This is a genomic window from Aquipseudomonas alcaligenes (assembly GCF_003205495.1).
Taxonomy (GTDB): Bacteria; Pseudomonadota; Gammaproteobacteria; order Pseudomonadales; family Pseudomonadaceae; genus Aquipseudomonas; species Aquipseudomonas alcaligenes_B.
This window is the reverse complement of sequence record NZ_QJRX01000007.1, coordinates 169,912-281,963: the sequence shown is the minus strand read 5'-3', so window position 1 is coordinate 281,963 and position 112,052 is coordinate 169,912. Positions and strand designations below refer to the sequence as shown.

105 protein-coding genes and 1 pseudogene (2 of these 106 only partly in view) are annotated in these 112,052 nt (G+C 67.4%); 62 read left to right on the top strand and 44 right to left on the bottom strand.

Annotated elements, in window-relative coordinates; all coding sequences use genetic code 11:
- The 3 genes from DMO17_RS14950 to DMO17_RS14940 all read right to left on the bottom strand — a co-directional run.
- Positions 1-99: the beginning of a cupin domain-containing protein gene (locus DMO17_RS14950; protein ID WP_110683288.1), read on the bottom strand. The gene continues 222 nt to the left of window position 1, outside the view; 99 of the gene's 321 nt are visible here — the first part of the coding sequence; its start codon is at positions 97-99; its stop codon lies off the left edge, out of view.
- A gap of 3 nt (positions 100-102) precedes the next feature.
- Positions 103-705: a hypothetical protein gene (locus DMO17_RS14945; RefSeq protein WP_110683287.1), complete on the bottom strand. Its 603-nt coding sequence runs from the start codon at positions 703-705 to the stop codon at positions 103-105.
- Positions 706-861: 156 nt separating this feature from the next.
- Positions 862-2,601 carry an N-acyl-D-amino-acid deacylase family protein gene (locus DMO17_RS14940; RefSeq protein WP_110683286.1) on the bottom strand — a complete coding sequence of 580 codons (1,740 nt, stop codon included), beginning with the start codon at positions 2,599-2,601 and terminating at the stop codon, positions 862-864.
- 113 nt (positions 2,602-2,714) lie between these two features.
- On the opposite strand from DMO17_RS14940, the gene DMO17_RS14935 reads away from it, so the two are divergent.
- Both DMO17_RS14935 and DMO17_RS14930 read left to right on the top strand, forming a co-directional pair.
- The gene (locus DMO17_RS14935; RefSeq protein ID WP_110683285.1) at positions 2,715-3,722 is read left to right on the top strand and encodes an AraC family transcriptional regulator; all 1,008 of its coding nucleotides are present in this window, start codon (positions 2,715-2,717) and stop codon (positions 3,720-3,722) included.
- Between the two features lie 41 nt (positions 3,723-3,763).
- Entirely contained in the window at positions 3,764-4,063 is a 300-nt protein-coding gene (locus DMO17_RS14930) for a DUF1883 domain-containing protein (protein WP_110683284.1), read from the top strand.
- A gap of 14 nt (positions 4,064-4,077) precedes the next feature.
- Here the strand turns inward: DMO17_RS14930 and DMO17_RS14925 are convergent, their stop codons facing one another.
- Positions 4,078-4,959: a sterol desaturase family protein gene (locus tag DMO17_RS14925; RefSeq protein WP_110683283.1), complete on the bottom strand. Its 882-nt coding sequence runs from the start codon at positions 4,957-4,959 to the stop codon at positions 4,078-4,080.
- A gap of 71 nt (positions 4,960-5,030) precedes the next feature.
- Here DMO17_RS14925 and DMO17_RS14920 point away from each other — a divergent pair, with 71 nt between their 5' ends.
- Positions 5,031-5,630 carry a Crp/Fnr family transcriptional regulator gene (locus DMO17_RS14920; protein WP_110683282.1) on the top strand — a complete coding sequence of 200 codons (600 nt, stop codon included), beginning with the start codon at positions 5,031-5,033 and terminating at the stop codon, positions 5,628-5,630.
- 3 nt (positions 5,631-5,633) lie between these two features.
- Here DMO17_RS14920 and DMO17_RS14915 read toward each other — a convergent pair whose 3' ends face one another.
- From DMO17_RS14915 to metH, 4 genes are read right to left on the bottom strand one after another with little or no spacing between them, the layout of a single operon-like run.
- The gene (locus DMO17_RS14915) at positions 5,634-6,287 is read right to left on the bottom strand and encodes a potassium channel family protein (protein WP_110683281.1); all 654 of its coding nucleotides are present in this window, start codon (positions 6,285-6,287) and stop codon (positions 5,634-5,636) included.
- Positions 6,288-6,338: 51 nt separating this feature from the next.
- Positions 6,339-6,860 carry an AAA family ATPase gene (locus tag DMO17_RS14910; RefSeq protein WP_110683280.1) on the bottom strand — a complete coding sequence of 174 codons (522 nt, stop codon included), beginning with the start codon at positions 6,858-6,860 and terminating at the stop codon, positions 6,339-6,341.
- On the bottom strand, positions 6,857-7,420 hold the full coding sequence (gene pnuC / locus DMO17_RS14905; RefSeq protein WP_110683279.1) for a nicotinamide riboside transporter PnuC: 564 nt from the start codon (positions 7,418-7,420) through the stop codon (positions 6,857-6,859). The genes DMO17_RS14910 and pnuC overlap by 4 nt, the downstream gene beginning before the upstream one ends.
- A gap of 39 nt (positions 7,421-7,459) precedes the next feature.
- The gene (gene metH, locus DMO17_RS14900; RefSeq protein ID WP_110683278.1) at positions 7,460-11,170 is read right to left on the bottom strand and encodes a methionine synthase; all 3,711 of its coding nucleotides are present in this window, start codon (positions 11,168-11,170) and stop codon (positions 7,460-7,462) included.
- A gap of 157 nt (positions 11,171-11,327) precedes the next feature.
- Between metH and DMO17_RS14895 the strand changes: the two genes are divergently transcribed.
- Positions 11,328-13,595 (top strand): fatty acid cis/trans isomerase, encoded by a 2,268-nt coding sequence (locus DMO17_RS14895; protein WP_110683277.1) that lies wholly within the window; start codon positions 11,328-11,330, stop codon positions 13,593-13,595.
- Positions 13,596-13,646: 51 nt separating this feature from the next.
- Here DMO17_RS14895 and DMO17_RS14890 read toward each other — a convergent pair whose 3' ends face one another.
- Together DMO17_RS14890 and DMO17_RS14885 are read right to left on the bottom strand one after the other, a co-directional pair.
- Positions 13,647-14,435: an outer membrane protein OmpK gene (locus DMO17_RS14890; RefSeq protein WP_110683276.1), complete on the bottom strand. Its 789-nt coding sequence runs from the start codon at positions 14,433-14,435 to the stop codon at positions 13,647-13,649.
- A gap of 41 nt (positions 14,436-14,476) precedes the next feature.
- On the bottom strand, positions 14,477-15,427 hold the full coding sequence (locus DMO17_RS14885) for an adenosine deaminase (RefSeq protein WP_110683275.1): 951 nt from the start codon (positions 15,425-15,427) through the stop codon (positions 14,477-14,479).
- Between the two features lie 133 nt (positions 15,428-15,560).
- Between DMO17_RS14885 and nfuA the strand changes: the two genes are divergently transcribed.
- On the top strand, positions 15,561-16,145 hold the full coding sequence (nfuA, locus tag DMO17_RS14880; protein WP_110683274.1) for a Fe-S biogenesis protein NfuA: 585 nt from the start codon (positions 15,561-15,563) through the stop codon (positions 16,143-16,145).
- Positions 16,146-16,192: 47 nt separating this feature from the next.
- On the opposite strand, the gene DMO17_RS14875 is transcribed toward nfuA, so the two are convergent.
- The 4 genes from DMO17_RS14875 to DMO17_RS14860 all read right to left on the bottom strand — a co-directional run bounded on the left by DMO17_RS14875 (position 16,193) and on the right by DMO17_RS14860 (position 19,034).
- On the bottom strand, positions 16,193-17,359 hold the full coding sequence (locus DMO17_RS14875; protein WP_258371558.1) for an MFS transporter: 1,167 nt from the start codon (positions 17,357-17,359) through the stop codon (positions 16,193-16,195).
- A gap of 7 nt (positions 17,360-17,366) precedes the next feature.
- Positions 17,367-17,612, bottom strand: a complete 246-nt coding sequence (locus DMO17_RS14870; RefSeq protein ID WP_110683272.1) for a DUF1272 domain-containing protein — start codon at positions 17,610-17,612, stop codon at positions 17,367-17,369.
- Positions 17,613-17,630: 18 nt separating this feature from the next.
- The gene (locus DMO17_RS14865) at positions 17,631-18,614 is read right to left on the bottom strand and encodes a GlxA family transcriptional regulator (RefSeq protein WP_110683271.1); all 984 of its coding nucleotides are present in this window, start codon (positions 18,612-18,614) and stop codon (positions 17,631-17,633) included.
- A gap of 153 nt (positions 18,615-18,767) precedes the next feature.
- Positions 18,768-19,034 carry a hypothetical protein gene (locus DMO17_RS14860; protein ID WP_110683270.1) on the bottom strand — a complete coding sequence of 89 codons (267 nt, stop codon included), beginning with the start codon at positions 19,032-19,034 and terminating at the stop codon, positions 18,768-18,770.
- A 230-nt stretch (positions 19,035-19,264) separates the two neighbouring features.
- Here DMO17_RS14860 and DMO17_RS14855 point away from each other — a divergent pair, with 230 nt between their 5' ends.
- The 3 genes from DMO17_RS14855 to DMO17_RS14845 all read left to right on the top strand — a co-directional run bounded on the left by DMO17_RS14855 (position 19,265) and on the right by DMO17_RS14845 (position 21,333).
- Positions 19,265-19,456, top strand: a complete 192-nt coding sequence (locus tag DMO17_RS14855) for a PLDc N-terminal domain-containing protein (protein ID WP_110683269.1) — start codon at positions 19,265-19,267, stop codon at positions 19,454-19,456.
- 103 nt (positions 19,457-19,559) lie between these two features.
- Positions 19,560-20,420, top strand: coding sequence for a polyamine aminopropyltransferase (speE, locus tag DMO17_RS14850; protein WP_110683268.1), 861 nt, complete (start codon positions 19,560-19,562; stop codon positions 20,418-20,420).
- A 112-nt stretch (positions 20,421-20,532) separates the two neighbouring features.
- On the top strand, positions 20,533-21,333 hold the full coding sequence (locus tag DMO17_RS14845) for a substrate-binding periplasmic protein (RefSeq protein WP_110683267.1): 801 nt from the start codon (positions 20,533-20,535) through the stop codon (positions 21,331-21,333).
- A gap of 7 nt (positions 21,334-21,340) precedes the next feature.
- Here the strand turns inward: DMO17_RS14845 and DMO17_RS20220 are convergent, their stop codons facing one another.
- The gene (locus tag DMO17_RS20220; RefSeq protein ID WP_110683266.1) at positions 21,341-22,786 is read right to left on the bottom strand and encodes a methyl-accepting chemotaxis protein; all 1,446 of its coding nucleotides are present in this window, start codon (positions 22,784-22,786) and stop codon (positions 21,341-21,343) included.
- A 294-nt stretch (positions 22,787-23,080) separates the two neighbouring features.
- Between DMO17_RS20220 and dnaX the strand changes: the two genes are divergently transcribed.
- The 3 genes from dnaX to recR all read left to right on the top strand — a co-directional run bounded on the left by dnaX (position 23,081) and on the right by recR (position 26,284).
- Positions 23,081-25,165 carry a DNA polymerase III subunit gamma/tau gene (gene dnaX, locus DMO17_RS14835; RefSeq protein ID WP_110683265.1) on the top strand — a complete coding sequence of 695 codons (2,085 nt, stop codon included), beginning with the start codon at positions 23,081-23,083 and terminating at the stop codon, positions 25,163-25,165.
- 24 nt (positions 25,166-25,189) lie between these two features.
- Complete coding sequence (locus tag DMO17_RS14830) at positions 25,190-25,516, top strand: YbaB/EbfC family nucleoid-associated protein (protein WP_003240957.1); 327 nt, start codon at positions 25,190-25,192, stop codon at positions 25,514-25,516.
- Between the two features lie 168 nt (positions 25,517-25,684).
- Positions 25,685-26,284, top strand: a complete 600-nt coding sequence (gene recR, locus DMO17_RS14825) for a recombination mediator RecR (protein WP_110683264.1) — start codon at positions 25,685-25,687, stop codon at positions 26,282-26,284.
- Position 26,285: 1 nt separating this feature from the next.
- Here recR and DMO17_RS14820 read toward each other — a convergent pair whose 3' ends face one another.
- The gene (locus DMO17_RS14820; protein ID WP_110683263.1) at positions 26,286-26,759 is read right to left on the bottom strand and encodes a GNAT family N-acetyltransferase; all 474 of its coding nucleotides are present in this window, start codon (positions 26,757-26,759) and stop codon (positions 26,286-26,288) included.
- Positions 26,753-27,193 carry a rhodanese-like domain-containing protein gene (locus DMO17_RS14815; RefSeq protein WP_110683262.1) on the bottom strand — a complete coding sequence of 147 codons (441 nt, stop codon included), beginning with the start codon at positions 27,191-27,193 and terminating at the stop codon, positions 26,753-26,755. The genes DMO17_RS14820 and DMO17_RS14815 overlap by 7 nt, the downstream gene beginning before the upstream one ends.
- 96 nt (positions 27,194-27,289) lie before the next feature.
- Here DMO17_RS14815 and ftrA point away from each other — a divergent pair, with 96 nt between their 5' ends.
- On the top strand, positions 27,290-28,270 hold the full coding sequence (gene ftrA / locus DMO17_RS14810; RefSeq protein ID WP_110683261.1) for a transcriptional regulator FtrA: 981 nt from the start codon (positions 27,290-27,292) through the stop codon (positions 28,268-28,270).
- Positions 28,271-28,277: 7 nt separating this feature from the next.
- On the opposite strand, the gene DMO17_RS14805 is transcribed toward ftrA, so the two are convergent.
- The gene (locus tag DMO17_RS14805) at positions 28,278-28,583 is read right to left on the bottom strand and encodes a hypothetical protein (protein ID WP_110683260.1); all 306 of its coding nucleotides are present in this window, start codon (positions 28,581-28,583) and stop codon (positions 28,278-28,280) included.
- 304 nt (positions 28,584-28,887) lie between these two features.
- Between DMO17_RS14805 and DMO17_RS14800 the strand changes: the two genes are divergently transcribed.
- The 6 genes from DMO17_RS14800 to DMO17_RS14775 all read left to right on the top strand — a co-directional run bounded on the left by DMO17_RS14800 (position 28,888) and on the right by DMO17_RS14775 (position 39,375).
- Entirely contained in the window at positions 28,888-29,382 is a 495-nt protein-coding gene (locus tag DMO17_RS14800) for an eCIS core domain-containing protein (RefSeq protein WP_309146488.1), read from the top strand.
- A gap of 59 nt (positions 29,383-29,441) precedes the next feature.
- Positions 29,442-30,590 (top strand): acyl-CoA dehydrogenase family protein, encoded by a 1,149-nt coding sequence (locus DMO17_RS14795; protein WP_110683258.1) that lies wholly within the window; start codon positions 29,442-29,444, stop codon positions 30,588-30,590.
- A gap of 72 nt (positions 30,591-30,662) precedes the next feature.
- On the top strand, positions 30,663-31,787 hold the full coding sequence (locus DMO17_RS14790) for an HDOD domain-containing protein (protein WP_110683257.1): 1,125 nt from the start codon (positions 30,663-30,665) through the stop codon (positions 31,785-31,787).
- Between the two features lie 66 nt (positions 31,788-31,853).
- Positions 31,854-33,560: a two-component system response regulator gene (locus DMO17_RS14785; RefSeq protein ID WP_110683256.1), complete on the top strand. Its 1,707-nt coding sequence runs from the start codon at positions 31,854-31,856 to the stop codon at positions 33,558-33,560.
- A gap of 66 nt (positions 33,561-33,626) precedes the next feature.
- On the top strand, positions 33,627-38,438 hold the full coding sequence (locus DMO17_RS14780; protein WP_375538021.1) for a PAS domain S-box protein: 4,812 nt from the start codon (positions 33,627-33,629) through the stop codon (positions 38,436-38,438).
- A 1-nt stretch (position 38,439) separates the two neighbouring features.
- Complete coding sequence (locus DMO17_RS14775) at positions 38,440-39,375, top strand: diguanylate cyclase domain-containing protein (RefSeq protein WP_258371555.1); 936 nt, start codon at positions 38,440-38,442, stop codon at positions 39,373-39,375.
- Here the strand turns inward: DMO17_RS14775 and DMO17_RS14770 are convergent.
- Both DMO17_RS14770 and fnr read right to left on the bottom strand, forming a co-directional pair.
- Positions 39,372-39,920 (bottom strand): adenine phosphoribosyltransferase, encoded by a 549-nt coding sequence (locus DMO17_RS14770; protein ID WP_110683254.1) that lies wholly within the window; start codon positions 39,918-39,920, stop codon positions 39,372-39,374. The two genes, DMO17_RS14775 and DMO17_RS14770, sit on opposite strands and share 4 nt — an antisense overlap.
- 10 nt (positions 39,921-39,930) lie before the next feature.
- Positions 39,931-40,665, bottom strand: coding sequence for a fumarate/nitrate reduction transcriptional regulator Fnr (gene fnr, locus DMO17_RS14765; RefSeq protein WP_110683253.1), 735 nt, complete (start codon positions 40,663-40,665; stop codon positions 39,931-39,933).
- Between the two features lie 158 nt (positions 40,666-40,823).
- On the opposite strand from fnr, the gene DMO17_RS14760 reads away from it, so the two are divergent.
- The gene (locus DMO17_RS14760) at positions 40,824-41,273 is read left to right on the top strand and encodes a hypothetical protein (RefSeq protein ID WP_110683252.1); all 450 of its coding nucleotides are present in this window, start codon (positions 40,824-40,826) and stop codon (positions 41,271-41,273) included.
- Here the strand turns inward: DMO17_RS14760 and hemN are convergent, their stop codons facing one another.
- From hemN to ccoN (DMO17_RS14695), 13 genes are all read right to left on the bottom strand, one after another.
- Entirely contained in the window at positions 41,274-42,656 is a 1,383-nt protein-coding gene (hemN, locus tag DMO17_RS14755) for an oxygen-independent coproporphyrinogen III oxidase (protein ID WP_110683251.1), read from the bottom strand. It lies immediately after the preceding gene.
- Positions 42,657-42,792: 136 nt separating this feature from the next.
- Positions 42,793-43,476 (bottom strand): sulfite exporter TauE/SafE family protein, encoded by a 684-nt coding sequence (locus DMO17_RS14750; protein ID WP_110683250.1) that lies wholly within the window; start codon positions 43,474-43,476, stop codon positions 42,793-42,795.
- The gene (gene ccoS / locus DMO17_RS14745; RefSeq protein ID WP_110683249.1) at positions 43,469-43,678 is read right to left on the bottom strand and encodes a cbb3-type cytochrome oxidase assembly protein CcoS; all 210 of its coding nucleotides are present in this window, start codon (positions 43,676-43,678) and stop codon (positions 43,469-43,471) included. The genes DMO17_RS14750 and ccoS overlap by 8 nt, the downstream gene beginning before the upstream one ends.
- A 52-nt stretch (positions 43,679-43,730) precedes the next feature.
- The gene (locus DMO17_RS14740; protein ID WP_110683248.1) at positions 43,731-46,139 is read right to left on the bottom strand and encodes a heavy metal translocating P-type ATPase; all 2,409 of its coding nucleotides are present in this window, start codon (positions 46,137-46,139) and stop codon (positions 43,731-43,733) included.
- Between the two features lie 8 nt (positions 46,140-46,147).
- Complete coding sequence (locus DMO17_RS14735; protein ID WP_110683247.1) at positions 46,148-46,651, bottom strand: FixH family protein; 504 nt, start codon at positions 46,649-46,651, stop codon at positions 46,148-46,150.
- Between the two features lie 14 nt (positions 46,652-46,665).
- Complete coding sequence (ccoG, locus tag DMO17_RS14730) at positions 46,666-48,081, bottom strand: cytochrome c oxidase accessory protein CcoG (RefSeq protein WP_110683246.1); 1,416 nt, start codon at positions 48,079-48,081, stop codon at positions 46,666-46,668.
- A gap of 134 nt (positions 48,082-48,215) precedes the next feature.
- Positions 48,216-49,193: a cytochrome-c oxidase, cbb3-type subunit III gene (gene ccoP, locus DMO17_RS14725; RefSeq protein ID WP_110683245.1), complete on the bottom strand. Its 978-nt coding sequence runs from the start codon at positions 49,191-49,193 to the stop codon at positions 48,216-48,218.
- Positions 49,190-49,375 (bottom strand): cbb3-type cytochrome oxidase subunit 3, encoded by a 186-nt coding sequence (locus DMO17_RS14720; protein WP_110683318.1) that lies wholly within the window; start codon positions 49,373-49,375, stop codon positions 49,190-49,192. Before DMO17_RS14720 ends, ccoP (DMO17_RS14725) begins: the two co-directional genes overlap by 4 nt.
- Positions 49,376-49,381: 6 nt before the next feature.
- Positions 49,382-49,999 (bottom strand): cytochrome-c oxidase, cbb3-type subunit II, encoded by a 618-nt coding sequence (ccoO, locus tag DMO17_RS14715; protein WP_110683244.1) that lies wholly within the window; start codon positions 49,997-49,999, stop codon positions 49,382-49,384.
- Positions 49,999-51,441, bottom strand: a complete 1,443-nt coding sequence (gene ccoN / locus DMO17_RS14710) for a cytochrome-c oxidase, cbb3-type subunit I (RefSeq protein WP_110683243.1) — start codon at positions 51,439-51,441, stop codon at positions 49,999-50,001. The genes ccoO (DMO17_RS14715) and ccoN (DMO17_RS14710) overlap by 1 nt, the downstream gene beginning before the upstream one ends.
- A gap of 354 nt (positions 51,442-51,795) precedes the next feature.
- Positions 51,796-52,743, bottom strand: coding sequence for a cytochrome-c oxidase, cbb3-type subunit III (gene ccoP, locus DMO17_RS14705; RefSeq protein WP_110683242.1), 948 nt, complete (start codon positions 52,741-52,743; stop codon positions 51,796-51,798).
- A gap of 6 nt (positions 52,744-52,749) precedes the next feature.
- On the bottom strand, positions 52,750-53,364 hold the full coding sequence (gene ccoO, locus DMO17_RS14700) for a cytochrome-c oxidase, cbb3-type subunit II (RefSeq protein ID WP_110683241.1): 615 nt from the start codon (positions 53,362-53,364) through the stop codon (positions 52,750-52,752).
- Entirely contained in the window at positions 53,364-54,803 is a 1,440-nt protein-coding gene (gene ccoN, locus DMO17_RS14695; RefSeq protein ID WP_110683240.1) for a cytochrome-c oxidase, cbb3-type subunit I, read from the bottom strand. Before ccoN (DMO17_RS14695) ends, ccoO (DMO17_RS14700) begins: the two co-directional genes overlap by 1 nt.
- A 41-nt stretch (positions 54,804-54,844) precedes the next feature.
- Here ccoN (DMO17_RS14695) and DMO17_RS14690 point away from each other — a divergent pair, with 41 nt between their 5' ends.
- Positions 54,845-55,513: an alpha/beta family hydrolase gene (locus DMO17_RS14690; RefSeq protein ID WP_110683239.1), complete on the top strand. Its 669-nt coding sequence runs from the start codon at positions 54,845-54,847 to the stop codon at positions 55,511-55,513.
- Between the two features lie 72 nt (positions 55,514-55,585).
- Here the strand turns inward: DMO17_RS14690 and DMO17_RS14685 are convergent, their stop codons facing one another.
- Positions 55,586-57,151, bottom strand: coding sequence for a methyl-accepting chemotaxis protein (locus DMO17_RS14685; protein WP_110683238.1), 1,566 nt, complete (start codon positions 57,149-57,151; stop codon positions 55,586-55,588).
- A gap of 161 nt (positions 57,152-57,312) precedes the next feature.
- Positions 57,313-60,000, bottom strand: a complete 2,688-nt coding sequence (gene acnA / locus DMO17_RS14680; protein ID WP_110683237.1) for an aconitate hydratase AcnA — start codon at positions 59,998-60,000, stop codon at positions 57,313-57,315.
- A gap of 120 nt (positions 60,001-60,120) precedes the next feature.
- Between acnA and rlmM the strand changes: the two genes are divergently transcribed.
- From rlmM to DMO17_RS14660, 4 genes are all read left to right on the top strand, one after another.
- Positions 60,121-61,170, top strand: coding sequence for a 23S rRNA (cytidine(2498)-2'-O)-methyltransferase RlmM (gene rlmM, locus DMO17_RS14675; RefSeq protein ID WP_110683236.1), 1,050 nt, complete (start codon positions 60,121-60,123; stop codon positions 61,168-61,170).
- 120 nt (positions 61,171-61,290) lie between these two features.
- Positions 61,291-61,587 (top strand): hypothetical protein, encoded by a 297-nt coding sequence (locus tag DMO17_RS14670; RefSeq protein WP_146224922.1) that lies wholly within the window; start codon positions 61,291-61,293, stop codon positions 61,585-61,587.
- A 133-nt stretch (positions 61,588-61,720) separates the two neighbouring features.
- Complete coding sequence (gene tusA, locus DMO17_RS14665; protein WP_110683234.1) at positions 61,721-61,960, top strand: sulfurtransferase TusA; 240 nt, start codon at positions 61,721-61,723, stop codon at positions 61,958-61,960.
- Positions 61,960-62,412: a gamma-glutamylcyclotransferase family protein gene (locus DMO17_RS14660; RefSeq protein WP_110683233.1), complete on the top strand. Its 453-nt coding sequence runs from the start codon at positions 61,960-61,962 to the stop codon at positions 62,410-62,412. The genes tusA and DMO17_RS14660 overlap by 1 nt, the downstream gene beginning before the upstream one ends.
- A gap of 9 nt (positions 62,413-62,421) precedes the next feature.
- On the opposite strand, the gene DMO17_RS14655 is transcribed toward DMO17_RS14660, so the two are convergent.
- Entirely contained in the window at positions 62,422-63,789 is a 1,368-nt protein-coding gene (locus DMO17_RS14655; RefSeq protein ID WP_110683232.1) for an MATE family efflux transporter, read from the bottom strand.
- Between the two features lie 124 nt (positions 63,790-63,913).
- Here DMO17_RS14655 and pdxB point away from each other — a divergent pair, with 124 nt between their 5' ends.
- The gene (pdxB, locus tag DMO17_RS14650; RefSeq protein ID WP_110683231.1) at positions 63,914-65,044 is read left to right on the top strand and encodes a 4-phosphoerythronate dehydrogenase PdxB; all 1,131 of its coding nucleotides are present in this window, start codon (positions 63,914-63,916) and stop codon (positions 65,042-65,044) included.
- Positions 65,045-65,055: 11 nt separating this feature from the next.
- Here pdxB and DMO17_RS20070 read toward each other — a convergent pair.
- Positions 65,056-65,214 (bottom strand): annotated as a pseudogene (locus tag DMO17_RS20070) (PA1571 family protein); the annotation flags it as partial.
- 119 nt (positions 65,215-65,333) lie between these two features.
- Between DMO17_RS20070 and DMO17_RS14640 the strand changes: the two are divergent.
- From DMO17_RS14640 to DMO17_RS14620, 5 genes are read left to right on the top strand one after another with little or no spacing between them, the layout of a single operon-like run.
- Positions 65,334-66,446, top strand: coding sequence for an ATP-NAD kinase family protein (locus DMO17_RS14640; RefSeq protein WP_110683229.1), 1,113 nt, complete (start codon positions 65,334-65,336; stop codon positions 66,444-66,446).
- An 18-nt stretch (positions 66,447-66,464) separates the two neighbouring features.
- On the top strand, positions 66,465-67,049 hold the full coding sequence (locus DMO17_RS14635; RefSeq protein WP_110683228.1) for a DUF1287 domain-containing protein: 585 nt from the start codon (positions 66,465-66,467) through the stop codon (positions 67,047-67,049).
- A gap of 33 nt (positions 67,050-67,082) precedes the next feature.
- Entirely contained in the window at positions 67,083-67,523 is a 441-nt protein-coding gene (locus tag DMO17_RS14630; protein WP_110683227.1) for a thiol-disulfide oxidoreductase DCC family protein, read from the top strand.
- Entirely contained in the window at positions 67,520-69,298 is a 1,779-nt protein-coding gene (locus DMO17_RS14625; RefSeq protein ID WP_110683226.1) for an ABC transporter transmembrane domain-containing protein, read from the top strand. The genes DMO17_RS14630 and DMO17_RS14625 overlap by 4 nt, the downstream gene beginning before the upstream one ends.
- A 9-nt stretch (positions 69,299-69,307) precedes the next feature.
- Positions 69,308-70,414, top strand: a complete 1,107-nt coding sequence (locus DMO17_RS14620) for a saccharopine dehydrogenase family protein (protein WP_258371553.1) — start codon at positions 69,308-69,310, stop codon at positions 70,412-70,414.
- Here the strand turns inward: DMO17_RS14620 and rhtA are convergent, their stop codons facing one another.
- The 3 genes from rhtA to DMO17_RS14605 all read right to left on the bottom strand — a co-directional run bounded on the left by rhtA (position 70,415) and on the right by DMO17_RS14605 (position 72,231).
- Positions 70,415-71,272 (bottom strand): threonine/homoserine exporter RhtA, encoded by an 858-nt coding sequence (gene rhtA / locus DMO17_RS14615; protein WP_110683224.1) that lies wholly within the window; start codon positions 71,270-71,272, stop codon positions 70,415-70,417. It abuts the gene before it with no gap.
- 69 nt (positions 71,273-71,341) lie between these two features.
- Positions 71,342-71,623, bottom strand: coding sequence for a pyrimidine/purine nucleoside phosphorylase (ppnP, locus tag DMO17_RS14610; protein ID WP_021699787.1), 282 nt, complete (start codon positions 71,621-71,623; stop codon positions 71,342-71,344).
- Between the two features lie 59 nt (positions 71,624-71,682).
- Positions 71,683-72,231 carry a 3'-5' exonuclease gene (locus DMO17_RS14605; protein WP_110683223.1) on the bottom strand — a complete coding sequence of 183 codons (549 nt, stop codon included), beginning with the start codon at positions 72,229-72,231 and terminating at the stop codon, positions 71,683-71,685.
- 144 nt (positions 72,232-72,375) lie between these two features.
- Here DMO17_RS14605 and DMO17_RS14600 point away from each other — a divergent pair, with 144 nt between their 5' ends.
- Positions 72,376-73,248 (top strand): NAD(P)-dependent oxidoreductase, encoded by an 873-nt coding sequence (locus tag DMO17_RS14600; RefSeq protein WP_110683222.1) that lies wholly within the window; start codon positions 72,376-72,378, stop codon positions 73,246-73,248.
- 36 nt (positions 73,249-73,284) lie between these two features.
- Here the strand turns inward: DMO17_RS14600 and DMO17_RS14595 are convergent, their stop codons facing one another.
- On the bottom strand, positions 73,285-73,626 hold the full coding sequence (locus DMO17_RS14595; protein WP_110683221.1) for a DMT family protein: 342 nt from the start codon (positions 73,624-73,626) through the stop codon (positions 73,285-73,287).
- Between the two features lie 117 nt (positions 73,627-73,743).
- Here DMO17_RS14595 and DMO17_RS14590 point away from each other — a divergent pair, with 117 nt between their 5' ends.
- Together DMO17_RS14590 and DMO17_RS14585 are read left to right on the top strand one after the other, a co-directional pair.
- Positions 73,744-73,995 (top strand): YkgJ family cysteine cluster protein, encoded by a 252-nt coding sequence (locus DMO17_RS14590; RefSeq protein ID WP_110683220.1) that lies wholly within the window; start codon positions 73,744-73,746, stop codon positions 73,993-73,995.
- Positions 73,996-74,044: 49 nt separating this feature from the next.
- Positions 74,045-74,650, top strand: a complete 606-nt coding sequence (locus DMO17_RS14585; protein WP_258371552.1) for an START domain-containing protein — start codon at positions 74,045-74,047, stop codon at positions 74,648-74,650.
- 54 nt (positions 74,651-74,704) lie between these two features.
- On the opposite strand, the gene gltA is transcribed toward DMO17_RS14585, so the two are convergent.
- Positions 74,705-75,994 carry a citrate synthase gene (gene gltA, locus DMO17_RS14580; RefSeq protein ID WP_110683218.1) on the bottom strand — a complete coding sequence of 430 codons (1,290 nt, stop codon included), beginning with the start codon at positions 75,992-75,994 and terminating at the stop codon, positions 74,705-74,707.
- Between the two features lie 349 nt (positions 75,995-76,343).
- Here gltA and sdhC point away from each other — a divergent pair, with 349 nt between their 5' ends.
- From sdhC to DMO17_RS14470, 22 genes are all read left to right on the top strand, one after another.
- Complete coding sequence (gene sdhC / locus DMO17_RS14575) at positions 76,344-76,730, top strand: succinate dehydrogenase, cytochrome b556 subunit (RefSeq protein ID WP_181418792.1); 387 nt, start codon at positions 76,344-76,346, stop codon at positions 76,728-76,730.
- A complete protein-coding gene (gene sdhD / locus DMO17_RS14570; protein ID WP_110683216.1) occupies positions 76,724-77,092 on the top strand; it encodes a succinate dehydrogenase, hydrophobic membrane anchor protein in 369 nt (122 codons plus the stop codon). The genes sdhC and sdhD overlap by 7 nt, the downstream gene beginning before the upstream one ends.
- Before the next feature lie 3 nt (positions 77,093-77,095).
- Entirely contained in the window at positions 77,096-78,868 is a 1,773-nt protein-coding gene (gene sdhA, locus DMO17_RS14565; RefSeq protein ID WP_110683215.1) for a succinate dehydrogenase flavoprotein subunit, read from the top strand.
- 11 nt (positions 78,869-78,879) lie between these two features.
- Entirely contained in the window at positions 78,880-79,599 is a 720-nt protein-coding gene (locus tag DMO17_RS14560; RefSeq protein ID WP_110683214.1) for a succinate dehydrogenase iron-sulfur subunit, read from the top strand.
- 243 nt (positions 79,600-79,842) lie between these two features.
- Positions 79,843-82,674 (top strand): 2-oxoglutarate dehydrogenase E1 component, encoded by a 2,832-nt coding sequence (locus DMO17_RS14555; protein ID WP_110683213.1) that lies wholly within the window; start codon positions 79,843-79,845, stop codon positions 82,672-82,674.
- A gap of 71 nt (positions 82,675-82,745) precedes the next feature.
- On the top strand, positions 82,746-83,975 hold the full coding sequence (odhB, locus tag DMO17_RS14550) for a 2-oxoglutarate dehydrogenase complex dihydrolipoyllysine-residue succinyltransferase (RefSeq protein WP_110683212.1): 1,230 nt from the start codon (positions 82,746-82,748) through the stop codon (positions 83,973-83,975).
- A gap of 68 nt (positions 83,976-84,043) precedes the next feature.
- Positions 84,044-85,480 (top strand): dihydrolipoyl dehydrogenase, encoded by a 1,437-nt coding sequence (gene lpdA, locus DMO17_RS14545; protein ID WP_110683211.1) that lies wholly within the window; start codon positions 84,044-84,046, stop codon positions 85,478-85,480.
- Between the two features lie 185 nt (positions 85,481-85,665).
- Complete coding sequence (gene sucC / locus DMO17_RS14540) at positions 85,666-86,832, top strand: ADP-forming succinate--CoA ligase subunit beta (protein WP_110683210.1); 1,167 nt, start codon at positions 85,666-85,668, stop codon at positions 86,830-86,832.
- A complete protein-coding gene (gene sucD, locus DMO17_RS14535) occupies positions 86,832-87,719 on the top strand; it encodes a succinate--CoA ligase subunit alpha (RefSeq protein WP_044400216.1) in 888 nt (295 codons plus the stop codon). Before sucC ends, sucD begins: the two co-directional genes overlap by 1 nt.
- A gap of 290 nt (positions 87,720-88,009) precedes the next feature.
- A complete protein-coding gene (brnQ, locus tag DMO17_RS14530) occupies positions 88,010-89,323 on the top strand; it encodes a branched-chain amino acid transport system II carrier protein (protein ID WP_110683209.1) in 1,314 nt (437 codons plus the stop codon).
- A gap of 157 nt (positions 89,324-89,480) precedes the next feature.
- Complete coding sequence (locus DMO17_RS14525) at positions 89,481-90,287, top strand: alpha/beta fold hydrolase (RefSeq protein ID WP_110683208.1); 807 nt, start codon at positions 89,481-89,483, stop codon at positions 90,285-90,287.
- Positions 90,284-91,147, top strand: coding sequence for an alpha/beta hydrolase (locus DMO17_RS14520; RefSeq protein WP_110683207.1), 864 nt, complete (start codon positions 90,284-90,286; stop codon positions 91,145-91,147). Before DMO17_RS14525 ends, DMO17_RS14520 begins: the two co-directional genes overlap by 4 nt.
- Positions 91,148-91,196: 49 nt before the next feature.
- Entirely contained in the window at positions 91,197-91,850 is a 654-nt protein-coding gene (locus tag DMO17_RS14515; protein WP_110683206.1) for a glutathione S-transferase family protein, read from the top strand.
- 8 nt (positions 91,851-91,858) lie between these two features.
- On the top strand, positions 91,859-92,662 hold the full coding sequence (locus DMO17_RS14510; protein ID WP_110683205.1) for a DUF4892 domain-containing protein: 804 nt from the start codon (positions 91,859-91,861) through the stop codon (positions 92,660-92,662).
- A gap of 52 nt (positions 92,663-92,714) precedes the next feature.
- Positions 92,715-93,788 carry an AI-2E family transporter gene (locus DMO17_RS14505; protein WP_110683204.1) on the top strand — a complete coding sequence of 358 codons (1,074 nt, stop codon included), beginning with the start codon at positions 92,715-92,717 and terminating at the stop codon, positions 93,786-93,788.
- Between the two features lie 195 nt (positions 93,789-93,983).
- Entirely contained in the window at positions 93,984-95,573 is a 1,590-nt protein-coding gene (locus tag DMO17_RS14500; RefSeq protein ID WP_110683203.1) for a YdgA family protein, read from the top strand.
- 179 nt (positions 95,574-95,752) lie between these two features.
- Positions 95,753-95,845, top strand: coding sequence for a potassium-transporting ATPase subunit F (locus DMO17_RS14495; RefSeq protein ID WP_061904356.1), 93 nt, complete (start codon positions 95,753-95,755; stop codon positions 95,843-95,845).
- A gap of 8 nt (positions 95,846-95,853) precedes the next feature.
- The gene (kdpA, locus tag DMO17_RS14490; protein WP_110683202.1) at positions 95,854-97,542 is read left to right on the top strand and encodes a potassium-transporting ATPase subunit KdpA; all 1,689 of its coding nucleotides are present in this window, start codon (positions 95,854-95,856) and stop codon (positions 97,540-97,542) included.
- A 9-nt stretch (positions 97,543-97,551) separates the two neighbouring features.
- Positions 97,552-99,615: a potassium-transporting ATPase subunit KdpB gene (gene kdpB / locus DMO17_RS14485; RefSeq protein ID WP_375538020.1), complete on the top strand. Its 2,064-nt coding sequence runs from the start codon at positions 97,552-97,554 to the stop codon at positions 99,613-99,615.
- Between the two features lie 113 nt (positions 99,616-99,728).
- Positions 99,729-100,304, top strand: coding sequence for a potassium-transporting ATPase subunit KdpC (gene kdpC / locus DMO17_RS14480; RefSeq protein WP_110683200.1), 576 nt, complete (start codon positions 99,729-99,731; stop codon positions 100,302-100,304).
- Entirely contained in the window at positions 100,301-102,958 is a 2,658-nt protein-coding gene (locus tag DMO17_RS14475; protein ID WP_110683199.1) for a sensor histidine kinase, read from the top strand. The genes kdpC and DMO17_RS14475 overlap by 4 nt, the downstream gene beginning before the upstream one ends.
- Positions 102,955-103,647, top strand: coding sequence for a response regulator (locus tag DMO17_RS14470; RefSeq protein ID WP_110683198.1), 693 nt, complete (start codon positions 102,955-102,957; stop codon positions 103,645-103,647). Before DMO17_RS14475 ends, DMO17_RS14470 begins: the two co-directional genes overlap by 4 nt.
- A 47-nt stretch (positions 103,648-103,694) precedes the next feature.
- Here the strand turns inward: DMO17_RS14470 and DMO17_RS14465 are convergent, their stop codons facing one another.
- The gene (locus tag DMO17_RS14465; RefSeq protein WP_110683197.1) at positions 103,695-104,681 is read right to left on the bottom strand and encodes a patatin-like phospholipase family protein; all 987 of its coding nucleotides are present in this window, start codon (positions 104,679-104,681) and stop codon (positions 103,695-103,697) included.
- A 141-nt stretch (positions 104,682-104,822) separates the two neighbouring features.
- Here DMO17_RS14465 and DMO17_RS14460 point away from each other — a divergent pair, with 141 nt between their 5' ends.
- The 7 genes from DMO17_RS14460 (at position 104,823) to DMO17_RS14430 (ending at position 111,341) form a co-directional block, all read left to right on the top strand.
- Positions 104,823-105,101: a hypothetical protein gene (locus DMO17_RS14460; protein WP_110683196.1), complete on the top strand. Its 279-nt coding sequence runs from the start codon at positions 104,823-104,825 to the stop codon at positions 105,099-105,101.
- 2 nt (positions 105,102-105,103) lie between these two features.
- The gene (locus DMO17_RS14455; protein WP_110683195.1) at positions 105,104-105,712 is read left to right on the top strand and encodes a flavin reductase family protein; all 609 of its coding nucleotides are present in this window, start codon (positions 105,104-105,106) and stop codon (positions 105,710-105,712) included.
- Between the two features lie 92 nt (positions 105,713-105,804).
- Positions 105,805-106,722, top strand: coding sequence for an AAA family ATPase (locus tag DMO17_RS14450; RefSeq protein WP_110683194.1), 918 nt, complete (start codon positions 105,805-105,807; stop codon positions 106,720-106,722).
- A complete protein-coding gene (locus tag DMO17_RS14445) occupies positions 106,722-107,672 on the top strand; it encodes a DUF58 domain-containing protein (protein WP_110683193.1) in 951 nt (316 codons plus the stop codon). The genes DMO17_RS14450 and DMO17_RS14445 overlap by 1 nt, the downstream gene beginning before the upstream one ends.
- Complete coding sequence (locus tag DMO17_RS14440) at positions 107,669-109,684, top strand: transglutaminase TgpA family protein (RefSeq protein ID WP_110683192.1); 2,016 nt, start codon at positions 107,669-107,671, stop codon at positions 109,682-109,684. Before DMO17_RS14445 ends, DMO17_RS14440 begins: the two co-directional genes overlap by 4 nt.
- Positions 109,681-110,448, top strand: coding sequence for a CHAD domain-containing protein (locus DMO17_RS14435; protein WP_110683191.1), 768 nt, complete (start codon positions 109,681-109,683; stop codon positions 110,446-110,448). The genes DMO17_RS14440 and DMO17_RS14435 overlap by 4 nt, the downstream gene beginning before the upstream one ends.
- A 95-nt stretch (positions 110,449-110,543) precedes the next feature.
- Entirely contained in the window at positions 110,544-111,341 is a 798-nt protein-coding gene (locus tag DMO17_RS14430) for an acyl-CoA thioesterase (RefSeq protein WP_110683190.1), read from the top strand.
- Here the strand turns inward: DMO17_RS14430 and DMO17_RS14425 are convergent.
- A protein-coding gene (locus tag DMO17_RS14425) for a TatD family hydrolase (RefSeq protein ID WP_110683189.1) crosses the window boundary here: on the bottom strand, positions 111,338-112,052 show its 3' portion. 89 nt of this gene lie beyond the right edge of the window; only the last 715 of its 804 coding nucleotides appear in the window; its start codon lies off the right edge, out of view; its stop codon occupies positions 111,338-111,340. The genes DMO17_RS14430 and DMO17_RS14425 overlap by 4 nt on opposite strands.

The window sequence follows — 112,052 nt, the reverse complement described above, 5'->3', positions numbered from 1 at the left end:
CTCCAGCCGCAGGCCGTCCCGGCTCAGCAGCGGCAGGAACTGCTCTCCCGCCGCTGCATCGGGCACGGCCTGCAACAGGTTGAGCGTCTCCGGCGGCATGGCTTACTGCGGCTGCACGCTGATGGCCACGGCGGTGGTGACACGCAGCACCACCTGGCGCCCGAGGTACTCGGTCTTCATTTCGACGTCCGGGCGGACCTTGATGGTACGCTCGCTGCCGTCGGGCAGCTGCAGCGTGGCGGTGCGCAGGGTGGTGTCCATGCCCTTGACCAGCGCGGTGATCTCCACGGTTTCGGCGGCCAGCATGCCCGGCTTGTCGCCCAGCGGGGCGGTGGCCAGCATGCCGGCGGCGCCGTCCTCGGCCGGCTCGCCCGGCTGGCGCAGGTAAACGATGCGCTCCTGGGCGATCACCGCCTTGACCCTGTCGCCGACCTTGAGCTGGTCGAAGTTCTGCATCTGCTCGGGGGCGACCAGGGTGCGCTGGTTGCCCAGGTCGTCGCGCAGGGTGAAGGTGCGCTTGGCCGGGTCGACGGCGCTGACGCTGGCCAGCAGCTCCTCGGTCTCGAGCACGGCGCCGCCCGGCACGCCCTCGGCGTAGGCGTCGGTGCGCTGGTAGTCGGTGGCCAGGTCGTCATCTGCATTGCTCTGGCAGCCGAGCAGCAGGGCTGTGGCGAGGGAAAGGCAGAGTGTGCGGCTTGTGCTCATTGGATGGCTCCTTGCTTGATGGCCGGCGACACGGCATGTGGATGTTGCCTCTGCAGGAGCAGCCTAGCAGCAGGCCAGCAGGGCGGTGCTGGCTCCGCTGACGGACGCGGCCCCTCCTGGTTGGGGCGGACAAGCGTCAAGCTTTGGTAGCGGGCCTCAATGTGCCGCGAGAAACTGGCCGAAGCCGGTCTGCCGTCCCAGCTCCGGCGCAATCTGCTCGTCATCCACCGCCAGCTTGCCGTTGATCAGCACATGGCTGACGCAGCCGGGGTTGCGGCAGACCATGCGCGGGATGCCGAAGCCCTGCATCTCGTCCCAGTGCTCCTGTTCCAGGTTCTGGCGCAGGCCGGCGGGGTCGAGCACCACCAGGTCGGCGCGGTCGCCAACGCGGATGTAGCCGGCCTCGATGCCCAGCCAGTCGGCCTGCTCGCCGGTCAGGCGATGCACCGCCTGCTCCAGGCTCATCACCGGGCGGCCCTCGTCGTGGCTGTCCTGCACCAGCTTGAGGAAGCGCAGCGGCAGGTTGTAGAAGGCCATGTTGCGGATATGCGCGCCGGCATCGGAGAAGGTGATCAGGGTGTTGGGGCTGCGCACCATCTCGCGCAGCTTGTCCTGGCGGTGGTTGCCGATCACGGTGAACCAGCGCAGCTGGCGGCCGTACTGCACCACCATGTCGAGGAACAGGTCGACCACGTGCAGGCCGCGCTCGCGTGCCACCTCGGCGAAGTTGCGGCCGACCAGCGAGGCGTCCGGGCAGCCGAGGATCACCGCGTCGCCGAAGTCGCGCTGCCATACCCGTGGCGACAGCTTGTCGGCGTAGAAGCGGCGGAAGGTGCGGCGGTACTGCTCGTCCTGCAGCAGCTGGTTGCGTTCGAGCTGGTCCTTGACGTCGAGGGCCATTTCGCCGGCGCCGAATTCCTCGAACAGCACGATGTCCATGCCATCGGCATAGATGGCAAAGGGTGTGGGCAGCAGCTGCCAGCGGAAGTCGCCGCCCAGGCGGTTGGTCAGCCAGGCGGAGAAGCGCGCCAGCAGTGCCAGGCTGCGGTTGCCCTTGAGGTCGAGCAGGGAGATCAGGGTGGTCTTCAGCGGCTTGCGCAGCAGGCCGATGGCTTCGCCGATGTACTGGGTGATCTGCAGCGGGTTGGCGGCGTTTGGCGCACCCTGGTGTACGCGCCCGCGCCGGCGCAGCAGGCGGTTGAGGCGGCGCACCTCGCGCCAGCGCGCGTAGGTGCTGGGCAGGCTCTTCGACCATTCGCGGTCGCCGTCGATCTTGTCCCACTTCAGGCACATGGTGGACAGGCCGAGGAAGCCGCAATCCAGCGCCTCCTCCAGCAGCGCTTCCATGCGCTGCAGCTCGGCTTCGCTCGGCGTCACCTGGCGGTCGGTGGCGCGATGCAGGCCCATCACCGCCACGCGCAGGTCGCTGTGGCCGAGGAAACTGATCAGGTTGGGGCCCAGCGGATGGCGGTCGACGAACGCCCGCCACTGTGCGGGGCTGCTCCAGCTCTTGTGCTGACGCAAGATCGGCAACACCTTCTCGCGCGGCACCGTTTCCACCCGGGTGAAGATATCCGAGGCGTCCTCGGCCTCGCTGCACACCATGCTCAGCGAGCAACTGCCGACCAGCACCGTGGTCACGCCGTGGCGCACCGACTCGCTGAGGCTGGGCGCGACGATCAGCTCGGCGTCGTAGTGGGTGTGGGTGTCGAGAAAGCCCGGGGTGATCCACTTGCCCTGTGCGTCGATCACCTGCGCGGCCAGGGTCGGGTCGAGCGGCTCGGCACTGACCAGGGCGATGCGTCCGTCCTTGATGGCCAGGCTGCGGATGGCGGAGGGCGTGCAACTGCCGTCGAAATAGCGGCCGCCCTGCAGGATCAGGTCGTACTGAGCCATGGATCACCTCGGTGTGTTCTTGTTGTGCTTCGAGAGTAGGCGTGGAATCGGCGGCTGACTTGTCATGACACGACAGTCGCGGCATTGTCGACTCGAAACGGCGGAGGCTGAACATGACCATTCGCTACGAAGTGCGCAGCGCGGCGCTCACCGGCCTGCCGGCCGAGGTGGCGAGCCTGGGCGGTGATCTCGAAGCGCTGCTCGCCGGCGTCGGCCTCAACCGCGCGGCGCTGGACGACGGCGACTGCCTGATCGGCATCGAGCAACTGACCCGCCTGCTGCACGAGGCGGCCGTGCGCCTGCGCTGCCCCGACCTGGGCCTGCGCGTGGCACGCCACCAGGGCGTGGAGATGCTCGGCCTGCTCGGGCGTCTGCTGGCGGGCGAGCCGGATCTGCAGGCGGCCTTTCTCGCCGCCCAGCGCTACCTGGCGCTGCACAACAAGGCCGAGCACTGGCGCCTGCTGCCGCTGGACGGGCGCGTGCAGGTAAGGCGCATCGAGCACTTCTTTGCCGTGGAGGGTGCCCAGCAGTACCGCGAGATGGCCATTGCCGCCTGCGCGCGGCTGGTGCGTGCCATGGGCGGTGCCGACCTGCGCCCGCTGCGGGTGGAGTTCAGCCACAGTCCGGTGGCGCCGCCGGCGCGCTACCGCCAGCACCTGGGCTGCGAGGTGCGCTTCGATCAGGAGTTCGATGGCCTGGTGTATGACGCGGCGATCCTGCGGCGTCCGGTGTGCGCCCTCGGTGGCGCGGATGCCGGTTACCTGCGCGAGCGGCTGGACGGGCTGCAGGACAGCCTGGAGCTGCAGGTACGTAGCCTGATCGTACAGACCCTGGGCATGCGCCAGCACTCGCTGGGGCATATCGCCGAGCTGCTCGGCCTGCATCCGCGCACGCTGCAGCGTCGCCTGGCGGTCGAGGGCCTGAGCTTTAAGCCGCTGGTGCATCGGGTGAAGATGGACCTGGCCGGCTGGCAGGTGCAGGCTTCCAGCATGCCGCTGACCCTGCTCGCCGATGTGCTCGGCTATGCCGATCAGGCCGCTTTTAGCAAGGCCTTTCGCGAGGCTTACGGCATGTCGCCTTCGGCCTGGCGACGCCTTCATCGGCCCGCGGCGACCGAGTGACGGGCAACGTGCTATCGTGCGCGCTTTTCGCGGAGGCCCCGATGAAATTCATCCACCAGCGCGAGCACCTGGAAGAGGGCGACACGGTCGTCATCCACTGCTCGCAGCCGTGCAACATCCGTCTGATGAACGATGCCAACTTCCGCAGCTTCAAGAACGGCGGCCGCCACACCTACCACGGCGGCGCCTTCGACCGCTTCCCGGCGCGCATCAAGGTGCCCAGCGACGGTTTCTGGAACATCACCCTGGACACCGTGACCCGCCGTGCCATCAGCCTGACGCGCAAGCCGCAGATGGAGTACACGATCAAGTTCCTGCGCGGCAAGCGCCAGGGGATCTGAACGCCCCGCCCCGATCACGGCGCCTCGCCGTGCGCGCCAGGTGCATCGGGGTGGCGCCGCCGTGGCCGCAGCGGGTGCAGCAGCAGGCCCAGGCCGTCGTGCTGGTCCGGCTCCGCTGGCGCGTTGACGCCCACCCGCTGCGGCGCGCCATGCCGGCGGTAGGTGCCGAACAGCTGGTCCCACAAGGGCAGGGCGGTGCCGAAGTTAAGTGCCTCCGCCACGTTCACGCTGTGGTGCCAGCGGTGCAGTTCGGCGCTGCCGATCAGGTAGTTGAGCCAGCCCAGGGTGCCGCGGGTGTTGGCATGGGTGGCGAAGGACTGGGTCTGGCTGAACAGCCCGGCCAGGGCGATGGCCTGCGCATCGAAGCCTGCCAGCCAGAGCGGCAGCACATGCACCGTCTTGCGCAGTAGCAGGTCCAGCGGGTGGGTGGTGAAGTTGTTGGTCACGTTCAGTGCCGTGGGCCGGTGATGAACGAAGTGCACCCGCCACAACCAGCCGCCACGGTGCTTGAGGCGGTGCAGCCAGTAGTCGCCGAATTCGCCGAGCAGCGCCGCCAGCGGTACCGCCAGCCACAGCGGCAATGTGGCGGCGGGGCCGGCACCGGCCGCGTTCAGCTGCATCACCAGACCGCGGATCAGCAGGTCGGCCAGCGCGTCGGTGGCCAGCAGGGCGAGGGCGAATAGGGCGTCGCGACGACGGTCGGCGGGCTGCGCGCGCCAGTCCTCGCGGTAGGGCCGGCGCCATTCCCAGAGGGCGAACCAGCCGAGGACCAGCAACAGGCCGCCCAGCAGCAGGAGCAGGTTGCCCCAGCCCATGTGCAGCGCCAGGGCGGCCCAGGCTGCGGCTAGCAGGAGGGCGCCGAGGTGGGCCCAGTTGAGGTGGGTGAGTGTGTGCATGCGGCGGTCATCCGTTGTAGGGTGTCGCCAGTTTTCCCCCGCCGGACCTGCCACCGCATTAACCTGGGTTTATGACCACCGATTCCCTGCACGATTGCCTGGCCTGTGCGCCGCAGCTGCTCGGCCAGCTCGAGCGCCAACCGCTGCTGGCCGAACGCTGGCAGACGCTGCCGCGCCGCGACTATGCGGCGGGGCAGCCACTGCTCAGGGCCGGCCAGGCGGTGGAGCAGGTCTGGTTCATCGTGCGCGGCCTGGTGCGCGTGGCGCACCTCTCGGCCCAGGGCGTCGAGCGCAACGCCGCCTTCCATGGCGAGGGCAGCTGGGTCGGCTGGGGCACACCGCCCTTCGCCACGACCAGCCCGGTGGACATCCTCGCCCTGGAGCCGACCCAGGTCCTGGAGCTGAGCTACGCCAACCTGCGCCAGTGGCAGACCGAGCTGCCGCTGGTGCAGGAGCTGCTCAGCGACGGCATTCGCGCGGTGCTGGCGCGTAGCAGCCAGCGCGAGGCGGAGCTGCTGATGCTGGATGCCGAGGCGCGCTACCGGGCCTTCCTCGAGCAACGCGGCGACCTGGCGGCGCGCATCCCGCTGCACCATGTCGCCAGCTACCTGGGCATCACCAACGTGGCGCTGTCGCGCATTCGTGCGCGCATGGGCCTGGTGCGCCGCTGAGGCTCAGCGCCGCGCCACCGACATGGCGATCAGGCGTGACACCACCAGCGCCAGGTACATCACGCCGGCGAACTCCTCGATCATCACCAGCGAGCGGGCCACCGGCGTAAGCGGGATGATGTCGCCCAGGCCGACGCCGGAGAGGGTGGTGAAGCTGAGAAACAGCAGTTCCATCCAGGTTCGCGTGGCTTCCGGGTTGAGCGCGGCGTCGAAGCTGCCCGGCACCAGCAGCTGGCAGAAGGCGAACAGGTGGGCGAAGGCCCAGGCCAGCACGGTGAAGGTGGCGCCGGCGGCGTACAGCTCATCGGTGCTGGCATGCTGGTCGGCGCTCATGTAGGCGATCAGGCTGGCCGTTGCGTAGAAGTAGAACAGTGCCTCCAGCAGGGCGATCAGCGCCTCCAACGCCGGATGGTTGAGCAGCATGTCGAGCAGGTTCAGCCCCACCACCAGCAGGGCCAGCAGCCCGGCCACCCAGGTCTGCGCCGGGCTGCGCTTGACCACCTGCAGGGCCATGCCCAGGACCAGCAGGCCGAAGGCGCCGAACAGCGCGCGGCCGATCTGGGTGCCCTCCATCCAGGGGTAGAGCAGCACGCCGAGCAGCTGCACGAACAGCAGGCCGGCAGAAGGGTGGCGGCGGACATAGGCGATGGGGGACATGGGCTGCCTGCGGTTCTGTCGAGGTTGGCTGAAGCAGTGTAGGAGTGGGCCTCAATCGAGCAAGCGGGCGACCTGCGCGATGGCCTGGGCCTCGCGTTGTGCCCAGTCGCCGCCGATCTCCACCCAGGGCCGCGCGTGGCGCTGCAGCCAGGCACGGCAGTCGCGGTGGAAGCGCAGGCGCTCGGCCAGCTCGGGCTGGCAGCGCTGGCCGTCGGCCTGCCATTCGACGCCCTCCGGCGACAGCAGTAGGTGCAGGTCGTAATGGCGCTGCAGCAGCGTCGGCTCCAGCCAGTCCGGGCAATCGCCGAACAGGGTGTGGCTCCAGAGGATATTGCTGAGCAGGTGGGTGTCGAGGATCAGCAGGTGCGGCGCCCGGGCGCGGGCAGCGTCTTCCCATTCGAGCTGGCCGCGGGCGATGGACGGGATATCGGCCAGGCAGGTGTCACGACCTTGCTGCTCGATGAAATGGCGCACGTACTCGCTCACCACCAGGCCGCCGAAGTGCCGTTGCAGGCGCCCGGCGAGGAAGGTCTTGCCGCTCGACTCGGGGCCGGTCAGCACTACCAGCTTCATGCCGCTTGCAACCGTGCGGCGCGCCATTCGCGCAGGCCGAGCAGGGCGAGGGCGGTGAACACGCCGTACAGGGCGGCGGTCAGCCAGTAATGCTGGAAGGCGAAGAAGCCGACGTAGAGCAGATCGACCACTATCCACAGCAGCCAGCACTGCCAGCGCTTGAGCGCCATCCACAGCTGGGCGAGCAGACTGAAGGCGGTCAGCAGGGCATCCGGCCAGGGGTAGACGGCCTCGGTCAGCCGCGTCATAGCCAGGCCCAGCGCCAGGCCGAGCAGCAGGGCGACGCCCAGGCCGACCCATACCTCATTGCGACCGGCCGTACTGACCGGTCGCCGCCCGCTGTCATCCACGCCCTGGCGCCACTGCCACCAGCCGTACAGCTGCATGGCGGCGAACACGCCGTGCAGCAACACCGCCGAATACAGGCGCGCATCGAAGAAAAACCAGGCATAGAGCAGCACCATCAGCAGGCCGATGGGCCAGCACAGCGGGTTCTGCCGCACGGTCAGCCAGACCGAGGTGATGCCGAGGGCGGAGGCGATGATTTCGAGGGGCGTCATGTCGTTAACCAGAAGGGGCGCCTGGGCGCCCCTTGCTCATCAGCCTTCGTAACCCAGATTCGGCGCCAGCCAGCGCTCGGTCACGGCCAGTTCCTGGCCCTTGCGCTTGCTGTAGCACTGCACCTGGTCCTGGTCGACCTTGCCGACCGCGAAGTACTGGGCCTCGGGGTGGGCGAAGTACCAGCCGGAAACGGCGGCGGCCGGGAACATGGCGTAATGCTCGGTGAGGAACACGCCACTGCGGCCGGCCTTGTTGTAGTCGGCCTCGGGGTCGAGCAGCTGGAACAGGGTGGCCTTCTCGGTGTGATCCGGGCAGGCCGGGTAGCCCGGCGCCGGGCGGATGCCGACGTATTGCTCGCGGATCAGCGCCTCGTTGTCCAGGGTCTCGTCCTTGGCATAGCCCCAGTAGTCCTTGCGCACGCGCTCGTGCAGCCACTCGGCGCAGGCCTCGGCCAGGCGGTCGGCCAGGGCCTTGACCATGATCGAGCTGTAGTCGTCGCCCTTGGCTTCATAGGCCTTGGCCACTTCCTCGGCACCGATGCCGGCGGTGGTGATAAAGCCGCCCATATAGTCGGTCACACCGCTTTCCTTGGGCGCGACGAAATCGGCCAGCGACAGGTTGGGCTTGCCGTCTGCCTTGATGCCCTGCTGGCGCAGGTGGTGCAGGGTGGCCAGGGGCTTGCCGTCGTCGCCGTAGACCTCGATGTCGTCGTGGCGCACCTGGTTGGCCGGCCAGAAGCCGAATACCGCGCGGGCCTTGATCAGCTTCTCTTCGATCAGCTTGTTGAGCATCGCCTGGGCGTCGTTGAACAGGCTGGTGGCGGCTTCACCCACGATCTCGTCGGTGAGGATGCGCGGGTACTTGCCGGCCAGGTCCCAGGAGATGAAGAAGGGCGTCCAGTCGATGTACTGGGCCAGCTCGCGCAGGTCGATGTCGTCCAGCACCTGCACGCCGGTGAAGCTCGGCTTGGGTGCGAGGTAGGTGCTCCAGTCGAACTCCGGCTTGTTGGCGATGGCCTCGGCGTAGCTCAGGCGCTCGGTACGCGAGGCGCGGGCAGCGGTGCGCTCGCGCACCACCACGTACTCCTCGCGGGTCTTGCGCACGAACTCGGCCTTCAGCTCCTTGGACAGCAGGCTGGTGGCCACGCCCACGGCGCGCGAGGCGTCGGTGACGTAGACCACCGCGTCGTTGCTGTACTGCGGGTCGATCTTCACCGCGGTGTGCGCCTTGGAGGTGGTGGCGCCGCCGATCATCAGCGGCAGCTTGAAGCCCTGGCGCTGCATCTCCTTGGCCACATGGACCATCTCGTCCAGCGACGGGGTGATCAGGCCGGACAGGCCGATGATGTCGCACTTCTCCTCGATGGCGGTCTTGAGGATCTTTTCCGCCGGCACCATCACGCCGAGGTCGACCACGTCGTAGCCGTTGCAGCCGAGCACCACGCCGACGATGTTCTTGCCGATGTCGTGCACGTCGCCCTTGACCGTGGCCATGAGGATCTTGCCCTTGGCCTCGGGCTTGTCACCTTTCTCCGCTTCGATGAAGGGGATCAGGTGGGCCACCGCCTGCTTCATCACGCGGGCGGACTTGACCACCTGGGGCAGGAACATCTTGCCGGCGCCGAACAGGTCGCCGACCACGTTCATGCCGCTCATCAGCGGGCCTTCGATCACCTCGATGGGGCGCGCGCACTGCTGGCGGCACTCCTCGGTGTCCTCGACTATGTAGGTGGTAATGCCCTTGACCAGCGCGTGCTCCAGGCGCTTGTCCACCGGCAGCGCGCGCCATTCCTCGCTCTCGGCTTCCTTCACCGCGCCGCCGCCCTTGTACTGGTCGGCGATGGCCAGCAGGGCCTCGGTGGCCTCGGCGTTGCGGTTGAGCACCACGTCCTCGACCTTGTCGCGCAGCTCCTTGGGGATCTCGTCGTAGATCTCCAGCTGGCCGGCGTTGACGATGCCCATGGACAGGCCGTTCTTGATCGCGTGGTAGAGGAATACCGAGTGGATGGCCTCGCGCACCGGGTTGTTGCCGCGGAACGAGAAGGACACGTTGGATACGCCGCCGGAGCTGAGCGCATAGGGCAGCTCGTCGCGGATGTAGGCGCAGGCCTCGATGAAGTCCACCGCGTAGTTGTTGTGCTCCTCGATGCCGGTGGCCACGGCGAAGATGTTCGGGTCGAAGATGATGTCTTCCGGCGGGAAGCCCACTTCGTTGACCAGGATGTCGTAGCTGCGCTGACAGATTTCCTTCTTGCGCGCGGCGGTGTCGGCCTGGCCGACCTCGTCGAAGGCCATCACCACCACGGCGGCGCCGTAGCGCTTGCACAGCTTGGCGTGGTGCTTGAACTGCTCGACGCCTTCCTTCATGGAGATCGAGTTGACGATGCCCTTGCCCTGGATGCACTTGAGACCGGCCTCGATCACTTCCCACTTGGAGGAGTCGATCATGATCGGCACGCGCGAGATGTCCGGCTCGGAGGCGATCAGGTTGAGGAAGGTGACCATGGCCGCCTGGGAGTCGAGCATGCCCTCGTCCATGTTGATGTCGATCACCTGGGCGCCGGCTTCCACCTGCTGCTGCGCCACTTCCAGGGCCTCGGCGTAGTTCTCCTCGCGGATCAGGCGGGCGAACTTGGCCGAGCCGGTGATGTTGGTGCGCTCGCCGACGTTCACGAACAGCGAGTTGCGGTCGATGGTGAAGGGTTCCAGGCCGGACAGGCGGCAGGCCTTGGGGATGTCCGGGATCACGCGCGGCGGATACTTGCTGACTGCCTCGGCGATGGCCTGGATATGCGCCGGGGTGGTGCCGCAGCAACCGCCAACGATGTTGAGCAGGCCGGATGCGGCGAATTCCTCGACCACTTCGGCCATCTGCGCCGGGGTCTCGTCGTACTCGCCGAAGGCGTTGGGCAGGCCGGCGTTGGGGTGGGCGGAGACATGGGTGTCGGCCTTGGCCGCCAGTTCCGCCAGGTAGGGGCGCAGTTCCTTGGCGCCGAGCGCGCAGTTCAGGCCGATGGAGATGGGCTGGGCATGGCGCACCGAGTTGAGGAAGGCCTCGGTGGTCTGGCCGGACAGGGTGCGCCCGGAGGCGTCGGTGATGGTGCCGGAGATCATGATCGGCAGTTCCACGCCGTCCTCGTCGAACACCTGCTGCACGGCGAAGATCGCCGCCTTGGCGTTGAGGGTGTCGAAGATGGTCTCGATCAGGATCAGGTCGGCGCCGCCCTCGATCAGGCCGCGGGTGGCCTCGGTGTAGTTGTCCACCAGCTCGTCGAAGGTGACGTTACGGTAGCCGGGGTTGTTGACGTCCGGGGAGATCGAGCAGGTGCGGCTGGTCGGGCCGAGTACACCGGCGACGAAGCGCGGCCGGTCCGGGGTCTCGGCCGTCTTGGCGTCGGCCACCTGGCGGGCGACGCGGGCACCGGCCAGGTTGAGCTCATAGGTCAGCTCCTCCATGCCGTAGTCGGCCTGGGACACGCGGGTGGCGTTGAAGGTGTTGGTCTCGAGGATGTCGGCGCCGGCGTCCAGGTAGGCCCGCTCGATCTCGGCGATGATCTGCGGCTGGGTCAGCAGCAGCAGGTCGTTGTTGCCCTTGACGTCGCTCGGCCAGTCGGCGAAGCGGGTGCCGCGGTAGTCGGCCTCTTCCAGCTTGTAGCTCTGGATCATGGTGCCCATGCCGCCGTCGAGGATCAGGATGCGTTCTTTCAGGGCTTGCGAAAGGGCCTGGAGGCGGGCGCTGCGGTCGGACATGGGGACTACCTGGGGTGAGCGTGTAGAAAGGCCGTGGATAATAGCAAAGCTGCATGTAATTACGGTGGCCTGGAGATTTGCATGAAAATGGCTCATGTTGGCGCGATACGTCGGGGTTGCCGCATACAATGTCCTGACCCCGCATAAGGACATCGCCATGCCGCGCCGCTTTCTCGCCGTTCTGACCCTGCTCGTCAGCCCCTGGCTCGGTGCCGAACCGCTGTCCTACAGCCGTGATATCCAGCCGATCTTCACGGCCAAGTGCGTGGCTTGCCATGCCTGCTACGATGCGCCCTGCCAGCTCAACCTGGGCAGTGCCGAGGGCGTGCTGCGCGGGGCCAGCAAGCAGCCGGTGTACGACGGCACGCGCACCCGCGCGCAGGCCACCACGCGGCTGTTCTTCGATGCCCGGGGTGAGGCGGCCTGGCGCGCGCGTGGCTTTTATTCGGTGCTGGATGGCCAGGCCGCGCTGGTCGCGCGCATGCTGGAGCTGGGGCGCGACAACCCGCTGACACCCAACGCCAAGCTGCCGGCGGATCTCGACCTGTCCATCGGCCGCGACAACCAGTGCCCGGCGCCGGAGGAGTTCGCTGCCTACGCGAAGAAGTTCGCCCATGCCGGCATGCCCTTCGCCGTCAGCGGGCTCAGCGACGCCGAGTACGCCACCCTGCAGCGCTGGCTGGAGCAGGGGGCCGTGGTCGAGGAGCAGGCGCTGCAACCTTCGGCCGCCGAGCAGCGGCAGATCGCCGAGTGGGAGGCCCTGCTCAACGCGCCCGGCGCGCGCGAGAGCCTGGTCAACCGCTGGCTGTTCGAGCACCTGTTCCTCGCCCACCTGTATTTCGAAGGCGGCGAGCCGGGGCACTTCTTCCAGCTGGTGCGCTCGCGCACGCCCAGCGGCCAGCCCATCGACCCCATCGCCACGCGCCGTCCAAACGACGACCCGGGCATGCATTTCCATTACCGCCTGTGGCCGATCCAGGGCGTTATCGGGCACAAGACCCACATCACCTACCCGCTGAGCGCGAAGAAGCTGGCCCGGGTACGCGAGCTGTTCTACGCCTCCGACTGGACGGTGGACGCGCTGCCAGGCTACGGCGCCCAGCACCGCTCCAACCCCTTCGAGACCTTCGCCGCCATCCCGGCCGAGGCGCGCTACCAGTTCATGCTGGATAACGCCGAGTACTTCGTGCGCACCTTCATCCGCGGGCCGGTGTGCCGCGGGCAGATCGCCACCGACGTGATCCGCGACAACTTCTGGGCGCTGTTCCAGGATCCGCGCCATGACCTCTACCTGACCGATGCCGAGTATCGTGCCGAGGCCACGCCGCTGCTGGCCATGCCCGGCCAGTTCGACGAGATCGGCGACCTGCTGGGCCTGTGGCGCAGCTACCGCGACAAGCGCAACCAGTACGAGGAGCTGCGCCGTAACGCCTACGCCGAAGCGCAGCCGCCGAGCTGGTCGCACCTGTGGGCCGGCAACGACAATGCGCTGCTGTCGATCTACCGCCATCACGACAGCGCCATGGTGACCAAGGGCCTGATCGGTGCTGTGCCGCAGACACTCTGGCTGCTGGATTTCCCGTTGCTGGAGCGCACCTATTACCAGCTGGTGGTCAACTTCGACGTGTTCGGCAACGTCTCGCACCAGGCGCAGACGCGCCTGTACTTCGACCTGATCCGCAATGGCGCCGAACTGAATTTCCTCCGCCTGATGCCGCCGCAGGCACGCCAGGCCTACCTGGACGACTGGTACCAGAACAGCGGCAAGCTGAAGATGTGGCTGGACTATGCCGAGGCCGACCTGAACTCGCCGACCGCCCTCAGGCTGCCACCGCAGGGCGCCAAGGGGGCCTTCGCCGAGGCCCTGCTGGCGCGCTACGGCTCGCTGAATGCGGGGCCCGACCCGATCAACCGTTGTCGCGGCGCCGACTGCCACAGACCGGGCCTGGTGGCGGAGCTGGAGGATGCCGAACAGGCGCTGAGCCGCCTGACCGGCCGTCCGGCCGGTGGCCTCAGGGTGATCGAACAACTGCCCGAGGCGACCCTGCTGCGCGTCGAGCTGGCCGATGGCCGGCGCGAGGTGTACAGCCTGCTGCGCAATCGCGCGCACAGCAACGTGGCCTTCATGATGGGCGAGTCGCTGCGCTACCAGCCGGCGCTGGATACCCTGACCGTCTACCCGGGCGTGCTGACCAGCTACCCGAATTTCATCTTCAGCCTGTCGGCGGCCGAGGTACCGGCCTTTGTCGCGGCGCTGGAGCAGGCGCGCGACGAGGCGGCCTTCGAGCAGGTGGTGATGCGCTGGGGCATCCGCCGCAGCCACCCCGAGTTCTGGCGGCATTTCCACGACCTGACCGCCTATATCCGCGAGACCGAGCCGGCAGAGGCGGCAGTGCTGGATATGAACCGCTACCAGAACCTCTGAGCCAGAAAAAAGCCCGCCGGAAGGCGGGCTTTTTGCTACGGGGCGTGGCGTTTAGAAATGCGCCTTGGCCAGGAAGCTGATGGCGCTCTGGTCGGTGCCGCCGAGGATTTCCGAACCGACGAAGCCGTCGTCGTCGATGCCGTACTTGTCGCTCCAGTAGTCGTACTCGACGCCCACATAGAAGCGCTTGCCCCAGCCCATGGCCTTGGCCAGGTCGTACTTGATCTGCGGGTTGAAATGCAGGTTGGCATGGTAGCTGTCGTCGTTGTCCACCACCCAGTCCATGAAGCCGTCGATCACCAGGTCCGAGTCGCCGACCGGGATGGTGTAGCTCCACACCGGGGTGATCTGCCAGACGTTGTCGCCGTCGCGGCGGCCATCGGTGGTGCGCAGGTAGGTGTTGAGCTGGAAGTAATCGAAGCCGGGGATGTTCAGATCCACGGCCGGGCCGAGCAGGTAGGACTCCACGTCGTCCTCGCCGAACTCGTAGGTGGCGGCCAGCAGCACATCCCTGACCGGGCCGAACGACAGGTCGGCACCGCTGAGCTTGCCCAGCGACAGGCGCGGGCTGATCTCGCCGTAGAAGGTGTGGCCGTCGCCGGCGCCGTTCTCGGCCTCGCCGTTGTACTTGATGGCATCGACGAAGATGAACAGGTCGCCGACGCTCCAGCCACTGGCATGCTCGAAGGTGATGGTCTGCTGCTTGTCCGGGTCGACGGTGAAGTCGGTGCCGTTGAGGTAGGTCAGGCTGTTGTCCTGCCATTGCAGCAGGTCGGCGGCCAGGGCCTGGCCGCTTGCGAGGGTAGCGGCCAGGCTCAGGCCGAGGGCGAAACGGGACATCTACAACTCCGGTTCTTGACTGGTTGGGCGAAAAAAGCGCGCTACTTTACCAGTCTTGCCTCGAGGCTGTTGCTGGCCAGACGGGCGGCCTGCTCGCGGGTCATGCCCAGGTCGCGCTCCAGGGCGGCGAAGTTCTCGCCGACGTAGCCGCCGAAGTAGGCCGGGTCGTCCGAGTTCACCGTCACCTTCACGCCGCGTTCGAGCATCTGCAGGATGTTGTGCTGGCGCATGTCGTCGAACACGCAGAGCTTGATGTTGGACAGCGGGCAGACGGTGAGCGGGATCTGCTCGTCGATGATGCGCTGCATCAGGCGCTCGTCCTCGCTTGCGCGCACGCCGTGGTCGATACGCTCGACCTTGAGCAGGTCCAGCGCCTCCCAGATGTACTCCGGCGGGCCTTCCTCGCCGGCGTGCGCTACCGCGTGCAAGCCTTCGCTGCGCGCCTTGGCGAACACGCGCTGGAACAGGCGCGGCGGGAAGCCTTGCTCCGAGCTGTCCAGGCCGACGGCGACGAAGGCGTCGCGGAACGGCATGGCCTGTTCCAGGGTCTTGAAGGCTGCTTCCTCGGGCAGGTGACGGAGGAAACTGAGAATCAGGCCATGGCTGATGCCGAGTTGTTTCTCGCCATCGACCAGCGCCTGCCGGATGCCGCGCAGCACCACCTCGAAGGGAATGCCGCGGTCGGTGTGGGTCTGCGGGTCGAAGAAGGGCTCGGTGTGGATGACGCCCTGTTCCTGGCACTTGAGCAGGTAGGCCCAGGTCAGGTCGTAGAAGTCCTGCTCGGTGCGCAGGACGTTGGCGCCCTGGTAGTAGAGGTCGAGGAACTCCTGCAGGTTGTTGAAGGCGTAGGCGCTGCGCAGGCTGTCCACGTCGGCCCAGGGCAGGGCGATCTTGTTGCGCTCGGCCAGGGCGAACAGCAGTTCAGGCTCTAGCGAACCCTCCAGGTGCAGGTGCAGCTCGGCCTTGGGCAGGGCGGTGATCCAGTCGGTCATGGCGGTCAACTCGGGGAAATCCAGAGTGCATTCTAGCGAACCCGGTGCTGGGAATTATTCCTACTAAAATGCTAGGACTTTATCCGGTAGGGGCTATTGGCGTACACTGGCGCCACGTTTGCGAGGAGTTGCCATGAGCGCCATCACCATTACCGACGCCGCCCACGATTACCTGTCCGACCTGCTGAAGAAGCAGAACACCACGGGCATCGGCATCCGCGTCTTCATCACCCAGCCCGGCACGCCCTACGCGGAAACCTGCATCGCCTACTGCAAGCCGGGCGAGCAGAAGCCGGAGGACACCGCCCTGGCGCTGAAGGAGTTCACCGCCTGGATCGACGCGGTCAGCGAGCCCTTCCTGGAAGACGCCGTGGTCGACTACGCCACCGACCGCATGGGTGGCCAGCTGACCATCAAGGCGCCGAATGCCAAGGTGCCGATGGTCAACGAGGACAGCCCGATCACCGAACGCATCAACTACTACCTGCAGACCGAGATCAACCCGGGCCTGGCCAGCCACGGCGGCCAGGTGACCCTGGTCGACGTGGTCGAGGAAGGTATCGCCGTGCTGCGTTTCGGCGGCGGCTGCCAGGGTTGCGGCCAGGCCGACTTCACCCTCAAGGAAGGCATCGAGAAGACCCTGCTGGAGCGCATCCCCGAACTCAAGGGCGTGCGTGACGTGACCGACCACAGCAACCGCGAGAACGCCTACTACTAAGCGTTCCCGGATGCAAAGAAAGGCGCCTGCGGGCGCCTTTCGTGTTTTTAGGCCGGCTGTACCTGCCTGCGTCCGCCGAGCAGCGCCAGCAAGGCCAGGCCCAGCAGCGGCAGCATGGCCAGGTTCACCGGGCTCCAGCCCAGGCCGCTGATCAGCGCGCCCGAGGCGAAAGAGGCGCAGGCTGCCACCGCGCCGTTGCCCAGTTCCATCAGGCCCTGGGCCTGGCCACGCTCGGCTGGGCTGTGGCCCTGGCCGAGCAGGGCGGTGCCGGCCACCAGCATCAGGTTCCAGCCCATACCTAGCAACAGCGAGGAGATCAGGAAGTGCGCCTGCTGCTGGCCGCTCGTGGCGATCAGCGCGCTGGCCACCAGCAGCGCTATGCCTATCTGCGCCACGCGCACGGCACCGAGGCGATCGACCAGCGGGCCGGCGACGAAGGCCGGCAGGAACATGCCGACCATGTGCCAGCGGATCACCTCGGCGCCGGCCGCCAGCGGCAGGCCGCAGAAGCTCATGGCCAGGGGCGTGGCGTTCATCACCAGGATCATCAGGCCGTGGCCGATAGCCGTGGTGGCGATGGCAGCGCGTACCAGTGGCCGGGCCAGCAGCTCGCGCATGGCCTGCAGGCCGCCGCTGTTGCCTGGCGGCAACGCGCCCTGGCGCAGGCCGGCGAGAAGAGGCAGGGCGAGGGCGGCCAGGGCGGCGAGCGCCAGGTAGGCGCCGACGAAGGGCGTGGCCAGGGCGTCGCGCGCCCACAGGGTCAGCTCCGGCGTCAGCAGCGCGGCCAGCAGGCCGCCACCGACGACCCAGGCGGTGGCACGGCCCTTGTGGGCGTCGTCCACGGCCTCCAGCGCGGCGAAGCGGTAGTACATGGCTGAGGCCTGGTACGGGCCGAGGATGAGCGCGCCCAGGCAGAACAGCCAGAAGTCTGCCAGCCACACGCCGGCGGCGCTGAGCAGGCCGCCGGCCACACCGGCAGTGGCGCCCAGCAGCAGCCCGGCGCGGCGCCCGCGGCGCTGCATAAAGCCCGACAGCGGCTGGGTCGTCAGCAGGTAGCCGAGCACCAGCAGGGCCAGCGGCAGGGTGGCCAGGGCGTTGGCCGGTGCCAGTTGCAGGCCGACCAGCGAGGTCAGGGTCACGCCGATCAGGGTGCAGCTCCAGAACAGGCCCTGGGCGAGGAACAGGCGCAGCAGGGTGGGGTTGCGCAGTAGCAGCATGGCGTCAGTCTCGTGGGCAGCCGGCGGGCTTGAAGGTGCGTTCGGTGCTGGCGGGAAAGCGCGCCAGCTTGTCCGCCGGGCGCCGCGGGCGTTGCAGCAGCTCGCCGCCGCAATTCGGGCAGCGGCCATGCAGGCGCGACTGCGCGCAGTTGCGGCAGAAGGTGCATTCGAAGGAGCAGATCAGCGCATCCGGGCTTCCGGGCGGCAGATCGCGGTCGCAGCATTCGCAGCCGGGGCGCAGTTCGAGCATGGTGGTTCTCCGTGGCGTTCAGGCGAAACGTTCGGCGTAGTCCTGCGGGCTGACCGACAGGTGCTTGTGGAAGGTGCGGCGCAGGTTCTCCGGGTGGCGGAAGCCGGTCAGCCGCGCCACCGTGCCGATCGAGGCGCCGCTGTCCTGCAGCAGGCCGCGCGCGGCCTCCAGGCGCAACTGCTCGACGTAGCGCCCCGGGCCCACGCCCAGCTCCTGGACGAACAGGCGCGACAGGCTGCGGGTCGACAGGTTGGCGCGCGCCGCCAGGGCCTCCAGCGACAGGTCGGCGGCCAGGTTCTGCGCCATCCATTCGAGCAGGCCGAGCAGGCGCGGCGTGCGGCTGGCGTCCGGGGCGAGCAGGGCGCTGAATTGCGCCTGGCCGCCGGGGCGGCGGAGGAACATCACCAGGCGCCGGGCCACGGCCAGAGCCAGCGGGCGGCCGAGGTCGGCCTCGACCAGCGCCAGGGCCAGGTCGATGCCGGCGGTGACCCCGGCCGAGGTGAAGACATGGGCGTCGCCGTCGCGGCCATCGGGGTCGTAGGTGTGCAGGCGGTCGCCGTCCACCTCGATGCGCGGGTGGCGGCGCAGCGCCGGCACGTCGGCCCAGTGGGTGGTGGCGCGGCGGCCGTCGAGCAGGCCGGCGGCGGCCAGGATCAGGGCGCCGGAGCACACCGAGCCGAGTCGGCGTACCTGCGGTTCGGCGGTGCGCAGCCAGTCCAGCAGCGGCCGGTTGGCGCACTGCGCGGTCTCGCCCAGGCCGCCGGGAATCAGCAGGGTGTCCAGCTCGGCCGGGTCGCAGTCGCGCCAGGCGCGCTCGGCCACCAGCTGGAAGCCGGCGGAAGTGGTCATGGGACCGGCCTGCTCGCCCAGCACCAGCAGGCGATAGGCCTCGGCCTGGCCCAGGCGGCGCAGCTCGACGTTGGCCGAGGCGAACACCTGCAGCGGTCCGCTGACGTCCAGGCTCATCACGTCCGGGTAGAGCAGGCTGGCGATGGTTCTCATGGCGCATCCTCGGGGAAGTGGATGCAGTCTGCGCCCGCCGGCCTATGGCAACAAGGACAACAACCCCACAGATATAGACAGGCGCGCGCCAGAAAAGCCAAACCCCCTCGCCATGTGGCAGAGGGGGTTTTGGGGGCGGCAGGCCGGGTGGACTTACTCGGGCATGCTCCACGGATCCAGCGCGTAGCCCTGGCGGCTGATCTGCTCGCGGGACTGGGTCAGGACGTCGGCCAGCTGGGCCGGGTCGGCATAGGTGCGGCTGTCCAGCTGCGCCTGGCCGAGGCGGCGGTTGGTGCGGTCGATCACCGCCAGGGTGATCACCCCGGTGCCGTCCTGGGGTTGCCAGGCGACGCACTGGAACGGCTGGAAGGCGCGGCCGGCGATGAGCAGAGCTTCGTTGACGCGGAGCGAGGTGTTCATGGGTCTGTTCTCCAAGAGTGCCCAATGTGCGATCTGGCCAGCGAAAGCACTGAATTGCCGTGGCCTGTGTTGAATGGATGGCGAAACCTGACCTTGGAGTCACATGCTGTCGTAAAAACATAGAAATATGTCGCATGTCGTCGTTTTGACGGCTGTTTTGCCTGCTCATGGAACGTCCCGGCATCAGCGTTATCCTAAAAGGCGTGAACCATCCACACAGGAGTGTCCCCATGGGTTCCACCATCAGCGGCCTGCTTAGCCTGGCCATCCTCGCCCTGGACATCTGGGCGATCATCAACGTGGTGAAGAGCAGCGCGGAAACCGGGATGAAGATCCTCTGGGTGCTGCTGATCGTCCTCCTGCCGGTGCTCGGCCTGATCATCTGGGCCCTGGCCGGGCCACGCGGCAACGTGCGCCTGTGAACGGCGGCGGGTGGAGCCCGCCGCCGGTTGTCCTTACAATGCGCGCCTTTTCATGGGCGGGCGCTGGTCCGTCCCAAACCACCAGCGACGACGGGGGCTACCCATGAGCGACTACCAGGAAACTCTCTACGACGGCTACGGCCAGCGCTTTCGCATGGACCGCCTGCTGCACGAGGTGCGCACCGAGCACCAGCACCTGGTGATCTTCGAGAATGCCCGCATGGGCCGGGTGATGGCGCTGGACGGGGTGATCCAGACCACCGAGGCCGACGAGTTCATCTACCACGAGATGCTCACCCATGTGCCGATCCTCGCCCATGGTGCGGCCAAGCGCGTGCTGATCATCGGCGGCGGCGACGGCGGCATGCTGCGCGAGGTGCGCAAGCACCGCAGCGTGGAGAGCATCACCATGGTCGAGATCGACGGTACCGTGGTGGAGATGTGCAAGGAGTTCCTGCCCAAGCACAGCTGCGGCGCCTATGAGGATCCGCGTCTGAACCTGGTGATCGACGACGGTATGAACTTCGTGGCGACCACCGCGGAGAAGTTCGACGTGATCATCTCCGACTCCACCGACCCGATCGGCCCGGGCGAGGTGCTGTTCTCCGAGAACTTCTACCAGGCCTGCCGGCGTTGCCTGAACGAGGGTGGCATCCTGGTCACCCAGAACGGCACGCCCTTCATGCAGCTCGGTGAAGTGCAGACCACCGCCAGCCGCATGGACGGCCTGTTCGCCGACTGGCACTTCTACATGGCCGCGGTGCCGACCTATATCGGCGGCAGCATGACCTTCGCCTGGGGAGCCACCGACCCCGAGTACCGCAAGTTGCCGCTGGAGACCCTGCGCCAGCGTTTTGCCGGCAGCGGCATCGTCACCCGCTACTACAACCCGGAGATCCACCAGGGCGCCTTCGCCCTGCCGCAGTACGTGCTGCACGCGGTGAACAAGCCGAGCAACGACTGACCGCAGGTCCCATGACAGAAGCCGGCGCAATGCCGGCTTCGACGTTTTCGGGCCACGGTGGACGGCGCCAGCCGCAGGCTCCATGCTTAGGCTGAGGTTTGAGGATCCGGGTATGTCGGTACGGCGTCTGTCCATTCTGCTGTTGATCTTTCTGTGCACCGGGCCGCTGTCCGCCGAGCAGCGGTCGCAGCTGCGGCTGTGCTACGAGCTTGGCGGGTTGCCGCCCTATGCCAGTTCCGCCGCACCGATCGAGCAGCCCGGCCTGATCATCGAGTTGATCCAGCAGGCCGCGCAGCAGGCCGGGCTGAGCCTGAAACTGCACCAGGAGCCCTGGAAGCGTTGCGTCCATCAAGTGCAGCAGGGGCACAGCGACGGCCTGTTCATCGCCGTCTGGCAGGCGGATCGCGATGCCTGGGGCCACTTCCCCGGGCGCGATGCGCTGGCCGGCACGCCGGTCAATAGCGCTCAGCGCCTGTGGCGGGTCGAGTACCCGGTCATCGTGCGCAGCGACGCCACGCTGCAGTGGGATGGACGACAGTTCACCGGTGTGCGGCATGGCGTCGGTGCACCGCTGGGCTATGTCGTCGCTCAGCGCCTGCGCGAGCTGGGCGTGCTGTCCAGCGAGTCGCTGGCGCCGGCCAAGGCGCTCAAGCTGGTGGCAGCGGGGCGCCTGGATGGCTATGTGCTGGAACGCGAGATTGCCCAGGAGCTGATCGAGAGCCAGCAGCTGGAGGGGCAGCTGATGTTCCTGCCCCAGCCCCTGCTGGTCACCGAGTGGTATCTGCCGCTCTCGCACCAGTTCTACGCTGCCCATCCGGCGCAGGCCGAGGCCCTGTGGCAGGCCCTGGCCGAGCAGCGCGAGCGCCTGGGGGCGGAACTGGCGCGGCGCTATTTGCGTCAGCCGCCGCCCTGACGGTGTCTTATGGTTGTGCGGCCACCCGCTGGTGCAGCTGTTGCGACAGCTGATCCAGGCGTTCGCCGAGCACGACCAGTGATTCCTGTGCCTCCAGCAGTTCGGCGCTGGCCTGGCGCTGGCGCTGGCTGGCTTCGCGCTGGGCGGCGCTGTTGTCGCGTACCTGGGCCAACTGGCGATGGGCCTGGTCCAGTGCCTGGCTGTGCTGCAGGATGGCGCCCGACAAGTTGGCGGTCAGCGCGGCGTTTTCGCTCAGCGCCAGACCCACATCGCTGACTTGCTCGGCGCCGGTATTGACGATCTGCTCTGACTGGACCAGCACGTTCTGCACCGTGTCGGCGGTCTGGTTGCTGCGCTGCGACAGCGAGCGCACCTCGTCGGCCACCACGGCGAAGCCGCGGCCGTGCTCGCCGGCGCGCGCCGCCTCGATGGCCGCGTTGAGCGCCAGCAGGTTGGTCTGCTGGGCGATGGCGCTGATCATCTGCATGGACTCGGCGATGCGCTGGTTGCTGGCCTGGATCGCCTGCATGCTGTCCTGGGCCTGCTGCATGCGGCTGGCGCAGGTGTTGACCTGGCCGCTGCTGTGCTGGGTGTCCTGGCTCAGCTGCTGCATGTGCGCGGTGCTTGCGGCCAGGTGCTGCAGGACATCCTGCACTGCCAGGTCGAGCTGGTGCATGGCGTCGGCCTGCTGCTGCACGTCGCCGTCGATGCTCTGGCAGCGCTGGCGCATGCTGTCGAGGGTGCGGTAGAGCTGCTGCGACAGCTGGCGCAGGTCGCCGGCGCTTTGGCGCACCTCGTCGAGCAGGCTGGCCAGCTGCTGGCTGCCGGCGGTGGCGGCCTTGCCGACCCGTTCCGCCTCCTCCAGGTGCTGCTGGGCGCCGTCCAGCGCCTGCTGGCGCACCCGTGCGCTGTACCACTGGGCCATCCACATGGTGAGTACCGGCAGCAGGTAGCCCGAGTACTCGTTGACCAGGGCATCGCGTGGGCTCAGCTCGAACTGCGGCAGGCTGGCGCCGGAGCGGTCCAGGCGGATCAGCCAGAACACGAACAGCAGCTGCAGCAGGCTCCAGAAGGCTGCACTGCGCCCGCCCAGCAGCAGGTAGGCGAAGCCGATCACCACCAGCGGCCAGAAGATATGCGCCGAATGCAGGCCGCCGAGGTGATAGACCAGCACCATCGCGTAGCTGCTGATCAGCGCCATGGCCAGGTTGGCCGTGGCGCACGCCGGCAGCCAGGCGTTGCGCAGCACCAGCATCGCCAGCGGCATGCCGACGATCAACAGGAAGGAGCCCTGCATCAGGGCGTCATTGCCCAGGCGGCCCCATTTGATGCCGCTATACAGGCCGATGACCAGGCCGCACAGGCAGAAGAAGGCAAGCATGCGGCTGAGCAGCTGCTCACCAGGAGCCAGCTCGGTTTGCGGCATGAAAGTGGCCAATAGACCTTGTTGCATGGAGATGGACTCCGTTTCTTGTAGGTTGCCGAGTGTTTCGGCGTCACGAGGAATGACTTGAATGCTGGCAAAAAGCCTTCAGGCAGATTACCTAGTCAATTACCCGGCGACGACTCCCTGGCGACGAGCGACCGGTAAAGGCTTCGACAATGGCCGATTTGCCATGCAGCCTGGCGTCAGCGCCTTGCAAGCAGCCTCACCAGAATGCCGACAGCCTGGGGATTGCGCGGATGCAATTTGCCCGGTGCTCCGCTAGGATTAGCCCCTTCTGCTTCCCAGCTGCGACGGTTTTCGATGAGTTATCAGGTCCTTGCACGTAAATGGCGTCCGCGCTCGTTCCGCGAAATGGTCGGCCAGACCCATGTGCTCAAGGCCCTGATCAACGCGCTGGACAGCCAGCGCCTGCACCACGCCTACCTGTTCACCGGCACCCGCGGGGTGGGCAAGACCACCATCGCGCGAATCATCGCCAAGTGCCTGAACTGCGAGACCGGCATCAGCTCCACGCCCTGCGGCACCTGCTCGGTGTGCCGGGAGATCGACGAGGGCCGCTTCGTCGACCTGATCGAGGTGGACGCCGCGAGCCGCACCAAGGTCGAGGACACTCGCGAGCTGCTGGAGAACGTGCAATACGCGCCGAGCCGTGGGCGCTACAAGGTCTACCTGATCGACGAAGTGCACATGCTCTCCACGCACTCGTTCAACGCGCTGCTCAAGACCCTCGAAGAGCCGCCGCCCCACGTCAAGTTCCTGCTCGCCACCACCGACCCGCAGAAGCTGCCGGTCACCATCCTCTCGCGCTGCCTGCAGTTCTCCCTGAAGAACATGCCGCCGGAGCGGGTGGTCGAGCACCTGACCCACGTGCTGAGCGCCGAGAGCGTGCCCTTCGAGGAAGACGCCCTGTGGCTGCTCGGCCGCGCCGCCGACGGCTCGATGCGCGACGCCATGAGCCTGACCGACCAGGCCATTGCCTTCGGTGAAGGCAAGGTACTGGCTGCCGATGTGCGCTCGATGCTCGGTACTCTTGATCACGGCCAGGTCTACGGCGTGCTGCATGCGTTGCTGGAGGGCGATGCCCGTGCGCTGCTCGAAGCGGTGCGCCACCTGGCCGAGCAGGGGCCGGACTGGAATGGCGTGCTCTCGGAAATGCTCAATGTGCTGCACCGCGTGGCCATCGCTCAGGCCTTGCCGGAAGCGGTGGACAACGGCCAGGGCGACCGCGACAAGGTACTGGCCCTGGCTCAGGCGCTGCCGGCCGAGGATGTGCAGTTTTACTACCAGATGGGCCTGATCGGCCGCCGTGATCTGCCGCTGGCGCCGGACCCGCGCGGCGGCTTCGAGATGGTGCTGCTGCGCATGCTGGCGTTCCGTCCGGCCGATGCCGACGGGGCGCCGAGGTCACCTTTAAAGGATCTGGGGATCAGCAAGGCCACCGCTGATTCCAGCCAGACCCCGGTGGCCGGTGTGGCCCCCATGGCTGCGCCGGCCGCTATCGTTGCTCCGGTTGCTCCAGCTGTTGCGCCAGCCGCGCCGGCACCCCAGCCTGTGGTGGCTCCGGCTCCGGCTCCGGCTCCGGCTCCGGCTCCGGCTCCGGCTCCTGAGGCCGTTGCACCGCTCGCAGCCATTGCCGAGGTTCCCGCTGCCGCGCCGGTCATCGCCTCCGTCGCGCCTGTGGCCGAGGTCGCGCAGCCGGTCGATCTGCCCTGGGAGGCGCCTGTGCCGCAGCAACCGGTGCAGGTTGCCGAGCCCGTCGCACAGCTTGCCGAGCCGCCTGCTGTGGCTCCTGCCGCTGTCGCCGTGCCGGCCGGGCCGGCTCCGGCTGTTCAGACTCCCGTCGTGGCTGCGGTCGAGGAGGGTGATGACGACGAGCCACCGCCCGGCGACTACGACTACTACGAGGCCGACGCCGACAGCCTCGATTACGATTTCGATGCCCCGGCCCAGCCCGAGGCCCAAGTGGCCGAGCCGCTGCCGGCCGCGCAACCCGCTACCGGTCTGGCCGCCGAGTGGCTCGACCTGTTCCCGCGCCTGGGCCTGTCCGGCATGACCGGCAGCATTGGCGCCAACTGCACCCTGGTCGAGGCCGACGGCAACGACTGGCTGCTGCACCTAGACCCGGCGCACAGCGCGCTGTTCAATGCCACCCAGCAGCGTCGCCTGAACGAGGCGCTCAATCAGCATCTGGGGCGCAGCCTGAACCTGCGCATCGAGCTACTGCGTCCCGAGCAGGAGACTCCGGCCCAGGCTGCCGCACGCAAGCGCGCCGAGCGTCAGCGCCTGGCCGAGCAGTCGATCCACGGCGACCCGCTGGTGCAGCAGATGATTCAACAGTTCGGGGCGAGCATTCGCCCCGACTCCATCGAACCCCTGACTCCCTGAGTCGATTAGCCGAGGAACACCATCATGATGAAAGGTGGCATGGCGGGCCTGATGAAGCAGGCCCAGCAGATGCAGGAAAAGATGCAGAAGATGCAGGAAGAACTGGCCAACGCCGAAGTCACCGGCCAGTCCGGCGCCGGCCTGGTGAGCGTGGTGATGACCGGTCGCCACGATGTCAAGCGCATCACCCTGGACGACAGCCTGATGCAGGAAGACAAGGAAGTGCTGGAAGACCTGATCGCCGCGGCGGTGAACGACGCGGTGCGCAAGGTCGAGCAGAACAGCCAGGAGAAGATGGCCGGCATGACTGCAGGCATGCAGCTCCCGCCCGGTTTCAAGATGCCGTTCTAAACCGTTTCGTAGGGTGGATAACCGCGTAGCGTTATCCACCTCACGGGTGGAAAGGCCTGTGGCCATTTTCCCCTAGACACGGCAGTCCCGTAGCCCGGATGCAATCCGGGAAAGCCTAATGCGATGTTCCCCCGGATTGCATCCGGGCTACATGTCCGTAGGAGTTCCATGAGCTTCAGCCCGCTGATCCGCCAACTGATCGATTCGCTGCGCCTGCTGCCCGGTGTCGGGCAGAAGACCGCGCAGCGCATGGCCCTGCAGCTGCTGGAGCGCGACCGCAGCGGCGGCATGCGCCTGTCGCAGGCGCTGGCGGCGGCCATGGAGGGGGTGGGGCACTGCAAGCGCTGCCGCACCCTGAGCGAGGACGAGCTGTGCCCGCAATGCAGCGACCCGCGCCGCGACGACTCGCTGCTGTGCGTGGTGGAGGGGCCGCTGGACGTGTTCGCGGTCGAGCAGACCGGCTACCGCGGGCGCTATTTCGTGCTCAAGGGCCACCTCTCGCCGCTGGACGGTCTGGGCCCGGAGGCCATCGGCATTCCCGAGCTGCTGGCGCATATCGGCGCCAGCCAGTTCAGCGAGGTGATCCTCGCCACCAACCCGACGGTGGAGGGCGAGGCCACGGCCCACTACATCGCGCAGATGCTGGCGGGCAAGAACATCGTGCTGTCGCGCATTGCTCACGGCGTGCCGCTGGGCGGCGAGCTGGAGCTGGTCGACGGTGGCACCCTGGCCCACGCCCTGGCCGGGCGCCGGCCGATCTCCGGTTGATTCAGCCGCGCGCCAGCGCCTGCAGTGCGGCGTCGTCCATCGCGTAGGCGATCCATTTCTCTACCCGGCGCCCGCCCAGGCGCTGGTAGAAGGCTTCCGCGCGGCTATTGCCGGCCAGCACATCCCAGTGCAGGCGTCCGGCGCCTTGCTCCAGCCCCCATTGCACCAGTGCGCCCAGCAGCTGCCGGCCCAGATTCTGTGAGCGCCAGTGCGCTGTCACATACAGCTCCTTGAGGCGCACGGTCGGACGCAGGTCGTAGGTGAAGGGGACGAGCAGCGCCACGGCATAGCCATGCAACTCGCCATCGGCGTCGGCGACGAAGATCCGGCACTGCGCCGCAGGGCCGAAGGCGCGCTGCACCAGCGCCTCTTCATCCACGGCGAACTCCGCCAGGTAATCCTCGAGGGCCGCCAGCTCGCGCATCAGTGCCAGCAGCGCCGGCACGTCTGTCTCGGTGGCCGTGCGGATCAGCATGCGCAGGCGATGCCCGGCTGGGCCTTGGCCTGTGCGGCGCCATCGCCGCCGACCAGGCTCAGGCCCTCGTCGAGCCAGCCGGTGACGCCGCCGAGCATCTCCTTCACCGCGTAGCCGAGGCTCGCCAGGCGCACGGCCGCGCGGTGCACGCCGTTGCAGTGCGGGCCGGCGCAGTAGACGACGAACAGGGTGTCGCGGGGAAACTCGGCCATGCGCTCGGCGCTCATCAGGCGGTGCGGGATGTTGATGGCGCCCGGCACATGGCCGGCGGCGTAGGCGGCCTCGCCGCGCACATCGACCAGCACGAAGTCGACCTGACCCTCCTGCTGGCTGACGTGGACGTCCGAGCAGTCGGTCTCGAAGGCCAGGCGCTGGCTGAAATGCATCAGCGCGACGGCGGATGTGGCAGCGGGGATGTAGCTGACCAGGCTCATGGTGGAACTCCTCGTGGTGGTGGATGGCGCCACTGTATGAGCCGCCACGACTCGGCTACAGTGGCGGCTCGGACAGGTATCGGAAATTTTCCGCCAATGCGCAACGATCCCGGCCTGGTGGCCATCCTCGCCTACGACGGCCTGTGCACCTTCGAGTTCGGCATCGCCGTGGAGATCTTCGGCCTGCCGCGGCCGGAGTTCGACTTTCCCTGGTATCGCCACCGCATCGTCGGCCTGGACCAGGGACCGATGCGCGCCATGGGCGGCATCCAGGTGCTGGCCGATGCCGGCCTGGAGGTCCTGGCCGAGGCCCGCACCATCGTCATTCCCGGCTGGCGCGACCGCGCCGAGCGGCCGCCACCGGCACTGCTGCAGGCCCTGCGCGAGGCCCACGGGCGCGGCGCGCGGCTGCTGTCGATCTGCTCCGGGGTATTCGTCCTGGCCGCCAGCGGCCTGCTCGACGGCCGGCGCGCCACTACTCACTGGCGCTACGCCGAGGAGCTGGCGCGGCGCTACCCGAACGTCGAGGTAGACCCGCAGGTGCTCTACGTCGACGCCGGCCAGCTGATCAGCTCGGCGGGCAGCGCCGCCGGCATCGACGCCTGCCTGCACCTGGTGGCGCGGGACTTCGGCAACCAGGTGGCCAACCGCGTGGCCCAGCGCCTGGTGATGGCGCCGCAGCGCGCCGGCGGCCAGGCGCAGTTCATTCCCGCGCCGGTGGCGCACTCGGCGCGGCACGACCTGTCCGCTCTGCTGGAGTGGGCGCGCCAGCGCCTCGACCAGCCGCTGGAAGTGAGCCAGCTGGCGCGGCGCATGGCGATGAGCGAGCGCACCTTTCTGCGTCGCTTCGCTGCTGCCACCGGCATGGCGCCCAAGGCTTGGCTGCAGCACGAGCGCCTGGCCCGTGCCCGCGAGCTGCTGGAAGGCGGCACGCAGAGCGTCGAGCGCATCGCCGAGCAGTGTGGCTATCGCACCGTGGAGAGCTTTCGGGTTGCCTTCCGCAACCACCTGGGAGTGCCGCCGAGCGCCTACCGCGAGCGTTTTGGTCAACGAGGGAGAGCCCCGCAGGGACGCTAGGCGCGACTCACTTCAATCCGCTGAAGGCGGGAGCCTTGGCGCGGTAGTGGGCGAGGGCGTCGACGAAGCGCTCCGCCTGCTCACGCTCGGCGATGCAGAACTCACGCAGAGTTTCGCCGCCCGGGCCGCTCAGGCGCACCAGGTAGCCCGGGCCGCGACGGCGCAGCTCGATGCCGTCGAGCGAGCCGAAGTAGATGCGCTCGCGGATGTCCTGCGGCTTGCCGCCGGTTGCATCGCGAAAGCCGAGGTAGTGGCTGTCCAGGTAGGTGGAGGCGGGCACGCCGGGCTGCTGCATGGCCACTTCGGTGATCACCGCATAGGCCTCGCGTTCGGAAATGGCCCGTGGCTAGTAGTCCAGCGTCGTGCAACCCAGCAGCAGGGCGCTCAGGATGATGTGGATGGCGCGCATTTTTCCTCTCCCTGGCAGCGTGTTGGGGATATTCCGGCCTCCGCGCCGGTCATAGCGTCGACCGCCATCCGCTGCCATGATGGCGACCCACCGCCCCCCCGAATGACTCCCTGGAAAATCCGTGATTTCTGCTTCTGTTCGTCGCGCCGCGCTGCTCCTCGTCCTGGGAACGCCGTTCGGCGCTTCTGCCGCCTGCCCGTCGGGGCAGATGGAGATCTGCCTCAGTGGCTGTTTCTGCGTGCCCGATGTCGAGCCGATTCGCGAGCAGGTCCTCGGCTCGGCTGCGGTGACGCTCGAGCGCTGGCTGCTGCAGTCACGCGATACGGCCCTGATGGCTGGGACCCTGCCGATGCCACTGGAGATCCGTGCACGGCTGTCGCCCTATTACGACAGTGATCTGCTCGATACGGTTCGCTACCGCGTCGGCGCGCTCGACGAGCTGGACGTGGCCAGCACCATGCTGCAGAACCCGGACATCAAGGCAGTGACCCTGGTCGATGTGGTGGTGTTCCGCAGCCAGGAGGCTGCCGAGCGCGACACCGGCCTCTGGGCCCACGAGCTGTGGCACGCCAGGCAGTACCGCGAATGGGGCTCGACCGGCTTTGCCCAGCGCTACACCCGTGACTTCGAGGCCGTGGAGAAGCCGGCTTACGACATGCAGATCCGCATCATGCAGGCGCTGATCACGTCCAGGAAGCCATGACTTGAAAACCAAGCAAGCGCTCGGTTAGGGTGGCGGAAACAATAACGGGAGCCACCCGCATGTCCGCCTTCCAGGAATACTTTGACCCATCCCATCAACTGGTCCGTGACTCCGTGCGCCGCTTCATCGAGCGCGAGGTCCTGCCGCACGTGGCGGACTGGGAGGAGGCCGAGGAGTTTCCCCGCGAGCTGTACCGCAAGGCCGGCGCGGCCGGCATCCTCGGCATCGGCTACCCGGAGCAGTACGGTGGCAGCCACGAGGGCGACCTGTTCGCCAAGGTGGCGGCCAGCGAGGAGCTGATGCGCTCCGGCTCCGGCGGCCTGGTCGCCGGCCTCGGCTCGCTGGATATCGGCCTGCCGCCGGTGCTCAAGTGGGCCAGGCCGGCGCTGCGCGAGCGCGTGGTGCCCGAGGTGCTGGCCGGCGAGAAGATCATGGCCCTGGCGGTGACCGAGCCTTCCGGCGGTTCCGACGTGGCCAACCTGAAGACCCGTGCCGTACGTGACGGCGATTACTACCGCGTCACCGGCAGCAAGACCTTCATCACCAGCGGTGTCAGAGCGGACTACTACACAGTGGCGGTGCGCACCGGCGGAGAGGGCTTTGGCGGCGTCAGCCTGCTGCTGATCGAGAAGGGCACCCCCGGCTTCACTGTTGGCCGCTCGCTGAAGAAGATGGGCTGGCGGGCCTCTGACACCGCCGAGTTGTTCTTCGACGATTGCAGGGTGCCGGTGGAGAACCTGATCGGCGCGGAGAACATGGGCTTCGCCTGCATCATGGCCAACTTCCAGAGCGAGCGCCTGAGCCTGGCGCTGATGGCCAACATGACCTCGCAGCTGGCCTTGGAGGAGGCCATGGCCTGGGCCCGCGGGCGCGAGGCCTTCGGCAAGCCGATCGGCAAGTTCCAGGTGCTCAAGCATCGTTTGGCCGAGATGGCCACCCAGCTGGAAGTCTCCCGCGAATTCACCTATCGCCAGGCGGCCAAGATGGCCGCCGGCAAGAGCGTGATCAAGGAGATCTCCATGGCCAAGAACTTCGCCACTGACGTGGCCGACCGCATCACCTACGACGCCGTGCAGATCCTCGGCGGCATGGGCTACATGCGCGAGTCGCTGGTGGAGCGCCTGTACCGTGACAACCGCATCCTCTCCATCGGCGGCGGCTCGCGGGAGATCATGAACGAGATCATCAGCAAGCAGCTGGGGCTCTAGCGCGAGAGTCGCAGGCCGGGGGCGGGGTTAGCGTCTATCGTTGCAGGCAGACTCCGTCACTGAGAGCTGCCCATGCGCGTGATGATCGTGGATGACGACCCCTGGCTGGCCGATCTGCTCAAGCAACTGGTATTCAGTGCCCGCCCGGCCGCTGCCGTCGACTGCTTCGGCGATGCCCAGAGCGCCTTCGATGCCTGGCAGCGCAGCCGCTACCAGCTGGTGCTGGCCGACTGGAACCTGCCGGACGACTCCGGCTTCAGCCTGCTGCAGCGCATCCGCCAGCAGGACAGGGGCACGCCGCTGGTGATGATCACCGGACGCTCCGATCGCGAGAGCGTGCTGTCGGTGCGGCCGCTGGCGATCAGCGCCTACATTACCAAGCCCTTCGACGTGCCCAAGGTCCTGGCCTGCATCGAACAGTTGCTGCCGGAAGACGCCACCCTGCTGGCCACTGCGGTATCCCGCGAGGAACTGCGCGACTACCTGGGGCGCCTCTCGGCGGCCGATCTCGACCTGCCGCTGCTGGCCGGGGTCAAGGAGCGCCTCAAGCTGGCGTGCCAGGGCGTGCCGCTGGATTTCCGCGAGCTCAGCGAGCAATGGCAGCATGATCCGGCGCTCTGCGCCTATCTGATCGCGGCGGCCAACAGCGCCGCCTACGGTAGCGGCGGTCAGGCCTGCGTCAGCCTGCCCGAGGCGCTCAAGCGCCTGGGCGGGCGTACCAGCCTGAACCTGGCCGTGGCCCTGGCGCTGCGGCAAGCCTGTGGCGAGGACGACTCGTTCCCGTCCTTGCTGTTGCGCGAACATCTGGAGGCGGCGGAGCGTCTGGCCGAGCAGGTGGTGATCCTGGCCCGCCAGGCGGGCCTCGACCCTGCACCGCTGCAGGTCGCCGCGCTGCTGCACCGCATGGGCGAGCTCTGCGTGCTGCTGCAGAGCCAGAAGTGGGCCAGCCAGGGCAATAGCCTCGACGACCGCCTGCTCGGCCAGGCCATCGGTGACTTCGCCCAACCGTTCGCCCTCAGCCTGAAGAGCCATTGGGGCTTGCCCATGGCGCTGCGCGAACTGATCGGCGCCGTCTATGCGCTGCCGCAGGTGCAGGTGCGCCGCGAGCAGGTGCTGATGCGCCTGGCGGCGGCGCTGTGCAATGGCGAGTCGGCAGCGACTGTGGAGCGGCTCAGGCGTCTGGCCGGATTCGGTTGAACGGTGGGTGCCTGATGCTGGTCTAGTCTGTGTGGGTAGTCAGAAAGGGACTTCCGGGGAGGCCGTATGGCCGAACACCTGTTCAATGCAGCGCCGGTGATACTGATAGTCGACGACCAGCCGAGCGATGTGCTGATGCTCAGCGAGGCGTTGCGCGACCTCGGTGAGGTGCATGTGGCCAGCGACGGGCGCATGGCGTTGGAGGTGGCACGCTTCTGCAGGCCCGATCTGGTGCTGCTGGATATCCAGATGCCGCAGATGAACGGCTTCGAGATCTGCCGGGCAATGAAGGCCGACCCCAAGCTGTGCGATGCCGCCATCCTGTTCGTCACCTCGCACACCCAGAGCGAGAACGAGATCAAGGCACTCGAATACGGCGGTGTGGACTTCATTCAGAAGCCGCTGAACCTGCCGGTGGCGCGTGCCCATGTGCGGGCGCACCTGAACCTGCGGGCCGAGGCGAAGAAACTGGCCTACTACGACGCCCTGACCGGGCTGCCCAACCGCGTCCTGCTGCAGGACCGCGCCGAACAGGCCCTGCAGAAGGCGCAGCGCGGCCAGGGGCGGGTCGCCATGCTTCTGCTCGATCTGGACAATTTCAAAGGCATCAACGACTCGGTCGGCCATTCGGTCGGCGATGCCGTGCTCAAGGAGGTGGCCAGGCGCTTGAGCGAGAGCTCGCGGGTGATCGATACGGTGAGCCGCCAGGGTGGCGACGAATTCGTCATCCTGTTGCCCGATGTGCAGCGCTTCGAGGCCATCGGCGATTGCGTGGAGCGTCTGCTGGCGACCATCGCCAGGCCGATCGAGCTGGGCGGCAGCCAGTATCGACTGTCGGCCAGCATCGGCATCGGTGTGTTTCCCGACGACAGCACAGACCTCGAGGCGCTTTACCGTCACGCCGACGCGGCCATGTACCAGGCCAAGCAGGATGGTCGTAACCGCTACCGCTTCTTCTCGCAGAACATCGAGAGCAGCACCCGCGCCCGTCACCTGCTGGAAAACCACATGCGCAGCGCCCTGGAGCAGGGCGTGTTCGAGGTCTTCTACCAGACCAAGTTCGATGCCCGGCGACGCCAGATCTGCGGCATGGAGGCGCTGATCCGCTGGCGCAGCGGCGAGGGGGCGCTGGTGTCGCCGGCCGAGTTCATCCCCCTGGCCGAGGAGACCGGGCTGATCGTGCCGATCGGCAAGTACGTGCTGCTGCAGGCCTGTACCGATGCCGGCAGGCTGCAGCGCCTGGGGCTGCCGGCCTGTGTCAGCGTGAACATTTCCGCGGTGCAGTTTCGCGAGGAGTCCTTCCTCGGTATGGTCAAGGGCATCCTCGCGCAGAGCGCCTTGCCGCCCAGCCTGCTGGAGCTGGAGATCACCGAGGGCGTGCTGGCCCACGACATCGCCGCGGCCAGCGCCACCCTCGGCGAGCTGAAGAGCATGGGCGTGCGCATCGCCATCGACGATTTCGGCACCGGTTATTCCAGCCTGTCCTACCTCAAGCGCCTGCCGATCGATGTGCTGAAAATCGATCAGAGCTTCGTCCGCGACATGCTCAGCGACCGCAGCGATGCCGCCATCATCGAGGCGATAGTGCGCCTGGGGCAGGCCCTGGATTTGGAACTGATCGCCGAGGGCGTGGAGAGCCAGGCCCAGGTCGACCGGCTGCTGGAACTGGGCTGCGAACTGATGCAGGGTTACCTGTACTGCCGGCCCATGCCGTTCGCCCAGCTCAGCCAGTATCTCGCGGCCGGCGGCGAGAGCGGTCAGGTTACCCACTGAGGAGTGCGTGTGCCCAATTTCCTGGCTTCGACTTCACAGCGGCTGCGCATCGTCACGACCCTATTGGTGGGCGTCTTGCTCACCGCCCTGGCAGCCGAGTGGCTGCACCGCGCCAATCGCGCGCAGGCGCGCGAGGCGCTGGAGACAGCCGCCGTGCGTACCGCCGACCTGGTGGTCGAACGCTTTCGGCTTTATCAGTACGGTTTGCGTGGTGCGCGCGGCGCTGTACTGGCCAGTGGCGAGCAGGGCATCAGTCGCGAGCTGTTCCGTCGCTACAGCAGCACCCGCGATATCGAGCGGGAATTCCCCGGTGCGCGTGGCTTCGGTTTCATTCGCCGAGTGCCTCGGGCGCAGGAGCCTGCCTTCATCGAGCAGGCCAGGGCCGATGGCAAGGCGGACTTCGCCATTCGCCAGCTGGCGCCGCACGATGGCGAGCGCTTCGTCATCCAGTACATCGAACCGCTGGCCGGCAACCTGCCCGCGGTGGGGCTGGATATCGCCTCCGAGACCAACCGCCGGGAGGCGGCGCTGGCCTCGATGCGTAGCGGCGAGGCGCGCCTGACCGGGCCCATTACCCTGGTTCAGGCCACCGGCAAGCCGCTGCAGTCCTTCCTCATCCTGATGCCGATCTACCGCGATGCGCTGACCCCGGATAGCCCGGCGGAGCGCGAGCGACAGACCTTCGGCTGGAGCTATGCGCCGCTGCTCACCGAGGAGGTGCTAAGGGGCCTGGCCCTGCAGCGCGAAGGGCTGCGCCTGCGTCTGCGCGACATCACCCAGCCGGACCGGCACGAGCCGTTCTACGAGAGCCCCGCGGCCGCCAGTCAGCCGGCGGAGATCATGACCCAGCGCCTGCAGCGCGACATCCATGGGCGCCGCTGGCAGATCGAGCTGGTCGCCTATCCTGCTTTCATCAAGCAGCTGCATCAAACCGCACCGCAGCAGATAGTGTTGATCGGCGCGCTGCTGACCCTGCTGCTGGCGGCCCTGGTCGGGGTGCTCGGAATCAGTCGCCAGCGCCGCCTGCAGATACTGCAGGAGCAGTCGCGCCTGGCGGCCATCGTCGAGAGCTCCAGCGATGGCATCATCGGCCAGGCCCTGGACGGCCGCGTCCTCAGCTGGAACCTGGGAGCGCAGCGCATCCTCGGCCATAGCGCCGAACAGGCCCTGGGCCATACCTTTGCCGAGCTCACGCTACCCGCCGAGCGCGCGGTCGAGGAGGCCGACAACCTGCGCCGGGTGGCCGGCGGCGAGTCGATCCATGATGTCGATACCCAGCTGCTGGGGCGGGACGGCCAGCTGCTGGAACTGTCGCTGTCCTCCTCGCCGATTCGCGATGCGCGCGGCAGGGTGGTCGGCGTGTCCAAGACGGTGCGCGACATCTCCGCGCAGAAGGCCGCCGAGGCGCAGATCCTGCAGCTCAACGCCACTCTGGAGAGCCAGGTCGCCGAGCGTACCCGGGCGCTGCACGAGCTCAATGTGCTGCTGGGCAGCGTTCTCAACTCGGCCTCGCAGGTGTCGATCATCGCCACCGATCCGCAGGGTTTGATCACCGTCTTCAACCGCGGCGCCGAACGCCTGCTCGGCTACCGCGCGCAGGAAATGGTGGGCCTGCAGACCCCGGCGCTGATCCATCTGCCCGAGGAGGTGCAGGCCCACGGCGCCGAGTTGAGTCGGCACTACGGGCAGACCATCGAGGGGTTCCGCGCCTTCGTGCATGTTCCCGAGCAGGAAGGCGTGGAGACCCGCGAGTGGACCTACGTGCGCAAGGACGGTTCGCGCTTCCCGGTCACCCTGGTGGTGACCGCGATGCGCGACGACGACGGCGAGCTGCTCGGCTACCTCGGCATCGCCCTCGACATCACCCAGCGCAAGGCCGCCGAACAACGCCTGGCCGAGAGCCTGGAAACCACTCGGGCGGTGCTGGATACGGCGGTCAATCCGGTGTTCACCCTCGACTTCAGTGGCCTGATTCTCAGCTGCAACCCTGCTGCTCAGCAGACCTTCGGCTACTGTGCCGAGCAAATGCATAGCATGCACTTTGACGAGCTGCTCGAGGCGAAGTCGTTCCAATCCTTCGCAAGTGGTGTCAAGCAATTTTTCAGACAGGGTGATAGCGGCGGGCAGCATGTGCTGGACCTTACCTGTGTGCGCCAGGACGGCTCGGAGTTTCCAGTCCAGTTGTCCATCGGGACTATGCACAGTGCAGGCAAAAGGCGTCTGGTCTGCGTGCTTACCGACCTGACCCAGCAACTGCTGCTGCGCCGCGAAGCCTTGGCGGCACGCGACCAGCTGCTGCTGGCCGCCGAGGTGGCCGAGCTGGGCATCTGGACCTGGACCCTGGCCGACAACCGCCTGCAGTGGAATACGCGGATGTTCGAGCTCTACGATCAGCCCGCGATCCTGGGCGTACGGGGCCAGCTGGGTTACGTGCACTGGCGCGAACGGGTGCACCCGGAGGATGTCCAGGCCACCGAGGCCAAGCTGCAGGCCGCGGTGGCCGGCGAGGCGGTCTACGACCCGATCTTCCGTATCCTCAGGCCGGATGGCCGGGTGCTCTTCATCCAGGCCGGCGCCCAGGTCGAGCGCGACGCCGAGGGCAATCCGCTGAAGGTCACCGGCATCAACCGCGACATCACCGCCCAGCTCGAACTGGAGTCGCGCCTGCGCGAGGCCAAGGAGCAGGCCGACGCCGCCAGCGCGGCCAAGAGTGCCTTCCTGGCCAACATGAGCCACGAGATCCGCACGCCGATGAACGCGGTGCTCGGCATGCTCCAGCTGGTGCAGGCCACCGAGCTCAATCCGCGCCAGCTGGACTACGTGGAGAAGGCCCACGGCGCGGCGCAGTCGCTGCTCGGCCTGCTCAACGACATTCTCGACTACTCGAAGATCGAAGCCGGCAAGCTGCAGCTCGACCTGCATCGTTTCGAGCTCGAGCCGCTGCTACGCGACCTGGCGGTGGTGCTGGCCGGCAACCAGGGGGAGAAGGACATCGAGGTGATGTTCGACCTGGATGCCGAGCTGCCCAGCGCGTTGATCGGTGACAGCCTGCGGCTGCAGCAGGTGCTGATCAACCTGGCCGGCAATGCCCTCAAGTTCACCCAGCAGGGCCAGGTGGTGGTCAGCCTGCGCCAGCTGCGGCGCGATGCCCAGCGGGTCGCCCTGCGCGTGGCGGTGAGCGATACCGGCATCGGCATCAGCGCCGAGCAGCTGAGCCGCATCTTCGACGGCTTCACCCAGGCCGAGGCCTCGACCACGCGGCGTTTCGGCGGTACCGGGCTGGGATTGGTGATCTGCAAGCGCCTGATCGAGCTGATGGGCGGCGAGCTGCGGGTGGAGAGCCAGGTCGGCGAGGGCAGTCGCTTCTGGTTCGATATCGAGCTGGAGGTGGCCGAACAGGCCAGTCTGCGCTCGGCCTGCAGCGCCCTGGATGCCAACCTGCGCCTGCTGATCGCCGATGACAACGCGGTAGCCGGCGAGCTGTTGTTGCGCACCGCTGCCTCTCTGGGTTGGCAGGCCGAGTGGGTGGCGGGCGGGCAGCAAGCACTCGCACGCATCGACGAGTCGCTCGCGCAGGGGCAACCCTTCGATCTGGTCCTGATGGACTGGCGCATGCCCGACCTGGACGGACTCTCTGCGGCCCACATGATCGGTGAGCGCGCCAGCGACGGAGACATGCCGCTGGTGGTGATGATCACCGCCCACGGTCGCGAGGTGCTCGCCGACCGTTATCAGGAGGGACGGGCGCCGTTTTCCGGCTTCCTGACCAAGCCGGTCACCCCGCAGCAGCTGGCCGCCGCGGTGCAGCGCGCGCTGGACGGCCAGCAGGCCGTCGCGGCTGCGGCACCCCGCGTAGTGTCACAGCGCCTCGCCGGGCTGCGCCTGCTGGTGGTGGAGGACAACATGCTCAATCGCCAGGTGGCTGCCGAGCTGCTGGCCGGCGAGGGAGCCGAGGTCAGCCTGGCCGAAGGCGGCCTGGAGGGCGTCGAGCGGGTCCGTCGCGAACAGCCGCCCTTCGATGCCGTGCTGATGGATATCCAGATGCCGGATATCGATGGTCTGGAAGCCACCCGGCGCATTCGCCAGCTGGCGGCCGGCCTCGACCTGCCGATCATCGCCATGACCGCCAATGCTTCCCGTACCGACCGCGAGGCCTGTCTGGCGGCGGGCATGAACGACCACGTGGGCAAGCCCATTGACCTGCAGCAGCTGGTGGCGACCCTGCTGCAATGGACCGGCCGCGGCACGGCGCTTGTCCCGGCGGACCGCGCGGCGCAGACGGCAGGCCTGGTCGAGGGCGAAAGCTCGATTGTCGCGCGCTTCGGCGGCAACCTCGACCTGCTGCGCAGGGTGCTGCAGAACTTTCAGCCGGAACTGGGCAAACAGCTCGAGCGTCTGCATGAGCTGGCCGCGCGTGGCGAGCTGCAGGGTGTGCTGCTGCTGTTGCACACGCTCAAGGGCAGTGCCGGCACCATGGGTGCCAGCGCCTTTGCTGCACGGGTCGCCAGCCTGGAGCAACAGCTCAAGCAGGCGGACACCGAAGAGGCTGCAGGCCTGCTGGCGCAGCTGGACTGGCACGAACTGGAAGTACTGCTGCAACAAAGTGTCGACGCCTTGCAGCGCCTGTTCGCCGCGGCCGAGCCCGATAAGCTCGAACCCCTGCCGATGGAGAGCTGGCGCAGCGCCCTGCGCGAGCTGTGCGGTCTGCTGGAGCGTGGTGACCTGCAGGCCATCGAGCAGGCAGAGGCCCTCGGCAGGCGTGCGCCAGCGGTTCTGCAGCCGGCCTTTGGGGCATTTCTTCAGGCCGTCGAGGCGCTAGACTTCAACAAGGCCCTGGCACTGGGGCGTGATCTGCTTGACCTGGCCCCGGGAGGCTGACTTGGAAGCATGGCTCGACCCGCGCCTGGGGCGCCCGAAACTGCTGCTGGTGGACGACCAGCCGATGAACATCCGGGTATTGCACCAGCTGTTTCGTTACGAATGCGATGTACACATGGCCACTGGGGGCGAGCAGGCCATCGAAGTGTGCAAGGCGCTGTTGCCGGATCTGATCCTGCTCGACGTGGTGATGGAGGGCATGGATGGCCATGAGGTGTGCCGGCGCCTGAAGGCCGACCCGCTGACCCAGGACATCCCGATCATCTTCCTCAGCGCCAACGGCGAGGAGGACGACGAGGCCATCGGCCTGGAGCTGGGCGCGGTGGACTACATCGGCAAGCCGTTCAATCCGACGATAGTGCGGGCACGGGTCAAGACCCATCTGACCCTCAAGCTGCAGAGCGACTACCTGCGCTCCATGGCCATGCTCGATGGGCTCACCGGCGTCGCCAACCGGCGCAAGCTGGAGAGTCGCCTGGAGGCGGCCTGGAGCCATGCCTGTCGGGAAGGTGGGCCTCTGTCACTGATCATGATCGACGTCGATCACTTCAAGAAATACAACGACCACTACGGTCACCAGAGCGGCGACCAGTGCCTGCGCCGTCTGGCCATCGCCCTGGCTGCCACGCTGAATCGCCCCTACGACCTGCTGGCACGTTATGGCGGCGAGGAGTTCGCCTGTCTGCTGCCGGATACCGACCTGGCCGGAGCCGAACGGGTCGCGCAGAAGATGCTGGCGGCGGTCGCCGAGCTGCACATCGAGCACCTGGCTTCGGAGGTCGGGCCGCAGGTCAGCCTGTCGCTGGGAGCCGCCACCGTGCTGGCCTCGGCCGAGCGGGATGCACAGGATCTGCTGCGTTTCGCCGACGAGCAGCTGTATCTGGCCAAGAGCAGCGGGCGGGCGCGTCTGTGCGCGCGCTTCTATGGGGGCTCTTAGCGCTCGCTGAGCTCGAAGGCGGTCAGGGTGAAGGTCGGAATGCCGGCATCCTGCAGTTTCTGCGAGCCGCCCAGTTCGGGCAGGTCGATGATTGCCGCAGCTTCGTGGACCTGCGCGCCGAGGCGCCGGACCAGGCGCGCGGCTGCCAGCAGGGTGCCGCCGGTGGCGATCAGGTCATCGAAGATCAATACCCGGTCACCTTCGCACAGGCTGTCGCTGTGCACCTCCAGCAGTGCCTCGCCGTACTCGGTCTGGTAGCTTTCGGAGAGCACGTCGGCCGGCAGCTTGCCCTGCTTGCGGAACAGGATCAGCGGCTTGTTGAGTTCGTAGGCGATCACCGAGCCGATCAGGAAGCCGCGCGCATCCATGGCCGCCACATGGCTGAAGTCGGCCTCGACATAACGCTGGATGAAGCTGTCGGCGACCATGCGCTGGGCACGCGGCGACTGGAACAGCGGAGTGATGTCGCGGAATACCACGCCGGGCTTGGGGAAGTCCGGCACCGGGCGGATCAGCGACTTGATGTCGAATTCGTCGAAGATCATCGCGCTGTCCTCAGTCCGGCATGTTGCCGCCGGCCAGGGCGCACAGCTCGATGGGGTCGAGGATATGCACTTCCTTGCCTTCGGCTTCGATCAGGCCGTTCTGCTGGAAGCGGGTGAACACGCGCGACACCGTTTCCACGGCCAGTCCCAGGTAGTTGCCCACCTCGTTGCGCGACATGGCCAGGCGGAACTGGTTGGCGGAGAAGCCGCGGGCGCGGAAGCGCGCGGAGAGATTGACCAGGAAGGTGGCGATGCGCTCGTCGGCGGTCTTCTTCGACAGCAGCAGCATCATCTGCTGGTCGTCGCGGATCTCCCGGCTCATCACCCGCATCAGCTGGCGGCGCAGCTGTGGCAGTTGCACAGCCAACTCGTCCAGGCGCTCGAAGGGAATCTCGCACACCGAGGTGGTTTCCAGCGCTTGCGCCGACACCGGGTAGAGTTCGCTGTCCACGCCGGACAGGCCGACCAGTTCGCTGGGCAGGTGGAAGCCGGTAATCTGCTCCTCGCCGGCATCGCTCAGGGTGAAGGTCTTCAGCGCGCCGGCACGCACGGCGAACACCGAGTCGAAGGCATCGCCCTGGCGGAACAGGAATTCGCCCTTCTTCAGCGGCCGGCCGCGCTTGACGATGCGGTCCAGCGCGTCCATGTCCTCCAGGTTCAGCGACAGCGGCAGGCACAGCGCCGCCAGGCTGCAGTCCTTGCAATGGGCCTGGTGCGAGCTGTGCACCTTGATGGTTTCTGACATCGAGAAGTCCCTGAGTGGAGAACACACACAAAGATGAAGGTTAACCCATGGGCCACCGCCCAGGCCAGGGCGACGATGGTGGAACAGGACTGACCGTTCGCTCAAGTTATTTCCCGGGCGCCCGATAGCCAGGGCAGGGATGCGTTCGGGAGAACAGCATGTTGAGGATAGATGCGCACGGGCTCGGCGAGCGCCTGGTGCTCGGCGTGCAGCGCCAGGTGGCGCGGGCTGGGGGCGAGACGGCGGGCGAGCAGGAGCTGCGCGACGACCTGCGGGTGAGCCTGTCCGAACTCGGGCGGGTGCGCGCCAGCGCGCAGCACAAGGATATCGACGAGGCCGACCTGCCGGACAACATCAAGGAAATCCTCAAGCTGATCCGCGCCCTGCGCCAGCAGATCGCCGAGAAGCAGGCCGAGCTGCAGGCCCTGATGGCGCAGAGCGGGATGGACCCGCAACTCAAGCAGATGCGCGTGGAAGCCCTGCGCGGCGAGCTGTCCTCGCTGCAGGGCGCCCTGAGCATGGCCCAGGCCAGCCTGGTGGAGGCGCTCAAGGACAAGCGCCTGAGCGACGATCAGCGCATGCAGGCGGCCAAGCTGGCGATGGCCTGATCAGATCACCCGCGAGAAGCGCTGCTGGTTCTGCTGCTCCAGGTAGTGGTCGAACAGCATGCACAACGAGCGCACCAGCAGGCGCCCGGCCGGGCGCACCTCGATGCCCTGTTCGCCCAGGTCGATCAGGCCGTCGCGGGCCAGCTGCTGCAGCTGCGGCCAGATGGCGGCGAAGTAGCTGCGAAAGTCGATGGCGAAGCGCTGCTCGATAGTGCGGAAGTCCAGCTGGAACTGACAGATCAGCGCCTGGATCACGGCGCGGCGGATGCGGTCGTCCGCGTTGCAGTGCAGGCCGCGCTGGGTGGCCAGCTGGCCGTTGCCCAGGCTCTGCTGGTAGTTGGCCAGGTCGCTGCTGTTCTGGCAGTAGAGGTCACCGACCTGGCTGATGGCCGATACCCCCAGGCCGATCAGGTCGCAATGGCCGTGGGTGGTGTAGCCCTGGAAGTTGCGCTGCAGGGTGCCGTCCTCCTGGGCCATGGCCAGCTCGTCGTCGGGCAGGGCGAAGTGGTCCATGCCGATGTAGCGGTAGCCGGCGGCGGTGAGCTGCTCGATGCTGCGCTGCAGCATCTCCAGCTTCTGCGCCGGGCTGGGCAGCTCCTCGGCGTTGATGCGCCGCTGTGGCATGAAGCGTTCGGGCAGGTGCGCGTAGTTGAACACCGACAACCGATCCGGCTGCAGGGCGATCACCTCGGCCACGGTGCGGGCGAAGCTGTCCGGGGTCTGCCTAGGCAGGCCGTAGATCAGGTCGATGTTCACCGAACGGAACTGCAGGGTATGCGCCGCCTCGACGATGGCGCGGGTCTGTTCGAGGGTCTGCAGACGGTTGATGGCGCGCTGTACCTCGGGGTCGAGGTCCTGCACGCCGAGGCTGACGCGGTTGAAGCCCAGCTCGCGCAGCAGGCCCATGGTCGACCAGTCGGCCTCGCGCGGGTCGATCTCGATGCCGTAGTCGCCGCTGTCGTCGTCCAGCAGGTTGAAGTGCCGGCGCAGGTGTTCCATCAGCCGGCGCAGCTCGTCGTGGCTGAGGAAGGTCGGGGTGCCGCCGCCGAAATGCAGCTGCTCGACCACCTGCCGGCGGTCCAGGTGGCGCGCGATCAGCTCGATCTCCTGCTCCAGGCGTTCCAGGTAGGGCAGGGCGCGGCCGCGATCCTTGGTGATCACCTTGTTGCAGGCGCAGTAGTAGCAGATGTTGGCGCAGAACGGCACGTGCACATAGAGCGACAGCGGGCGCAGGGCCTTGCGGCTGTTGCGCAGGGCGTGCAGCAGGTCGAAGGAGCCGACTTCGCCGTGGAACTGCACGGCGGTGGGGTAGGAGGTGTAGCGCGGGCCTGGCCGGTCGTGACGGCGGATCAGGTCGGCGTCCCAGCGGATGGCATCGAGCATGGAGATATCCCTGGATTGGCGATGCGGCCAGTCTAGGGATTGCGCCGCGGCGGCTCTTGATCTGAGTCAGGCCGCTGCATCTTCGCCAGGCGTTTGCTGCGGCGCGGGACGGTGCCTCCCGCAGTGGCGCGGCGGCCTAGTGACCCATTAGCCAGTGCTGGTGCGGACCGGGCAGGGTCCACAGGCCGAACAGGATCACCAGCAGGCCGCCGGCGATGCGCACGCCGCGCCGGCGCAGCAGGGTGGTCAGACGCTCGGCGGCCATGCCGGTGGCCAGCAGCACCGGCCAGGTGCCCAGGCCGAAGGCCAGCATCAGCATGGCGCTGTTGGCCGGCGAGCCCTGGCTGGAGGCCCACAGCAGGGTGCTGTAGACCAGGCCGCAGGGCAGCCAGCCCCAGATGGCACCGAGCAGTAGGGCGCGCGGCAGGCTGCTGACCGGCATCAGGCGGCTGGCGATCGGTTGCAGGTGGCGCCACAGGTAGCGTCCCAGGCTTTCGATGCGGGTCAGGCCGCTCCACCAGCCGGCCAGGTACAGGCCCATGGCGATCAGCAGCAGGCCGGCGAGCACGCGCAGGAGCATGGCCGCCGGGCTGCTGGCCACGGCCCAGCCGGCTAGGCCGAGCAGCAGGCCGGCGGCGGCGTAGCTGAGGATGCGCCCGAGGTTGTAGGCCAGCAGCAGGCGCAGGCGGCGCGCGCGCTGCTCGGGCGGGATGGCCAGGGTCAGCGCGCCCATCAGCCCGCCGCACATGCCCAGGCAGTGGCCGCCGCCGAGCAGACCGAGAATCAGCGCGGAAACCAACAGCGCCGCCAGATCAGCCACGCGGCTTGTCCTGCGCGTCGTCGTCCTTGTCCGCCTCGGCGATGGCAGCCTTGTGCTGCGGGTCCTCGTCGTCGAACAGGATGCTGTGGGCCGGGCTGTCGAGGTCGTCGTACTGGCCGTTGTCCACTGCCCAAAAGAACAGCCAGATGGCGAAGCCGACCAGGGCCACGGCAATCGGGATCAGAAAATAGATAGCGGACATGCTGGCTCCGGGGCCTGGCGCCACTCGCCGTCGATGGCAGAGGGCGTGCTTTCTACAGGGGTTTGAGGCGGGCCAGGCGCAGGGCGTTGAGCACCACCAGCAGCGAACTGGCCGACATGCCGAGCGCCGCCCACAGCGGGGTGACCCAGCCGAGCGCGGCGAACGGCAGCACCAGGCCATTGTACAGGGTCGCCCAGGCCAGGTTCTCGACGATGATGCGCCGCGTGCGCCGGGCCAGGGCGAAGGCCTGCACCAGGCTACCCAGGCGGTTGGACAGCAGCACGGCGTCGGCGCTGGTCTTGGCCAGGTCGGTGGCGCTGCCCATGGCCACGCTGATGTCGGCGCCGGCCAGCACCGGTACGTCGTTGACCCCGTCGCCGAGCATCAGCACACGGCGGCCCTGCTGGTGCAGTTCCCTGAGCACGGCCAGCTTGGCATCCGGGGTGAGGCCGCCGCGGGCGTCGTCGATGCCCAGCTGGCGCGCCACCTCGCCGACCATGGGCGAGCTGTCGCCGGACAGCAGGATGATGTTCCAGCCCTGGGCGCGGCAGGCGGCGATCAGCTCGGGAGCATCCTCGCGCAGGCGATCACCGAGGACGAACCAGGCCAGCGGGCCGCGCTCGTCGCCGAGCAGCAGCCACTGGCCGTGCTCGCCGGGAATTGCCGGTGCCTGGCGGCCGGCCAGAGCAGCCACGTAGGCTGGCTGGCCGATACGCAGGCGGCGGCCGTCGACCATGCCCTGCAGGCCCTGGCCGGGTTCGCTGGCCAGCTGCTCGGCACCTTGGTTGCTGTGGCCGAAGGCGCGGGCGATGGGATGCTCGGAGCCGTGTTCGAGGGCGGCGGCCAGGGCCAGGCAGGCATCGGCGTCCAGCTCGCGCAGGGTCTCGATGCGCTCCAGGGTCAGGCGGCCTTCGCTCAGGGTGCCGGTCTTGTCGAAGATCACCGTGTCGATCTGCTTGAGGCCCTCCAGCACGTGGCCGCGGGTCAGCAGCAGGCCGAGCTTGTGCAGGCTGCCGGTGGCGGTGGTCAGCGCCGTCGGCGTGGCCAGCGACAGGGCGCAGGGGCAGGTGGCGACCAGCAGGGCCAGGACGATCCAGAAGGCGCGTTCGCTGTCGAGCTGCCACCAGACCAGGCCGACCACGGCGGCGAGGGCCAGGACGATCAGCAGGAACCACTGCGCCACGCGGTCGGCCAGCTCGGCCATCGGCGGTTTGTCGGCCTGGGCGCGCTCCAGCAGGCGGACGATGGCGGACAGCCGGGTATCCTCGCCCAGCGCCTCGACCTGCATGGTCAGCGGGCCCTCGACGTTGAGGGTGCCGGCGGTGACGGCGTCGCCTTCAGCGCGCGGCTGCGGCAGGTATTCGCCGGTGAGCAGCGACTCGTCGACGCTCGACTGACCGGCAAGGATGCGGCCGTCGGCCGGCAGCTGGGCGCCGGGCGGCACCAGTACGCGGTCGCCGACCGCCAGCTCGCGCAGCAGCACGCGCTGGCTCTGGCCATTGGCATCCAGGCGCAGGCAGGACGGCGGCAGCAGGCTGACCAGCTGCGTGGTGGCCGCCGCCGTGCGCTCGCGGGCGCGGCGCTCCAGGTAGCGGCCGGCGAGGAGGAACAGGGCGAACATGCCGACTGCGTCGAAATACAGCTCGCCGACCCCGGTGACGGTGGACCAGATGCCGGCCACGTAGGCGCCGCCGATGGCCAGCGACACCGACACGTCCATGGTCAGGTGGCGGGTGTGCAGGTCGCGCAGGGCGCCACGGAAGAACTGGCCGCAGCAGTAGAAGACGATGGGCGTGGTGAGGAACAGGCTGGTCCAGCGCAGGATCTTGTCCAGCTCCGGCGACAGGTCGACATTGAACTCCGGCCAGGTGGCCATGGCCGCCATCATCACCTGCATCCACAGCAGGCCGGCGACGCCGATCTGGCGCAGCGACTTGCGGTTCTCCGCTGCCAGGCGCTCGCTGGCCTCGTCGGGCTGCCACGGATGGCCGGCGTAGCCGATGCGGCGCAGTTCGGCGAGCAGCTGGCTGAGGGGTATCTGGCTGTCGGCCCAGCGCACCTGCAGGCGCTGGTTGGACAGGTTGAGGCTGGCCTCGACTATGCCCGGCAGACCGCGCAGGTGTTTCTCGATCAGCCAGCCGCAGGCGGCGCAGCTGATGCCTTCGATCACCAGGCTGGTCTCGCTGACTTCGCCCTGGTGCTGGACGAAGCCCTGCTGCACCTCGTCGCGATCGTACAGGGCCAGCTCGTCCGGCAGGGCCTTGGGCAGGCTCTGCGGGTTGACCGCGTTGTCACTGCGATGCCGGTAGTAGTTGTCCAGCCCGCCGGCGACTATGGTCTCGGCCACCGCCTGGCAGCCCGGGCAGCAGAAGGCCCGCGTCTGTTCCAGGACGCGGGCCTCGAAGCGGCTGCCGGCGGGCACCGGCAGGCCACAGTGATAGCAGGGCAGGGGACTGCTCATGAAGAACTTTATTCGCCGAGCGAGAAGCGCTGGCCGCTGGCCAGGTGCTCTTCCTCGAACAGACGCCAGTCCTTGCCGCCTTCCTGGCCGATCAGCTCGACGAAGCGGCGTCCCTCGATGGCATCCAGCAGGTTGCCGGCGTAGCTGCCGTCGGCCTGGGCCTGCAGCACCACGCGGCGGTCACGCTCCGGCTGGGTCGGCGAGATGATGTTGAGGACCAGCTGCGGCGGATTGCTGTAGCCCTGCAGCTGCAGGCTGACGGTGCCGCGCTCGTTGTCCAGCGCCAGGCTGGCCTTGAGCTGCAGGCGCTTGGCCAGGTCCTCGCGCTCGAGCGAGGTGTTGATGCCCTTGCCGACATCGTAGTAGTTGTCCGACAGCAGCCCCGGCGGGTTGCGGGTGGCGATCACCAGCATGCTGGTGCCGAGCACCACGGCCAGGCCGAGGATGCCGAGGATGAACCAGACCCAGAACTCTTTGTACCAGGGGTTGACCGGAGTTTGTTGCGACGTCATGTAGGAACCTGTGTTCAGCGTACGCTGGGGCCGATGAAGCGGCTGTCGGCGTCGCTCTCGATGGACGGGTCTTCCAAGGCCTGGACCTTGAACAGGATTTCATTGGCGCTGGAGGGCAGCTTCTCCGGTTCGATGGACAGCTCCACCGGTAGCGACAGCACCTCGCCGGCGGCGGCCTTGACCTCGCGCTTGCCCTCGTAGCGCAGACCGTCGATGCCTTCGACGGAGATCAGGTAGGTCAGGTCGCGCTGGGCCTTGTTCATCAGCTTCACGGTGTAGACGTTCTCGACATGTCCCTGCTCGTTCTCGCGGAACAGCACGCGGTCCTTGAGCACGTCCACCTCCACCAGCGAGCGGCTGGCGATGGCCCAGGCGAACAGGCCCATCATGGTCACCAGGGCGACGGCGTAGCCTATCAGGCGCGGGCGCAGCAGGTGGGTCTTCTGCCCGGAAAGATTGTGTTCGGTTGTGTAGCTGATCAGGCCGCGCGGGTAGCCCATCTTGTCCATGATGCCATCGCAGGCGTCGATGCAGGCGGCGCAGCCGATGCATTCGATCTGCAGGCCATCGCGGATGTCGATGCCGGTCGGGCAGACCTGTACGCACATGGTGCAGTCGATGCAGTCGCCGAGGCCCTCGGCCTTGTAGTCGGCGGTCTTCTTGCGCGGGCCTCGGTTTTCGCCGCGGCGCGGGTCGTAGGAAACGATCAGGGTGTCCTTGTCGAACATCACGCTCTGGAAGCGCGCGTAGGGGCACATGTAGATGCACACCTGCTCGCGCAGCCAACCGGCGTTGCCGTAGGTGGCCAGGGTAAAGAAGCCGACCCAGAAGTAGGCCCAGCCGTCAGCCGCGCCGGAGAGCAGGTCGGGAATCAGCTCGCGGATTGGCGAGAAGTAGCCGACGAAGGTCAGCCCGGTGACCAGGCCGATCAGCAACCACAGCGTGTGCTTGGCCGCCTTGCGGGCGAACTTGCTGGCGCTCATCGGCGCCTTGTCCAGCTTCATGCGCTGGTTGCGATCGCCTTCGGTGACCTTCTCGCACCACATGAAGATCCAGGTCCACACGCTCTGCGGGCAGGTGTAGCCGCACCAGACGCGCCCGGCGAACACGGTGATGAAGAACAGGCCGAAGGCGCAGATGATCAGCAGCCAGGACAGCAGGGCGAAGTCCTGCGGCCAGAAGGTGGCGCCGAAGATGAAGAACTTGCGTTCCGGCAGGTTCCACCAGACGGCCTGGCGGTCGTTCCAGCTGAGCCAGACGGTGCCGAAGTAGAGCAGGAAGAGGAAGGCTCCGCCGCCGAGGCGCAGATTGCGGAACAGGCCGGTGAAGGCGCGGGTGTAGATCTTTTCGCGGCTGGCGTAGAGATCGACGGATTCGCCGCCCTTGGCCGGGGGAGGGGTGATGTTTCGGACGGGAATCTGTTCGCTCATCAGGGTCGTACCACGGCTGGGGTGAGTGCTCCCCCGATACTTGCCGAGGGAGTCAGAATTTCACATGCACTATGGTACGCCTGATCGAGCGTCGCCCGGGTGCGACCGGCGGTCGCGTCCGGGCGGGTGGAGCCTTACTTCTCGACTGCGGCGTCGGCCTTGCCCTGCGACAGGCTGTACACATAGGCGGCCAGCAGGTGCACCTTGTCTTCGCTGCCGACGTACTGCAGCTGGGCGGGCATGTTGCCGCTGCGGCCGTAGCGAATGCTCTGCTGCAGCTGGGCATAGCTGCTGCCGTAGATGAAGGCGCTCGGGTTGGTCAGGTTCGGTGCGCCCATGCTCGGGGTGCCCTTGCCGTCCGCGCCGTGGCAGGCGAAGCAGGTGGTGGAGAAGATCTTCTTGCCCGCTTCGATGTCGGCGCTGACACCTTCCGGCAGCTTGCGACCGCCCAGTTCGGTGAGCACGTAGGCGGCGACGTTGCGCACGCCTTCCTCGCCGATGGTCGGCGCCTGCGGCGGCATCATGCCGTGACGACCACCGATGATGGTCTGCTTGATGTCGGCCGGCGAGCCGCCCCAGCGCCACTCGTTGTCTGTCAGGTTGGGGAAGCCGTAGGCGCCCTTGGCGTCGGAGCCGTGGCACACCGAGCAGTTGGAGGCGAACAGGCGGCCGCCCATCTTCAGGGCCTGCTCGTCCTTGGCCACTTCCTCGATCGGCAGGCTGGCGTACTTGGCATAGATCGGCGCGTACTGCTTGTCGGCGCGAACCATCTCCTTTTCCCACTGGTGCACGCCGGTCCAGCCGGCTTCGCCGCTGGCGAAGGGCTTGCCGTCGCCGGCTTCGTTGTAGCCCGGCAGCAGGCCTTTCCAGGTGCCCAGGCCCGGGTACAGGGCCAGGTAGCCGAGGGCGAAGACGATGGTGCCGATGAACAGCATGAACCACCACTTCGGCAGCGGGTTGTCGAATTCCTCGATGCCGTCGAAGGCATGGCCCACGGTTTCCTCGGTGGTGTCAGGGCGCTGACCCTTGCGCACCGCGAAGATCAGCCAGGTGAGCGCGGCAATGGTGCCGAGGCTCAGTACGCTGATGTAGATACTCCAGAACAAAGTCATTCTTTATTGCTCCCAGAAGCTTGCTCGTCACGCTTGGGGGTCGGGGCGTCGTCGGCGAAGGGCAGGTTGGCCGCCTCGTCGAAGCTGGACTTGCGCTTGCTGCTGTAAGCCCAGAGCACCACGCCGACGAAGGCGATGAAGACCACCGCCGTGCCGATGCCGCGAATCATCCCGATATCCATCATGCGTTACCGTTTGTTCTTGATTGCGGTGCCAAGACCCTGCAGGTACGCGACCAGCGCGTCCATCTCGGTCTTGCCCTTGACGGCCTCGCGGGCGCCGGCGATGTCTTCGTCGGTGTAGGGCACGCCGAGGCTACGCAGAGCTTCCATCTTGGCCGCGGTGTCCTTGCCGTCGAGCTTGTTCTCGACCAGCCAGGGGTAGGACGGCATCTTCGACTCCGGCACCACGTTGCGCGGGTTGTACAGGTGGGCGCGATGCCAGTCGTCCGAGTAGCGGCCGCCGACGCGGGCCAGGTCAGGGCCGGTACGCTTGGAGCCCCACAGAAAGGGGTGGTCCCAGACGCTCTCGCCAGCCACCGAGTAGTGGCCGTAGCGCTCGGTCTCGGCGCGGAACGGACGGATCATCTGCGAGTGGCAGCCGACGCAGCCTTCGCGGATGTAGATGTCGCGACCTTCCAGCTCCAGCGCGGTGCGCGGCTTCATGCCTTCGACCGGGGTGTTGGTGACGTCCTGGAAGAACAGCGGGACGATCTGGGTCAGGCCGCCGATGCTCACGGCGATCACCATGAACAACGACAGCAGGCCGATGTTCTTCTCGAAAATCTCGTGTTTGCTACCGGCCATCAGTGAGCGACCTCTGCAGGAATCAGGGCGGCGGCGTCGTACTTGCTCTTATCGGCAGCGCGTACGGTACGCCAGGTGTTGTAAGCCATCAGCAGCATGCCGGTGACGAAGAAGGCACCACCGATCATGCGCACCATGTAGCCGTAGTGGCTGGCTTCCAGCGCTTCGACGAAGGAGTAGGTGAGGGTGCCGTCCTCGTTGACCGCACGCCACATCAGGCCCTGGGTGATGCCGTTGACCCACATGGAGGCGATGTACAGCACGGTGCCGATGGTGGCCAGCCAGAAGTGCGCGTTGATCAGGCCGATGCTGTGCATCTGCTCGCGGCCGAACACCTTCGGGATCAGGTGGTACAGCGCGCCGATGGAGATCATCGCCACCCAGCCGAGGGCGCCGGCGTGCACGTGGCCGATGGTCCAGTCGGTGTAGTGGGACAGGGCGTTGACGGTCTTGATGGCCATCATCGGGCCTTCGAAGGTGGACATGCCGTAGAAGGCCAGGGACACCACCAGGAAGCGCAGGATGGGGTCCGAGCGCAGCTTATGCCAGGCGCCGGACAGGCTCATCATGCCGTTGATCATGCCGCCCCAGGACGGTGCCAGCAGGATCAACGACATCACCATGCCGAGGGACTGGGCCCAGTCCGGCAGGGCGGTGTAGTGCAGGTGGTGCGGACCGGCCCAGATGTACAGGGTGATCAGCGCCCAGAAGTGCACGATCGACAGGCGGTACGAGTAGATCGGACGCTCGGCCTGCTTGGGCACGAAGTAGTACATCATCCCCAGGAAGCCGGTGGTGAGGAAGAAGCCCACGGCGTTGTGGCCGTACCACCACTGCACCATGGCGTCGGTGGCACCGGCGTACATGGAGTAGGACTTGAACAGGGTCACCGGCATTTCCATGCTGTTGACGATGTGCAGCATGGCGGTGACCAGGATGAAGGCGCCGAAGAACCAGTTGCCCACGTAGATGTGCTTGGTCTTGCGCTTGATGATGGTGCCGAAGAACACCGCGCAGTAGGTGATCCAGACCAGACCCAGGAGGATGTCGATCGGCCACTCCAGCTCGGCGTACTCCTTGGAGGAGGTGTAGCCCAGCGGCAGGGTGATCACGGCCAGCACGATCACGGCTTGCCAGCCCCAGAAGGTGAAGGCGGCCAGACTGTCGGAGATCAGGCGGGCCTGGCAGGTGCGCTGGACCACGTAGTAGGACGTGGCGAACAGGGCGCAGCCGCCGAAGGCGAAGATCACCGCGTTGGTGTGCAGCGGGCGCAGACGGCCGAAGCTGGTCCACGGCAGGTTCAGGTTGAGTTCCGGCCACACCAGTTGGGCGGCGATGAACACACCGAGACCCATCCCGATGACCCCCCAGATTACCGTCATAACGGCGAACTGGCGGACCACCTTGTAGTTATAAGCAGTCTGACTGATTGCTGTGCTCATGCTAGGGGTTCCACGGTTAATGGAGTTTTATAGGGGCAAAAAACGGCGGCAAGTATGGAGAAATGAGGTACCCATTGCAACGCTAGATGCCTGTCCGATCAAGGTTTTAGCGGGCTTTGGCCCTGCTCGGAAGGCAGTTCGCGAGAGCTGCTTTCCGAACCTTTGCGTCTGAGTCGACGCCGCGCAGAAGAAGGGATCGCCTTGGATTTGTTACTGGGTGCGACTGTCTGGCAGCTTAGACCAAGTCAAGCGAGGGAGGGTGCAACTGGTCGGCGGGTGCGACATCGGGTCGCACGAAGGGGAGGTGCGGGTGCCGACTGGCACCCGCGGGCGAGGCATCCTTGCCCCTGAGGGTCATTCCTGGGCGAGCGACTGCTGCGGCTGTTTCTGCTGCGACAGGCTGTACACGTAGGCGGCCAGCAGATGGACCTTGTCCTCGCTGCCGACGTACTGCAGCTGCGCTGGCATGTGGCCGTTGCGGCCGTAGCGGATGGTCTGCTGCAGCTGAGCGAAGCTGCTGCCGTAGATGAAGGCGCTGGGCTGGGTCAGGTTCGGTGCACCCATGCTCGGGGTGCCCTGGCCGTCGGCGCCGTGGCAGGCGAAGCAGGTGCTGGCGAAGACCTTGCGCCCCGCCTCGATGTCGGCGTGCTCGCCTTCCGGCAGCTGGCGTCCGGCCAGTTCGGTGAGCACGAAGGCGGCGACGTTGCGCACGCCTTCTTCGCCGATCATCGGCGCCTGTGCCGGCATCATGCCGGTACGCCCGGCGGCAATGGTCTGCTTGATCGAGGCGGCATCGCCACCCCAGCGCCACTGGTTGTCGGTCAGGTTGGGGAAGCCGTAGGCGCCCTTGGCGTCGGAGCCGTGGCACACCGAGCAGTTGGAGGCGAACAGACGACCGCCCATCTTCAGTGCGCGCTCGTCCTTGGCCACTTCCTCGACCGGCAGGCTGGCGTACTTGGCGTAGATCGGGCCGTAGGCCTGGTCGGCCTTGTCCATCTCGCGCTGCCACTGCTTGACCTGGGTCCAGCCGCCCTCGTAGCCGGGCAGCTTGCCGGCGAAGTTGCCCAGGCCCGGGTAGAGCAGCAGGTAGGCGCCGGCGAACACCAGGGTGCCGAGGAACAGCATGAACCACCAGCGCGGCAGGGGGTTGTCGTACTCCTCGATGCCGTCGAAGGCATGGCCGAGGGTCTGGTCGGTCGGGCCGGGCCGTTCGCCGCTGCGGGTGGCGAAGATCAGCCACAGCAGGGCGAGCAGGCTGCCCAGGGTGAGCAGGGTGATGTACCAGCTCCAGAAAGTGGTCATGTCCTATTACCTCTTGTTCTTCAGGCTGGTGCCAAGCACCTGCAGGTACGCGACCAGCGCGTCCATCTCGGTCTTGCCCTTGACGGCATCGCGGGCGCCGGCGATGTCCTCGTCGCTATAGGGCACGCCGAGGGTGCGCAGGGCCTGCATCTTGGCGGCGCTGTCCTTGCCATCGAGGGTGTTCTCGACCAGCCAGGGGTAGGCTGGCATCTTCGACTCCGGCACCACGTTGCGCGGGTTGTACAGGTGGGCGCGATGCCAGTCGTCCGAGTAGCGGCCGCCGACTCGGGCCAGGTCCGGGCCGGTACGCTTGGAGCCCCACAGGAAGGGGTGGTCCCAGACGCTCTCGCCGGCCACCGAGTAGTGGCCGTAGCGCTCGGTCTCGGCGCGGAACGGACGGATCATCTGCGAGTGGCAGCCGACGCAGCCTTCCTTGATGTAGATGTCGCGGCCTTCCAGCTGCAGGGCGGTGTAGGGCTTCATGCCCTTGACCGGCTCGTTGACCACGTCCTGGAAGAACAGCGGGACGATCTGGGTCAGGCCGCCGATGCTCACCGCCAGGACCATGGCGATGGCCAGCAGGCCGACGTTCTTCTCGAGTATTTCGTGTTTGCTGCTCATCAGTGGGCGACCTCAGAAGGGATCAGGGCTTCGCTGTCATATTCGGCCGGCTTGGCGGCACGCACGGTCAGCCAGGTGTTCCAGGCCATCAGCAGCATGCCGGCGAAGAAGATGGCGCCGCCCAGGACCCGGACCACGAAGCCGATATGGCTGGCTTCCAGGGCTTCGACGAAGGAGTAGGTGAGGGTGCCGTCGTCGTTCACCGCACGCCACATCAGGCCCTGGGTGATGCCGTTGACCCACATGGAGGCGATGTACAGCACGGTGCCGATGGTGGCGAGCCAGAAGTGCGAGTTGATCAGGCCGAGGCTGTGCATCTGCTCGCGGCCGAACACCTTCGGGATCAGGTGGTACAGCGAGCCGATGGAGATCATCGCCACCCAGCCGAGGGCCCCGGCGTGCACGTGGCCGATGGTCCAGTCGGTGTAGTGGGACAGGGCGTTGACGGTCTTGATGGCCATCATCGGGCCTTCGAAGGTGGACATGCCGTAGAAGGCCAGGGACACCACCAAAAAGCGCAGGATGGGGTCCGAGCGCAGCTTATGCCAGGCCCCGGAGAGGGTCATCATGCCGTTGATCATGCCGCCCCAGGAGGGCGCCAGCAGCACCAGCGACATCACCATGCCGAGGGACTGGGCCCAGTCCGGCAGGGCGGTGTAGTGCAGGTGGTGCGGACCGGCCCAGATGTACAGGGTGATCAGCGCCCAGAAGTGCACGATCGACAGGCGATAGGAGTACACCGGACGCTGCGCCTGCTTGGGCACGAAGTAGTACATCATCCCCAGGAAGCCGGCGGTGAGGAAGAAGCCCACGGCGTTGTGGCCGTACCACCACTGCACCATGGCGTCGGTGGCGCCGGCGTACAGCGAGTAGGACTTGGTCAGGCTGACCGGCAGCTCCAGGTTGTTGACGATGTGCAGCATGGCCACGGTGAGGATGAAGCCGCCGAAGAACCAGTTGCCCACGTAGATGTGCTTGGTCCTGCGCTTCATCAGGGTGCCGAAGAACACCAGGGCGTAGGCGACCCAGACGATGGTGATGAGGATGTCGATCGGCCACTCCAGCTCGGCGTACTCCTTGGAGCTGGTCCAGCCCAGCGGCAGGCTGATGGCGGCGAGGACGATGACCAGCTGCCAGCCCCAGAAGGTGAAGGCGGCGAGCTTGTCGGAGATCAGCCGGGTCTGGCAGGTGCGCTGCAGCGAGTAGTAGCTGGTGGCGAACAGGGCGCAGCCGCCGAAGGCGAAGATCACCGCGTTGGTGTGCAGCGGGCGCAGCCGGCCGAAGCTGGTCCACGGCAGGTTGAAGTTCAGTTCGGGCCAGGCCAGCTGGGCGGCGATGAACACGCCGAGCCCCATCCCGACTATGCCCCAAACCACCGTCATAATGGCGAACTGGCGGACCACCTTGTAGTTGTAGGCCGCAGTGCTGGTTGTGTTCATGTGTTGGGCTTCCATCCACGGTTATGAAAAGCAGGGCAAGCATGGGTAATGGCAAGGTGATGGTTATTGACGGGGATCAATGCCGCGCGCGGGGATGGCTGTGGAACGGGGCGGACGGAATGTCGCAGGGCACCCTGATCCTCGCCCACGGCGCCGGCGCGCCGATGGACAGCGAGTTCATGCAGCGCATGGCCGAGCTGCTGGCGGCGCGCGGGGTGAACGTGCTGCGCTTCGAGTTTCCCTACATGGCGCAGCGTCGTTCAGGCGCAGGCAAGCGCCCGCCCAATCCACAGGGGCAACTGCTGGACTGCTGGCGCGCGGTCTACGGCGAGGTGCGCGGCCTGGTGCCGGGGCCGCTGGCCATCGGCGGCAAGTCCATGGGCGGGCGCATGGCCAGCCTGCTGGCGGACGAGCTGGGGGCCGACGCGTTGGTCTGCCTGGGCTATCCCTTCTACGCCGCGGGCAAGCCGGAGAAGCCGCGGGTGGAGCACCTGGCCGAGCTGCGTACGCCGACCCTGATCGTTCAGGGCGAGCGCGATGCCCTGGGCAATCGCGAGACGGTCGATGACTACCGGCTGGCGCCGGGCATCGCCATCGAATGGCTGGCGGCCGCCGACCACGACCTCAAGCCGCTCAAGGCTTCGGGTTTCTCTCATGCGCAGCATTTGCAGCGGGCGGCGATGAGGGTGGCGGACTTCCTCAGGGGGTGACGGCCGCGCTGGCGGTTCGCCGCGGATAGAAAAAAGGCCGGCAATTGCCGGCCTTGCTCTGAGGATGTCCGCTTAGCGGTTGAAGCGCTCCACCAGGGAGTACTGGTCCTGGGCGGTGGTGGTCAGCGCCTCGCTGAGCTGCGCGGTGCTCTGCGCCTCACCGGCCGTCTGGTCGGCCAGCTGGGCGATGGTGGTGATGTTCTGGTTGATCTCGTCGGCTACCGCGCTCTGCTCCTCGGCGGCGGCGGCGATCTGATTGGCCATGTCGGTGATGTTGGCCACCGCGTCGCTGATGCCCTGCAGGGCCTCGTCGGCCTTCTGCACGCGCTCCACGCCCTCGTCGGCCTGCTTGCGGCCGATTTCCATGGTCATCACCGCCTCTTCGGCGGTGCGCTGCAGCTTGGCGATCAGGCCGTGGATCTGCTCGGTGGACTCGGCCGTGCGCTGGGCCAGCGAGCGCACTTCGTCGGCCACCACGGCGAAGCCGCGGCCCATCTCGCCGGCGCGCGCCGCCTCGATGGCGGCGTTGAGGGCGAGCAGGTTGGTCTGGTCGGCGATGCCCTTGATCACGTCGACCACGCCGCCGATCTCGGTGCTGTCCTGGGCCAGGCGCGACACGGTCTCGCCGGTCTCGCCCACCGATTGCGACAGGCGCTGGATGGCCGCGCGGGTTTCCGAGGCGACGTTGCGCCCCTCGCCGGTCAGGCGGTTGGCTTCCTGGGTGGCGATGGCGGCGCGTGCCACATTGCTGGCCACCTCCAGCGTGGTGGCAGCCATCTCGTTGATCGCGGTGGCCACCTGTTCGGTTTCCACGCGCTGGCGCTCCAGCCCGGCCGAGCTGTTGTGCGCCAGCTGGTCGGCCTCGCGGGCCTGGCGGGTGAGGCGCTCGGCGGTGTCCTGCAGGCGGGTCAGGCAGGTCTTCAGACGGGCTTCCTGGCTGAGCATGGCCATTTCCAGGCGCGCCTCGGCGCCGCGGCTGTCGGTGTACATCTGCGCGATCAGCGGGTCCGAGGTGGTCTGCTCGGCCAGGCGCAGCAGGCGCTTGACCCCGCGGGTCTGCCAGGCGATGCCGGCCAGGCCCAGCGGCACCGAGAGCAGGGCGGCGAGCAGGAAGCCCCAGGTCGAGCCCATCCAGTGGCCGATCAGGAAGCCGATCTGGCTGACCAGGATGAAGGGCAGCCAGGCCTGGGCCACCGGCAGCCAGGCGTCGCGCTTGGGAATCGCCGACTTGCCGGCGTTGATCCGCGCATAGAGCTGCTCGGCACGGCGCACCTGCTCGGCGCTCGGCTTGACCCGCACCGATTCGTAGCCGACCACCTGGCCTTTATCCAACATCGGCGTGACGTAGGCGTTGACCCAGTAGTGGTCGCCATTCTTGCAGCGGTTCTTGACGATGCCCATCCACGGGCGGCCCTTCTTCAGGGTTGCCCACAGGTGGGCGAACACGGCCGGCGGCACGTCCGGGTGGCGCACGATGTTGTGCGGCGCGCGCATCAGCTCATCGCGGGTGAAGCCGCTGATGTCGACGAAGGCGTCGTTGCAGTAGGTGATCTGGCCTTTCAGGTCGGTGGTGGAGATCAGCCGCTGTTCGGCCGGGAAGGTGCGTTCGCGCTGGGTGACTGGTTGGTTGTTTTTCATTGCACGCAGGTCCGTTCTTCTTTGCTGCTTAATCGGCTCGAAGCGGGAAAAGTTGAGCTTTGGTCAAAGTTGGCCAGTCTATCCAGATTTGCTCCCGGTCACAGTTCTTTCGTGCTCAAGGCGGGCCGGCGAACCGCTCTGGCACGCCGGCCCGGTGCCGCTCAGGCCTTGAGCATCTGGCGCAGCACGTGGTGCAGGATGCCGCCGGCCTTGAAGTATTCGACCTCGTTCTGCGTGTCGATGCGGCACAGCACTTCCACTTCCTCGTGGCTGCCATCCTCGCGCTGGAGGTCCAGCGCCAGGGTCATGTGCGGGCGCAGGGCGACGCCGTCCAGGCCGCCGATGGCGACCTTCTCGCGACCGCTGAGGGCCAGGGTCTTGCGGTCCTGGCCGGGCAGGAACTGCAGCGGCAGCACGCCCATTCCGACCAGGTTGGAACGGTGGATGCGCTCGAAGCTCTCGGCTATCACCGCCTTCACCCCCAGCAGGTTGGTGCCCTTGGCCGCCCAGTCGCGGGATGAGCCGGTGCCGTACTCCTTGCCGGCGAAGATCACCAGCGGCACGCCCTCGGTCTGGTAGCGCATGGCCGCGTCGAAGATCGCCAGCTTGTCGCCGCTCGGCCAGTGCCGGGTGTTGCCGCCTTCCTCGCCGCCGAGCATCTCGTTGCGGATGCGGATATTGGCGAAGGTGCCGCGCATCATCACTTCGTGGTTGCCGCGCCGCGAGCCGTAGGAGTTGAAGTCGGCCGGTGCCACGCCACGCTCGGCCAGGTAGCGCCCGGCGGGGCTGTCCTTCTTGATGTTGCCGGCGGGGGAGATGTGGTCGGTGGTCACCGAGTCGCCGAGCAGGGCGAGGATACGCGCGCCGTGGATGTCGCCGATGTGCGGCGGGTCGCCGGCGATGTCTTCGAAGAACGGCGGGTGCTGGATGTAGGTGGAGTCGGCCTGCCACTGGTAGGTGGCTGCCTGCGGCACGGCGATGGCCTGCCACTGGGCGTCGCCGGCGAACACCGCCGCGTATTCCTTGCGGAACATGGCGCTGTCGACGCGGGCGATGGCCGCGGCGATCTCCGCCTGGCTCGGCCAGATGTCCCTGAGGTACACGGGCGCGCCATCCTTGCCCGTGCCCAGCGGCTCGCGGGTCAGGTCGAGGCGCACGCTGCCGGCCAGGGCGTAGGCCACCACCAGCGGCGGCGAGGCCAGCCAGTTGGCCTTGACCAGCGGGTGCACGCGGCCCTCGAAGTTGCGGTTGCCCGAGAGCACCGCGGCCACCGTCAGGTCGCCGGCCTGGATGGCCTGCTCGATCGGCTCCAGCAACGGCCCGGAGTTGCCGATGCAGGTGGTGCAGCCATAGCCGACCAGCTCGAAGCCCAGCTGGTCCAGGTGGCGGGTCAGGTCGGCGGCGGCCAGGTATTCGCTGACCACCTTGGAGCCGGGAGCCAGCGAGCTCTTCACCCAGGGCTTGCGGCTCAGGCCTTTCTCCACGGCCTTCTGCGCCAGCAGGCCGGCGGCCATCATCACGCTGGGGTTGGAGGTGTTGGTGCAGGAGGTGATGGCGGCGATCACCACGGCGCCATCCTGCAGTTCATAGCGCTGGCCGTCATGCTCGACCGGGGCACTGTCGCGCGGCGCGGCGCCGGCCGGCCTGGCCTGCAGGGCCAGCAGTTCGTCGAAGGCCTGGCTCACCCGCGGCAGCGCCACCCGGTCCTGCGGGCGGCGCGGCCCGGCCAGGCTGGCCTCCACCGTGCCGAGGTCGAGTTCCAGGCTGTCGCTGAACAGCGGGTCGAGGCCGGGCTGGCGCCACAGGCCCTGGGCCTTGGCGTAGGCCTCCACCAGTTGCACGGTCTGCTCGTCGCGCCCGGACAGGCGCAGGTAGCCCAGGGTGATGTCGTCCACCGGGAAGAAGCCGCAGGTGGCACCGTACTCCGGCGCCATGTTGGCGATGGTGGCGCGGTCGGCCAGCGGCAGGTCGGCCAGGCCGTCGCCGTAGAACTCGACGAACTTGCCCACCACGCCCTTGCTGCGCAGCATCTGGGTTACCGTCAGCACCAGGTCGGTGGCGGTGATGCCCTCGCGCAGCCTGCCGCTGAGCCTGAAGCCGATCACCTCGGGAATCAGCATCGACACCGGCTGGCCGAGCATGGCCGCCTCCGCCTCGATGCCGCCGACGCCCCAGCCGAGCACGCCGAGGCCGTTGATCATGGTGGTGTGCGAGTCGGTGCCCACCAGGGTGTCGGGGAAGGCCCAGGTGGTGCCGTCCTCGTCCTTGGTCCAGACGGTGCGCGCCAGGTACTCCAGGTTGACCTGGTGGCAGATGCCGGTGCCCGGCGGTACCACGCGGAAGTTGGCGAAGGCGTTCTGCCCCCAGCGCAGGAAGGCATAGCGTTCGCGGTTGCGCTGCATCTCGAGGGCGACGTTCTCGGCGAAGGCGCTGGGCGAGGCATAGCGGTCGACCATCACCGAGTGGTCGATCACCAGATCCACCGGTGACAGCGGGTTGATCCGTTGCGGGTCGCCGCCGGCCGCAGCCATGGCAGCACGCATGGCGGCCAGGTCGACCACCGCCGGCACGCCGGTGAAGTCCTGCATCAGCACGCGCGCCGGGCGGAACTGGATCTCGTGGTCGCTGCGGCGCTGCTTGAGCCAGTCGATCATGGCCTTGATGTCGTAGGCGCTGACGCTGACGTTGTCCTCGAAGCGCAGCAGGTTCTCCAGCAGCACCTTGAGCGACAGCGGCAGGCGGGTGATGTCGCCCAGGCTCCTGGCCGCTTCGTCCAGGCTGTAATAGTGATAGGTCTGGCCACCGACCTGCAGGCTGCGACGGCAATTGAGGCTGTCCAGGGAAGGCATGGCGGGTCTCCCGCGAGGTAGGAACTCTGAAACTAGACCCTGCACGGGGCTCACGCCACTGCGCCGGGGCGCCGCCGCCACAGGACTCGGCTATCATGCGCGGCCGAAGGAGACCGTCCGATGAATACCCTGTTACTGCACTGTCGCCCCGGCTTCGAAGGCGAAGTCTGCGCCGAGATCAGCGACCAGGCCGCACGCCTGGACGTAGCCGGCTATGCCAAGGCCAAGCCGGGCAGCGCCCATGCCGAGTTCATCTGCACCGAGGCCGAGGGGAGCGAGCGCCTGCAGCGCGGCCTGCGCTTCAACCGGCTGATCTTTCCCCGGCAATGGGCGCGCGGCGCGTTCGTCGAGCTGCCGGAGAGCGACCGCATCAGCGTGCTGCTGGAGGTTCTGGGCGCCTACCCGCAGTGCGGCAGCCTGTGGCTGGAGGTGTTCGACAGCAACGAGGGCAAGGAGCTGTCGAACTTCTGCAGGAAGTTCGAGGCCCCGCTACGCAAGGCGCTGGGCAAGGCCGGGCGGCTGGTCGAGGACGCCGGCAAGCCGCGCCTGCTGCTGACCTTTCGCAGCGGTCGCGAGGTGTTCGTCGGCATCGCCCCGGCGAACAACTGCGCGATGTGGCCGATGGGCATCCCGCGCCTGAAGTTCCCGCGCGAGGCGCCGAGCCGCTCCACCCTCAAGCTGGAGGAGGCCTGGCACCACTTCATCCCGCGCGCCGAGTGGGATGCCCGCCTGGCCGCCGGCATGACCGCCGTCGACCTGGGCGCCGCGCCCGGCGGCTGGACCTGGCAACTGGTCAACCGCTCGCTCAAGGTCATCGCCGTGGACAACGGCCCCATGGCCGAGAGTCTGATGTATTCCGGCCTGGTCGAGCACCAGCGGGCCGACGGCTTCACTTTCCGGCCGCGGCGGCCGGTGGACTGGATGGTCTGCGACATCGTCGAGAAGCCGGCGCGCACCGCGGCGCTGATCGAGACCTGGCTGGGCGAGGGCCTGTGCCGCGAGGCGGTGGTCAACCTCAAGCTGCCGATGAAACAGCGCTACGCCGAAGTGCAGCGCCTGCTCGAGCGCATCGACAGCGGCCTCAAGGCACGCGGGCTGAAAGTGGCCATCGGCTGCAAGCAGCTGTATCACGACCGCGAGGAAGTCACCTGCCACCTGCGCCGGCTGTAAGACGGGTCTCGGATCGAAGGAGTAGATGAATTGAACTTAGTAAGGGCTTTCATTGTTGGCGCGTTCACGAATGTTTACTTGTACTTGCTTAGCCCTGTCGTAAGCGTCGTAACTTACGTTGTGATGCTCAAGCTGGGGGTTCGTTTGATTGGGCCTGGTGTAGTGTTTTTTTCTCCTGGGTTGCTGTTTGGCGGCTGGTTTGTTTACTTCTTTTGGCTCAGTGTTGCTTTCGCCAAGCGAAGTGTGCTGCTGGCTGTTGCTGCTGTGCTCTTCTGCTGCTGCCAGGTTTTGGCCATTTACCTCTCCGAAATCTGGCTGCTCAGTTTTATCTGGGTTCCCGTGAACATCATCCTGGCGCTATGGATCTACTCAACTCCCACTGAGATCAACGCGCAGGACTCAAGCTCTAGTACCTGAGCCCTGCTGAGCTGAGTAGCTTTTGACAAGCATCAGCGCCATGCAGGTAGGGCTCTGCCGCCGGATCTGAATAGTCCTGATGACCCAGGCCGCAGCTTGCGCAACAATGGCGGCCAGTTTTCCGGAGTAGCCCATGTCCCTGCAACCCGACGCCATTCTCGACGCCTGCGGCCTCAACTGCCCCGAGCCGGTGATGATGCTGCACAACAAGGTGCGCGACCTGCCGGCCGGCGGCCTGCTCAAGGTGCTCGCCACCGACCCCTCGACCAAGCGCGACATTCCCAAGTTCTGCATGTTCCTCGGCCACGAGCTGCTGGAGCAGGGCGAGGATGGCGGCACCTACCTGTACTGGATTCGCAAGAAGGCCGACTGATGGCCTACTACTTCGCCTACGGCTCCAACATGAACCCGGCGCGCATGCAGGCGCGCGGCCTGACGGTCGAGCAGGCGCTGGCGGGGCGCCTGGGCGGTTACCGGCTGTGCTTCGACAAACTTGCCCATGACCATCCGGGGCGGGCCTATGCCAATATCCGCCATCAGGCCGGCGGCGTGGTGGAAGGCGTGCTCTATCGCCTGGCCGACGAGCACGAACTGCTCAAGCTGGATGTCTACGAGGGCACGCCGATCTTCTACAGCCGCGAGCGCATGCCGATCGACACGCAGCACGGGCCGATCGGCGCCTGGCTGTACATTGCCAACCCGGTCTGGCGCAGCGAGGGCCTGGCGCCCAGCCGCGCCTATCTCGAGCACCTGCTGGCCGGCCGGCCCTACCTGTCCGAGCCCTACTGGGCGGCGCTGGCCGCCACCCCCGCACTCGACGATTGAACCGGGACCTTACGCGCGGATATGCCGCCGCGCGCTGCGCGCCAGGCGGATGCCGAGCAGCACGGCCGCGCAGGTCAGGCCGGCCACCAGGCCCTGCCACAGGCCGCTGGGGCCGGAGGGCTGGCCCAGCCAGTCGGACAGGCCCAGGGCATAGCCCACCGGCAGGCCGATGCCCCAGTAGGCGAGCAGGGTGATCAGCATGGTCGCGCGGGTGTCCTGGTAGCCGCGCAGGGCGCCGGCGGCGGTGACCTGCACGGCGTCGGAGAACTGGAACAGCGCGGAATACACCAGCAGGGTGGCGGCCATGGCGATCACCTCCGGATCGGGGCTGTAGATGCGTGCGATCGGCTCGCGCAGCAACATCACCAGGCTCGCCGACAGGCAGGCATAGGTCAGCGCGGTGGCCATCGCCACGCCCGCGGCGAAGCGTGCATCGCGCGGTGTGCCGCGCCCCAGCGACTGGCCCACACGCACGGTGGCGGCCATGGCCAGCGAATAGGGGATCATGAAGATCATCGAGCTGAAGTTCAGGGCGATCTGGTGCCCGGCCACCACGGTGGCGCCGAGGCCGCCGATGAGCAGGGCGATCACCGAGAAGATGCTCGACTCGGCGAAGATCGACACGCCGATCGGCAGGCCGACCGAGAGCAGGCGGCGGATCACCGGCCACTGCGGCCAGTCGAAGCGCAGGAACAGGCCGCTGGCGCGGTAGGCCGGGGCCCAGTGCACCCACCAGAGCATGCCCAGCAGGCTGCACCACATGACGATGCCGGTGGCCCAGCCGCAGCCGACGCCGCCCAGCGCCGGCAGGCCCAGCTTGCCGTAGATCAGCACGTAGTTCAGCGGGATGTTCAGCAGCAGGCCGCAGATGCCCAGCACCATGCTCGGCCGGGTGCGGCCCAGGCCGTCGCTGAAGCAGCGCAGCACCTGGTACAGCGCGGTGGCCGGGAAGCCGCAGGCGACGCCGCGCAGGTAGCCCATGGCCAGGGCGCTGAGTTCGGCATCCACGCCCATCAGGCGCAGCACCGGCTCGGCGTTCCACAGCAGCACCGCGCACAGCGTGCCGATGGCCAGCGCCAGCCACAGGGCCTGGCGCACCAGCGGGCCGTTCTCGGCCTCCTTGCCGGCGCCGAAGCGCTGGGCGACCTTGGCCGTGGTGGCCAGCAGGGTGCCGTTCATCAGCAGGAACACCGGCACCCACAGCGAGTTGCCCAGCGCCACGCCGGCCAGGTCGCGCGCGCTGACGCGGCCGGCCATCACGGTGTCGACGAAGCCCATCGAGGTGTAGGCCAGCTGCGCGATGATGATCGGCGTGGCCAGCGCCAGCAGGGCGCGGATTTCGGCCAGGGTACGGGCCGGGCGGGAGAGGGCGGGCATGGTGGGTCCAGCGGGAGATACGACAAGGCGCGCTAGTCTAGCCCTGTCCGGGTGGTCAGAAAAGCGCGGCCTACCTCCGCCGGCGCCGTACGCCTAGAATGGCGGCTCTACTGTGGAGTGCCCCATGCTGATAGTCGCCGACGAGAACATTCCCCTGCTCGACGAGTTCTTCGCCGCCTTCGGCGAGATTCGCCGCCATCCCGGCCGCGCCATCGACCGCGCCGCCCTGGGCGACGCCGAAGTGCTGCTGGTGCGCTCGGTGACCCGTGTCGACCGCGCGCTGCTGGAGGGCAGCAAGGTGCGTTTCGTCGGCACCTGCACCATCGGCACCGATCACCTGGACCTCGACTACTTCGCCGCGGCCGGCATCGCCTGGTCCAGCGCCCCCGGCTGCAACGCCCGTGGCGTGGTCGACTACGTGCTGGGTTGCCTGCTGGCCCTGGCCGAGCGCACGGGGCGCCAGCTGCCGGAACTGACCTACGGCGTGGTCGGCGCCGGCCAGGTCGGCGGGCGCCTGGTCGAGGTGCTGCGCGGCCTGGGCTGGGACGTGCGGGTCTGCGACCCACCACGCCAGGCGGCCGAGGGCGGCGATTTCGTCGAGCTGGCGGAGATCCTGCGCGAGTGCGATGTGCTCAGCCTGCACACGCCGCTTGATGCCGGCACCCGCCACCTGCTCGGCGCCGAGCAGCTGCGCGCGCTCAGGCCGGGCGCCTGGCTGATCAATGCCAGCCGCGGTGCGGTGCTCGACAATGCGGCGCTCAAGGCCCACCTGCGTAGCGGTGCCGACCTGCAGGTGGCGCTCGATGTATGGGAAGGCGAGCCGCAGGCCGATCCGGAGCTGGCCGCGCTGTGCCAGATCGCCACCCCGCACATCGCCGGCTACAGCCTGGACGGCAAGCTGCGCGGCACGGCGCAGATCTACCAGGCCTACTGCCGGGCCATGGGCCTGGCCGAGCAGGTGCAGCTGGACGAACTGCTGCCGCCGGCCTGGCTCGGCGCGCTGTCGCTGCACGAGGACGCGGCCATCGACTGGGCCCTGGCCACCCTGTGCCGCGCGGTATACGACCCGCGCCGCGACGACGCGGATTTTCGCCGCAGCCTGGTGGGCGACGCGGCGCAGCGCAAGGCGGCTTTCGACCAGCTGCGCAAGCACTATCCTCACCGCCGCGAGATCGACGGCCTGCAGGTGCGCCTGGAAGGGGACGCGCCGCACCTGGCGGCGCTGGTGGGGGCGCTGGGCTGCCGGGTGCTATAGCCGGCCTGGCGCTGCTGCAGGCTCTGCTCCAGTTCGCGACAGGCCTGCAGGATCATCTGCTCGGTGATGGGGATTTCCCGGCCCTCTGCATCGATGATGGCGCCGCCGACCGGCTGCTGCGGGTTGAAGGGCACGACTTGGGCCTGGCTGGGCTGTGGGGTGGGCTGCATGGCCGTCTCCTGATCTGACGATAGGCCGCAGTCTAGGGTGGGCAGATGAAGGCGCGGTGACAGAACCGCGTGACTTGGATTGACGGGCGTGGCCGTTGCCGCGCCGCTTTGGAGTGGTTATGAGCGTTTTCCATCTGGGCCTGATCATCAACCCGCTGGCCGGTCTCGGCGGCCCGGCGGCGCTCAAGGGCAGCGACGGCGTCGCCGCCGAAGCCCTGGCGCGGGGCGCCGAACCGCGCGCGGCGGAGCGCACGCGCATCGCCCTGGAGTGCCTGCGGCCGGTCGCCGAGCGCCTGCAGTTCCTCACCTTTCCCGGGCCCATGGGCGCTGACCTGCTGGCGGAGCTGGGCTATGCCCACCGGGTGCTCGGCAGCCTGGGCGAGGGCCCGACCACGGCGGCGGACACCCAGGCGGCGGTGCGTGAGCTGCAGGACGCCGGCTGCGCGCTGATCCTGTTCGCCGGCGGCGACGGCACCGCGCGCGACGTGTGCAGCGCGGTGCGCGAGGAGCAGCCGGTGCTGGGCATTCCGGCCGGGGTGAAGATCCATTCCGCGGTCTATGCCATCAGCCCACGCGCCGCCGGGCAGATGGCCCTACGCCTGATCGAGGGCGGCCTGGTGCGGCTTTCCAGCGGCGAGGTGCGCGATATAGATGAAGCGGCCCTGCGCGACGGCAGGGTCGGCTCGCGACATTACGGCGAGATGTGCGTACCGGTGGAAGGCGAGTTCATGCAGCACGTCAAGCAGGGCGGCATGGAGTCCGAGGAGCTGGTGCTGGTGGACCTGGCCGACTGGCTGGCGGAGAGCTGGGAGCAGGGCGTGCGCTATGTCTTCGGCCCCGGCTCGACCCTGCATGGCCTGGCGCAGAACCTCGGGCTGGAGACCACCCTGCTCGGCGTGGATGTGATCGAGAACGGCCAGGTGATCGCCCGCGACGTGACCGAGGCGCAGTTGTTCGCGCTGGTCGATTGCCAGCCTGCGCGCCTGCTGGTCACCGCCATCGGCGGCCAGGGCCATATCATCGGCCGCGGCAACCAGCAGATCAGCCCGCGGGTGCTGCGCGCCATCGGCCTGGAGCACCTGCGGGTGATCGCCACCAAGCGCAAGCTCGGCACCCTCGAAGGCCGCCCGCTGCTGGTGGACAGCGGCGATCCGCTGCTGGACGAGGCCTTCCCCGACGCGGTGCGGGTGTGGGCCGGTTACAAGGAAGAGCTGCTGTACCCGATTCGCTGAAAGCGCAGCGGAGGCCTGATGATGAAGTCGCTGTCCATTGCCATGCTGTTGCTGGGGCTGTTGCTCAGCCTCTCCGCCGGGGCGACCATCGACCCGCAGCAGCTGGTGCAGGCCGCGCGCAGCCAGGTCGGCGTGACCCTGGGCTACGACCCGGTCTACCGTCGGCTCGACTATCCTGGCGGTGACGTGCCGCTGGCCACCGGCGTGTGCACCGACGTGCTGATCCGCGCCCTGCGCCAGCAGGGGCTGGACCTGCAGAAGAGCGTGCATGAGGACATGCGCGCGCACTTCTCCGCCTACCCGCGCAACTGGGGCCTGCAGCGCCCGGACCGCAATATCGACCACCGCCGCGTGCCCAACCTGATGACCTGGTTCAAGCGCCAGGGCATGGCTCTCAAGGTCAGCGACAAGCCGGCGGACTACCAGGCCGGCGATATCGTCACCTGGGATCTGGGGCGCGGCCTCACGCATATCGGCATCGTCTCCGATCGCACCAGCCCGGCGGGCGTACCACTGGTGCTGCATAACATCGGTCGTGGCACGCAGGAGGAGGACATCCTGTTCGGCTTCGCCATCACCGGTCACTATCGCTTCGTCCGATGAGTTAGCATCGCGGCAGGATTTCCGGAGGTCGCGATGGCTCTACCACCCCATATCCAGGCCGGCGAGCGCGTGGTGCTGTTCGACGGCGTGTGTCGGCTGTGCAACGGCTGGGCGAAGTTCCTGATCCGCCACGACCGCGAGCGGCGCTTTCGCCTGTGCTCGGTGCAGTCCGCCGAGGGCCAGGCGATCCTCGCCTGGTTCGGCCTGCCCACCGATGCGTTCGAGACCATGGCCTATGTCGAGGGCGAGGCGCTGTTCGTCCGCTCCGACGCTGTGCTGCGCATCGTCGCCCAGCTGCCCGGCGCCTGGCGCTGGCTGGCCTGGCCGCGCATCCTGCCGCGCGCCTTGCGCGACTGGTGCTACGACCGCATCGCGCTGAACCGCTACCGCCTGTTCGGCCGCTATGAAAGCTGCCTGCTGCCCGACTCGGATCACCAGGGCCGTTTCCTCGACAGCGCCGAGCCGCGCTCATGAGCCTGCTGCCCGCGAGCCGACGTGAGGCGCTGAGCCTGGCCTGGCGCTTCGTCACGCCCTATCGCGGGCGGGTGATCGGCGCCTTGCTGGCGCTGCTGTTCACCGCCGCCATCACCCTGTCCATGGGCCAGGGCATCCGCCTGCTGGTGGATCAGGGCCTGGCGACCCAGTCGCAGGCCGCGCTGAACCACTCCATCGGCCTGTTCTTCGTCCTGGTGCTGGCCCTGGCGCTCGGCACCTTCAGCCGCTTCTACCTGGTCAGCTGGCTCGGCGAGCGGGTGGTGGCCGATATCCGCCAGCGCGTGTTCGACCACCTGATCGAGCTGCATCCCGGCTTCTACGAGAGCAACCGCGCCTCGGAGATCCAGTCGCGCCTGACCGCCGACACCACGCTGCTGCAGACGGTGATCGGCTCCTCGCTGTCGATGGCCCTGCGCAACGGCATCATGCTGATCGGCGGGGTGATCCTGCTGTTCGTCACCAATGCCAAACTCAGCGCCATCGTGGTCTGCTCGTTGCCGCTGGTGGTGGCACCGATTCTGATCTTCGGCCGCCGCGTGCGTGCGCTCTCAAGGCAGACCCAGGACCGTGTCGCCGATGTCGGCAGCTACATCGGCGAGACGCTCGGCCAGATCAAGACGGTGCAGGCCTACAACCACCAGAGCCAGGACCGCCAGCGCTTCGCCGGCACCGTGGAGGCGGCCTTCGCCACCGCGGGCAAACGCATCCGCCAGCGCGCCTGGCTGATCACCGTGGTCATCGTCCTAGTGCTCGGCGCGGTGGGCGCCATGCTCTGGGTCGGTGGCATGGACGTGATCGCCGGGCGCATCAGCGGCGGCGACCTGGCCGCCTTCGTGTTCTACAGCCTGATCGTCGGCATGGCCTTCGGCGCCATCAGCGAGGTGATCGGCGAGCTGCAGAGCGCCGCCGGCGCCGCCGAGCGCATCGCCGAGCTGCTGCGTACGCGCAATCTGATCATCGCGCCGCCTGAGGGCGAGCGGCTGCAGCTGCCCGCGCGAGTGAGTGGTGCGCTGGAGCTGCGCGGCGTGCGCTTCAGCTACCCGAGCCGGCCGCAGCATCCGGCCATCGATGGCATCGACCTGGCCGTGCGCGCCGGCGAGACCCTGGCGCTGGTCGGCCCCTCCGGCGCCGGCAAGTCGACCCTGTTCGACCTGCTGCTGCGCTTCTTCGACCCGCAACAGGGCGAGATCCTGGTCGAGGGCCTGCCGATCCAGCGGCTCGATCCGGCCGACCTGCGTCGCTGCTTCGCCCTGGTGTCGCAGAACCCGGCGCTGTTCTACGGCAGCGTGGCCGACAACCTGCGCTATGGCCGCCCCGACGCCAGCGATGCCGAAGTCGAGGCGGCGGCGCGCGCGGCGCATGCCCACGAGTTCATCGAGCGCCTGCCGCAGGGCTACCAGACCCACCTGGGCGAAGCCGGGTTGGGGCTTTCCGGCGGCCAACGCCAGCGCCTGGCGATCGCCCGCGCGCTGCTCAGCGACGCGCCGATCCTGCTGCTGGACGAGGCCACCAGCGCGCTGGACGCCGAGAGCGAGCACCTGATCCAGCAGGCCTTGCCGGAGCTGATGCGCGGGCGCACCACCCTGGTCATCGCCCACCGCCTGGCCACGGTGAAGAACGCCGACCGCATCGCAGTGATCGACCGCGGCCGCCTGCAGGCCATCGGCACGCATGGCGAGCTGGTGCTGAGCAACCCGCTGTATGCCCGGCTGGCCGAGCTGCAATTCAATACCGAGCGCCGCGAGCGCGACTGAGGAGTGGGCGTGGACAGGGAGTTTGGGGTAGTAGTGCTGGGTGGCTATGGCAACTTCGGCCAGGTCATCGTGCGCAGGCTCAGCGGCATTGCCGGGATGCGCGTCTGGGTGGCCGGTCGCGACCGCGCCAAGGCCGAGGCGCTGGCCGCGCAAGCCGGTGGTAAAGCGCTGCAGCTGGACATGAATGCTCCCGACCTGGCCGAGCGCCTGCGTGCTACTGGCGCGCAGCTGGTGATCTCCACCGCCGGGCCGTTCCAGGGCCAGGACTACCGGGTCGCCCGCGCCGCCATCGAGGCTGGCCTGCACTATGCCGACCTGGCCGATGCGCGGGCCTTCGTCTGCGGCATCGGCGAGCTGGATGAAGCAGCGCGGGCCGCCGGGGTGCTGGTCTGCGGCGGCGCCAGCTCGGTGCCGGCGCTGGCCGGGGCGGTGATTGATGAGCTGCTGCCGCGCTTCTCGAGGCTGGACAGCATCTGGCATGGCATCAGCTCATCGGAGAAGACCCCGGGCGCCTCGACCCTGGCGGCGGTGCTGGACTATTGCGGCAAGCCGTTCCGGCAATGGCGCGATGGCCAGTGGCAAACCGTGCACGGCTGGCAGGACCTGGCCCGCCATGACTTCCCCGCGCCGCTAGGCCCGCGCTGGGTGGCCAACTGCGATATCCCCGATCTCGAACTGTTCCCGGCGCGCTATGCCGGCGTGCGCAGCGTGCGCTTCTCCGCCGGTGTCGGCCTGCGCATCACCCAGTTTGGCACCTGGGCGCTGTCCTGGCTGGTGCGTGGCGGCCTGCTGCGCAGCGCAGTGCCGCTGACCCGGTTCCTGCATCGCCGCGCCGTGTCGGTGGAGCCTTTCGGCGACGGGCGCAGCGGCATGTTCGTGTGCCTGCAGGGGCTGGACCAGCAGGGGCAGCCGCTGCACCTGTGCTGGGAGCTGCTGGCTGAGCACAACGACGGCCCGAACATCCCCTGCATGGCCGCCGTGGCCCTGGCCCGCAAGCTGGCCGCCGGCACCCTGCAGGCGCGTGGCGCCATGCCTTGCCTGGGGCTGCTGACGCTGGACGAGTACCTGGCGGAGCTGCAGGGGCTGGCGATCAGCAGCGCCCTGCGCCAGCTCTGATCAGGCGTGCTTGCGCGGGCGGATGGTTGCCGCCGCGCCGGAGGAAGCGAGGATGATGGCGCCGATGGCCAGCCACTGGGTCGGGCTCAGCCGCTCGCTGAGGAAGATCAGCCCGGAGAGGGCGGCGATGGCCGGCTCCAGGCTCATCAGCACGCTGAAAGTGCGTGCCGGCATGCGGGTCAGGGCGACCATCTCCAGGCTGTAGGGCAGCGCCGAGGACATCACCGCCACGGCCAGGGCCACCGGCAGCAGGTCGAGGGAGAACAGGCCCTCGCCGACCGACCACAGCCCCACCGGGAACACCAGCATGGCCGCCACCAGGGTGCCGAAGGCCACGGTCTGCCGGCCATGGGCGGCGCCGGCTTTCTGCCCGAAGAGGATGTACAGCGCCCAGCACACCCCGGCCCCCAGGGCCAGGCCCATGCCCAGCGGGTCGAGGTGGTCGTCGTCGGCGGTATCCGGCAGCAGCAGCCAGAGGCCGAGCGCGGCCAGGGCGATCCACAGGAAATCCAGCAGCCGCCGCGAGCCGAACAGCGCCAGGGCCAGCGGGCCGGTGAATTCCAGGGCCACGGCGATGCCCAGCGGGATGGTCTTCAGCGACATGTAGAACAGCAGGTTCATCGCCCCCAGCGACAGGCCGTAGCCGAGCAGCGAGCGCCACGCAGCGAGATTCGGCCGCGTGCGCCAGGGGCGCATGACGATGCACAGGATCAGCGCGGCCAGGCTCAGGCGCAGCGCAGTGGTGCCCTCCGGGCCGATCAGCGGGAACAGGCTCTTGGCCAGGGAGGCGCCGCTCTGGATCGAGGTCATGGCGACCACCAGCAGGGCGATGGGCAGGAGCAGGGTGGGGCGGGGCATGGCGCGTTCCGAATGATGCGGCAATAAAAAAACCGGCCACTGGGGCCGGTTTCTGCAACTCAGCCTAGCTTAGCGGTATTCGCACAGGTAGGCGGTGTCTACCGCTACCTTCAGCTGGAACTTGCTGTTGCCCGGCACGGTGAACTGGCTGCCGGCGGCGAAGGTTTCCCAGTTGTCGCTGCCCGGCAGCTTGACGGTGAGGGCTCCGGCGACCACGTGCATCACTTCCAGCTGGGCGGTGCCGAACTCGTACTCGCCGGGGGCCATCACGCCGATGGTGGCCGGGCCTTCGGCCATGGCGAAACCGATGGATTTGACGGTGCCGTCGAAGTATTCGTTGACCTTGAACATGGCGGGCTCCTCGGAAGGGTCAAAAAGGCCCGCCAGTATGCCCAAGGCCGGCCTGCACGTCATCCGCCGCCAGTGAATATCAGCGGTAGCAGGCGGGCGGTATTGCGCGCGTCTTCCAGGGCGCGGTGCTGCTGCCCGCGGAACTGCAGGCCGGTCAGCTGCAGGGCGCCGTTGAGGCCGACGGCACGCTTGAGCTGGCGGCTCTCGGCGAAGCGCTGCTTGAGGTTGTGGTGGGGGAGATCCTGCAGGACGCTGCGCAGGCCGTGGCGCTGCCATTCCAGCTGCAGCTGGCGGCGATCGTAGTCGCCCCAGCTGCCCCAGCCCTGCAGTTGCGGCAGGTGCGGCGCCAGCCAGCACTCGAACTGCGGCCAGACCTGGGCGAGGGGCGCGGCGGCGTCGACCTGCGCCTGGCTGATATGGGTCAGCTCGCGGCAGAAGGTGGTCAGGCAGGGGCGGCGCAGCGGCCGCACGAATCGCTGGAAGGGTTCCAGTTCGTGGCCGGCGGAGTCCACCAGGGTGGCGCCGATCTCGATGATTTCCATGTCTTCCAGGGGCCAGCCGCCTTCCTCGGTGGTGGCCTCCAGGTCGATGACTAGCCACTGCTGCATGCGTCCCTCCTTAGCTGGCAGTCAGTATGGGCGGCCCGCGCCGCCGCGGCAAAGCGCCGTGCACAGTTTTGCCCTGCAGCTGTGCTGGCCGGCTGCCCCCCGATAAGGGATATGCTTGGGGCATAACGAGTAAGGAGGTGAGGCATGGCAAAGGTGGCATTCATTGGCCTGGGCGTGATGGGTTTTCCCATGGCCGGGCATCTGGCGCGCGAGGGGCACGAGGTCTGTGTGTACAACCGCTCCCCGGCCAAGGCGCAGCAGTGGCAGGACGAGTTCGCCGGCACTACGGCGCCGACCCCGCGCGAGGCCGCCCAGGGCGCCGAGTTCGTGATGACCTGCGTGGGCAACGATGATGACCTGCGCAGTGTGCTGCTGGGGCCGGATGGTGCTTTCGCCGGCATGGCGCCGGCCAGCGTGCTGGTCGACCATACCACCGCCTCGGCCAATGTTGCCCGTGAGCTGTCGGTGATTGCCGCCGAGCGCGAGCTGGGCTTTCTCGATGCGCCGGTGTCCGGCGGCCAGGCGGGCGCGGAGAACGGCATGCTGACGGTGATGGTCGGTGGCGAGGAGAGCTTCTACAAGCGTGCCGAGCCGGTCATCGATGCCTACGCCAAGATGATCAAGCTGATGGGGCCGGTGGGCAGTGGCCAACTGACCAAGATGGTCAACCAGATCTGCATCGGTGGCCTGGTTCAGGGCCTGGCCGAGGCGCTGCACTTCGCCCAGTGCGCAGGGCTAGACGGTCACGCGGCGATGGAGGTGATCAGCAAGGGCGCGGCGCAGTCCTGGCAGCTGGATAACCGTCACCAGACCATGCTGGCTGGCAAGTTCGACTTCGGCTTCGCCGTGGACTGGATGCGCAAGGACCTGTCGATCCTGCTGGAGGAGGCTCGCCGCAACGGCGCGCAGCTGCCGGTGACGGCGCTGGTCGACCAGTTCTACTCCGATGTGCAGGCCATGGGCGGTGGCCGCTGGGATACTTCCAGTCTGATCGCCCGTCTTAAGCAGCGCAGCTGATGGCGCTCGGCCCGTTCGGAGCCGGGCGGGCTACCTTCAGGCGCGGAAGATGAAGTACACGGCGCCGAGCAGGCACAGGCCAGCCCACAGGTAGTCCAGCTTCAGCGGCTGGTGCATCACGTAGACGCTGAACGGCACGAACACCGCCAGGGTGATGACTTCCTGCATGATTTTCAGCTGGCCGACCGACAGTTCGGTGTAACCGATGCGGTTGGCCGGCACCATGATCATGTATTCGAAGAAGGCGATGCCCCAGCTGATCAGCGCGGCGATGAACCAGGGCTTGGCGTTCAGCGTCTTCAGGTGTCCGTACCAGGCGAAGGTCATGAAGATGTTGGAGAGGGTCAGCAGGGCGGCGGTTTGCAACCAGACGGGCATGGGCTGGGCTCCGGGGTGAATCCGGCAAGCCTAATCAGGCGCTTTTCGTTCGGCAACCGGCTGGCTAGGCGCTAGAATCGGCGCCCTCGTTGACCTGCCTGTCGTGAGGTTGCCTCCATGCAATGTCGCCCCGGGTGCGGTGCCTGCTGTATCGCGCCTTCCATCAGTTCGCCGATTCCCGGCATGCCCCAGGGCAAGCGGGCTGGCGAGCGTTGCCTGCACCTGACCGCCGAGCTGCGCTGCGCCATCTTCGGCCAGCCTGAGCGGCCATCGGTCTGCTCCGGTTTTGCCGCCGACCCGGAAGTTTGCGGGAGCAGCCGCGAGGAGGCCATCCGCCTGCTCGGCTGGCTGGAGCAGGCCACCGCCTGACCCTATCCGGCTCGCCTTCCGAGCGTGCCCAATTCTTCGAGGAGCAACAATGGTTTTCTTTCGAATGGCGGCGCTCTGCACCTTCGGCCTGCTGGTCAGCGCCCAAGTGCAGGCCGAGAGCTGGCAGCTGAGCAAGGACGAGGAGGGTATCCGGGTCTACCTCAGCGAGGTGCCAGGCTCCAAGTACAAGGCTTACCGCGGCGTAACCACGATCAAGGGCGATGTCGCCAGCCTGCGCGCCCTGCAGGAGGATGTGCAGGGTTCATGCACCTGGATCCACGCCTGCGTCGAGCAGCGCCTGCTCAAGCACGAGGGGGCGCAAAGCTGGGTCTATACCCGTTTCGCGATGCCCTGGCCGGTGCAGGCGCGCGATTCGATCCTGCATGTGGTGTCGGAACAGGGTGCCGACGGCAGCCTGACCCGCCGGCTGGAAGGGCAGCCGCAGTACCTGCCGGAGGATCGGGAGCATGTGCGGGTCGCCAGCCTGCAGGGCTACTGGCGCTTCGTGCCGCAGGGTGAGGGCCAGGTCGAGGTGACCTACCAGGTGCACACCGAGCCGGGTGGCAGCGTGCCGTCCTGGTTGGCCAACAGTTTCGTGGTGGATGCGCCGTTCAACACCCTCAAGGGATTGCGCGAGCTGGCCGAGAAACGCTGAGGTCGCAAACGAAAAAGGCTGCCATTCGGCAGCCTTTTTCTTTACCCGCAAAACTTACTTGCGGTCTTCCAGCTTGACGTAGTCGCGCTTGTCGTAGCCGGTGTACAGCTGGCGCGGACGGCCGATCTTGTACGGGCTGGAGAGCATTTCCTTCCAGTGCGAGATCCAGCCGACGGTACGCGACAGGGCGAAGATCACGGTGAACATGCTGGTCGGAATGCCGATGGCCTTGAGGATGATGCCCGAGTAGAAGTCCACGTTCGGGTACAGGTTGCGCTCCTTGAAGTACGGATCGGTCAGGGCGATCTCTTCCAGGCGCATGGCCAGTTCCAGCTGCGGGTCGTTCTTGATGCCCAGTTCGGCCAGCACTTCGTCGCAGGTCTTCTTCATCACGGTGGCGCGCGGGTCGCGGTTCTTGTATACGCGGTGGCCGAAGCCCATCAGCTTGAACGGATCGTTCTTGTCCTTGGCCTTGGCGATGTACTTGTCGATGTTCTCGACGCTGCCGATCTCGTCCAGCATGGTCAGCACGGCTTCGTTGGCGCCGCCGTGTGCCGGGCCCCAGAGAGCGGCGATACCGGCGGCGATACAGGCGAACGGGTTGGCACCCGAGGAGCCTGCCAGGCGCACGGTGGAGGTGGAGGCGTTCTGCTCATGGTCGGCGTGCAGAACGAAGATGCGGTCCATCGCCTTGGCCAGCACCGGGCTGATCGGTTTGATCTCGCACGGGGTGTTGAACATCATGTGCAGGAAGTTTTCTGCGTAGTTCAGGTCGTTACGCGGGTACATCATGGGCTGGCCCATGGAGTACTTGTAGGCCATGGCGGCGATGGTCGGCATCTTGGCGATCAAGCGCATGGCCGAGACTTCGCGGTGCTGCGGATTATTGATGTCCAGCGAGTCGTGGTAGAAGGCGGAGAGGGCGCCGACCACGCCGCACATGATGGCCATCGGGTGGGCGTCGCGGCGGAAACCGTTGAAGAAGCTCTTCAGCTGTTCATGAACCATGGTGTGGTTCTTGATGACGCTGACGAACTTGGCCTTCTGCTCGGCGGTCGGCAGTTCGCCGTTCAGCAGCAGGTAGCAGGTTTCCAGGTAGTCGGACTTCTCGGCCAGCTGCTCGATGGGGTAGCCGCGGTGCAGCAGAACACCGGCGTCGCCGTCGATGTAGGTGATCTTCGACTCGCAAGAGGCGGTCGACATAAAGCCAGGATCAAAGGTGAAGCGACCCGTGGCGGTCAGGCCCCTCACGTCGACAACATCGGGACCTACGGTGCCGGTCAGTACGGGCAGCTCTACGGGGGCATTGCCCTCGATGATCAACTGCGCTTTTTTGTCAGCCATGTGCGGCCTCCTGTTTATGCTTGGAATCATCAGACAGCCCCCCACGCAGGGCCCGGGACACTATAGAGACATAAATCTGAAAGTCAATTTACTGAAACCCAGACGGCAGACGGGTTTCAGCCCTTTTTCAGGGCGCGGGGAGGGGCCTAATACGTCATTTATTTAAGCCGCGCAATCCGCTTTTGGGTGTGGGGTCTTGCGTTGTCATTAGTAACCTAACTGTCTATACTCTGCGCCCGGCCGTCAGAGGCTTTAGAGCCTTTAATATGGCGGCTGGCACTCCCTTGGTGAGGGGTACCTGACCAGTGCACTTCCCGACAACTTGCCCTGCTTGTTAGGGGCCTCTAGTGTGAAAAAAGCCGTGAATAGCCAACGACCTGTAAACCTAGATCTCAGGACCATAAAACTCCCGATCACAGCTTATACGTCCATTCTGCACCGGGTTTCCGGTGTCATCCTCTTCCTGGGTATCGTCGTGATGCTGTTTGCTCTCGACAAATCCCTGGTGTCCGAGGAGGGCTTTGCAGAAGTCCAGGCGTGCCTGGCCAGCCCACTGGCCAAGTTGATCATCTGGGGTCTGCTGTCCGCCCTGCTGTACCACCTGGTGGCCGGTGTACGCCACCTGATCATGGACATGGGTGTCGGTGAGTCGCTGGAAGGCGGCAAGCTGGGCTCGAAGATCGTCATCGCCGTGTCGGCGGTGGTCATCGTGCTGGCGGGAGTTTGGATATGGTAACTAATGTCACCAACTTTTCGCGCTCGGGTCTCTATGACTGGATGGTGCAGCGCGTCTCTGCTGTTGTCCTTGCTGCTTACTTTCTGTTCCTGATTGGCTATCTGGTGGTCAATCCGGGGCTGGGCTATGCCGAATGGCATGCCCTGTTCTCCCACAATGCGATGCGCATCTTCAGCCTGCTGGCGCTGGTTGCGCTGATCGTGCACGCCTGGGTCGGCATGTGGACCATCACTACCGACTACCTGACCCCCATGGCTATCGGCCGTTGGGCGACCGGCGTGCGTTTCCTCGTCCAGGCGGCTTGCGGCGTGCTTCAGTTCGTCGTGTTCGTCTGGGGTGTGCAGATCCTGTGGGGTTTCTGATTCATGTCTAGCATTCGTACTCTTTCCTATGACGCCATCATCGTCGGTGGCGGTGGTGCGGGCATGCGTGCCGCACTGCAACTGGCTCAGGGTGGTCACAAGACTGCCGTGGTGACCAAGGTCTTCCCGACCCGTTCGCACACCGTGTCCGCCCAGGGCGGCATCACCTGCGCCATCGCCTCGGCCGACCCGAACGACGATTGGCGCTGGCACATGTACGACACCGTCAAGGGCTCCGACTACATCGGTGACCAGGACGCGATCGAATACATGTGCTCCGTCGGTCCGGAAGCCGTGTTCGAACTCGAGCACATGGGCCTGCCGTTCTCCCGTACCGAGCAGGGTCGCATCTACCAGCGCCCGTTCGGTGGCCAGTCCAAGGGGCCGGACAATCCGACCCAGGCGGCCCGTACCTGCGCCGCGGCCGACCGTACCGGTCACGCCCTGCTGCACACCCTGTACCAGGCCAACCTGAAGGCTGGCACCTCGTTCCTCAACGAGTGGTACGCGGTGGACCTGGTGAAGAATCAGGACGGCGCCATCGTCGGCATCATCGCCATCTGCATCGAGACCGGTGAGACCGTCTACATCCGTTCCAAGGCCGTGGTTCTGGCCACTGGCGGTGCCGGTCGTATCTACGCCTCCACCACCAACGCCCTGATCAACACCGGTGACGGTGTCGGCATGGCCCTGCGTGCCGGTGTGCCGGTGCAGGACATCGAGATGTGGCAGTTCCACCCGACCGGCATCGCCGGCGCCGGTGTGCTGGTCACCGAGGGTTGCCGCGGTGAGGGTGGTTACCTGATCAACGCCCACGGCGAGCGCTTCATGGAGCGCTACGCGCCGAACGCCAAGGACCTGGCCGGCCGCGATGTGGTCGCCCGCTCCATGGTCAAGGAAGTGATCGCCGGCAACGGCTGTGGCCCGAACAAGGACCACGTGCTGCTGAAGCTCGATCACCTCGGCGAGGAAGTGCTGCACAGCCGTCTGCCGGGCATCTGCGAACTGTCCAAGACCTTCGCTCATGTCGATCCGGTGGTCGCGCCGGTTCCGGTCATCCCGACCTGTCACTACATGATGGGTGGCGTGGCCACCAACATCCATGGCCAGGCCATCACCCAGGACGCCAGCGGCAACGACAAGATCATCGAAGGTCTGTTCGCCGTGGGCGAAGTCGCCTGCGTATCGGTACACGGTGCCAACCGTCTGGGCGGCAACTCGCTGCTCGACCTGGTGGTATTCGGCCGCGCCGCCGGCCTGCACCTGGAGAAGGCGCTCAAGGAAGGCGTGGAAGTTCGTGGCGCCAGCGAGACCGACATCGAGCAGTCGCTCAAGCGTCTGTCCGGCGTCAACGAGCGCAGCAGCGGCGAAGAAGTCGCCCCGCTCAAGCGCGAGCTGCAGCAGTGCATGCAGAACTACTTCGGTGTATTCCGTACCGGCGAATACATGAAGAAGGGCATCGCCCAGCTGGCCGACCTGCGCGAGCGCATCGCCAACGTCAAGATCGCCGACAAGAGCCAGGCCTTCAACACCGCGCGCATCGAAGCGCTGGAGCTGCAGAACCTGCTGGAAGTGGCCGAGGCCACTGCCATCGCCGCCGATACTCGTACCGAGTCGCGTGGTGCCCATGCCCGTGAAGACTACGAGGAGCGTGACGACGAGAACTGGCTGTGTCACTCCCTGTACTTCCCAGGTGACAAGCGTGTGGCCAAACGCGCGGTCAACTTCGCGCCGAAGACCGTTCCGGCGTTCGAACCCAAAGTACGTACTTATTAAGGGTGGCAACCATGTCTCTTGGCAAAACCTTGCAAGTCAGCGTCTATCGCTACAACCCGGAAAAGGACGCCGCACCTTTCATGCAGGACTTCGACATCGAGATCGATGGCAAGGACCTGATGGTGCTCGACGTGCTGGCCCTGATCAAGGAACAGGACGAGGGCTTCTCCTACCGTCGTTCCTGCCGCGAGGGCGTGTGCGGTTCCGACGGCATGAACATCAGCGGCAAGAACGGCCTGGCCTGCATCACCCCGATCTCCACCGTGGTGAAGGGCAATAAACTGGTCATTCGTCCGCTGCCGGGCCTGCCGGTCATCCGTGACTTGGTCGTCGATATGAGCATCTTCTACAAGCAGTACGAGAAGGTGCAGCCGTTCCTGCAGAACGATACTCCGGCTCCGGCCATCGAGCGTCTGCAGAGCCCGGAAGAGCGCGAGAAGCTGGACGGCCTGTACGAGTGCATCCTGTGCGCGTGCTGCTCCACCAGCTGCCCGTCGTTCTGGTGGAACCCGGACAAGTTCCTCGGTCCCGCTGCGCTGCTGCAGGCCTATCGCTTCCTGGCCGACAGCCGCGACACCAAGACCGCCGAGCGTTTGGCGTCCCTGGATGACCCGTTCAGCGTGTTCCGCTGCCGCGGCATCATGAACTGCGTCAACGTCTGCCCGAAAGGCCTGAACCCGACCAAGGCCATCGGTCACGTGCGCAACATGCTGCTGCAGAGCGGTACCTGATCCACCGCTTCACGTAACACCTGCGTCGGCGGAGCGATTCGCCGGCGCAGTAAAGCCAGGGCCCCAGCTCACAAAGCCGGGGTTCTTATTTGAAAGAAAATGACGACCAGCAGGGGCATCCGGGCTGGTACCCGGACTATCTGCGGGATCCGTAGTGGCTTACCAGGTCGCTGCTCTAGGACTATGAATGGCCCAGCTACGGCTTCTACGCCGGTGGTGTCCCCTTACCGAGGGTGACCAAGCATGCAAGAAAGCGTGATGCAGCGCATGTGGGACAGCGCCCACCTATCCGGTGGCAACGCGGCCTACGTGGAAGAGCTCTATGAGCTCTACCTGCACGATCCCAACGCTGTGCCCGAAGAGTGGCGCACCTACTTCCAGAAACTGCCGGCCGACGGCCATGCCGCCACCGACGTTTCGCACTCCACTGTCCGCGATCATTTCGTGCTGCTGGCGAAGAACCAGCGCCGCGCTCAACCGGTTTCCGCCGGGAGCGTCAGCAGCGAGCACGAGAAGAAGCAGGTGGAAGTCCTGCGCCTGATCCAGGCATACCGCATGCGCGGCCACCAGGCCTCGACGCTCGACCCGCTGGGTCTGTGGAAGCGTCCGGCACCGGCCGATCTGTCGGTCAACCACTATGGCCTGACCAACGCCGACCTCGACACCACCTTCCGCACCGGTGAACTCTACATCGGCAAGGAGGAAGCGACCTTACGGGAAATCCACGAGGCGCTGCAGCAGACATATTGTCGCACCATCGGTGCCGAGTTCACCCACATCGTCGATTCCGAGCAGCGCAAGTGGTTCCAGCAGCGCCTGGAGAGCGTGCGTGGCCGTCCGGCCTACTCGGCCGAGGTGCAGGGCCACCTGCTCGAGCGCCTGACCGCCGCCGAGGGCCTGGAGAAGTACCTGGGCACCAAGTACCCGGGCACCAAGCGCTTCGGTCTGGAAGGCGGCGAGAGCCTGATCCCGCTGCTGGACGAGATCATCCAGCGCTCCGGCTCCTACGGCACCCAGGAAATCGTCATCGGCATGGCCCACCGTGGCCGCCTCAACGTGCTGGTCAACACCTTCGGCAAGAACCCGCGCGACCTGTTCGACGAGTTCGAAGGCAAGCAGGTCGAGGGCCTGTCCTCCGGTGACGTGAAGTACCACCAGGGCTTCTCCTCCAACGTCATGACCCCGGGTGGCGAAGTGCACCTGGCGCTGGCGTTCAACCCGTCGCACCTGGAGATCGTCTCCCCGGTGGTCGAGGGTTCCGTGCGCGCCCGCCAGGACCGCCGCAACGACACCACCGGTGACAAGGTGCTGCCGATTTCCATCCACGGCGACGCGGCCTTCGCCGGCCAGGGCGTGGTCATGGAAACCTTCCAGATGTCGCAGACCCGTGCCTACAAGACCGGCGGCACCATCCACATCGTGATCAACAACCAGGTCGGCTTCACCACCAGCCGTCCCGAGGACTCGCGCTCGACCGAGTACTGCACCGATGTGGCGAAGATGATCCAGGCGCCGATCTTCCACGTGAACGGCGACGACCCGGAGGCCGTGCTGTTCGTCACCCAGCTGGCCGTCGACTACCGCATGCAGTTCAAGCGCGACGTGGTCATCGACCTGGTCTGCTACCGCCGCCGCGGCCACAACGAGGCCGACGAGCCGAGCGGCACCCAGCCGCTGATGTACCAGCAGATCGCCAAGCAGCGAACCACCCGCGAGCTGTATGCCGACAGCCTGGTGCAGTCCGGCCGTATCGCCGAGGACGCGGTCAAGGCCAAGATCGAGGAATACCGCAGTGCGCTGGACAACGGCCAGCACGTGGTCAAGAGCCTGGTCAAGGAGCCGAACAAGGAGCTGTTCGTCGACTGGCGCCCCTACCTGGGCCATGCCTGGACCGCGCGCCACGATACCCGCTTCGAGCTGAAGACCCTGCAGGACCTGGCCAACAAGCTGCTGGAAATCCCGGAGGGCTTCGTCCTCCAGCGCCAGGTCGCCAAGGTGCTGGAAGACCGCGCCAAGATGACCGCCGGCGCCATGCCGATCAACTGGGGCTACGCCGAGAACCTGGCCTACGCCACCCTGCTGTTCGAAGGCCATCCGGTGCGCATGACTGGCCAGGACGTCGGCCGCGGCACCTTCTCGCACCGCCACGCGGCGCTGCACAACCAGAAGGACGCCAGCACCTACCTGCCGCTGCAGAACCTGTTCGAAGGCCAGCCGCGCTTCCAGCTGTTCGACTCCTTCCTCTCGGAAGAGGCCGTACTGGCGTTCGAATATGGCTATGCCACCACCATGCCCAACGCTCTGGTGATCTGGGAAGCGCAGTTCGGCGACTTCGCCAACGGTGCCCAGGTGGTGTTCGACCAGTTCATCTCCAGTGGCGAGCACAAGTGGGGCCGCCTGTGCGGCCTGACCATGCTGCTGCCGCACGGCTACGAAGGGCAGGGCCCGGAGCACAGTTCCGCGCGCCTGGAGCGCTTCCTGCAGCTGTGCGCCGAGCACAACATGCAGGTCTGCGTGCCGACCACCCCGGCGCAGATCTACCACCTGCTGCGCCGCCAGGTCATCCGCCCGCTGCGCAAGCCGCTGGTGGTGCTGTCGCCCAAGTCGCTGCTGCGCCACCCGCTGGCCATCTCGACCCTGGAAGAACTGGCCGAGGGCTCGTTCCAGACCGTCATCGGCGAGATCGATCCGATCGAGCCGAAGAAGGTCGAGCGCGTCATCCTGTGCAGCGGCAAGGTGTACTACGACCTGCTGGCTAAGCGCCGTGCCGAGAACCGCGAAGACACCGCCATCGTGCGTATCGAGCAGCTCTATCCGTTCCCCGAGGACGACCTGGCCGAGGCTCTGGCGCCGTACAAGAACCTCAAGCACATCGTCTGGTGTCAGGAAGAGCCGATGAACCAGGGCGCCTGGTACTGCAGCCAGCACCATATGCGTCGCGTCGCCTCGGCGCACAAGAAGGAGCTGTTCCTGCAGTACGCCGGTCGCGACGCTTCGGCGGCCCCGGCCTGTGGTTATGCCTCGATGCACGCCGAACAGCAGGAAAAACTGCTGAACGACGCCTTTACTGTCTAACGCCTTCGCGCATCGGGGCGACGGCATGGGTCGTCGCCCCCTGAAGAAACGAATTTAAGGAAACACACATAATGGCTATCGAGATCAAAGCCCCAACCTTCCCGGAATCGGTTGCCGACGGCACCGTGGCCACCTGGCACAAGAAGCCGGGCGATGCGGTCAAGCGTGATGAGCTGATCGTCGACATCGAAACCGACAAGGTGGTGATGGAAGTACTCGCCGAAGCCGACGGCGTGCTCGCCGAGATCGTCAAGAACGAGGGCGACACCGTCCTGTCCGGCGAGCTGCTGGGTCGCCTGGGTGCCGCCGGTGCCGCCGTCGCCGCCGCTCCGGCTGCGGCCGCTGCCGCTCCTGCCGCCGCCGCTCCGGCTGCTGCTGCCTCCAGCGATGACGCCATCCTGTCGCCGGCCGCGCGCAAGATCGCCGAAGAGGGTGGTATCGACCCGAACTCCATCACCGGCACCGGCAAGGGCGGTCGCGTGACCAAGGAAGACGCCGTCGCCGCCGTCGCCGCCGTCGCCGCCAAGAACTCCGCGCCGGCCGCTGCCGCCAAGCCTGCTGCCCCGGCTGCCGAGGCGCCGGTGTTCGCCGCCGGCGATCGCGTCGAGAAGCGCGTGCCGATGACCCGCCTGCGTGCCAAGGTCGCCGAGCGCCTGGTCGAGGCCCAGTCCACCATGGCCATGCTGACCACTTTCAACGAAGTGGACATGCACGAAGTCATGGCCCTGCGCAGCAAGTACAAGGACCTGTTCGAGAAGACCCACAACGGCGTGCGCCTGGGCTTCATGTCCTTCTTCGTCAAGGCGGCTGTCGAGGCGCTCAAGCGCTTCCCGGCGGTCAACGCCTCGATCGACGGCAACGACATCGTCTACCACGGCTACCAGGACATCGGCGTGGCCGTGTCCAGCGACCGTGGCCTGGTGGTGCCGGTACTGCGCAATGCCGAGCTGATGAGCCTGGCCGAAGTCGAGAACGGCATCGCCACCTTCGGCAAGAAGGCCCGTGAGGGCAAGCTGTCGATCGAAGAGATGACCGGCGGCACCTTCACCATCACCAACGGCGGCACCTTCGGCTCGATGATGTCGACCCCGATCGTCAATCCGCCGCAGGCCGCCATCCTCGGCATGCACAACATCATCCAGCGTCCGGTGGCCATCAACGGTCAGGTCGTGATCCGCCCGATGATGTACCTGGCGCTGTCCTACGATCACCGCCTGATCGATGGCAAGGAAGCGGTGAGCTTCCTGGTGACCATCAAGAATCTGCTGGAAGACCCGGCTCGCCTGCTGCTGGACATCTGATTCCACGGCTGCGCAACGCGGCGGTCCTCACAAGGGGCCGCCCGGTTTTATTCGAGAAGGAATGAGTTATGACCCAGAAATTCGACGTGGTAGTGATTGGCGCGGGCCCGGGGGGCTACGTGGCCGCCATCAAGGCCGCGCAGCTCGGTCTGAAGACCGCCTGCATCGAGAAATACCAGGACAAGGACGGCAAGGTCGCCCTCGGTGGTACCTGCCTGAACGTCGGCTGCATTCCGTCGAAGGCGCTGCTGGACAGCTCCTACAAGTACCATGAGGCCCACGAGGGCTTCAAAGTGCACGGCATCGAGGCCAAGGGCGTCACCATCGACGTGCCGCAGATGGTCGCGCGCAAGAACACCATCATCAAGAACCTGACCGGCGGCGTCGCCGGCCTGTTCAAGTCCAACGGCGTGACCCTGCTGGAAGGCCACGGCAAGCTGCTGGCCGGCAAGAAGGTGGAAGTCACCGGTCCGGACGGCAAGACCCAGATCGTCGAGGCCGAGAACGTGATCCTCGCCTCCGGTTCCCGTCCGGTGGACATCCCGCCGGCCCCGGTCGACCAGGACGTGATCGTCGATTCCACCGGCGCCCTGGAATTCCAGGCCGTGCCGAAGAAGCTGGGCGTGATCGGCGCCGGTGTCATCGGCCTGGAGCTGGGCTCGGTGTGGGCCCGCCTGGGTGCCGAAGTGACCGTGCTGGAGGCCATGGACAAGTTCCTCGCCGCCGCCGACGAGCAGATCTCCAAGGAAGCCCTGAAGATCCTCAGCAAGCAGGGTCTGGACATCCGCCTGGGTGCCCGCGTGACCGGCAGCGAAGTGAAGAAGAAGCAGGTCACCGTGACCTTCAGTGATGCCAACGGCGAACAGAAGCTGACGTTCGACAAGCTGATCGTCGCCGTCGGCCGTCGCCCGGTGACCACCGACCTGCTGGCCGCCGATAGCGGCGTGACCCTGGACGAGCGCGGCTTCATCTTCGTCGATGATCATTGCGCCACCAGCGTGCCGGGCGTCTACGCCATCGGCGACGTGGTGCGCGGTGCCATGCTGGCGCACAAGGCCTCGGAAGAGGGCGTGATGGTTGCCGAGCGCATCGCCGGCCACAAGGCCCAGATGAACTACGACCTGATCCCGTCGGTGATCTACACCCACCCGGAAATCGCCTGGGTCGGCAAGACCGAGCAGCAGCTCAAGGCCGAGGGTGTCGAGATCAACGTCGGTACCTTCCCGTTTGCTGCCAGCGGCCGTGCCATGGCTGCCAACGACACCGCCGGTCTGGTCAAGGTCATCGCCGATGCCAAGACCGACCGCGTGCTGGGCGTACACGTGATCGGCCCGAGCGCCGCCGAGCTGGTCCAGCAGGGCGCCATCGGCATGGAATTCGGCACCAGTGCCGAAGATCTGGGCATGATGGTGTTCTCGCACCCGACCCTGTCCGAGGCGCTGCACGAAGCAGCCCTGGCGGTGAATGGCCACGCCATCCACATCGCCAATCGCAAGAAGCGCTGATGCGTGTGGTGCCGCGCCTGGCGCGGCACCCCAATTTAAAACCACGGCGGGCGGCCCGTGGCGGCTCGCAAGAGTCGGTCGCAGGAATGCCCGTCGGACTGCTAACCAGAGCAGTCACAGGTGGCGCGGCGCCATGAGCGCAGCGTCGAAATGCGCAATACCTAAACGAAGAACGGTAGACAAGCATGAATCTTCACGAGTATCAGGGTAAGCAGCTGTTCGCTGAATACGGCCTGCCTGTATCCAAGGGCTTCGCCGTGGACACCCCGGAAGAAGCGGCTGCGGCCTGCGAAAAGATCGGTGGCAGCGAGTGGGTTGTCAAAGCCCAGGTGCACGCCGGTGGCCGCGGCAAGGCCGGTGGCGTAAAGCTGGTCAAGAGCAAGGAAGACGCCAAGGCGTTCGCCGCCAACTGGCTGGGCAAGCGCCTGGTGACCTACCAGACTGACGCCAATGGCCAGCCGGTCAGCAAGATCCTGGTCGAGTCCTGCACCGACATCGACAAGGAGCTGTACCTCGGCGCCGTCGTCGACCGCTCCAGCCGTCGCATCGTGTTCATGGCCTCCACCGAAGGTGGCGTGGACATCGAGAAGGTCGCCCACGACACTCCCGAGAAGATTCTCAAGGCCACCATCGACCCGCTGGTCGGCGCTCAGCCGTTCCAGGGCCGCGAGCTGGCCTTCCAGCTGGGCCTGCAGGGCGACCAGATCAAGCAGTTCACCCACATCTTCGTCAACCTGGCGAAGCTGTTCCAGGACCACGACCTGGCCCTGCTGGAAGTGAACCCGCTGGTGATCAAGAAGGACGGCAACCTGCACTGCCTGGACGCCAAGATCAACATCGACTCCAACGCCATGTTCCGTCAGCCCAAGCTGCGCGCCATGCACGACCCGTCCCAGGACGACGCCCGTGAGGCCCATGCGCAGAAGTGGGAACTGAACTACGTCGCGCTGGAAGGCAACATCGGCTGCATGGTCAACGGTGCCGGCCTGGCCATGGGTACCATGGACATCGTCAACCTACACGGCGGCAAGCCGGCCAACTTCCTCGACGTGGGTGGCGGTGCGACTAAGGAGCGCGTGACCGAAGCGTTCAAGATCATCCTCTCCGACAGCAACGTGAAGGCCGTTCTGGTCAACATCTTCGGCGGCATCGTGCGCTGCGACATGATCGCCGAAGGCATCATCGGCGCCGTGAAGGAAGTCGGCGTGAAAGTGCCGGTCGTGGTCCGTCTGGAAGGTAACAATGCCGAGCTGGGTGCCAAGGTCCTGGCCGACAGCGGTCTGAACATCATCGCGGCTACCAGCCTCACCGACGCTGCCCAGCAGGTCGTCAAAGCCGCGGAGGGCAAGTAATGAGCGTCCTGATCAACAAAGACACCAAAGTCATCTGCCAAGGCTTCACCGGTAGCCAGGGCACCTTCCACTCCGAACAGGCCATCGCCTACGGCACCAAGATGGTCGGCGGCGTGACCCCCGGCAAGGGCGGCACCACCCACCTCGGCCTGCCGGTGTTCAACACCGTCAAGGAAGCCGTGGAAGCCACCGGCGCCGATGCCTCGGTGATCTACGTTCCGGCTCCGTTCTGCAAGGATTCCATCCTCGAAGCGGCTTTCGGCGGTATCAAGCTGATCGTCTGCATCACCGAAGGCATCCCGACCATCGACATGCTGGAAGCCAAGGTCAAGTGCGACGAGCTGGGCGTACGCCTGATCGGCCCGAACTGCCCGGGCGTGATCACTCCCGGCGAGTGCAAGATCGGCATCATGCCGGGTCACATCCACCTGCCGGGCAAGGTCGGCATCGTGTCGCGTTCCGGCACCCTGACCTATGAAGCCGTGAAGCAGACCACCGACGCCGGCTTCGGCCAGTCCACCTGCGTGGGCATCGGCGGTGACCCGATCCCGGGCTCCAACTTCATCGACATCCTGAAGCTGTTCCAGGAAGACCCGAAGACCGAAGCCATCGTCATGATCGGTGAGATCGGCGGTTCCGCTGAAGAAGAAGCCGCGGCCTACATCAAGGCCAACGTGACCAAGCCGGTGGTGTCCTACATCGCCGGTGTCACCGCGCCGCCCGGCAAGCGCATGGGCCACGCCGGTGCCATCATCTCCGGTGGCAAGGGCACCGCGGACGAGAAGTTCGCCGCCCTGCAGGACGCCGGTGTGAAGACCGTGCGTTCCCTGGCCGACATCGGCAAGGCCCTGGCCGAGCTGACCGGCTGGGAAGTCAAGAACGCCTAAGGCGCTCACGACTGGAAGGAGGCCGCCCCCGGGCGGCCTTTTTCATTTCTGGCCGCTTCGTCAGAAAATTGTGTTGTCGCGACACTTTGTTGCGTCGCATCGACAGCCCGACCGCCGTCCGGCGCGGCTCGTCGGAAAAATCGTTAGTCTTGCAACTATTTTCCCGCCAGGCCCCACAAGGGCAGGGCGGGAGCCAAGGTCGCTGCCTGCAAACCCGGGGAGCGACGTTTCCCAATCCAGCGGAAACCCTGCCGTTTTCCCATGAATTTCTGCCTGTGGTACTTCCTGCTATGAATCGTTTGAAAAGCCTCGACCTCCTGGCCCTTGGCTTCATGACCTTCGCCCTGTTCCTGGGCGCCGGCAACATCATCTTCCCGCCCAGCGCCGGCATGGCCGCCGGTGAGAACGTCTGGTCCGCCGCCTTCGGCTTCCTCATCACCGGTGTCGGCCTGCCGCTGCTCACCGTGGTAGCGCTGGCCCGGGTCGGCGGCGGCATGGACGAGCTGACCGCGCCGCTCGGCCGCCGCGCCGGCACCCTGCTGGCGGTGGCCGTGTACTTGGCCATCGGCCCGCTGTTCGCCACCCCGCGCACCGCCGTGGTGTCCTTCGAGATGGGCGTGGCGCCGTTCACCGGCAACGAGCCGCTGCCGCTGGCCCTGTACAGCGTGGCCTACTTCGCCGCCGTGCTGTTCCTTGCCCTGAATCCGGGCAAGCTGGTCGACAGCATCGGCAAGTTCATCACGCCGCTGCTGCTCGCCGCCCTGCTGGTACTGGGTGGCGCCGCCCTGCTGGCCCCGGCTGGCGGCATCGGTGCGGTCAGTGACAGCTACCAGGCCATGCCATGGGTGCAGGGTTTCCTGCAGGGTTACCTGACCATGGATACCCTGGGTGCCCTGGTGTTCGGTATCGTCATCGCCACCGCGATCAAGGATCGTGGCGTCAGCGACAGCGCGCTGATCACCCGCTATTCGGTGGTCGCCGGCATCATCGCCGCCATCGGCTTGTCGCTGGTCTACCTGGCGCTGTTCTACCTCGGCGCCACCAGCCAGGGCATCGCCGGCGACGCGCAGAACGGCGTGCAGATCCTCACCACCTATGTCGAGCACACCTTCGGCATCTACGGCAGCCTGCTGCTGGCGGTGGTCATCACCCTGGCCTGCCTGACCACCGCGGTGGGCCTGCTGACCGCCTGTGGCGAATACTTCAGCAAGCTGCTGCCGGTGTCCTATCGCGCCGTGGTGCTGACCTTCGGTGTATTCAGCCTGCTGGTGGCCAACCAGGGCCTGACCCAGCTGATCAGCGTGTCGGTGCCGGTGCTGGTCGGCCTCTATCCGCTGGCCATCGTGCTGGTCGCGCTGAGCCTGCTGGATGGCTTCTGGTGTTCGGCGCGACGGGTGTTCGTCCCGGTGATGGGCGTGACCCTGGTGTTCGGCCTGGTCGATGCCTTCAACGCGGCAGGCCTGAAGAGCCTGGTGCCGGCTGTCTTCGCCCATCTGCCGCTGGCCGAGCAGGGCCTCGGCTGGCTGCTGCCGGTGGGGTTGACCCTGCTGGTCGCCGCGGTGCTCGACCGCCTGCTCGGCGAGCCGCTCCGCCAGGCCGCCTGATACCGCGCCGGGGCTGTGCAAGGCAGCCCCGGACCCTCTGCGTCGCACCTTTTGGCGCGCTGCACCTGTTCTTTGGCGTATCTGGCACCTTTCGCCGATTGCCGCCCAACCTGACCTGCCGGACAATCGCCTGGTACTTTCCAGCAGTCCAGCCGCCATGTCGCAAACCATCTTCTTCGCCCACGCCAACGGTTTCCCCTCGGCCACCTACGCCAAGCTGTTCGACGCCCTGGCGCCGGACTACCGCGTGCGCCACCTCGGCCAGCATGGCCACGATCCGCGCTTTCCGGTGGACGACAACTGGAACAACCTGGTGGACGAGCTGATCCTGCATCTGGAGCGGGGCGACGAGCCGGTCTGGGGCGTCGGCCATTCCCTCGGCGGCGTGCTGCACTACCATGCCGCGCTGCGCCGGCCGGAGCTGTACCGCGGCGTGGCGATGCTCGACTCGCCGCTGCTCACCGGTGTCGACCGCCTGGTGATTCGCGCCGCCAAGCGCTTCGGTTTCATCGACCGGATCACCCCGGCGGGCAGGACCGTCGGCCGTCGCGAGTCTTTCGGCGACCTTGCCGAGGCGCGCGACTACTTCGCCGGCAAGAGCCTGTTCCGTCGCTTCGATCCGGACTGCCTGGATGCCTACGTGCGCCACGGTCTGCGCGAGGAGGGCGGCGGCCTGCGCCTGCGCTTCGACCCGGCCACCGAAATCAGCATCTACCGCAGCGTGCCGCACACCGTGCCGGGGCGCCCGCAGCAGCTGGCCGTGCCGCTGGCGGTGGTGCGCGGGCGGCACAGCCGGGTGGTGCTGCCGCACCACGCCCGCCAGGTCAACCGCGTGCCCAAGGGCGAGTACCACAACCTGCCCGGCGGCCACATGTTCCCTCTGGAGCGCCCGCAGGACACCGCGCGCCTGTTGCGCGAGCTGTTCGCCCGCTGGCAGGGACAGGACATGGAGCGTTCGGCATGAGCCTGAGAGTGGAGGAGACCCGTTTCAGCCTGCCGCACGTGGAGCTGGCCGCGCACCTGTTCGGCCCCGAGGACGGCATCCCGGTGATCGCCCTGCATGGCTGGCTGGACAACGCCATGACCTTCGCCCGCCTGGCGCCGAAGCTAGAAGGGCTGCGCATCGTCGCCCTGGACTTCCCCGGCCACGGCCACTCCGGCCACTATGCCAGCAACTCCAGCTACAGCATGTGGGAGTACCTGGAGGACGTGCTGCTGGTGGCCGAGCAGCTCGGCTGGCAGCGCTTCTCGCTGCTCGGTCATTCGCTCGGCGGCATCATCTCCACCCTGCTGGCGGCGGCGGTACCGGAGCGCATCGAGCGCCTGGCGCTGATCGACGGCCTGGTGCCCTACACGGCCGAGGCCGACAGCGCGCCCAAGCGCCTGGGCGATGCGCTGCGCGCGCGCCTGGGGGTGCGCGACAAGCAGAAGCCGGTCTACCCCGACCTGGACAAGGCCGTGCAGGCGCGCATGAAGGGCGTGGTGGCGGTCAGCCGCGAAGCCGCCGAGCTGCTGGCCCAGCGCGGCCTGGAGCCGGTGCCGGGCGGCTACACCTGGCGCACCGACATCCGCCTGACCCTGCCCTCGGTGATGCGCCTGACCTTCGCCCATGTCGAGCACTTCGTTCGCGCCGTGCAGTGTCCGGTCAGCCTGATCCTCGCCGAGGGCGGGCAGATGAACGTCGAGCCACGCCTCAAGGGGCTGATCGAGCAGGCGAACTTCGAGACGCACATCCTGCCCGGCGGCCATCACCTGCATCTCAACGACGAGGCCGGCGCACAGCAGGTTGCAGACTGTTTCAATCCATTCTTCCGCCGCGCTTGACGCAGCCCCGGCAACTGCCGAGGCTGTGCGCATCGCTTCGGAGGTTGTCATGATCGAGCTGTACACCGCCGCCACGCCCAACGGGCACAAGATCTCCATCGCCCTGGAGGAGCTGGGCCTGCCCTACGAGGTGCACGCGCTGTCCTTCGACAGGCAGGAGCAGAAGGCCCCGGAATTCCTGCGCATCAACCCCAACGGGCGCATTCCCGCCATCGTCGACGACGGCTTCGCCGTGTTCGAGTCCGGCGCCATCCTCATCTACCTGGCCGAGAAGACCGGCCGCCTGCTGCCGAGCGACCCCAGGGGCCGCTCGCTGGCCATCCAGTGGCTGATGTTCCAGATGGGTGGGGTAGGGCCCATGCAGGGCCAGGCCAACGTGTTCTTCCGTTATTTCCCGGAGAAGCTGCAGGGCGCCATCGACCGCTACCAGCACGAGACCCGCCGCCTCTACGAGGTGCTCGACCGCCGCCTGGGCGAGGCCGAGTACCTGGCCGGTGCCTACAGCATCGCCGACATCGCCACCTATCCCTGGGTGCGCGTCCATGACTGGGCAGGCGTCGCGGTGGACGGGCTGGACCACCTGCAGCGCTGGATGGCCGCGCTCGCCGCGCGCCCGGCCGTGCAGCGCGGCCTGCAGATCCCCGCTCGCCCGCGCGACGATGCCAGCCTGGTGCAGACCGCGCAGGCCATGCTGACACGCTAAGGAGCCGCATGCGTTATCCATTTCTGATCTCTCTGAGCCTTGCCTGTGGCACTGCGCTGGCTGCTGACGTATCCGGCAGCCAGGATCTGCAGAGCCTGCCGCGCTTCCCGCGCGCCGAAATAGTCGACTACCGCGATGTTGCCAACGAGGAGAGACGCTACCCGCAGGACGGCCTGCGCCGCATCAGCGGCCAGCTGCGGGTGTCGCAGGAGGTGGTCACCGAGGGGCGGCTGCGCGCGTTGACCTACCGTCTTCCGGACGAGCACCCGCCGCGCGAGGCGCTGACGGCGGCGCGCGCGCATCTGCAGGAGCAGGGCGCCCAGCTGCTGTTCTGGTGCGAGGGACGTGACTGTGGCTCCAGCAGCCTGTTCGCCAACGCCATCTTCGGCAATGCCAAGCTGTACGGGCCGGAGGAGCGCCAGAGCTACCTGCTGCTGCGCCTGGCCGCCCCCGAGCAGGACAGCCTGCTGGCCCTGTACGGCATCACCCGCGGCAACCGCCGCTCCTACCTGCACGTGGAACAGCTGGATGCCGCCACGCCACTGCCGGCGCTGCTGCCGACGCCGGCCACCCTGCAGCGCCTGCTGCGCAGCAGTGGCGAGCTCAGGCTGGCGCACCTGGGTGCACCGGACGAGCAGTGGGGCGACCTGCTGGCGCGTACCCTGAGCCTGGACAGCACCCAGCGTGTGCGCCTCTCGGGCGCCGCGGCCGAAGCCTGGCGCGAGGCCCTGGAACGGCGCGGCGTGCGCAGCGGCCGGCTGCAGAGCGGCACTGCCGAAGGTGCGGGCCTGCACCTGGAACTACTACGCTGAAGGATGATGGCGAGTCGGGCCGCTTTCCGCCCGGCACTGGGGAATTTGAAGCATGCTGAACAATGATCGCCTGTTGGTGCAGATCCTCCTGCTGGCGCTGCTCGGCGCCTGCGTCTGGGTGCTGGCGCCGTTCTTCTCCGCGCTGTTCTGGGCCGGCGTGCTGGCCTTCGCCAGCTGGCCGCTGATGCGTCTACTGACGCGGGCGCTGGATGGCCGCCAGGCCTACGCCGCCGGGGTGCTCACCGCCGGCTGGATGGTGCTGGTGGCGGTGCCGCTGGTCTGGCTGGGCTTCAACCTGGCCGACCATATCCGCGATGCCACCGCGCTGTTCAAGGACTTCGAGGTCGATGGCCTGCCGGACCCGCCCGCCTGGCTGGGCGGGCTGCCGCTGGTGGGTGAGCGCCTGGTCGGCCTGTGGACGCGCATCGACAAGGAAGGTGGCGAGCTGCTGGAAACCGTGCGCCCCTACCTGGGGCAGGTCGGCAACTGGCTGCTGGCACGCAGCGCGCAGATCGGCGGCGGAATGTTGGAGCTGGCCCTGAGCCTGGTGCTGGTGTTTTTCTTCTACCGCGACGGCCCGCGCATGGCGGCTTTCGCCCAGAGCCTGCTGCAGCGCCTGATCGGCGAGCGCGCCGAGCACTACCTGGATCTGGTGGCCGGCACCGTGCAGCGGGTGGTCAACGGCGTCATCGGCACCGCAGCGGCCCAGGCCCTGCTGGCCATGATCGGTTTCTACATCGCCGGGGTGCCGGGTGCCCTGGTGCTGGGCATCATCACCTTCGTCCTCAGCCTGATTCCCATGGGCCCGCCGCTGGTGTGGATTCCCGCCACCGCCTGGCTGGTCAGCCAGGGCCAGTACGGCATGGCGGTGTTCCTCGGCGTCTGGGGCATGTTCGTCATCAGCGGCGTGGACAACGTGCTCAAGCCCTACCTGATCAGTCGTGGCGGCAACCTGCCGCTGGTGGTGGTGCTGCTCGGCGTGTTCGGCGGCATCCTGGCCTTCGGCTTCATGGGCCTTTTCCTCGGCCCAACCCTGCTGGCCGTGGCCTTCAGCCTGCTCGGCGACTGGGTGGGCAACATGCCGCCCGAGACCAAGGCCCAGGACGGGCGTAAGGACGGGGAATAGTTGGCATCCTGCGCAGATTCCTGCCAGGCGGCCTTGGTCGGCGCGGCGCCACGGTGATAGCCTTGCCCGGCTCTCCGGCCGCGCTTGCCGGAGTCGGGCGGCCCATCGCCCAGCCTCAGACCGCGTGCGGGTCCGCAGAGGCCATACGTGGTTCAGGGAAGAAAGACCAACACTACACAACGGACACCCCACCCCATGAAAAAAACTGCAGGTATTGCCGCAGGCCTGATCCTGGCCGTCGGCGCTCTCGGCACGGCTGGCGCCTGGTACACCGGTAACCAACTGCCCACGGTGCTGGACGAGTCGATCAAGCGCGCCAACGCCGACCTGGCCAAGACCCTGCCGGCGCTGGGCCTGGATGCCTCCATCGAGCTGCTGGCGCTGGAGCAGCAGTTCTTCAGCAGCACCGCGCGCTACCGTCTGACCTTCAGCGGCTCGCTCGACGGCGAGGCGCCGCAGCAGTTCGAGCTGCTGATCAACGACCGCATCGAACACGGCCCCTTCCCGCTGTCGCGCCTCAAGGCCTTCCAGTTGATGCCGGTGATGGCGACCAGCAACTACGCGCTGGAATCGAGCCCAGCCTTGGAAAAATGGTTCGCCGCCGCCAACGGCAAGTCGCCCCTGGAAGGTCAGGCCAGCCTGGGCTATGACCGCTCCGTGGCGGGCAACCTGCGCTTCAATCCGGTCCAGGTGGCTCTGGATGAAGACAGCCAGCTGGACTTCAGTGGTCTGGACATCGACTTCGACAGCACGGCCGAGGCCAAGGCCATCGACGCCAACGGCCTGATGGACAGCCTGCGGATCAGCACCAAGCTGAGCGAGAGCCAGAACCCGCTGACCATCGAGCTCAAGGGCCTGACCCTGGACAGCCGGACCGCCAAGGGCAGCAGCGAGTTCTACCTGGGGCGCAACGAGGTCAAGCTGCAGACCGCGCAGATCCACATCGGCGATGGTGCGCCGATCCTGCTCAGAGACATCTCCCAGCTCGACGAAACCAGCGAAGCCGACGGCAAGCTGGCCGCCCGCTCCACCTACAAGATCGGTATGGTCAGCTACCAGGGCCACGACATCGGCGGCCTGGACATGGTCTCCAGTGTGAAGAACCTCGACGCAGCGGCCCTGCAGTCGCTGCTGGCGCTGTACAGCGACATCATCAAGAGCACCGGCCAGCTGCAGCAGGCCAGCCTGGAAGCCGAGGACGATCTGCCGCAGCTGTCCGAGGCGCAGAAGGCCCAGCTGATGGTGGACCTGGAGAAACTGCTGGCCGCCAACCCGGGGATTGCCCTGGAGAAACTGGCGTTCAAGACCGCCAACGGTGAAAGCAGCCTGAGCCTGGCCCTGGACTTCGCCAAGCCCGAGTCCTTCGAGTTGCCGCCGCCCGAGCTGGCCAAGCAGCTGATTACCCAGCTGGATGCCAAGGTCGCCGTTTCCAAGGCGATGATGAGCGACGTGATCGGCTTGCAGGCCACCTTCGCCGGCGAAACCGACAAGGAAGCGGTTGCCCAGCAGGCGTCGATGATGACCGAGATGGCCAGCGGCATGGCGCTGTCCACCGAGCTGGCCAAACTGGAGGGTGACAACATCGTCACCAGCCTGCATTACGCCGACGACAAGGTGGACTTCAACGGCAAGCAGATGAGCGTCGAGGAGTTCGTCGCCATGGCCTTCGCCAGTGGCGCCGGCCTGGGCATGGGTGGTGGCGCTATGGGCGAGGAAGATCCGGCCATGCAGGGTCTGCAGCTGGAGGAAGAGGGGAGCGCCGAGGCAGAGAGCTCCGTCCAGTAAGCACCACCCGGCAACGAAAAGGCCCGCTGCGATGCGGGCCTTTTTCTTTTCTGCGGCCGTTCCGGTCCGCGATCTTTACGCATTCTTTATGCGCAGCTCCCTGAGGCCAATCGCGCCTTTACGCGCGCCGGCGGAACAATGCCGGCAAGGCGGTAGAGACCGCATAACGGAGCAGAAACATGAGCATTCTCGACGGGGTGTCCCTAGGCCTGGCCCTGGGACTTTTCATTTATTTGCTGGTTGCGCTGCTGCGCGCCGGACGGCAGAGCTAGGAGGCCCCATGCAAGTCCAAGACTACTGGCTGATTCTGGCCTTCTTCGCACTTGTGCTGGTGCCGGCACCTTTCCTCGGGCGCTATTTCTTCAACGCCATGGAAGGCAAGCGCAACCTGCTGAGCCCCGTGCTGCAACCGCTGGAGCGCCTGTGCTACCGGGTGTCCGGGGTCGACCCCGAGCGCGATCAGGACTGGAAGACCTACAGCCTGGCGCTGCTGGCCTTCAGTGCTGTTTCCCTGGTGGTGCTGTTCACCATCCTCATGCTGCAGCACCTGCTGCCGTTCAATCCGCAGCAGCTGCCGGGCCTGGAGTGGAGCCTGGCGTTCAACACCGCGGTGAGTTTCGTCACCAACACCAACTGGCAGGCCTATAGCGGCGAGGCTGCACTGAGCTACTTCAGCCAGATGGTTGGCCTGGGCGTGCAGAACTTCGTCAGCCCGGCCGTCGGCCTGGCCATCCTGGTGGCCTTTGCCCGCGGCATCGCGCGCAAGTCGAGCAACGGCATCGGCAACTTCTGGGTCGATGTGACCCGCGCCGTGCTCTATGTGCTGCTGCCGCTGTGCGTGCCGCTGGCCATCTTCCTGGTCTGGCAGGGCGTGCCGCAGACCTTTATGGACTATGCCCATGCGACCACTGTGCAGGGCGCCGAGCAGACCATTCCGCTGGGTCCGGCCGCCAGCCAGATCGCCATCAAGCAGCTGGGCACCAACGGTGGTGGTTTCTTCGGTGTGAACTCGGCGCACCCGTTCGAGAACCCGACGGCCTGGTCCAACCTGTTCGAGGTGGCGTCTATCATCCTGATCCCGGCCGCCCTGGTGTTCACCTTCGGCCACTACGTCAAGGACCTGCGCCAGAGCCGCGCCATCCTGGCCAGCATGCTGATCCTGTTCGTTGCCGGTCTTGGCATCACCCTGTGGGCCGAGTACCAGCCCAACCCGGCCCTGGCGGCGCTGCCGATCGAGCAAGCCGGCTCGCTGGAAGGCAAGGAGGCGCGCTTCGGCACTGCCGCCTCGGCACTCTGGGCGGTGACCACCACGGCCGCTTCCAACGGCTCGGTCAACGCCATGCATGACAGCTTCAGCGCCATCGGCGGGCTGGCACCGATGTTCAACATGATGCTCGGCGAGGTGATCTTCGGCGGCGTCGGCGCCGGCCTGTACGGCATGCTGCTGTTCGTCCTGATTGCCGTGTTCCTGGCCGGCCTGATGATCGGCCGCACTCCGGAGTACCTGGGCAAGAAGCTGGAGGCCCGCGAGGTGCGCCTGCTGGTCGCCACCCTGCTGGTGATGCCGGTCGGTGTCCTGGTGTTCTGCGCCCTGGCGGTGAGCCTGGACGGCCCGGCAGCCTCCATCACCAACCCGGGTGCCCACGGCTTCAGCCAGGCGCTGTATGCCTACACCTCGGGTACCGCCAACAACGGTTCGGCCTTCGCCGGCCTCCAAGCCAACACGCCGTACCACAACCTGATGATCGGCCTGGCCATGCTGCTCGGCCGCTTCGGCTACATCCTGCCGATCCTGGCCATCGCCGGCAGCCTGGCGGCGAAGAAGCGTGCGCCGCTGGACGGCAACAGCTTCCCGACCCATGGCCCGCTGTTCGTCACCCTCCTGGTACTGACCATCCTGCTGGTCGGTGGCCTGACCTTCCTGCCGGCGCTGGCCCTGGGCCCACTGGCCGAACACCTGGCGTTCTAACGGAGAACCATGATGAATGCCCCTGTAAAGGCGCAACAAGGCGCCAAGACCCCCAAAAACCAGGCCAAGACCAGTTTCGCTGCGCTGTGGAAGCCAGCTTTGAAGCAGGCCTTTGTCAAACTGGACCCGCGCCAGCTGCTGCGCTCGCCGGTGATGCTGGTGGTGGAGATCACCGCCGTGCTTACCACGATGCTGTGCTTCGTACCCAACCCTGCGGTGAGTACCGGCCTGGCCGTGCAGATCGCCCTGTGGCTGTGGTTCACCGTGCTCTTCGCCAACTTCGCCGAGGCCCTGGCCGAAGGCCGCGGCAAGGCCCGCGCCGACAGCCTCAAGGCCGGTAGCCAGGGCCTGACCGCGCGGCGCAAGACCGCTGGCGAACAGTACCAGGTGGTTGCCGCCAGCCAGCTGCGCCGTGGCGATATCGTGCGCGTCGAGGCCGGCGAGCTGATCCCCGGCGACGGCGAGGTGATCGAGGGCATCGCCGCGGTCAACGAGGCGGCGATTACCGGCGAATCCGCGCCGGTGATCCGCGAGTCCGGCGGCGACCGTTCGGCGGTGACCGGCAACACCCGCGTGGTGTCGGACTGGCTGCTGGTGAAGATCACCGCCAACCCGGGCGAGTCGACCCTGGACCGGATGATCGCCCTGGTCGAGGGTGCCAAGCGGCAGAAGACCCCCAACGAGGTGGCGCTGGACATCCTGCTGATCGGCCTGAGCCTGATCTTCCTGCTGGTGGTGGCCACCCTGCAGCCGTTTGCCCGCTATGCCGGCGGTGACCTGCCGCTGGTGTACCTGGCCGCGCTGCTGGTGACCCTGATCCCGACCACCATCGGCGGGTTGCTCTCGGCCATCGGCATCGCCGGCATGGATCGTCTGGTGCGCCTCAATGTGATCGCCAAGTCCGGCCGCGCGGTGGAGGCGGCAGGTGATGTGCATGTGCTGCTGCTGGACAAGACCGGCACCATCACCTTCGGCAACCGCCGCTGCAGCGCGGTGATCAAGGCCCCTGGTATCAATGGCAAGGAGCTGGGTGAAGCGGCACTGCTGGCTTCCCTGGCTGACGATACCCCGGAAGGTAAATCCATCGTCGAGTACCTGCGTCCACTGACCACGCTGCGAGAGCCGGCGCGCAGCGAAGTCAAGGATATCGCCTTCAGCGCCGAGACTCGCCTGTCCGGTGTCGACTGGAACGGTCACAGCTACCGCAAGGGCGCGGTGGATGCCGTGCTGCTCTACCTCGGCCTGAGCCGCGAGGAGATGCCGGCGCCGCTGGCCCGCGAAGTGGAGAAGATCGCCCAGAGCGGCGGCACCCCGCTGCTGGTGGCCGGCGACGGCCAGCTGCTCGGCGCCATCCACCTCAAGGACGTGGTCAAGCCGGGCATCCGCGAGCGCTTCGCCGAGCTGCGCAGCCTGGGCATCCGCACCGTGATGGTGACCGGTGACAACCCGCTGACCGCCGCGGCCATCGCCGCCGAGGCCGGCGTCGACGACCTGATCGCCGAAGCCACGCCGGAGAAGAAGCTGCAGCGCATTCGCGCCGAGCAGGCCGAAGGCAAGCTGGTCGCCATGTGCGGCGACGGTGCCAACGATGCCCCGGCGCTGGCCCAGGCCGATGTCGGCCTGGCGATGAACGACGGCACCCAGGCCGCCCGCGAGGCCGCCAACCTGGTGGACTTGGACTCGGACCCGACCAAGCTGCTCGACGTGGTGCAGGTGGGCAAGGAGCTCTTGGTGACCCGTGGCGCGCTGACCACTCTCTCGGTGGCCAACGACGTGGCCAAGTACTTCGCCATCCTCCCGGCGCTGTTCGCCGGCATCTACCCGCAGCTCGGCGCGCTCAACCTGATGCAGCTGCACAGCCCGCAGAGCGCCATCCTCTCGGCCATCGTGTTCAACGCACTGATTATCATCGCGCTGATCCCCCTGGCCCTGCGCGGGGTGCGGGTCAAGGCTCTGGACGCCGCAAGCCTGCTGCGCCGCAACCTGCTGATCTACGGCCTGGGTGGCATCCTCGCACCCTTCGTCGGGATCAAGGTGATCGATGCGCTGCTGGTGGCGGTGGGGCTGGTGTGAGGCTTTGCCTCCCCTATCCCGTATGAGGGAGAGGGGAGGCGTTAGTAGCCCGGATGCAATCCGGGAAGACAGCCCCGGATTGCATCCGGGCTACTCGAAATTGGAGATAGATCATGTTTAAACAACTGCGCCCGGCCATCGCCATGCTGGGCCTGATGACCCTGGTGACCGGCGTGGCCTACCCGCTGGCCGTCACCGGCGTGGCCCAGCTGGCCTTCCCTGAACAGGCCAACGGCAGCCTGGTGCGCGATGCCCAGGGCGAGGTGCGTGGCAGCACGCTGCTGGCGCAGAACTTCGAGGGCGACCAGTGGTTCCAGCCGCGGCCGTCGGCCGGTGGTTTCGCCACCGTGGCCAGCGGTGCCAGCAACCTGGCACCGAGCAATCCGGCCCTGGCCGAACGCATCGCCAAGGACGCCCAGCGTCTGGTCGGCGAGGGTGCCGCGCCGGTGCCGCTGCAACTGGTCACCACCTCTGGCAGCGGTCTCGACCCGCATCTGTCGCCGGCCGCCGCACGCTGGCAGATCACCCGCGTCGCCGCAGCGCGCGGCATTCCGGCAAACAGCCTGGAGCGCCTGGTCGAGCAGCACACCGAGCGCCCGCTGGTGGGCCCGGCGGTGGTCAACGTGCTGGCGTTGAACCTGGCGCTGGCGGACAATCGCGCTTCCGTTCGCCATGAGAACACCCCATGAGTGATGCGTTGCGCGCCGATGCGCTGCTGGCCGATCTGCCCCGCGAGGGGCGCGGCCGGCTGAAAGTCTTCCTCGGCGCGGCACCCGGCGTGGGCAAGACCTTCGCCATGCTGCAGGCGGCGCAGGCGCAGCTGCGCCAGGGGGTCGACCTGCGCGTCGGCGTGGTCGAGACCCATGGCCGGGCGGAGACCGAAGCCATGCTCGCCGGCCTGCCGCAGCAACCCTTGCGGCGCCTGGAGTACCGCGGCGTGCCGCTGGTCGAGATGGATCTCGACGGCATCCTGGCCAACCCGCCCAAGCTAGTGCTGGTCGACGAGCTGGCCCACAGCAACGTGCCGGGCAGCCGGCACGCCAAGCGCTGGCAGGACGTGCAGGAGCTGCTCGACGCCGGCATCGACGTCTACACCACGGTCAACGTGCAGCACCTGGAAAGCCTCAACGACCAGGTGCGCGACATCACCGGCGTGCAGGTGCGCGAGACCCTGCCGGACTGGGTGCTGCAGGAGGCCGACGAGATCCTGCTGATCGACCTGCCGCCGCGCGAGCTGCTCGAACGCCTGCGCGAAGGCAAGGTCTACGTGCCGGAACAGGCGCGCGCGGCCATTGACGCCTTCTTCAGCCAGACCAACCTCACCGCGCTGCGCGAGCTGGCCATGCAGACCGCGGCGGCGCGGGTGGATGCCGACCTCAACCGCCGTTATCGCCAGCAGGGCCAGGAGGCGCCGAGCGTGCGCGGTCGCCTGCTGCTCGGCATCGACGGCGACGCCCAGGCCGAGCGCCTGGTGCGGCATGCCAGCCGGGTGGCGGAGCGGCGCCATCTGCCCTGGTCGGTGGTGCATGTGGACACCGGCGGCGAACGCGACGAGGAGCGTCTCGGCAACCTGCAGGCCGCCCAGCAACTGGCCGAACGTCTGGGCGGCGAGGTGGTGGTGCTGCGTGGTGGTTCGGTGGCCGACACCCTGGTCGAGCATGCCCGCGAGCGCCGCGCCAGCCTGATCCTGGTCGGCCGCAGCCGCCAGCGGCTGCGCCGGCGCTGGCGTTTCGGCCGCGGCCTGGCCGAGCGCCTGCTGAGCCTGGGCGAAGGCCTGGAAATCAGTGTGCTGGATACCGAGGCCGAACGCGCGCCTGCCAGCCCGCGCGTGCGCGCGGCACTGCAGTGGCGCGACTATCTGCTGGCGCCGCTGGCCACCGCCCTGGCCGTCGGCATGGCCCTGGGGATGTCGCGCCTGCTGGAGTTGCCGAACATCTCGCTGATCTTCCTCGCCGCCGTGCTGGTGGTGGCGGTGCGCAGCTCCCTGGGCCCGGCGCTGCTCTGTGCCGGGCTGTCGTTCCTGGCCTACAACCTGCTGTTCATCGAGCCGCTGCTGTCGCTGAAGATCGCCCGCCAGGAGGATGTGCTGACCCTGCTGTTCTTCCTGCTCATGGCCGGCCTCACCGGCAACCTGGCAACCCGTCAGCGCCGCCAGCTGCAGAGCCTGCGCCAGACCCAGGCGGAGACCACGGCGCTGCTTGAGCTGTCGCGCAAGCTGACCGCCGCCACCGACCGCCAGGCGGTATTGAGCGCCGCGTTGCAACAGTTCGGCCAGTGGCCGGAACTGGAGGTCAGCCTGCTGTCGCGCGCGCGCGATGGCGTATGGAAGACCGCGGCCGGCGCCCAGCGCCTGCTCGCCGAGACGGAGCGTGCCGCGGCCGACTGGGCCTGGCAGCACGAGCAGCCGGCCGGCCTGGGCACCGGCACCCTGCCGAACGGGCGCTGGTGGTGGTGGCCGCTGTCCGGCGAGGAGGGGCCGCTGGCGCTGCTCGGCGTGGCGCCCAGGGACGAGCGGCCGCTGAGCCCCGAGCGGCGCCGGTTGATCGCCGCGCTCGGCCAGCCGCTGGCCCAGGCCCTGGAGCGCGCGCAGCTGGCCGAAGACCTGGAAGCGGCGCGTCTGCACGGGCAGACCGAGGAACTGCGCAGCGCGCTGCTGGCCTCGGTGTCGCACGACCTGCGAACGCCGCTGACGGCCATGCGCGGCTCGATCGACAGTCTGCTGGCGCTCGGCGAACAGATTCCCCTGGCCGACCGTCGCGAGCTGCTGGAGGGCACCCGCGATGAGGCCGAGCGCCTAGATCGTTATATCCAGAACCTGCTCGACATGACCCGCCTCGGCCATGGCGGCCTCAAGCTCGCGCGCGACTGGGTGGCGCCGGCGGACATAGTCGCCAGCGCCGTGCAGCGTCTGCGTCCGGTGCTGGCGCCGCTGCAGCTGGATCTGCGGGTGCCGCAGCAGCTGCCGCTGCTCTATGCCCACGCGGCGCTGATCGAGCAGGCGCTGGTCAACGTGCTGGAGAATGCCGCGCGTTTCTCGCCCAGCCAGGGGCACCTGCGGCTGACGGTGGAGGCCGATGCCGAGGAGCTGCGCTTCGCCGTGGCCGACCAGGGGCCGGGCATCCCCGAGGCGGAACGGGAGAAGATCTTCGACATGTTCTACACGGCCGCCCGCGGCGACCGTGGCGGGCAGGGCACCGGCCTGGGCCTGGCGATCTGCCAGGGCATGGTCGGCGCCCACGGCGGGCGGGTGACGGTAGGCGAGGGCCTGGACGGCCGCGGAGCCTGTCTGACCCTGCATCTACCGCTGCATCCGCAACCCCTGTTGGAAGACGAATCCGCATGAACAGTATTAGCGCGAGCATCCTGGTGATCGACGACGAGGCGCAGATCCGCAAGTTCCTGCGCATCAGCCTCAGCGCCCAGGGCTACAAGGTGCTGGAGGCCGGCAATGGCCGCGAGGGGCTGGCCCAGGCCGCCCTGGCGCGGCCGGACCTAGTGGTGCTGGACCTTGGCCTGCCGGACATGGACGGCAAGCAGGTGCTCGGCGAGCTGCGCGAGTGGAGCCAGGTGCCGGTGCTGGTGCTCTCGGTGCGCGCCAGCGAGGGCGAGAAGGTGCTGGTCCTGGACGGTGGCGCCAACGATTACGTGACCAAGCCCTTCGCCATCCAGGAGTTTCTCGCCCGGGTGCGCGTGCTGCTGCGCCAGGCCGGTGCCGGCGAGCAGCAGGAGGCGGCGGTGCAGAGCGGCCCGCTGTGCCTGGACTTCGCCTACCGGCGGGTCAGCCTGGACGGTGCCGAGGTGGCGCTGACGCGCAAGGAGTACGCAGTGCTGGCCATGCTCGCCCGCCATATCGGCCGGGTGGTGACCCAGCAGCAGCTACTCAGGGACATCTGGGGGCCGAGCCATGTCGAGGACAGCCACTACCTGCGGGTGGTGGTGGGGCATCTGCGGCAGAAGCTCGGCGACGACCCGGCGGCGCCGCGCTTCATCGTCACCGAGGCTGGGGTCGGCTACCGGCTGCGAGAGCTGTAGGGCGGCTGCAGTCGGCGCGGGCTCTGCCGCGCTTTCATCTACCTGGCTTAGCCGTGCTCGCGCTCATACTTGTCCAGGGTGTCGTTGGCAATCTGCCGGCCGAGCATGATCAGCTCGGGCGCCTTGTGGAACTCGAAGAAGCGGCACACCCGCTTGGGCACGTTGATCAGGATGTCCGGCGGGTAGCCGGCGATCTTGTACTGGGCCAGCGAGGTCTGCATGGCCTCGAAGCTCTGGTTGACCAGTTCCAGCAGCGAGGCCGGGCCGACGTTGCCGAGTACCTGCGAGCTGCTGGCCGATTTTGGCACGCTGTCCTCGCCGTCTCGCGCCACCTTGGGTTCGATCCATGGATTGTGGATGTCCGCGCCTTCTTCGTCGGTTTCGCGGCGCAGGAAGGGCAGGCGGGCGCTGAGCGAGCCCATCAGCTGGTCGATCTTGCCCTTGAACGCCGCCGGCCGTTCGATCACCGGCAGGCTGTACTGCCTCTGGTTCAGGGAGTTGAGGTTGACCGCCACGATCAGGTCGCAGTGGCTGGACACCACCGGCACGATGGGCAGCGGGTTGAGCAGGCCGCCGTCGACCAGCATGCGCGAGCCCTGGGTCACCGGGGTGAACAGGCTGGGGATGGCTGCCGAGGCGCGCATGGCCTTGTGCAGGCAGCCTTCCTGGAACCAGATTTCCTGCTGGTTGGTCAGGTCGGTGGCGACCGCGGTGTAGGGAATCGCCAGGTTCTCGATATCGATCTCGCCGACGATCTCATGGATCTTGCCGAACACCTTCTCGCCGCGGATGGCGCCGAGGCGGAAGCTGACGTCGAGCAGGCGCAGCACGTCAAGGTAGTCCAGGCTCTCGGTCCATGCGCGGTATTCGCGTAGCTTGCCGGCTGCGTAGATGCCGCCGACCACCGCGCCCATGGAACAGCCGGCGATGCAGCCGATCTCGTAGCCGCGCGCCTCCAGGGCCTCGATCACGCCGATATGGGCATAACCGCGCGCACCGCCGGAACCCAGCACCAGGGCCACTTTCTTGTTCATTGCCAAATCCCCCACAGATGCTTCGAACATACCCGTCCAGAGCGGTCGCGCCAAGGACGGCTTTGCTAGAATCGCCTGCGTCGGGCACTTTGCCCGTGCATGGGTATCCAAGCCGTACACCCGTTTCCCAGGAGAGAGAAGATGACGAGAATCGCCACCCTTGCCCTGTTGGCCCTGGCCCTTACCGGTTGCGCCGCCAAGACCGCCTACCGCGACAGCTGCGCCAACCAGCTGGATGCCGCCTGGCGCGAGCTGGATCTGGCCAAGGCCGAGGGTTTCGCCGGTACCGTCAGTTACTCCAAGGCGCTGACCCTGCTGACCGGCGCCAAGACCTCGCAGCAATTCGAAGGCTACGAGAGCTGCACGCGCAATGCCGAGAAGGCACGCTTCTACATCCGCGAATCGCGCGCCGGGCGCTGAGGATGCTGCTCGATTTCACCACCCTGAGCGCGCTGGAGGCCTATCGCTGGCTGGCCGCGACAGTGACCCCGCGGCCCATCGCCTGGGTCTCCACGCGCTCGCCCGAGGGCGTCGACAACCTGGCGCCGTTCAGCTTCTTCCAGGTGATCAGCGACCAGCCGCCGACGTTGATGATCAACGTCGGCAGTCGTGATGACGGCAGCCTCAAGGACAGCCTGCGCAACGCGCGCGACACCGGCGAGCTGGTGATCCAGCTGGTGCCTTTCGCCCTTGCCGAGGCGATGAACGCCACGGCGGCGCTGTTCGGTCCGCAGGTCAGCGAGTTCGAGCACTGCGGCATCGCCCGCGAGCCCTCGTTGCGCGTCGCACCGCCGCGGGTCGCCGGCGCGCCGGTGGCCTTCGAGTGCCGGGTGGCGGAGATCCAGCCCTACCCACGGCATGCACCGAACTGCCACCTGATCTTCGCCGAAGTGCTGCTGGCGCACCTGGACGACAGCGTGCTGGGTGAGGACGGGCGCATCGATGCGGTGCGCCTGGACCTGGTCGGTCGTCTCGGTGGCAGCGGCTATACCCGCACCCGCGAGATCTTCCGCATGCAGCGTCCGTCCTGACCCGTCGCACAGTTTCGTGAGCAACTGTTTCGCGGTGCTTTGCCCGGCCCGCGACGCCCAGTAGCATCGGTGGGTCGGAACAGGAGCGAGCGATGCTGACGAAACTGGAAGCGGTACTGCATGAGGTCAATCAGGTGCTGCTGGGCAAGGAACCGCAGGTGCGCCTGGCCCTGACCTGCCTGCTGGCGCGTGGGCACCTGCTGATCGAGGACCTGCCCGGCATGGGCAAGACCACCCTCAGCCATGCCCTGGCGCGGGTGCTGGGCCTGAGCTTCCAGCGCATCCAGTTCACCTCCGACCTGCTGCCCGGCGATATTCTCGGCACCTCGGTGTTCGACAAGGACAGCGGGCAGTTCGTCTTCCATCCCGGGCCGATCTTCGCCGAGCTGGTGCTGGCCGACGAGATCAACCGCGCTACGCCGAAGAGCCAGAGCGCGCTCTTGGAGGCCATGGAGGAGGGCCAGGTGACCATCGAGGGCGCCACCCGGCCATTGCCGGAGCCTTTCTTCGTCATCGCCACGCAGAACCCGGTCAGCTCCGGCGGCACCTTCGCCCTGCCGGAGTCGCAGCTGGACCGCTTCCTCATGCGCCTGTCGCTGGGCTATCCGGCGCGTGCCGCCGAGCGCTCGTTGCTGCTCGGCGAGGCGCGGCGCGATCTGCTGCCCAGGCTGGAGCCCATCCTCGATCATGCCGAGCTGGCGGCGATCCAGGCGCTGATCCCGCAGGTGCGCGCCAGCGACGCGCTGGTCGACTACGTGCTGCGCCTGGTCGAGGCCACCCGCAGCGAGCCGCAGTTCGCCTGGGGCCTGTCGCCGCGCGCCAGCCTGGCGCTGCTGGCGGCGGCGCGGGCCTGGGCCTTCCTCGCAGGGCGCGACTATGTGATCCCGGAGGATGTGCAGGCGGTGCTACCGGCGGTGGTCGGCCACCGTTTGCGCGAGCGTGCCGACCCGGCCGGCCACGGCGGCGGCACGCTGGTGCAGTGGCTGCTGCGCGAAGTCGCGGCGGTGTGATGGGCATCCGCGCTCGCTGGCGCCGCTGGGTCGCCCGGCGCATCCCGGCCGCCGCGCAGGTGCAGCTGAACCAGCGGCGCATCTTCATCATGCCCGACCGGGTCGGTGCGGCCTTCGCCGTGGTGCTGCTGCTGATGCTGCTGGCCGCCATCAACTACGAGAACAGCCTGGCCTATGGCCTGACCTTCCTGCTGGCGGCGGTATTCGTGATCGCCATCCTGCACACCTACCGCAATTTCGCCGGCCTGCTGCTCAAGGCCGGCGCCAGCAACGCCGTGTTCGTCGGCGAGCAGGCGCGTTTCAAGGTGCGCCTGGAGGGCGTCGAGCATGCCCACCAGGCCATCGGCCTGGGCTGGCCGCCGCAGCCGCTGCAGCAGGTCGACGTCCCCCAGGGTGGCCAGCGCGAGTGCGAGCTGAGCCTGCCGGCGCTCAAGCGCGGCTGGTTGCGGCCCGAGCGCATGCGGGTGGAGAGCCATTTCCCGCTGGGCATCCTGGTGGCCTGGAGCTGGGTCGATCTGGACCAGGCCGTGCTGGTCTATCCGCGCCCGCTGGAGGGCGAGCTGCCGCTGGCGGCCGGCGGCAGCGACGACGAGGAAGAGGAGGGTGCTCGCGCCAGCGGCCAGGGGGCCGACGACTACCAGGGGCTGCGCGGCTACCAGCCCGGCGACTCCAAGCGGCGCCTGCACTGGAAGGCCTTCTCGCGTGGCCAGGGGCTGCTGGTCAAGGACTTCGCCGCGCTCGCCGGGCGTGACCTGTGGCTGGATTTCCAGGCCCTCGGCGGTGATGCCGAGGAGCGCCTGTCGCGCCTGTGCTACTGGGTACTGCAGCTGGACGCACGGCAGCAGGCCTATGGCCTGCGTCTGCCCGGCTGCGAGCTGGCGCCGGATCATGGCGACGCCCATCGCGAGGCCTGCCTGCGCGCCCTGGCACTCTATGGGAGCAAGCCATGAGCAGGGGACAGCCGAGCGCGATCCAACCGATTCCACGCATCGCCCTGACCTGGCTGCTGGTGGCCCAGGTGCTGGTGATACTGCCGCACCTGCTGCACCTGCCGCCTTGGATCATCGGCCTGTGGCTGTTGTGCGCCGGCTGGCGCATACAGGTCTACCGCATGCGCGCGCGCTTCCCCAACGGCCTGGAGCGGGCCGGCTTGATGCTTGCGACGGCGGCCGCCGTGTTTCTCTCGCGCGGCAGCCTGATCGGCCTCGATGGCGGCGTGCTGCTGCTGGTGGCCGCCTTCATCATCAAGCTGGTGGAGCTGCGCAGCCGGCGTGACGCCCTGCTGCTGATCTTCCTCGGCTTCTTCGTGGTGGTCACCGCCTACCTGTTCGACGACAGCCTACTGGCCGCGCTCTACAGCCTGCTGCCGGTGACCGCGCTGCTGGCCGCGCTGATCGGCCTGCAGCACAGCGGCCTGGCCGAGCGCCCGGCGGCCACCTTCAAGCTGGCGGCCTCGATGTTGTTGCAGGCGGTGCCGCTGATGCTGCTGCTGTTCCTGTTCTTCCCGCGCCTGGGCCCGCTGTGGAGCCTGCCCAACCCGCAGCAGAGCAGTACCGGGCTGTCCGACAGCATGGCGCCGGCCGACGTGGCCGAGCTGAGCCGGTCGCCGGCGCTGGCCTTCCGCGCCAGCTTCAACGGGGCGATTCCGCCGCGCGAGCAGCTGTACTGGCGGGCGCTGACCCTGGAGCACTTCGACGGCCGGCGCTGGTCGCAGTCCGCGGGCAGCCGTCGCGGCGGCGCCGTGCAGTGGTCGCCGCAGGGCGAGGCGCTGGAATACAGCATCGTCATGCAGCCCAGCGGCAGGCCCTGGCTGTTCGTGCTGGACGTCGGCCTCAGCGAACTGCCGGGAGCGAGCCAGATGGACGACTTCCGCGTGGAGCTGCGCCGTCCCGTGCTGCAGAACCTGCTCTACGAGGCGCGCTCCTGGCCTGCGGCGCTACGCCAGCCGGTGCTGCCCGCCGAGATGGCGCGACGTACCCTGCAACTGCCCCCGGTGGGCGACCCGCGCAGCCGCGAGTGGGCGGCGCAGCTGCGCCGCCAGCACGAGCGGCCGCAGGAACTGGTCGCCGCGCTGCTGCAGCATTTCAACCGCGAACCCTACGGCTACACCCTCAAGCCGCCGCCGGTGGGCGAGCACAGCATCGACGAGTTCCTCTTCCGCACCCGCCAGGGCTTCTGCGCCCACTATGCCGGGGCCATGGTCTTCGTCCTGCGCGCCGCTGGCATTCCGGCGCGGGTGGTCGCCGGCTACCAGGGCGGCGAGCTGAATGCCGCCGGCAATTACCTCTCGGTGCGCCAGCTGGATGCCCATGCCTGGGTCGAGTACTGGCAGGAAGGGCGCGGCTGGGTCAGCGTCGACCCGACCTTCCAGGTGGCGCCGGAGCGTATCGAGCTCGGCTCCCAGGATGCCCTGGCGAGCGATGAGGGCTTCCTCGAGGGCTCGCCCCTGTCGCCATTGCGCTACCGCGACATCGCCTGGCTCAACCAGCTGCGCCTGGCCTGGGACAACATCAATCACAACTGGCAGCGCTGGGTGCTGGGCTACCGCGGCGAGCAGCAACTGAGCCTGTTGCAGCGCTGGTTCGGTACCCTGGAGTGGCACACCCTGGTGCCGGCCCTGGTCGGCGGCGGCGCCCTGTTGCTTGGCCTGCTGGCACTCTGGCTGTTCAAGCCCTGGCGCCGCGAGCGTGACCCGCAGCGGCGCGTGCTGCGCCGCTTCGAGACGCTGTTGCGCCGGCACGGCCTGCATCGTGCACCGGGCGAGGGCGTGCGGGCTTTCGCCGCCCGGGCGGCGCAAGCCCTGCCGCAGCAGGGCGAACTGATCGCCGCCTTCGCTGCGGCCTTCGAGGCCCAGCGCTACGCCGGCGCAGCCGCGGCGCCGGAGGACATGCGCCGCCTGCTGCGGCGCCTGCGCCGCGAGTTACCCTGGCGAGCACGACCGGCCACGGAGGATCAGAGATGAGTCAGTTCCAGCAGGTGCTGTTCGAGCAGGTGATCGTCCAGCAAGTGCGCTTGTATGCCTGCCTGGCGCGTCTGCGCGAGCAGACCGATGCCGAGGCCCTGCATGACCTGCGCATCACCCTGCGGCGTCTGCGCAGCCTGTTGCGGCCGCTGCGCCGCGAGCCGCTGTGCGCCGCCCTGGAGCGTGCAGCCGCCGCGCTGGGCCAGGCCAGCGGCCCGTTGCGCGATCTGCAGGTGCTGGCGCTGGAGCTGGAGAGCCGGGGGCTGCCCGGAGCGGCCCGTGCCCGCCGCAGCCAGCTCGCCGCCGGCCTGCCCGGGTTGCTGGGTGGGCTGGCGCTGCGACGCCTGACGATCCTGCTCGATGACTGGCCGGAGGACTGCCGCCAGGCGCGGCAAACCAATGAGTGGAGGGCCCGGGGCAGGACCGTGGCGCGCTACATGGAGCGCCAGACCGAGGCGCTGGCGCAGGCGCTGCGCGATCCGGCCCATGACCGTCACCGCCTGCGCCTGCTGATCAAGCGCCTGCGCTATTGCGCCGAAGCCTGGCCGCACCAGGCCGGACTCGCCGAGGAGGCATTGCGCGCGCTGCGCACCGCGCAGGGCGCGCTGGGTGACTGGCACGACCACTGGCAGTGGCTGCAGCGCCTGCAGGTCGAGGCGGACCTGCGCCCCTGTGCTGCCGCCTGGAGTGAATCCCTGCAGCTGGCCGAGCAGGCCGCCGACCAGGCCCTGCAGGAATTGCTCGCGCACTTTGCGCTGCGCTGAATGGGCGCCGATATGGGCGCTCGATTGGCCAGCCAGTCACTCCCGCAGTGGCGCGCTTTTCTCTAAGCTTCAGCGTGCATGACAGGAGATTGCGCATGACTTTCGCTGAACTGATCCACGCAGTACACACCCACCCGCAGCATGTCGTCGTTCCGGGCCTGTGGGGCCAGGGCCGCGCCACTTTCGGCGGCCTGGTGGCGGCCATGGTCTACGAGGCCATGCGTCTCAGGGTGCCGGCCGGGCGGCCGGTGCGCTCGCTGTCCATCACCTTCGTCGGGCCGCTGCTGATGGGCGAGCCGGTGGCGTTCGAGGTGGAAGTGCTGCGCGAGGGCAAGTCGGTCAGCCAGGTGCTCGGTCGCGCCGTGCAGAATGGCGCGGTGGTGGCCCTGGCCCAGGGCAGCTTCGGCGCCTCGCGGCAGTCCGCAGTGCGCGTCGAGGCCGAGCCGGCGCCGGCCATGAAGGCGGTGGAGGAGTGCCCCGAGCTACCTTACGTGGCCGGTGTGACGCCGGAGTTCACCCGTTTCCTGGCCATGCGCTGGGGGCAGGGCGGCATGCCGTTCAGCAACACCCCGGCGCGCCACATGGGCGGCTGGGTACGCCTGCGCAGCGACGTCAGCTATGACAGGGTGAACGAGGCCCACCTGCTGGCCCTGGTCGACGCCTGGCCGCCGGCCGTGCTGGCGCACCTGAGCAAGCCGGCGCCGGGCAGCTCGCTGACCTGGACCATCGAGTTCGTCCACCCGATCCCCAGCCTGACCACCCATGACTGGTGCCTGTACCAGGCCGAGATCGAGCATGCGCTCGACGGCTATGGGCACATCGCCGCGCGGCTGTGGACCGCCGATGGCCAGCTGCTGGCGCTGAGCCGGCAGACCACCACCGTCTTCGACTAGAGCTCGGGGAGGCCGAAGAAGGCCCGTGCCGCGGCGCTGCTGTGCGCCGCCAGCGCGGCCTGGCTCTCGCCGCGGTGCAGCGCCACTTCGCGCAGCACCTCGGTGAGGAAGGCCGGCTCGTTGTGGCCGCTCTTCGGCTTGGGCCTCAGGCTGCGCGGGAGCAGGTAGGGCGCGTCGCTCTCCAGCATCAGGCGCCCGGCCGGAATGTCGCGCATCAGCGGATGCAGGTGGGTGCCGCGGCGCTCGTCGCAGATCCAGCCGGTGATGCCGATATGCAGGTCGAGGTCGAGGTAGCCATAGAGGGTCGCCTTGTCGCCGGTGAAACAGTGCACCACGGCGGCCGGCAGCCGATCGCGGAACTGCCGCAGGATGGCGGTGAGGCGTTCGCCGGCCTCGCGTTCGTGGAGGAACACCGGCAGCTGCAGCTCCACGGCCAGCTCCAGCTGTTCCTCCAGGGCCTTTTCCTGCTGCGGGCGCGGCGAGAAGTCGCGGTTGAAGTCCAGCCCGCATTCGCCCACGGCGCGCACCGGTGCCTCGGCCAGCAGGGCGCGCAGCTGGCGCGCGCTGTCGGCGTTCCACTGGCTGGCGTCATGCGGGTGCACGCCGGCGGTACTGAACAGCTGGCGGCCGCTGGCGTCCAGTTCGCGGCAGAAATCCAGGGCCTGCTCGCTCTCTTCCAGGCTGGTGCCGGTCAGCACCAGCTGGCACACG

Coding starts and splice junctions, on each gene's coding strand:
- DMO17_RS14820 (WP_110683263.1), bottom strand. CDS start 26,759: ATGCTGATCCGCACGGCCACCGAGACAGACGTGCCGGCGCTGCTGGCA.
- kdpB (WP_375538020.1), top strand. CDS start 97,552: ATGATGAATGCCCCTGTAAAGGCGCAACAAGGCGCCAAGACCCCCAAA.
- DMO17_RS14510 (WP_110683205.1), top strand. CDS start 91,859: ATGCGTTATCCATTTCTGATCTCTCTGAGCCTTGCCTGTGGCACTGCG.
- DMO17_RS14935 (WP_110683285.1), top strand. CDS start 2,715: ATGACCATTCGCTACGAAGTGCGCAGCGCGGCGCTCACCGGCCTGCCG.
- dnaX (WP_110683265.1), top strand. CDS start 23,081: ATGAGTTATCAGGTCCTTGCACGTAAATGGCGTCCGCGCTCGTTCCGC.
- DMO17_RS14445 (WP_110683193.1), top strand. CDS start 106,722: ATGGGCATCCGCGCTCGCTGGCGCCGCTGGGTCGCCCGGCGCATCCCG.
- ccoO (WP_110683241.1), bottom strand. CDS start 53,364: ATGAGCAGCAAACACGAAATACTCGAGAAGAACGTCGGCCTGCTGGCC.
- DMO17_RS14685 (WP_110683238.1), bottom strand. CDS start 57,151: ATGAAAAACAACCAACCAGTCACCCAGCGCGAACGCACCTTCCCGGCC.
- DMO17_RS14505 (WP_110683204.1), top strand. CDS start 92,715: ATGCTGAACAATGATCGCCTGTTGGTGCAGATCCTCCTGCTGGCGCTG.
- hemN (WP_110683251.1), bottom strand. CDS start 42,656: ATGCTCGATGCCATCCGCTGGGACGCCGACCTGATCCGCCGTCACGAC.
- DMO17_RS14525 (WP_110683208.1), top strand. CDS start 89,481: ATGTCGCAAACCATCTTCTTCGCCCACGCCAACGGTTTCCCCTCGGCC.
- DMO17_RS14925 (WP_110683283.1), bottom strand. CDS start 4,959: ATGCACACACTCACCCACCTCAACTGGGCCCACCTCGGCGCCCTCCTG.
- DMO17_RS14870 (WP_110683272.1), bottom strand. CDS start 17,612: ATGCTCGAACTGCGCCCCGGCTGCGAATGCTGCGACCGCGATCTGCCG.
- DMO17_RS14625 (WP_110683226.1), top strand. CDS start 67,520: ATGAGCCTGCTGCCCGCGAGCCGACGTGAGGCGCTGAGCCTGGCCTGG.
- DMO17_RS14465 (WP_110683197.1), bottom strand. CDS start 104,681: ATGAACAAGAAAGTGGCCCTGGTGCTGGGTTCCGGCGGTGCGCGCGGT.
- DMO17_RS14495 (WP_061904356.1), top strand. CDS start 95,753: ATGAGCATTCTCGACGGGGTGTCCCTAGGCCTGGCCCTGGGACTTTTC.
- ccoO (WP_110683244.1), bottom strand. CDS start 49,999: ATGGCCGGTAGCAAACACGAGATTTTCGAGAAGAACATCGGCCTGCTG.
- DMO17_RS14440 (WP_110683192.1), top strand. CDS start 107,669: ATGAGCAGGGGACAGCCGAGCGCGATCCAACCGATTCCACGCATCGCC.
- DMO17_RS14915 (WP_110683281.1), bottom strand. CDS start 6,287: ATGTCCCCCATCGCCTATGTCCGCCGCCACCCTTCTGCCGGCCTGCTG.
- DMO17_RS14740 (WP_110683248.1), bottom strand. CDS start 46,139: ATGAGCAGTCCCCTGCCCTGCTATCACTGTGGCCTGCCGGTGCCCGCC.
- DMO17_RS14635 (WP_110683228.1), top strand. CDS start 66,465: ATGATGAAGTCGCTGTCCATTGCCATGCTGTTGCTGGGGCTGTTGCTC.
- DMO17_RS14735 (WP_110683247.1), bottom strand. CDS start 46,651: ATGACGTCGCAACAAACTCCGGTCAACCCCTGGTACAAAGAGTTCTGG.
- pdxB (WP_110683231.1), top strand. CDS start 63,914: ATGCTGATAGTCGCCGACGAGAACATTCCCCTGCTCGACGAGTTCTTC.
- DMO17_RS14785 (WP_110683256.1), top strand. CDS start 31,854: ATGGCCGAACACCTGTTCAATGCAGCGCCGGTGATACTGATAGTCGAC.
- sdhA (WP_110683215.1), top strand. CDS start 77,096: ATGTCTAGCATTCGTACTCTTTCCTATGACGCCATCATCGTCGGTGGC.
- DMO17_RS14885 (WP_110683275.1), bottom strand. CDS start 15,427: ATGACCGACTGGATCACCGCCCTGCCCAAGGCCGAGCTGCACCTGCAC.
- DMO17_RS14860 (WP_110683270.1), bottom strand. CDS start 19,034: ATGAACACCTCGCTCCGCGTCAACGAAGCTCTGCTCATCGCCGGCCGC.
- ppnP (WP_021699787.1), bottom strand. CDS start 71,623: ATGTTCAAGGTCAACGAATACTTCGACGGCACCGTCAAATCCATCGGT.
- kdpA (WP_110683202.1), top strand. CDS start 95,854: ATGCAAGTCCAAGACTACTGGCTGATTCTGGCCTTCTTCGCACTTGTG.
- DMO17_RS14430 (WP_110683190.1), top strand. CDS start 110,544: ATGACTTTCGCTGAACTGATCCACGCAGTACACACCCACCCGCAGCAT.
- DMO17_RS14560 (WP_110683214.1), top strand. CDS start 78,880: ATGTCTCTTGGCAAAACCTTGCAAGTCAGCGTCTATCGCTACAACCCG.
- ccoG (WP_110683246.1), bottom strand. CDS start 48,081: ATGAGCGAACAGATTCCCGTCCGAAACATCACCCCTCCCCCGGCCAAG.
- ccoP (WP_110683242.1), bottom strand. CDS start 52,743: ATGACCACTTTCTGGAGCTGGTACATCACCCTGCTCACCCTGGGCAGC.
- DMO17_RS14500 (WP_110683203.1), top strand. CDS start 93,984: ATGAAAAAAACTGCAGGTATTGCCGCAGGCCTGATCCTGGCCGTCGGC.
- metH (WP_110683278.1), bottom strand. CDS start 11,170: ATGTCCGACCGCAGCGCCCGCCTCCAGGCCCTTTCGCAAGCCCTGAAA.
- DMO17_RS14760 (WP_110683252.1), top strand. CDS start 40,824: ATGTTGAGGATAGATGCGCACGGGCTCGGCGAGCGCCTGGTGCTCGGC.
- DMO17_RS14470 (WP_110683198.1), top strand. CDS start 102,955: ATGAACAGTATTAGCGCGAGCATCCTGGTGATCGACGACGAGGCGCAG.
- recR (WP_110683264.1), top strand. CDS start 25,685: ATGAGCTTCAGCCCGCTGATCCGCCAACTGATCGATTCGCTGCGCCTG.
- DMO17_RS14845 (WP_110683267.1), top strand. CDS start 20,533: ATGTCGGTACGGCGTCTGTCCATTCTGCTGTTGATCTTTCTGTGCACC.
- pnuC (WP_110683279.1), bottom strand. CDS start 7,420: ATGACGCCCCTCGAAATCATCGCCTCCGCCCTCGGCATCACCTCGGTC.
- DMO17_RS14910 (WP_110683280.1), bottom strand. CDS start 6,860: ATGAAGCTGGTAGTGCTGACCGGCCCCGAGTCGAGCGGCAAGACCTTC.
- DMO17_RS14790 (WP_110683257.1), top strand. CDS start 30,663: ATGCGCGTGATGATCGTGGATGACGACCCCTGGCTGGCCGATCTGCTC.
- DMO17_RS14930 (WP_110683284.1), top strand. CDS start 3,764: ATGAAATTCATCCACCAGCGCGAGCACCTGGAAGAGGGCGACACGGTC.
- kdpC (WP_110683200.1), top strand. CDS start 99,729: ATGTTTAAACAACTGCGCCCGGCCATCGCCATGCTGGGCCTGATGACC.
- DMO17_RS14600 (WP_110683222.1), top strand. CDS start 72,376: ATGGCAAAGGTGGCATTCATTGGCCTGGGCGTGATGGGTTTTCCCATG.
- DMO17_RS14605 (WP_110683223.1), bottom strand. CDS start 72,231: ATGCAGCAGTGGCTAGTCATCGACCTGGAGGCCACCACCGAGGAAGGC.
- DMO17_RS14455 (WP_110683195.1), top strand. CDS start 105,104: ATGCTGCTCGATTTCACCACCCTGAGCGCGCTGGAGGCCTATCGCTGG.
- speE (WP_110683268.1), top strand. CDS start 19,560: ATGAGCGACTACCAGGAAACTCTCTACGACGGCTACGGCCAGCGCTTT.
- acnA (WP_110683237.1), bottom strand. CDS start 60,000: ATGCCTTCCCTGGACAGCCTCAATTGCCGTCGCAGCCTGCAGGTCGGT.
- DMO17_RS20220 (WP_110683266.1), bottom strand. CDS start 22,786: ATGCAACAAGGTCTATTGGCCACTTTCATGCCGCAAACCGAGCTGGCT.
- DMO17_RS14795 (WP_110683258.1), top strand. CDS start 29,442: ATGTCCGCCTTCCAGGAATACTTTGACCCATCCCATCAACTGGTCCGT.
- rhtA (WP_110683224.1), bottom strand. CDS start 71,272: ATGCCCCGCCCCACCCTGCTCCTGCCCATCGCCCTGCTGGTGGTCGCC.
- DMO17_RS14475 (WP_110683199.1), top strand. CDS start 100,301: ATGAGTGATGCGTTGCGCGCCGATGCGCTGCTGGCCGATCTGCCCCGC.
- DMO17_RS14895 (WP_110683277.1), top strand. CDS start 11,328: ATGCCGCGCCGCTTTCTCGCCGTTCTGACCCTGCTCGTCAGCCCCTGG.
- ccoP (WP_110683245.1), bottom strand. CDS start 49,193: ATGACTTTGTTCTGGAGTATCTACATCAGCGTACTGAGCCTCGGCACC.
- DMO17_RS14660 (WP_110683233.1), top strand. CDS start 61,960: ATGGCCTACTACTTCGCCTACGGCTCCAACATGAACCCGGCGCGCATG.
- DMO17_RS14720 (WP_110683318.1), bottom strand. CDS start 49,375: ATGGATATCGGGATGATTCGCGGCATCGGCACGGCGGTGGTCTTCATC.
- DMO17_RS14770 (WP_110683254.1), bottom strand. CDS start 39,920: ATGATCTTCGACGAATTCGACATCAAGTCGCTGATCCGCCCGGTGCCG.
- DMO17_RS14630 (WP_110683227.1), top strand. CDS start 67,083: ATGGCTCTACCACCCCATATCCAGGCCGGCGAGCGCGTGGTGCTGTTC.
- gltA (WP_110683218.1), bottom strand. CDS start 75,994: ATGGCTGACAAAAAAGCGCAGTTGATCATCGAGGGCAATGCCCCCGTA.
- DMO17_RS14855 (WP_110683269.1), top strand. CDS start 19,265: ATGGGTTCCACCATCAGCGGCCTGCTTAGCCTGGCCATCCTCGCCCTG.
- nfuA (WP_110683274.1), top strand. CDS start 15,561: ATGAGCGCCATCACCATTACCGACGCCGCCCACGATTACCTGTCCGAC.
- sucD (WP_044400216.1), top strand. CDS start 86,832: ATGAGCGTCCTGATCAACAAAGACACCAAAGTCATCTGCCAAGGCTTC.
- lpdA (WP_110683211.1), top strand. CDS start 84,044: ATGACCCAGAAATTCGACGTGGTAGTGATTGGCGCGGGCCCGGGGGGC.
- ccoS (WP_110683249.1), bottom strand. CDS start 43,678: ATGTCCGCTATCTATTTTCTGATCCCGATTGCCGTGGCCCTGGTCGGC.
- DMO17_RS14690 (WP_110683239.1), top strand. CDS start 54,845: ATGGGTAATGGCAAGGTGATGGTTATTGACGGGGATCAATGCCGCGCG.
- sucC (WP_110683210.1), top strand. CDS start 85,666: ATGAATCTTCACGAGTATCAGGGTAAGCAGCTGTTCGCTGAATACGGC.
- DMO17_RS14940 (WP_110683286.1), bottom strand. CDS start 2,601: ATGGCTCAGTACGACCTGATCCTGCAGGGCGGCCGCTATTTCGACGGC.
- fnr (WP_110683253.1), bottom strand. CDS start 40,665: ATGTCAGAAACCATCAAGGTGCACAGCTCGCACCAGGCCCATTGCAAG.
- DMO17_RS14460 (WP_110683196.1), top strand. CDS start 104,823: ATGACGAGAATCGCCACCCTTGCCCTGTTGGCCCTGGCCCTTACCGGT.
- DMO17_RS14865 (WP_110683271.1), bottom strand. CDS start 18,614: ATGAGAACCATCGCCAGCCTGCTCTACCCGGACGTGATGAGCCTGGAC.
- DMO17_RS14590 (WP_110683220.1), top strand. CDS start 73,744: ATGCAATGTCGCCCCGGGTGCGGTGCCTGCTGTATCGCGCCTTCCATC.
- ccoN (WP_110683240.1), bottom strand. CDS start 54,803: ATGAACACAACCAGCACTGCGGCCTACAACTACAAGGTGGTCCGCCAG.
- odhB (WP_110683212.1), top strand. CDS start 82,746: ATGGCTATCGAGATCAAAGCCCCAACCTTCCCGGAATCGGTTGCCGAC.
- DMO17_RS14655 (WP_110683232.1), bottom strand. CDS start 63,789: ATGCCCGCCCTCTCCCGCCCGGCCCGTACCCTGGCCGAAATCCGCGCC.
- DMO17_RS14520 (WP_110683207.1), top strand. CDS start 90,284: ATGAGCCTGAGAGTGGAGGAGACCCGTTTCAGCCTGCCGCACGTGGAG.
- ccoN (WP_110683243.1), bottom strand. CDS start 51,441: ATGAGCACAGCAATCAGTCAGACTGCTTATAACTACAAGGTGGTCCGC.
- DMO17_RS14435 (WP_110683191.1), top strand. CDS start 109,681: ATGAGTCAGTTCCAGCAGGTGCTGTTCGAGCAGGTGATCGTCCAGCAA.
- DMO17_RS14640 (WP_110683229.1), top strand. CDS start 65,334: ATGAGCGTTTTCCATCTGGGCCTGATCATCAACCCGCTGGCCGGTCTC.
- DMO17_RS14585 (WP_258371552.1), top strand. CDS start 74,045: ATGGTTTTCTTTCGAATGGCGGCGCTCTGCACCTTCGGCCTGCTGGTC.
- DMO17_RS14800 (WP_309146488.1), top strand. CDS start 28,888: ATGGAGATCTGCCTCAGTGGCTGTTTCTGCGTGCCCGATGTCGAGCCG.
- ftrA (WP_110683261.1), top strand. CDS start 27,290: ATGCGCAACGATCCCGGCCTGGTGGCCATCCTCGCCTACGACGGCCTG.
- tusA (WP_110683234.1), top strand. CDS start 61,721: ATGTCCCTGCAACCCGACGCCATTCTCGACGCCTGCGGCCTCAACTGC.
- DMO17_RS14830 (WP_003240957.1), top strand. CDS start 25,190: ATGATGAAAGGTGGCATGGCGGGCCTGATGAAGCAGGCCCAGCAGATG.
- DMO17_RS14555 (WP_110683213.1), top strand. CDS start 79,843: ATGCAAGAAAGCGTGATGCAGCGCATGTGGGACAGCGCCCACCTATCC.
- DMO17_RS14815 (WP_110683262.1), bottom strand. CDS start 27,193: ATGAGCCTGGTCAGCTACATCCCCGCTGCCACATCCGCCGTCGCGCTG.
- rlmM (WP_110683236.1), top strand. CDS start 60,121: ATGAATACCCTGTTACTGCACTGTCGCCCCGGCTTCGAAGGCGAAGTC.
- DMO17_RS14450 (WP_110683194.1), top strand. CDS start 105,805: ATGCTGACGAAACTGGAAGCGGTACTGCATGAGGTCAATCAGGTGCTG.
- brnQ (WP_110683209.1), top strand. CDS start 88,010: ATGAATCGTTTGAAAAGCCTCGACCTCCTGGCCCTTGGCTTCATGACC.
- DMO17_RS14945 (WP_110683287.1), bottom strand. CDS start 705: ATGAGCACAAGCCGCACACTCTGCCTTTCCCTCGCCACAGCCCTGCTG.
- DMO17_RS14920 (WP_110683282.1), top strand. CDS start 5,031: ATGACCACCGATTCCCTGCACGATTGCCTGGCCTGTGCGCCGCAGCTG.
- DMO17_RS14515 (WP_110683206.1), top strand. CDS start 91,197: ATGATCGAGCTGTACACCGCCGCCACGCCCAACGGGCACAAGATCTCC.
- DMO17_RS14595 (WP_110683221.1), bottom strand. CDS start 73,626: ATGCCCGTCTGGTTGCAAACCGCCGCCCTGCTGACCCTCTCCAACATC.
- DMO17_RS14890 (WP_110683276.1), bottom strand. CDS start 14,435: ATGTCCCGTTTCGCCCTCGGCCTGAGCCTGGCCGCTACCCTCGCAAGC.
- sdhD (WP_110683216.1), top strand. CDS start 76,724: ATGGTAACTAATGTCACCAACTTTTCGCGCTCGGGTCTCTATGACTGG.